Raw genomic sequence first — 115,343 nt, forward strand, 5'->3', positions numbered from 1 at the left:
AAAACCCTACGTCGTAACCTACCATTCGGACATCGTTCGCCAGCGGCAGCTGCTCAAGCTTTATCGGCCGCTGATGAAACGTTTCCTGGACGGCGCCGATCGCATCGTCGCGGCCTCGCCTAACTATGTGCATACCAGCGATGTGCTCAAGGAATACAGCGCCAAGACCCGGATCATCACCTACGGCCTGAACAAGACGAGTTATCCACAGCCTGATGCCGAGCGCATGGCGGGATGGAAGGCAAAACTGGGTGAGCGGTTCTTTTTGTTCGTGGGGGTGATGCGTTATTACAAAGGCCTGCACATTCTGCTCGACGCCCTCAAAGGCGTGGATTACCCCGTGGTCATCGTGGGTGCCGGGCCTCTGGAAAAACAACTGCATGCCCAAGCCGCGGCACTGGGCTTGCGCAACTTGCATTTCCTCGGCCGCCTCGGGGACGAAGACAAGGTTGCATTGCTGGAACTGAGTTATGCCATCGTATTCCCTTCACATTTGCGCTCTGAAGCCTTTGGCATTTCACTGCTTGAAGGCGCGATGTTCGGCAAGCCTATGATCTGCAGCGAAATCGGCACCGGCACCAGCTACATCAACATCCACGACGAAACCGGCCTGGTAGTGCCACCAAGCAGCCCAGAGGCCTTCCGCGAGGCGATGCGTACCCTGTGGGAAAACCCGGCACAGGCCCAGATAATGGGTGCCAGGGCCGAAGCTCGTTACCGCCAATTGTTCACGTCCGAAGAGATGGGCCGCAAGTGGGTGCAGTTGTATGAGGAATTGCTGGAGGAAAAGGCGCTTTCCTACGCATGAATCGCTGCGGTGAGGGGCCTATCTATCCTGTGGGAGCATAGCTTGCTCGCGAAACAGGCACCTGGATCTCTAAAAGACCGCAGTGCTCCCATCGCGGGCAAGCCTTGCTCCCACAGGGCAGAGATAAATCTTCTCGTCACCAGGTTCCGTTTCAGGCGTGCTTTTGCAACCCGACAACCGTACGCGGCATGCCCACGAACCCGGGCAAGGCTTCGATCCGCCCCAGCCAGGCCCGCACATTGGCGTAGCCCTCCAACGACACATTGCCTTCCGGTGCGTGGGCGATGTAACTGTAGCCGGCGATGTCCGCGACGGTCGCCGCGTCACCCGCCAGGAAAGCACGGGCGCTCAATTCTTGATCAATGACGTTCAACACAGTGTGGGATCGGGCAATCACGTCCTCAGCGTTGTAGGCCGCGCCAAACACTGTGATCAGCCGCGCCGAGGCCGGCCCCGCATGGATCGGCCCGGCCGCCGCCGACAACCAGCGCTGCACCCGGGCGGCACCGACTGGATCGGTGGGCAGCCAGCGGCCCTTGCCATATTTTTGCGCCAGGTACACGAGGATCGCGTTGGAGTCCGCCAGCACCACACCGTTATCATCGATGACCGGTACTTGGCCAAACGCATTGAGCGCAAGGAAATCCGCCTGTTTGTGCGCGCCCTTGGCCAAGTCGACAAAGATCTCCTCGACCGGCAGTTCAAGTAACGACAGCATCAGTTGAACGCGATGGGAATGGCCGGAAAGCGGGAAGTGATAGTGCTTGATCGGGTTCATGGTCGACTCCGCTGGAAGTGACGCCATCAGCACAACGGCGTCGATGGGGTCATCTTCCGCCCAAGGCAAAAACAAGAGAATCACCTGCAGATGCAATCCATTGTTTCAGCCAGAGAAACAATGCTTCAGCCGCTCAAGGCTGGATGTTCGCGCAATGCACTGACAACAAAATCGACAAAACTGCGGACCCGCGCCGGCGCATTGCGCCCGCCTTGGTACACCACATGGATCGGCAGCGGCGGCAATTCGAAATCGGCCAGGACGATTTCCAGCTCACCGGCGGCCACGTTGCCCGCCACCTGATAAGACAGGATTCGCGTCATCCCCAGTCCCTGACAAGCGGCGGTAATCGCCGCCTGGTTGGCCGTCACTACCAACCGCGGCACGGGCCGGACGGCCAACGGTTGGCCTGAATCGATGAAGGTCCAGCTTTTGACCTGGCCAATGGCCGATGACGCCACCACGGGCATTCGCTCCAGGTCATCCGGATGCCGGGGCCGCCCGTGGCGCGCGAAGAAATCCGGGGAGCCGCACACCACCCGCCGCACTTCACCGACCCGCACGGCGTGCAGGTTGCTGTCCGGCAGCTCGCCAATGCGCAGGGCAACGTCGATGCCCTCCTCTACCAGACTGACCGTGCGGTCCAACAACAAGGCGTTGATGCTGACCTCAGGGAATCGGTGCAGGTAATCCACTAGCAGCGGCGTGACGAACAATTGCCCAAACAGTACCGGCGCGGTAATCGTCAACTGCCCGCGGGGCTGGACGTGACTGCCAGCCGCCGAATCCTCGGCTTCCTGCAAATCGTTCAGGATCCGCCGACAGTCCTCGAGAAAGCGCTGGCCGGCTTCGCTCAGGTACACGTTGCGAGTGGTACGGACCAGCAGTGGCGTGCCGATGCGTTGCTCCAACGCCGCCACCGCCCGCGTAACGCTGGCCGCCGACAGGCCCAGGCGCCGCGCCGCCGACGAAAACCCCGACGCCTGGGCCACGGCGAGGAAAACCTGCATTTCCTGGAACCTGTCCATCCATCCCCCGATGAGAAATCCTGATACAAGTTTTCTGCACGCCTCAAAGCAGCGCGACACGGCCATTGTAGGGGCCTGTGCCAGTGAACCACAGCGTAGCGCAGCCGAACACCGGGCCATTGGCCCGGCCAGGGACGACAGCCCTTGCTACCATCCATCTTCATGACAGTTTCATGACCGACGGAAGACCCCTGTGGGAGCGAGCCTGCTCGCGATGGCGGTGTGTCAGTCACTATGAACTCAGCTGATCCGGCGCTATCGCGAGCAGGCTCGCTCCCACAGGGGCAGTGTCCGTTCAGTAGAATGACTTCAACCGAAAGGCCTGCTTTTGTGAACGTTCTTTATCGCGCTTCAACCCATCCCCGCGCCTCGCTCATCGCCCTGATTGGCTGCGTATTGATGGTCCCCATGGGCCTGCGTCTCGCCCTGGGTTGGTCCGACCCGCTGGGTTATCTCTCGGACCTGGGTATCGGCGGGTTGTTGATCGTGCTGCTCCATCGCCGTCCCGGGTGGCTGGCATTCCCGGTATTACTGGCCTGGAGCGCATTGACCCTGGCCAGCATCGAGCTGGTCAGCGCGGTCGGGCGGATGCCCAGTCCTTCGGATATTCATTACCTGACCGACCCGCAGTTCGTTGAAAACTCCACCAGCGGCGGCTTCGCCCATCCGTGGCTGGCCGCGATCCAGTTGGCAGCCCTGGCGTTGTGGCTGGTGAGCCAATGGTCCTGCCGCCCCCACCAGGCGCCACGCTTGCCGCGCCGCGCCTGGGCCGTGCCGGTGTTGCTCTTGCTGAGCCACGGCGCACTGCAAGCCTGGCGCCCCAGTGAGGCGGACCAATGGAATGTGTTCAACCTGCCCCACCAACTCGTCACGGCGGGGATCGCCGCCGGGCAGGACCAAGCCCGGCAATGGCTCGATGGCGACACCGTTGACCCAATCCCGCCCATGGAAGGGCTGACCCGCCTGGACCTCGATGGCCGCAAATTGCTGGCCGAACCGGGGCGTGCGCGCAACGTGCTGGTTATCGCCCTGGAAGGCATTCCCGGCGCCTATGTGGGTGCCAATCGCCAGGCCTTGAGAAGCAGCTACCAGGAAAACCTGATGCCACACCTCAGCGCCTGGGCCGAGCGCGGCATGAACACCCCCGATTACGTCCTGCACAGCCACCAGACCATTCGTGGCTTGTACGCGATGCTGTGTGGCGATTACGACAAGCTCGACGACGGCACGCCCAAAGGCGTCGAAATGCTCAACCAGACCCAGCGCAACCAAGCCTGCCTGCCGGCCCAGTTGCGCCAGAACGGCTTTTCCACGCATTTCCTCCAGGGCGCGGGCCTGCGCTTCATGGCCAAGGACCGGATCATGCCGCACATCGGCTTCGACACGACCCTGGGCATGGAGTGGTTCACGCGCCCCGCCTATCTGGAATTTCCTTGGGGCAAGGACGACAAGACGTTCTTCGAAGGCGCGCTGGACTACGTCGGGCAACTGCAACAAGCGAACAAGCCCTGGATGCTGACTCTGCTGACCGTGGGCACGCACCAGCCCTACTCCGCGCCAGACGACTACCTGCAACGCTACGACACGGCCAAGCAGGCGGCGGTGGGTTACCTGGACGACGCACTGGCGAACTTCCTGGCGGGCCTGGAACGCCAGGGCATCCTGGACAACACCCTGGTGGTCATCACCTCGGACGAATCCCATGGCATCGACGATGTGCGGCTGGCCTCGTCCTGGGGGTTCAACCTGACGCTGGCGCCGGAACCCTTGCCCCGGATCAAGTCAGGCACCTACGGGCATGTGGACCTGACCGCCTCGATCCTCGATTACTTCGGCTTTGCGGTGCCCAAATCGTTGTCCGGCCGCTCGATGTTCAGGGACTACCCGACGGGTCGGGAAATCATGTCGTTCACCAACGGCAAGCTGCGCTACCACGATGGCAAGGGCACGTTTACCGAATGCGATTTCCTCCAGCATTGCCGTGACTACACTAGCGAAGGCTTCATCGCCGACCGCGTCATCTATGGCGGGCAATACAGCGGCCAGCGTGCCCGATTGATCAGCGCCCGGGCCACCGCCCTGGACCAGACACTGTTGCGCACGCCCTTGAACCAGCATTATCAGTTCGGCAGCACGGACAAAATCCCGTTGCCGGCCCAGGTCACCAACGACTGGACCGACAACCTGATCGGTGCCCAATACCTGGAAATGCCCAAGGGCTCGCAGACCCGCGTCAGCCTGACCATCCGAGCCGTGGAAGCTGACCATGCCGCCTACATTTCCCTCAAGGCCAAGGAGTTCGAGCAGGATGTGCCGATGGACCTGCCGACCGAGGTGGCGGTGACACCCGACCAACCACTGGTGATGAACATCAGTTTCGACAACCCACAGCAGCGCAAGGCGTTTTCCTTCCATCTGCTCGGTCATGGGGTCGGCGCCATCGAGATCAGCGACTTCAGCGTCGTGACCGAACTGCTGGATCAGGCAAGCCAGACGGACCAGCCGCAATACCTGGACGATATGCAGGAAGACAGCGAGGTCCAATCCGGCTGAACAAAAAACGCGCAGCCATGGCTGCGCGTTCCAATGTTCGGAGTCGGACTTGATCAATGTTTGATCAATAGCATGATTTCAAATGCATTCAATGCCGCCCCGCGCAGCAGTTGGTCGCCGCTGATGAACACGTCCAACCCGTACTCGCCGTAGATCAGGTTGTAGCGAATCCGTCCGACTTCCACCGCGTGTTTGTAGGTCGAGGTCATGGGCATCGGATAAGCGCCGTATTCCGGCTCATCCACCACTTCAACCCCTGGCGCGTTGCGTAACAGCTCGCGCACCTGCGCCAGCGACTGGATGGGGGTGTTGAAGCGCAGGCTGAGACTTTCGGCATGGGAACGCAAGGTCGGCACCCGGACCGCGGTGGTGCTGATCGCCAATGCCGGTTCATCGAGCACCTTGCGCAACTCCCAGACCACTTTCATTTCTTCACGGGTGTAACCGTTGGCTTCGAACGAGTCGACCTGGGGAATCACGTTGAAGGCCAGGTTATGGGCGAAGTGCTCGCTGTCATCGCGGTCGCCATAGTCGCTGAAGGACTTGGCCTTCTCCCGCAGTTCCAGCATCGCCGGCTGTCCCGCCCCACTGGCCGCCTGGTACGTAGAGATGATCACGCTCTGCAGCCCGAACGCGTCATGCAGCGGACCCAGCACCATCAGTGCGATGGCTGATGAGCAATTGGGATTGGCGACCAATTTCTCGCCCCTGTAGCGCTGCCCATTGATGGGCGGTACGAGCAAAGGGATATCGTTGTGATAACGGAACGCCGATGAGTTATCGATGACGTAGGAATTTTCCGCCAAGCGCTCACCGTATTCCAAGGCAAAGGCCCCGGAAACACACAGGAAAACGATATCGCACGCGGCGCAACCTTCAAGGGAAAAAGGCTCGATCAGATGTCGCGCCCGCCCCACCGCCAAGCGCTTGCCGGCCGAACGCCCCGAGGCCATGCAGACCACTTCATAGTCGGTATCTTCAAGCAATTGCAGCATGGTCATGCCCACTGCACCGGTGCAGCCCACCACGGCGATTTTCTTCATTTTCCGTCCCTTATCCACCTTTGCAAGGCTCAACCGTCTCGGTGTCCCTGATTGCCTGCGATCGATTGTAGGGAGACGGGCCCGTCCGCTACAGTGCGGCGCAAGACAATAAACGGTGGAATCACGCCAAATGCACGCTCACCCCGGAACCGTGGCGATCCTGGTTTATGAAGGCTTGTGTGTATTCGAATTTGGCATCGCCCTGGAGATTTTCGGCCTGCCGCGCCCGGAACTGGATGTAGCGTGGTATGACCACCAAATCGTCGCCGTCGATCCAGCACCGATGCATGCGCTGGGCGGCCTTCGGATAGCCGTCGACGCGGGGCTCGAAGCCTTGGACAGCGCGCGAACCGTCATCATCCCCGGCTGGCGCAGCCACCACGAACCGCCTCCCGAGGCGTTGCTGCAAGCGCTGCGCCGCGCCCACGCCCGCGGCGCACGCCTGTTGTCGATCTGCTCGGGGGTGTTTGCCCTGGCCGCCACCGGGCTGCTCGACGGCAAGACCGCGACCACCCATTGGCAATTCTGCGCGGAACTGGCCGAGCGATTCCCGCTGATCAAGGTTGATCCAAACGTGCTGTATGTCGATTCCGGACCGTTGATCACCTCAGCCGGCAGCGCGGCGGGCATTGACGCCTGCCTGCACCTGATCGCCCGGGATTTCGGCACGCATGTCGCCAACTCCGTGGCCCGTCGCCTGGTCATGGCGCCGCAACGGACCGGCGGCCAGGCGCAATTCATCGTCGCCCCCGTAAGCAAGTCGCCACGCAACGAACTGAGCCGCGTCCTGCAGTGGCTTCGCGAGCACCTGGATCAACCCTTGAGCGTCTGCGACATGGCGGCCCGCGTCGCCATGAGCGAGCGCACCTTCCTGCGGCGCTTCGTCGAGACCACCGGCCTGCCGCCCAAGACCTGGCTGCAACAGGAACGCTTGAACCGGGCCCGGGAGCTGCTGGAAAGCACCGACCAGAGCACGGCCGGCATCGCCCAGGCTTGCGGCTATCGGTCGGTGGAAAGTTTCCGCGCCGCGTTCCGCAACGCTGTCGGTTTGCCGCCCACCGCCTATCGCGAACGATTCGGCAGCGGCGCGCCCCGCCCACAGCAGGCCCGGGGCTAATCCAGCAACCGGTGCAGCTTGGCGTACTGCAACAGCATGATGGTCTTGCCGTCGCAAATTTCCCCGGTCTCGATCATGCCCAAAGCCTGGTCGAGGGACAGCTCCAACACTTCGATCTCCTCGCCTTCGGCTTCCAGGCCACCGCCTTCGTGCTGCTTGTCTTCGTCAAAATATTCGCCGACGAAAAAATGCACCCGCTCAGTCACCGAGCCCGGGCTCATGAAGGCGTCGAACACCTTGCGCACGTCCTGGATGATATAGCCGGTTTCCTCCTGGGTTTCCTTGCGGATGCAGGTGTGCGGATCGTCGTTGTCCAACAGGCCGGCGCAGGTTTCTATCAACAGGTCATCGTGCCCGTTGACGAAGGCCGGGAAACGGAATTGCCGGGTCAACACGACCGTTTGCTTGGCCTTGCTGTAGAGCAGGATGGTGGCGCCGTTGCCGCGGTCATAGGTTTCGCGCGTCAGTTCGCGCCATTGGCCGTTGCGGCCGAGGTAGTCATAGGTGGTCTTGCGCAGCACATACCAGTCGTCCGAGAGGACTTCGACGTGCTTGATGCGTACACGGTCCTTGATGCCGATTGCCTGTGTCATTTACCCACTCCGTTCAAGGTCAAAAGTCTCCTTTGGAACCCAATGCTGTTCACTTGAGAGAAATGATGGACCTGTGGCCAGAGATTGCTCCCGCTCGGCTGCGAAGCAGTCGTAAACCGGCGTGGGCGGTATGCCTGATGCTCCGCATTAGGCAGGTTTTGGGGCCGCTTCGCGGCCCAGCGGGAGCAAGCTCCCTCGCCACGGGTTTGTCGATTGCCTTAAGTGAACAGCATTGCATTTAGAACCCTATTACAACGATGCAGGGACGCGTGGCAATGCTCGTTTGTGGGCTGTCTTGAGGTAGGCGCCTTCAATGATCTGTCGCGCCTGCGGCGACACCTCTTCACCCATCAGGTACGCATCGATTTCCTCATAGCTACAGCCATACGCCACTTCATCCAACTTACCGGGCGCCAGGTCTTCCAAATCCGCGGTCGGCGCCTTGCGCACCAGGTACGCGGGGGCACCCATCGCGTCGGCCAATAATCTCACCTGGGTTTTCGTCAGCCCGGACAGCGGTGCCAGGTCGCAAGCGCCGTCGCCGAACTTGGTGAAGAACCCCATCACCGCCTCCGCCCCATGATCGGTTCCCACCACCAATCCGTTGCTCAAGTTGGCAATGGCGTATTGCGCCAGCATCCGTGCACGGGCCTTGGCGTTGCCTTTGGTAAAGTCGGTGAGTTCGGCCGAAGATTGCAAGCCGTCGATGGCGATACTGCCCATCAGCCCGTCGACACACGCGGCGATGTTGCTGGTGGTGATCGCGTCCGGTCGGATGAAGTCAAGGGACGCCTGGGCGTCCTGCTCATCGGCCTGGGCCTTGTACGGCAGTCGGACGGCGATAAACCGCGCCGCGTAGTCTTCCCCCCGCAGTTGCTCCACCGCCAACTGGCACAGGCGGCCGGCGGTGAGCGAGTCGACGCCGCCGCTGATCCCCAGCACCAGGGACTGGCAGCCCGACTCGCGCAGGATCTGCTTGATGAACTCGACCCGGCGAGCAATCTCAGTGGCTTCGCCACCCCGAGTAAGTTGGCGGTCGATGCCCAGCTCCCGGGCAATGCGTTCTTGCGCGAGCGTAGTCATATCAGGCTCCCATTTGTGGATTGATCAGGGCGACGTTGAACACTTGGGCGGCGTAGCGCAGGAACGAGGCATCCTCGCAGACGTTCTTGATCGGATCGTCGGAGAACTTCACCACCGGTTCGCCGTGGACCCGCACCAGTTTCATGACAATGCTCAGCGGTTCGACACCGTCGACATCACAGGCCAGGCTGGTGCCCATGCCAAAACCGAATTTGGCCTTGCCGCGAACATGACGCAGGATCGGCAGGCACTTCTCGAAATTGAGGCCATCGGAGAACATCAGGTCCTTGGTGCGCGGGTCGATGCCCAGCTCCTGGTAACGCCCCAGCACCTTGTCCGCCCAGACGATCGGGTCACCGGAATCCTGACGCAGGCCGTCATAGAGCTTGGCAAAGTACAGGTCGAAATCCTTGAGGAAAAAGTCGGTACTGATGCAGTCCGTCAAGGCGATACCGAGGCGGCCGCGATACTCGCGCACCCAATTTTCCAACGCCGCGTTCTGGCTCTCGCGCAAACGCCCGAGTTGCTGGTGCACCATCAGCCATTGGTGGGCCATGGTGCCGATCAGGGGGAGATCGAACTCGTAAGCCAGGTGCGCGTTACTGGTGCCGACAAAGACGCCAGGAAAATCGCTGCGCATGACGTTCACCACTTCACGCTGGGCCCTGAACGACAGCCGCCGCCGGGTGGAGAAGTCTGAAACGCGAAACTCGGCGAGCTCTTCACGGCTGGCATTTTTCTCCAGCCATTCGAACTTCTGGTACAGCTTGCGAGTGACGTCGGCCAACTCGACTTCGGGGTACTTCTCGCGGTTGCGCAGTTCGCTGACCATCGCCAATACCGGTTGCTCGAACATGATGCAGTGCAGCATCGGCCCACGGACGCGGATGTGCAGTTGGCCGTCGACTTCCGAAACGTGGATGTAGCGCAAATTGAAGCGAAACAGGCCGAGAAACTGCTCGAAGTCCGGTGTCAGGTACTCACGGAAACGCTTGTTGAACAAAAACCGCTGCTCTCCCTCGCGCAGTTGCAACCCGGCGAGTTTTTCCAGTTCGACACGAATGTCCGGGATCAGGTGACCGAGCCGCTCCTTGGAACGCACGATGAACTGGTATTCCACCTCGACATTCGGGTGCTGGTGCAAGACCGCCTGCATCATGGTGAAGGTGTAGTAGTCGGTATCCAGAAGACTCTGGATGGTGCCGCTGTTTGTGTCGAATGCACTGTCCATGTCTGTTCCTTATGCGTTTGCCAAGCGGAGGATGTCTTCGCGCGTCGCGGCGACCGAGATGCCCGCTTGCTGCATGTCGGCAATGGCTTGAACGGCCCCCTGCTCACTGATGGCCCGGCAGGCCGGAAGGTGAACGATCACCTTGAAGCCAGCGGCGGCCAGTTGCAGCGCGGTGGTCTTGACGCAGAAGTCCAGCGCCAGCCCACCAACGATGACCTGCTCCACAGCCTGGCCTTTGAGGTACTCGATCACCCCGGTGGACAGCTTGCCGTGCAGGTCGTGGTAGCAGGCGCCGTACGGGTGCAGATCGGGCTCGACGCCCTTCCAGACGAAATAGTCGTAGTCGTAGGGGGGCGGCAGTTGGTCCAGCAAGGCGAAACCTTCGGTGCCGGGGACGCAGTGGCTGACCCAAGTGATGTCGGCGTGCTCCAGCCCGGTCGGCACGAACATCTGTGCGTGATCGGCGACCACCCAAGGGGCCTTGGGCGAATGGGCGTCCTTGCTGCCGATGCGGAGGCTGGCCAGGGACGCGATGAAATTCAGCTCACCGGCAATCTGGTCACCGCCCGGCACCGGGAGCTCATCGGGGCATAGCGGCGTGAAGCTCTTTTGCGCATCGACATCGAAAGAAGCGGTTTTCCGGGTCAGGCTGTTCATGCTGGGTTTCTCCTCTTCATGGCCACGAGAGTACATAAGGTGTACTTTCATAACAAGCTATTCGGAGAAATATTTTTGATGATTCATTCTTATCCAATGAAGTCGCACCAAAAAAGCAGGTTTACGTCAAAAAGATTTTGCTGCTAGAGTACATGTCGCGTACCAAAAGAGGATAAGCCATGTTCGAGATTGCCCTGTATGGCGGTGCCTTCAATCCCCCTCACGCCGGCCACGCCCAAGTGATGATCGAGGCCTCACGCCAGGCCAGGCGCGTGCTGGTGGTCCCCAGCTTCCGGCATCCTTATGGCAAGCGAATGGTCGACTATGAGGTGCGCCTGAACTGGCTGGAATCGATCGTCGAGAACGTGCAGCCGCTGTGTTGCGCCGAAGTGCGTGCAAGTCGGGTGGAGCAAGTCGTGGCCCGTGGCGTCGAAGGCGCCATCTACAGTTACACCCTGCTCGCCCACCTCGCCGACAGCCTGGCCCTGGACGGCAAGCGGATCGCGTTGGTGGTGGGCCAGGATGTCGCGGATTCGCTGCCGACCTTCTATCGCGGCCAGGAATTGCTGGAGCGGTTTTCTGTCCTTTGCGTGGAGGAAAAGATCCACGTGCGCAGCACGGGGGTTCGCGAACGCCTGGCCTTGGGCAAGCCGCTTCCCACCGACTGGATGGCACCCGGCATGAACCCGTTAAACTATGACCTTTACGCTACCCACGGAAATCGACATGCCCACTAGCACAGCCCCTGCGCGCGGTTATCTGCACACTATCGACCTCTGTGTGCTGCGCTTTTGCCGGGAGACCCAGGCGCTGGAAATCCTCCTGAACCGACGGGAAGCCGAGCCGTTCGCCGGCCATTGGGCGCTGCCCGGGATCGTGGTCAATGGTGACGTCGAAGACCTCACGCTGAACGACGCCGTGGAGCGCCTGCGCAATTCAAGCAAGGTCGGCATGCCGCTGGCCTGGATCGAACAGGTCGGCACCGTCGGCGACGCGTTCCGCGATCCGCGCTGCTGGTCGTCCTCGACGTTCTACCTGGCGATTGTCAGCGAAGCGGTCCAGCTCGCCGAACACCAGGGGTTTTTCCCATTCAAGGACGTCGCGAACGCCTCGATCAAACTCCCTTTTGATCACAACAGCCTGGTGGCGACGGCCCAGGAGCGATTGTTGTCCAAAGCCCTCTACAGCAGCCTGCCGCTGATGTTCCTGGGCCCGGAATTCAGCGCGCCGGAAGCGGTGAACATCTTCTCCGTAGTACTCGACCGCCCAGTGCTCAAGACCAGCATGCGCCAGCGCTTGCTGAAGATGACCGAGGCGGGCTATTTGCAGGAAACCGGCCGCAAAAAAGCCGGCGACGGCGGACGCCCGCAACGCACGGTGGAAAATCTCAAACCGGCTAGCGTTTATCTTTTTGATCGGTGTTTTCTGGAGTAGCGCTTAGCGGGTACCTCTTTCGAGCGGCAGGCTGGCAGCAGACGACCCGATTACTCCAGCCCGTCAGTAAAGACCTTGCCAGGGTTCATCAGCCCCGCCGGGTCTAGCGTGCGTTTGATGGCACGCATCAGCTCGATCTCCAGGGGATCCTTGAACTGGGCTGCGGCATGGGGTTTGGCTTGTCCCAGCCCATGTTCAGCACTGATGCTGCCATTGAAGGCACTGGTCATCCGGTAGATGACCTGCATGATCGCGTGTTCGCGGGCCTTGAACGAGGCGTCTTCATCGCCGACCGGCTTGCTGATGTTGTAGTGCAGGTTGCCGTCGCCCATGTGGCCATAGGAAACGATGCGCACGCCGGGAAAGTCCTGTTGCAGGGCTTTGTCGGTGCGTTCAATGAATTCCGGTATCCGACTCACGGGCACGCTGATGTCGTGCTTGAGGCTGGGGCCTTCATGGTTTTGCGCCTCGGAAATACCTTCGCGCAGCGCCCACAACGCGGCGGCCTGGGCCTGGCTGCTGGCCAATACCGCGTCGATGACCCAACCGCATTCGAAGGCATGGGCCAGGCCGTTTTCCAGCAACAGTGCCAAGGGCGCGTCGGGCACTGTGTCGCGCAGTTCTATCAAGGCGTACCAAGGGTGCTTCGCTTCCAAGGGATCCGTACAACCCGCCACATGGTCCAGGACAAACTCCAGGCTCTGGCGCGACATCATCTCGAAGCCGGTCAGGCGGTCGGCGCACAGGCTGCGCACATGGCCGATCAAGTCCACCGCCGCTTGCGGCGAAGGCAGCGCCACCCAGGCTGTCGCGGTGCTATGGGTCGCCGGAAACAGCTTCAGCACCGCCGCCGTGATGATGCCCAGCGAGCCCTCCGAGCCGATGAACAAATGCTTGAGATCGTAACCGGTGTTGTCCTTGCGCAAGCCTCGCAAGCCATTCCAGACACGACCGTCAGGCAGCACCACTTCCAGCCCGAGGGTCAGCTCACGCATGTTGCCGTAGCGCAGCACCGCCGTGCCGCCGGCATTGGTCGCCAGATTGCCGCCCACCGTGCAACTGCCCTCCGCCCCCAACGACAGCGGGAACAGGCGACCGGCCTGGCTGGCGGCGTCCTGTAGCTGCTGCAGGATCACCCCGGCCTCGACCGTGATGGTTTCATTGGCCAGGTCGATCTCACGGATGCGCCGCATACGGGTCAAGGACAACACCACTTGGTTGCCGGAGGCATCAGGGATCGAGCCGCCACATAACCCGGTGTTGCCGCCCTGCGGCACCAAGGCAACCTGGGCGTCATGGCAGATGCGGACAACCTCGGCGACTTCTTCGGTCGTTGCCGGGCGCACCACCAACGCAGCCCGGCCTTGATAGGCGTTACGCCAGTCCGTCAGATAGCGGTGCATCAGTTCAGGGTCGCGCACCCATCCTGCCTGCCCGACCACTTGCTCGATCCGCTGGAGCACTTTATCGCTCAACGACGACATACTTCCTCTCCGGTTACGGACGCTGCCCGAACTCTGCCTGACCGGCCGTCCAGCCCGCCACGCGCTCGCTCAGGGACAGCCCAAGGCCAGGCCGAGTGGGCACCAGCATGCGCCCATCGCGGGTTTGCATGCGTTCGTTGAACAACGGCTCCAGCCATTCGAAATGTTCCACCCAAGGCTCGCGGCTGTAAGTGGCGGCCAAATGGATGTGCAATTCCATGGCAAAGTGCGGCGCGATCATCAGCCCCGCTTGCTCGGCCAATGCCTGGACCTTGAGATAGGGGGTGATGCCACCGACACGAGGCGCGTCGGGCATCAGATAATCCGCCGCACGCAGCTTGATGAATTCCCAATGCTCGGCAACGCTGGTGAGCATTTCACCGGTCGCGATCGGCGTATCGAATTGCTCGGCCAGCGCGGCATGACCTTCGGCGTCGTAGCAATCCAGCGGTTCCTCGATCCAGACCAGGTTAAGCGGCTCAAGACGGCGGCACATGCGCTGCGCAGTGGGCCGGTCCCATTGCTGGTTGGCGTCGACCATCAAAGGGAAGTCATCCCCCAGGTGTTTGCGGATGGTGCTGACCCGGTGCAGATCCAGCGCCTGGTCAGGCTGGCCGACCTTGAGCTTGATCCCGCCGATACCCTTCTCCCGAGAGAGGTCAGTATTGATCATTAATTGATCAAGCGGTGTATGCAGGAATCCACCCGATGTGTTGTAGCACTGGACAGAATCGCGATGGGCACCCAGCAAGCGAGCCAGGGAAAGATTGGCCCGCTTGGCTTTCAAATCCCACAGGGCGACATCAAATGCGCCGATCGCCTGGGTTGCCAGGCCGCTGCGCCCCACCGAGGCACCTGCCCAGCAGAGCTTGTCCCACAGTTTGGAAATGTCGCTGGGGTTTTCGCCAAGCAGGCTGGGGGCGACTTCCTGGGCATGGGCAAATTGCCCGGGGCCACCGGCTCGCTTGGAATAGCTGAACCCCAGGCCACGGTGGCCGTCCCTGGTTTCGATCTCCACGAACAGAATGGCGATTTCGGTCATTGGCTTTTGCCGACCGGTCAACACCTTGGCGTCGCTGATGGGGTTGGCCAACGGCAGGAAAACCGAGGCCACGCGCACCCAGGCAATGCGGTCGTCGTCGGCCGAAGGCGTTTGAGGCGTGTCTTGCATGACTGTGCTCCGAACGGTTGGGTTCGGCTGCTGCAACACGGCGTCGTGTTACAGCAGCGAATGCAATGGGCTAGCTGCGCATCAATTCAATCGCCGCACTTTTGCGGTTGCGAATGACCGTCACCAGGTGCCAGGAGATGGACGCGGCGGCCAGGATGAGGAAGCCCGCCGAGATGGGATTGGTCAGGAAGCCGCCGAAATTGCCATCGGACAGCATCAAGCCGCGACGCAAGTTGGTTTCAGCCATCGGACCGAGGATGAAACCGATGATGAACGGTGCAATCGGCAAACCGGCCTTGACGAACCCATACCCCAGCAAGCCAAACAGCAGCACCGCCCAGACGTCGAAGATCCGGCTGTTCAGGCCAAAGGCACCGACCACACAAAGCACCAGGATGATCGGCAACAGAATGTGCTTGGGCACCGCCAGCAACTTGATGAACATGCGCAGGCCGTAGAACTCCAGCACCAGCATGAGCACGGAAGCGAGGATCAGCGCGGCGAAGATCGTGTAGACCAACGGTGCCTGGCTGATGAACAGCAGAGGCCCGGGCTGGATGCCGTGGATCATGAAACCACCGAGCATCACCGCTGTGGTGGTGTCGCCGGGAATGCCCAGCGTCAGCAGGGGAATCATCGCGCCGCCAATACCGGCATTGTTCGCCGTCTCGCTGGCGACCACACCGTCGATCTTGCCTTTGCCGAATTCCTCCGGGGTCTTGGAACGTTTCTTCGCCACGATGTAGGAGACGATATTCGACGTACCGGCACCGATGCCGGGCAAGATGCCGATGCCCAGGCCGATCAGGGATGAACGGGTAGCATTGGGCAGTTGGCCGACGAACTCCTTCATCGAAAAACCAAACCCTTTCACGCCTTTCATGCTGACGTGCTGGGGTTTGGCCCGGTGGCTCAGGCGCGCGCTTTCCGCGAACTTCAGCACTTCGGCGACCGCGAACATACCGATCATCACCGTGAGCATGGCGAAGCCGCCGTTGAGGCTCGGCAGGTCAAAGGTAAAGCGACGGATGGCCTCGACCGGGGCGATCCCCACGGTGGAGAAAGCAAAGCCCAAGGCACCGGCAAACAAGCCTTTGACCAGCGAGCCGGTGGACAGCGTGGCAATCAGCGTCAGCGAAAAGATCGCGATGGAAAAGTATTCGTGCGGGCCAAAGCTCAGGGCCAGTTCCGCCAGGATCGGGGCGATGAACATCAGCGCGGCGATACTGAAGATCGTGCCGAGGAACGAGAACACCACCCCAATGCCAAGGGCCTTGACGCCATGACCTTGTTTCATCAGCGGCCAACCATCGAACGTCGTCGCGATGGAGGCCGGCGTTCCCGGTATGTTGAGCAATATCGCCGATATCAGCCCTCCCGAGGTGGCGCCAACGAACAGCGCAACCAACAGCGCCAGGCCAGTACCAGGCCCCATCGAGTAAGTCAGCGGCAGAAATAGAGCGATCGCCATCGTGGCCGAAAGTCCAGGAATCGCACCAAAGATAATTCCTACCACCACGCCGAGGGTGATTATCAGGAAAGCGTAGGGTGTCAGTACGGCTGCGAAGCCTGTTTGCATGAGTTCAATCATGGCCGTCCCCTAGAAATCCAATAGGCCGACCGGCAGAAGCAAGTCGAAGCCATGGCGAAAGATGTAAAAGATCAGAACAGCCGAAACGACCGCGATCAGTGCGTATCGCAGGTGCTTGACCTTTTCGTCCGCCGGGGTCAATACGATGAACTGGGCATAGAGATAAAGCACAGTGGTGATCACGAAACCCAGCGGTTCCATCAGCGCCGTGTAAAGCAGCACCAATGCCATGGATTTGATGACGGTTGGGTAATCGATCGCCTCGGGCTTTTCCACGGGCTCGGCACTTTTATCCGGCAGCTTGCGCCACACCCACAATTGCAACGCACCCAACAGGCACAACGCGACGGCGAGCACCCAAGGGACAAACGCGGCATCGATCGTCCCGCGACGCGGCAGGTTCATGGTCAATACCAGGTAAGCGATGCCGGCGCCGAGCATGGCCAGGCCGGCGATCAACTCGTTTCTTTTATAGGAATCCATACAGGCTCCTCTTGCTGGGAAGGACGGGAATCGGGTGCTGGCCAACGCGGCGCGCACCCGAACCGTTACGCAAAATTATTTGGCTTTACGCATCTCGTCCTTGAACTGCATGAAGCTGTCGCGGGTTTTGTTCAACGTAGCGATGGCTTCTTCGGTGCCCTGGAAGCTGACCGGCTGCTTGAAGGACTTCTTCAGTTCTTCGGCATATTCCGGCTCTTCGGTGATTTTCTTCATGGTGTCGGCCATTTTCTTGACGATGGCCGGGTCGGTGCCTTTCGGGAAAGCAACGACGTAAGGCTTGTCCAGGACCAGGTCCACGCCTTGCTCCTTGAAAGTCTTGACGTCGCCCAGCAGCGCGTTGCGCTCGGCGTTAGGCTGGCCCAGGGCGGTCATCTTGCCGCTGGAAATGTAATCCTGGACCGAGCCATAGCTGATCGCACCGAGGTCGATGCGCTTGCCCAGCAAGGCAACGATTTTTTCCGAGACGGTGCCGCTGTCGACCATTTTCAGTTTCACGCCGGCGAGCTTCTCGAACATCAAGCCTTGCAGATGAGAGAAGTTACCCATCTCGGTGCCGTAGGTGATGGTGCCGGGCTTGGCCTTGGCCTTCTCGATCAGCTGGTCGAGGCTGTCGATGCCCGAGCTTTTCGCCGAGACGAACACAGCGCCCTTGTCGACGCCAGCGATGCAGGAAATATCGAACGCATCAAAACGGTCTTCGGACAGCCCCGCGACCTCGTTGACGATCAACTGGCCGGTGTGAGTAAACAGAATGGTATTGCCATCCGGCGCTGCGCTCTTGACCGCATCGGCGGCGATGGTGCCGCCCCCACCGGCCATGTTGGTGACCACCATGGTCTTGCCAGTGACCTTGGTGAAGTACTTGGCCATCATCCTTGCGTTGAAATCAGTGTCACCGCCGGCGTTGGCGATCACTACGACCTGTACCGGACGGCTTGGCCAATCGCTTGCGTCGGCGGCCATTGCCGTGCCGGCGGTCAGGCTCAGGAACGAGGCGATCAAAGAGGCGCAGAGTGTTTTCTTCATTATTGTTCTCCGGGTACAGCCATTCATTGTGGGTTTGAAGTTGAGCAGGAAACGAACAGGCCCAGCACTAACGCCAGGCGAGACTGATCGAGCGTTGAGATCGCGGAATTCGACTGCACTGGAGGGCAGGGTTTTTCGGAAGGTAAAAAAGAAGATAGCGGGCGCACGGCGATAACGCGTGGGGCCGATGGACTGCAAATTCGCTGGGCGGCAAATGTAGAAAACATGACTGCGCCTTTCGTTTTTATTATTTTTGATGTCATACGTTGTCGTATGACTCGATATCATCACCTATGCCTCACGTTGTCAACGCAGTTGTTCAGCGGCTCGCATGAATACGACGAACAGGACGGGTGAACCAGGCGTATCGAATCGTTGCTCCTTGGGCGAAGTCGGCCTGAAGTTTTTTGCTCCCAATAAAAAACCCCCTGAATTTCAGGGGGTTGGTTTTTTGAGCGTTTCGGATCCGAGCCGACAGGCTCGCTCCGTGGCCCGCGCTCCGGCCTTACTCGACCGTGACCGATTTCGCCAGGTTACGCGGCTGGTCCACATCGGTGCCCTTGAGCACGGCGACGTAGTACGACAACAACTGCAGCGGGATGGTGTAGAGAATCGGCGACAGGATGTCGTGGATGTGCGGCATGTGCACCACGTGGGTGCCTTCGCCGTTGGTCATGCCGGCCTTCTCGTCGGCAAAGACAATCAACTGGCCACCACGGGCGCGCACTTCCTGCAGGTTGGACTTGAGCTTTTCCAGCAGCTCGTTGTTCGGCGCGACCGTGACCACGGGCATGTCGTTATCCACAAGCGCCAGCGGGCCGTGCTTGAGCTCGCCGGCCGGGTAGGCCTCGGCGTGGATGTAGGAGATTTCCTTGAGCTTCAAGGCTCCTTCCATCGCCACCGGGAATTGCGCGCCACGGCCCAGGAACAGGGTGTGGTTCTTCTCGGCGAACAGCTCGGCGATTTTTTCCACGGTGCTGTCCATGGCCAAGGCTTCGCCCAGGCGGGCCGGCAGGCGACGCAGTTCTTCCACCAGCTTGGCCTCGACGCCCTCACCCAGCGTGCCACGGACCTGGCCCAGGGACAGTGTCAGCAACAGCAGGCCAACCAGTTGCGTGGTGAACGCCTTGGTCGACGCCACGCCGATCTCACGACCGGCCTGGGTCAGCAGGGTCAGGTCGGACTCACGCACCAGCGAGCTGATACCGACGTTGCAGATCGCCAGGCTGGCGAGAAAACCCAGTTCCTTGGCGTTACGCAGGGCGGCCAAGGTGTCGGCGGTTTCGCCGGATTGGGAAATGGTGACGAACAGCGTGTCGGGTTGCACCACTACCTTGCGATAACGGAACTCGCTGGCGACTTCGACCTGGCACGGAATACCGGCCAGCTCTTCCAGCCAGTAACGGGCGACCATGCCGGCGTGGTAACTGGTGCCGCAGGCGACGATCTGCACGTTGCGGACCTTGGCGAACAACTCGGCCGCCTGTGGACCGAACGCCTGGACCAACACCTGGCTCTGGCTCAGGCGGCCTTCCAGGGTGCGTTGCACCACGGCCGGTTGCTCGTGGATTTCCTTGAGCATGAAGTGGCGGAACTCGCCCTTGTCGGCGGCTTCGGCCCCGTCGCGGTACTGGACGGTCTCACGTTCCACGCTTTTGCCATCCAGGTCCCAGATCTGCACGCTGTCGCGGCGAATCTCGGCGATGTCGCCTTCTTCCAGGTACATGAAGCGGTCGGTGACCTGACGCAGCGCCAACTGATCGGAAGCGAGGAAGTTTTCCCCCAGGCCCAGGCCAATCACCAAGGGGCTGCCGCTGCGGGCCGCCACCAGGCGGTCGGGTTGTTTCGCGCTGATGACCGCCAGGCCGTAGGCACCGTGCAGTTCCTTGACGGTTGCCTTGAGGGCGACAGTCAGGTCTGCCAGGTCCTTGAGCTTGTGGTTGAGCAGATGGGCGATGACTTCAGTGTCAGTGTCCGAAGTGAACACATAACCGAGCGCCTTGAGCTGTTCACGCAGGGCTTCATGGTTTTCGATGATGCCGTTGTGCACCACCGCCAGGTCGCCGGAGAAATGCGGGTGAGCGTTACGCTCGCATGGCGCGCCATGGGTGGCCCAACGGGTGTGGGCGATGCCCAGGCGACCGAGCAGCGGTTCGGCGTCCAGCGCCTGCGCAAGCTCGCTGACCTTGCCTGGGCGACGCATGCGCTCGAGCTTCTCGTCTTGGGTGAACACCGCTACACCCGCGCTGTCGTAGCCGCGGTATTCGAGACGCTTGAGACCTTCAAGCAAGATGGCAGTGATGTTGCGTTCAGCAACGGCGCCGACAATTCCACACATGCTACTTCTCCTGGCTGACAGGCGCGCAGATCACGGTAATGCCGCGGGCCTGAATCTGATCGCGGGCCTCTACGGGCAGGCGATCATCGGTAATGAGGGTATGGACGCTGCTCCACGGCAGTTCCAGGTTGGGGATCTTGCGGCCGATCTTGTCGGCCTCCACCATCACGATCACTTCCCGGGCAACCTCAGCCATCACGCGGCTCAGGCCCAGCAGTTCGTTGAAGGTGGTGGTACCTCGAACCAGATCGATGCCGTCGGCGCCGATGAACAACTGGTCGAAATCGTAGGAACGCAGCACTTGCTCGGCCACCTGCCCCTGGAACGACTCGGAGTGAGGGTCCCAGGTACCGCCGGTCATCAACAGCACCGGTTCGTGCTCCAGTTCGCTCAAGGCATTGGCGACATGCAGGGAATTGGTCATCACCACCAGGCCCGGCTGTTGGCCGAGTTGAGGGATCATGGCGGCGGTCGTGCTGCCGCTGTCGATGATGATCCGCGCATGTTCGCGGATCCGCTTCACAGCGGCCCGGGCAATGGCGAGTTTGTACTTGGAAACGGTTTGCCCGTTATCGGCCACCAACTCCTGCGGCATCGGCACCGCACCACCGTAGCGACGCAGCAGCAGGCCATTGGTCTCCAGGGCGGCAAGGTCCTTGCGAATCGTAACCTCCGAGGTTTCGAAGCGCTTGGCCAACTCATCCACACTGACCTCGCCCTGCTCTTGGAGCAAAGCAAGGATGTTGTGACGGCGCTGTGGCGTGTTGCGTTTCGACATGGCGGCTTAAGTTTCGATTCGAAAGATAACATAAGCAATCAAAACCTATTGCGACGGTATCGTCAAGGCGCCGATAGAAAAATTCAGAAATCCCGCAAATCGAATGTGGGAGCGGGCTTGCTCGCGAAAGCGGTGGTTCAGCCAATTAATTCATTGCTGACCCAACGCATTCGCGAGCAAGCCCGCTCCCACAGAATGGGCTGTGGATAACTTCAGGGCTTCTTGATTTTCTCTGGTCGCTTCCAGCCGTCGATGTTGCGCTGGCGGGCGCGTCCGACTGCCAATTGGCCGTTATCCACATTCTGGGTCAGGGTCGAACCGGCCGCCGTGGTCGCACCGCTGGAGATATCCACAGGCGCCACCAAAGAGTTGTTGGAACCGATAAAAACATCTTCGCCTAGAACGGTTTTCCACTTGTTGGCGCCATCGTAGTTGCAGGTGATGGTGCCGGCGCCGATGTTGGTGCGCGCACCGACTTCAGCGTCACCCAGGTAGGTCAGGTGGCCAGCCTTGGCGCCTTCGCCCAGATGAGCGTTCTTGAGCTCGACGAAGTTACCCACATGGGCCCGGGCTTCCAGCACCGAGCCTGGCCGCAAGCGGGCAAACGGGCCGGCATCGCTGCCTTCGCCCATGACCGCGCCGTCGAGATGGCTGTTGGCCTTGATCACCACGCCTTTGCGCAGGGTGCTGTCCTTGATCACGCAGTTCGGGCCGATGATCACGTCATCTTCGATGACGACCTTGCCTTCGAGAATGACATTGATGTCGATGACCACGTCGCGACCTACGCTGACTTCACCGCGTACGTCAAAACGGGCAGGGTCGCGCAGGGTCACGCCTTGGGCCATCAGGCGGCGGGCGGCGCGCAGTTGGTAGTGGCGCTCCAGCTCGGCCAGTTGTCGGCGATCGTTGGCGCCCTGCACTTCCATGGCGTCCAGCGGCTGCTCGGTGGCGACGACCAGCCCGTCGGCAACGGCCATGGCAATCACATCGGTCAGGTAGTACTCGCCTTGGGCATTGTTGTTCGACAGACGACTCATCCAGTCACCCAGGCGCTCGGCCGGCACCGCGAGAATACCGGTGTTGCCCTCGGTGATCGCGCGCTGGGCTTCGTTGGCGTCTTTTTGCTCGACGATTGCCGTCACTTGGCCGTCGGCGTTGCGCACAATGCGGCCATAGCCGGTGGGATCATCCAGTTCGACGGTCAGCAAACCCAACTGCTGTGGCGCGACCTGCTTGAGCAAGCGCTGCAAGGTCTCGACTTCGATCAGCGGCACATCGCCGTAGAGAATCAGCACCGTATTGGCCGTGATGAACGGCACGGCCTGGGCCACGGCATGGCCAGTGCCCAGTTGCTTGTCCTGCAGGACGAAATTCAGGTCGTCCGCCGCCAGGCGCTCGCGCACCGCATCGGCACCATGGCCGATCACCACGTGAATGCGCTGTGGATCAAGTTGCCGGGCGCTGTGGATAACATGACCGAGCATGGAATTGCCGGCGATCGGGTGCAAGACCTTGGGCAACGCCGAACGCATGCGGGTGCCTTGGCCGGCCGCGAGGATAACGATTTCAAGAGACATGACTGGCTACCAATCCTGGGTGGTCAGCGGCTGCGACCAGGTAATGAATGTCGGGAAAAGAAAAAAGGGTAGCCGAGGCTACCCTTTTTAATCAATCGCACAGAAAGCAGACGGCTTAGCCGCTTACTTCTTGCGGATCTGCTGAAGCGTACGCAGCTGGGCTGCGGCTTCTGCCAGACGTGCAGCAGCAGAACCGTAGTCGAACTCCGCGCCTCGTTCGTGCAGGGCCTTCTCGGCGGCCTTGACGGCCTCCTGAGCGGAGGCTTCGTCCAGGTCGGCAGCACGTTGCACAGTGTCGGCAAGGACCTTGACCATGTTCGGCTGAACCTCGAGGAAACCACCGGAGATGTAATACACCTCGGCTTCCCCGCCCTGCTTGATCAAGCGGATCGGACCCGGTTTCAGATTAGTGATCAGCGGTGCGTGACCCAGAGCGATACCAAGATCCCCCAGTTCACCATGCGCAATCACCATCTCGACCAGACCGGAGAAGATTTCCCCTTCCGCACTGACGATATCGCAATGGACTGTCATAGCCATCTGATTGCCTCAACCTAAATTAGCGCCCGTTGCCGGGCGCCGGGATTACAGTTTCTTGGCTTTCTCGATCGCTTCTTCGATGCCGCCGACCATGTAGAACGCTTGTTCTGGCAGGTGGTCGTAGTCACCGTTGAGGATGCCTTTGAAGCCAGCAATGGTGTCTTTCAGGGAAACGTATTTACCCGAGGCACCGGTGAAGACTTCAGCCACGAAGAACGGCTGCGACAAGAAGCGCTGGATCTTACGAGCGCGGGATACCAACTGCTTGTCGGCTTCCGACAGCTCGTCCATACCCAGGATCGCAATGATGTCCTTCAGCTCTTTGTAGCGCTGCAGCACGTACTGGACGCCGCGAGCGGTGTCGTAGTGCTCCTGGCCGATCACGTTCGGGTCCAGCTGGCGCGAAGTCGAGTCCAGTGGGTCAACCGCTGGGTAGATACCCAGGGAAGCGATGTCACGGGACAGAACGACGGTGGCGTCCAAGTGGGCGAAGGTGGTCGCTGGCGACGGGTCGGTCAAGTCATCCGCAGGTACGTATACCGCTTGGATCGAAGTGATCGAACCTTCCTTGGTCGAAGTGATACGTTCTTGCAGAACGCCCATCTCTTCAGCCAGGGTCGGCTGGTAACCTACTGCCGAAGGCATACGGCCCAGCAGTGCGGAAACTTCGGTACCGGCCAGGGTGTAACGGTAGATGTTGTCGACGAACAGCAGAACGTCGTTACCTTCGTCACGGAACTTCTCGGCCATGGTCAGGCCGGTCAGGGCTACGCGCAGACGGTTTCCCGGCGGCTCGTTCATCTGGCCGTAGACCAGTGCCACTTTGTCCAGAACGTTGGAATCCTTCATCTCGTGGTAGAAGTCGTTACCCTCACGAGTACGCTCACCCACACCCGCGAACACGGAATAACCGCTGTGCTCGATGGCGATGTTACGGATCAGTTCCATCATGTTTACGGTCTTGCCTACACCGGCACCACCGAACAGACCGACTTTACCGCCCTTGGCGAACGGGCAAACCAGGTCGATAACCTTGATGCCGGTTTCCAGCAGGTCGTTGCCGCCCGCCTGTTCAGCGAAGGATGGCGCAGGACGGTGAATGCCCCAGCGCTCTTCGGTGTCGATCGGACCCGCTTCGTCGATCGGGTTACCCAGTACGTCCATGATCCGGCCCAGGGTCGCTTTACCGACCGGTACGGAGATGGCAGCGCCAGAGTCGACAACGTCCAGACCGCGCTTCAAGCCTTCGGTAGAACCCATCGCAATGGTACGAACGATGCCGTCGCCCAGCTGCTGCTGAACTTCCAGGGTAGTTTCCGCGCCTTGTACTTTCAGCGCGTTGTAGATGCTCGGTACGCTGTCGCGTGGGAATTCCACGTCGATAACGGCGCCGATGATTTGAACGATACGTCCGCTACTCATAGCTGGATCCTCTGAATATTTGAACCGTTAAACCGCGGCAGCGCCGCCGACGATTTCCGAGATCTCTTGGGTGATCGCAGCCTGACGCGCCTTGTTGTAGATCAGCTGCAAATCGCTGATCAAATCACCGGCGTTGTCGGTAGCGTTCTTCATCGCGATCATCCGCGCCGCTTGTTCAGCTGCGTTGTTCTCGACCACCGCCTGGTAGACCTGCGACTCCACGTAGCGGACCATCAAGCCGTCAAGCAGCTCCTTGGCATCCGGTTCGTAGAGATAGTCCCAGTGGTGCTTGAGTTCCTGTTCCGGGGTCGCCACCAGTGGAACCAATTGCTCCACGGTTGGCTGTTGCGTCATGGTGTTGATGAACTTGTTGGATACCACGGACAGGCGGTCAATCCGGCCTTCCAGGTAAGCATCCAGCATCACCTTGACGCTGCCGATCAGGTCATTGATCGACGGTTCTTCACCCAGGTGGCTGATAGCAGCGACGACGTTGCCGCCGAAGTTGCGGAAGAAAGCCGCACCCTTGCTACCAATCACGCACAGATCGATCTCGACGCCTTGTTCGCGGTTTACAGCCATGTCCTTGACCAGGGCCTTGAACAGGTTGGTGTTCAAGCCACCACACAGACCACGGTCACTGCTCACCACGACGTAACCGACGCGCTTGATAGCACGGTCGATCATGAACGGGTGGCGATATTCCGGGTTGGCGTTGGCCAGATGACCAATAACCTGGCGGATGCGCTCCGCATAAGGGCGGCTAGCAGCCATGCGCATTTGAGCCTTGCGCATTTTGCTGACCGCCACTTTTTCCATGGCGCTGGTAATTTTTTGCGTGCTTTTGATGCTCGCAATCTTACTGCGAATCTCTTTTGCGCCTGCCATGTAACACCTATCAGGTTAGCAAGCGGGAGCCTTGCGACTCCCGCTGCGGCTTACCAGGTTTGGGTGGCCTTGAACTTCTCGATACCGGCTTTCATGCCAGCGTCGATTTCGTCATTGAAGTCACCCTTCACGTTGATCTTGGCCAACAAGTCGGCGTGATCGCGGTTGAAGTAAGCAATCAGCGCTTGTTCAAAGCTGCCGACCTTGGCGATTTCAACGTCAGTCAGGAACCCACGCTCAGCGGCATACAGCGACAGCGCCATGTCAGCGATCGACATTGGTGCGTATTGCTTCTGCTTCATCAGCTCGGTAACGCGCTGACCATGCTCAAGTTGCTTACGGGTCGCTTCGTCCAGGTCAGAAGCGAACTGGGCGAATGCCGCCAATTCACGATACTGGGCCAGGGCGGTACGGATACCACCGGACAGCTTCTTGATGATCTTGGTCTGAGCGGCACCACCCACACGGGATACCGAAACACCGGCGTTCACAGCAGGACGGATCCCGGAGTTGAACATGGCCGATTCCAGGAAGATCTGACCGTCGGTGATGGAAATCACGTTGGTCGGAACGAACGCGGAAACGTCGCCAGCCTGGGTTTCGATGATCGGCAGAGCGGTCAGGGAGCCGGTCTTGCCGGTCACTGCGCCGTTGGTGAACTTCTCTACGTATTCTTCCGAAACGCGGGATGCACGCTCCAGGAGACGGGAGTGGAGATAGAACACGTCGCCTGGGTAGGCTTCACGGCCTGGTGGACGGCGCAGCAGCAGGGAGATCTGGCGGTAAGCCACTGCCTGCTTGGACAGATCGTCATAAACGATCAGCGCGTCTTCACCGCGGTCGCGGAAGTATTCGCCCATGGTGCAACCGGAGTACGGTGCCAGGAACTGCAGCGCAGGAGATTCCGATGCGCTGGCCGCCACGATGATGGTGTTGGCCAGGGCGCCGTTTTCTTCCAGCTTGCGAACCACGTTGGCGATGGTCGATTGCTTCTGACCAATGGCTACGTAGACGCAGAAAATGCCGCTGTTCTTCTGGTTGATGATCGCGTCGATCGCCAGAGCGGTCTTACCGATCTGACGGTCACCGATGATCAGCTCACGCTGGCCACGGCCGACAGGGATCATGGCATCGACAGCCTTGTAGCCAGTCTGTACAGGCTGGTCTACCGACTTACGCCAGATCACGCCAGGAGCAACTTTCTCGACCGCGTCGGTCTCGGTGTTGTTCAGCGGACCTTTGCCGTCAACAGGGTTGCCCAGTGCGTCGACGACGCGACCCAGCAGTTCCTTACCAACCGGAACTTCGAGGATGCGGCCGGTGCACTTGGCGCTCATGCCTTCGGCCAGCGACTGGTAGGAACCCAGTACAACGGCACCTACGGAGTCTTGCTCCAGGTTGAGGGCCATACCGTAGACGCCGCCCGGAAACTCGATCATCTCGCCGTACATGACGTCGGCCAGACCGTGAATCCGCACGATACCGTCAGATACGCTGACGACAGTGCCTTCGTTACGGGCTTGGGAGGTCACATCGAGCTTGTCGATGCGGCCCTTGATAATTTCACTTATTTCGGAAGGATTGAGTTGCTGCATTGCTCTGCTGCCCCTTCAAACTCAAGATTTCAATGCTTCGGCAAGTTTCGCGATTTTGCCGCGAATCGAGCCATCGATAACCAGGTCGCCGGCGCGGATTACAACGCCCCCTATCAGGGACTTGTCTTCCTCGACTTGCAGGCGCACTTCCCGGTTGAGTCGTGCACTGAGAACCTTGGCGAGTTTGTCTTGCTGTTCTTGGTTCAATGCGAAAGCACTGGTCACTTCCACGTCTACCGACTTCTCTTGCTCGGCCTTGTACAGGTCGAAAAGAGTGGCGATCTCCGGCAGAAGCAGGAGACGGTCGTTTTCGGCAACGACGTGAATGAAATTCTGTGCCTTGGCATCGAACTTGTCGCCGCACACGTCAATGAACGTGGCGGCCTTTTCTGCGCTCGTCAGTCGCGGGGCCTTGAGCACGCGCTGCATGGTGTCGTCTTGCGACACCGCTGCAGCCAGGCCGAGCATGGCTGACCAATTGGCCAGTTGCTGGTGGGCCTGAGCGTGCTCGAAGGCCGCCTTAGCGTAAGGTCGGGCCAACGTGGTCAGTTCTGCCATGATCGCCCTCGCTTAGATTTCAGCAGCCAGTTGGTTAACCAGCTCTGCGTGCGCGTTTTGATCGATTGTGGCACCCAGGATCTTCGAAGCACCGCCAACGGCCAGGGCACCCACTTGGGCACGCAGCGCGTCTTTGACACTGTTGAGTTCCTGTTCGATCTCGGCTTGAGCCTGAGCCTTCACACGGTCAGCTTCGACGCGAGCCTGTTCACGGGCTTCGTCGACAATCTGGGTACCGCGTTTCTTGGCTTGCTCGATGATTTCAGCTGCCTGAGCTTTCGCTTCGCGCAGTTGCTGACCCACTTTCTCATGGGCCAACTCCAGGTCGCGAGCTGCACGGCTGGCAGCGTCCAGACCATCAGCGATCTTCTTTTGACGTTCGTGCAATGCCGCAATGACCGGAGGCCATACGAACTTCATGCAGAACAGTACAAAAATCAGGAACGCAACGGACTGGCCAATCAGGGTCGCATTAATGTTCACGCCAACACCTCGCAGTTACGTTGTCCATCACACCAATCTACTCGAGACATCCGAGTAATTAGCCAGCGATTTGACCAACGAACGGGTTCGCAAAGGTGAAGAACAGCGCGATACCAACACCGATCATGGTCACGGCGTCGAGCAGACCGGCCACGATGAACATTTTGACTTGCAGCATTGGAACCATTTCTGGCTGACGCGCGGCGCCTTCCAGGAACTTGCCGCCCAACAGGCCGAAACCAATTGCGGTACCCAGTGCGCCCAGGCCGATCAACAGTGCAACAGCGATAGCGGTTAGACCAACTACAGTTTCCATCTTTCCTCCCGACTTTTACGTCGTATGGTTTAGGTTTTTTAGATTAAAGCGGTAAAACAAATCGTTTCTCAGCCCGGTTCGGGCTCCTTCCCGTTTGACCGGGAAGGACATCAGACTAGTCGAGACTGGCCTTAATGGTTTTCTTCGTGCGCCATCGACAGGTAGACGATGGTCAGCATCATGAAGATGAACGCCTGCAGGGTGATGATCAGGATGTGGAACACAGCCCACGCCCATTGCAGGACTACACCCAGGCCGCTGAGCCACAGCAGGCCGCTGCCGAACATCACAGCGATCAGGATGAACACCAGTTCGCCGGCATACATGTTGCCGAACAGACGCAGTGCCAGAGAAATCGGCTTGGCGATCAGGGTCACGAATTCCAACAGGAAGTTCACCGGGATCAGCAGGGCTTGAACGAGGATGTTCTTGCTGCCGAACGGGTGCAGGGTCAGTTCGCCGATGAAGCCGCCGATGCCCTTGACCTTGATGCTATAGAAAATGATCAGTGCGAAAACCGAGAACGCCATGCCCAGGGTCGCGTTCGGGTCGGTGGTCGACACGGCGCGGAATGGGATGTGTGCATCGCCGGAGATCAGGATGGCCAATTGAGGAATCCAGTCGACCGGTACCAGGTCGATGGCGTTCATCAGGAACACCCAGACGAAGATGGTCAGTGCCAGCGGTGCGATCACCGGGCTGCGCCCATGGAAGCTGTCTTTCACGCTGCCATCGACGAATTCGACCAGTACTTCAACGAAGTTCTGCAGTGCACCAGGCTGACCGGAAGTCGCCTTCTTGGCCGCCATGCGGAAAAGAAGAACGAAGATCAGGCCCAGTGCGACCGACCAGCCGAGGGTATCGACGTGGAAAGCCCAGAAGCCCATTTCCTTGGCTTCTGCTGCGGTATGGGCGAAGCCCCAGCCGCCGTTGGGTAGCTGACCGAAGGTCAGGTTCTGCAAGTGGTGCTGGATATAGCCCGAAGCGGTTGTCTCTGCCATGGTTGCCTCAAACGCCCTAAGGTCTCGAAAGTCTTGTTCTCATTAGCAGGGGAGCGAACCAGCTAACCAGTTGGGTCAGCACGAAGACGCTGAATACAGCCAGCGGCGCCAGTGGCTTCACACCTGCGAACGTCAATGCAAACAGCACTGCCGTCAAAATCAGTTTCCCCGCCTCGCCGGCATAAAAAGACCGGACGATAGCCTGGGCTGCTCGGGCGCCGGAAAACCGAAAGGCCCTGTGAGCAAAGTAAATATTGGGAAGCAAGGCTATCAGGCCTCCGCAAAGCCCTGAGTATCCGGCGACGACTCCTTTCCATTGCCAGAGCGCCAATGTGGCGATCAGTACGACGGTAAATTGAGCCATCAGAACCGGGAAAACTGCCAGACGATGGAACGGCAAGCGGTTTGGCGTGCGGGTTTCCATCGCTTTTGCTCTCCAATAGTCGGCCGCCATAATTCAATAACTTGGCATAATTTGTGCCGACAAAATGCGCGCAGAGTATAGGGGCGGTTCTGCCCCTATTCAACCTTCAGGTAGTGATTTCCGACTGCGCGCTACAAGAGCAATTGTTTCAGCGAATGTGCGCAAGAACACCTTGCAGCTCATCGAGAGAGTTATAGCCAATCACCAATTGCCCTTTGCCCTTCTTTCCGTGGCGAATCTGCACCGCAGAGCCCAGGCGCTCGGCCAGGCGCTGTTCAAGACGGGCGATATCCGGATCAGGTTTTGGTGCTTCGACAGGGGCGGGTTTACCGCTCAACCATTGACGAACCAGTGCCTCGGTCTGGCGCACGGTAAGGCCGCGTGCGACAACATGTCGCGCCCCTTCAACCTGTTGATTTTCCGGCAAACCGAGCAATGCCCGGGCATGACCCATTTCCAGGTCGCCATGGGACAGCATGGTCTTGATGACTTCCGGCAACGCAATCAGGCGCAACAGGTTGGCCACGGTCACGCGGGATTTGCCCACCGCCTCGGCAACTTGTTGCTGGGTCAGCTGGAATTCCTGCTGCAAGCGCTGCAGGGCAACGGCTTCCTCGATCGGGTTGAGGTCTTCGCGCTGGATGTTCTCGATCAACGCCATGGCGATGGCCGTTTCATCCGGGACGTCACGGACCATTGCCGGGATGGTTTCCTGGCCGGCCTGCTGGCTGGCGCGCCAGCGACGTTCTCCGGCGATGATCTCGAAGCGGCCATTGGCGATCGGCCGGACCACGATCGGCTGCATCACGCCCTGGCTCTTGATCGACTGGGCCAGTTCTTCCAGCGCCTGCGGGTCCATGTCCCGGCGCGGCTGGTATTTGCCGCGCTGGATCAGGTCCAGGGGCAGGTGCTGCAACTCGCGCTGGTCGGCCTGCACGGCCTGTTCTTCCAGCGAGCTGACAGTCGGACCGCTGAGCAGTGCATCCAGTCCACGTCCGAGACCTCGTTTCTTGACGGCCATGGGGTTTCCTTAAGTTGGCTGGGCTGCAGCGGTGCGTGGGTTGCGGCGCTGACGGCGAACCATCTCGCCCGCCAGGGCCAGGTAAGCCAACGCACCACGGGATTGTTTGTCGTAGGCCAGGGCCGGCATGCCGTAGCTCGGGGCTTCGGCCAGACGGATGTTTCGCGGGATGACGGTGTCGTAGAGCTGCTCGCCGAAATGTTCCTTGAGCTGGGCCGAAACGTCGTTCATCAGGCTCAGGCGCGGGTCGTACATGGTTCGCAACAGGCCTTCGACCTTCAGTTCCGGGTTCAGCAGTTCGGCGATGCGCTTGATGTTATCCACAAGGTCGCTCAACCCTTCCAGGGCGAAGTACTCGCACTGCATGGGGATAATGACCCCATCGGCGGCCACCAGGGCGTTGAGGGTCAGCATCGACAGCGACGGCGGGCAATCGATCAGGATGTAGTCGTAGTTTTCCCGGATCGGCGCCAAGGCGCTGCGCAGGCGGCTTTCCTTCATCTGCATTTCCAGCAGCACCACTTCCGCCGCCGTCAGGTCGCGGTTGGCCGGCAGCAGTTGATAACCGCCATGTTCAGAGAAGTGCATGGCCTGGCCCAGATCGCATTCGCCGATCAGGACGTCGTAGATGGAATTTTCCAGGCCATGCTTATCCACACCGCTGCCCATGGTGGCGTTGCCCTGTGGATCGAGATCGATCAACAGCACCCGGCGCTTGGTCGCGACCAGGGATGCTGCGAGGTTGATGCAGGTGGTGGTCTTGCCCACACCACCTTTCTGGTTCGCTATCGCGAATACCTTAGCCATTCTTGCTTGTGTTCCCAATCATGCCGTGCGGCGCAGTATCAGCAGATGGCGTTGGCCTTGGCAACCGGGTACGGCCAAGGCGTGTTCGCTATCGAGGTGGAAGTCTGCCGGCAATGCTACCAGCTCATCGGCCGGATGAACGCCCTTCATTGCCAGCCAGCGCGTATTGGTATCGCCCAGGTGGCGAGTCCAGTTGCTGAAGTTCTCCATGCTGCTGAACGCCCGGGAGATGATCCCGTTGAACGGCTCGGCAGGCTGGAACGCTTCGACGCGGCTGTGGATAACTTGCAGGTTATCCAGTTTGAGTTCGAGTTTGACCTGGGTCAGGAAGCGGGTTTTCTTGCCGTTACTGTCCAGACAGGTCACTTGCGAGTCGGGAAACAGGATTGCCAGCGGGATCCCCGGCATGCCGCCGCCACTGCCGACATCCAGCCAGCGACCGTTTTCGATGAAGGCCATGACACTGAGACTGTCGAGCAGATGCCGCGAGACCATTTCATCCGGATCGCGTACGGCGGTCAGGTTGTAGGCCTTGTTCCACTTGATCAACAGCGCCAGATAGCCCAGCAATTGCGCGTGCTGGGCTTCGGTCAGGCTGACACCGAGCTGACGGGCACCTGTGGATAACTCTTCAGCGTGTTGCGAGGTGACCATCGAACTCAAGCGCTTTGCTCCAACTGGCGGCCCGCGCCGCGTTTTTTCAAATGAATCATCAACAGCGAAATCGCCGCCGGCGTGACGCCGGGAATGCGCGAAGCCTGGCCCAGGGTCTCTGGACGGGTCGCACCGAGCTTGCCCTGGATTTCTTTCGACAACCCGGAAATGCCGGTGTAATCGATATCCACAGGCAGCCTGGTGTCTTCACTGGCGCGCAGACGGGCAATTTCGTCCTGCTGGCGGTCGATGTAACCGGCGTATTTGGTCTTGATCTCGACCTGCTCGGCAACCTGTGGATCTTCCGCGCCCTGGCCGGTCACTTCCACCAGCCCGGCGTAATCGATTTCCGGGCGGCTCAAGAGGTTGAGCAAATTGTATTCGTGGGTCAGCGGCGTGCCGAATTTCGCCGCGATGGCATCGCCCTGCTCGGTACCGGGACGCACCCAGGTACTTTTCAGGCGCTGCTCTTCCAGCTCGATACTTTCGCGTTTCTGGCAGAACGCGGCCCAGCGCGCGTCATCCACCAATCCCAGTTCACGACCTTTCTCGGTCAGGCGCAGGTCGGCGTTGTCTTCCCGCAGGATCAGGCGATATTCCGCGCGGGAGGTGAACATCCGATACGGTTCCTGGGTACCCAAGGTGATCAGGTCGTCTACCAGCACACCGATGTACGCCTCATCGCGGCGCGGGCACCAGGCTTCTTTGCCCTTGGCGAGCAGTGCGGCGTTGGCGCCGGCGAGCAAACCCTGGGCACCCGCTTCTTCGTAACCGGTGGTGCCGTTGATCTGCCCGGCAAAGAACAAACCGCCGATAACCTTGGTTTCCAGGCTGTATTTCAAATCGCGCGGATCGAAGTAGTCGTACTCGATCGCATAACCCGGACGCACGATGTGCGCGTTCTCCATGCCACGGATCGATTGCACGATCTGCAACTGCACGTCGAACGGCAGGCTTGTGGATATCCCGTTCGGATACAGCTCATGGGTGGTCAAACCTTCCGGTTCGATGAACACCTGATGGCTTTCCTTGTCGGCAAAGCGATGGATCTTGTCTTCGATCGACGGGCAATAGCGCGGGCCGACACCTTCGATTTCACCGGCGGCGGAGTACATCGGCGATCGATCGAGGTTCGCCGCGATGATTTCGTGGGTGCGGGCGTTGGTATGGGTGATCCAGCAACTGACTTGCCGTGGATGCTGTTCCTTGTTGCCCATGAACGACATCACCGGGATTGGAGTATCCCCAGGTTGCTCGGTCATCACCGAGAAATCCACGGACTTGCCATCAATGCGAGGTGGCGTACCGGTTTTCAGGCGCCCGACACGCAATGGCAACTCACGCAGACGGTGAGCCAGAGCAATCGACGGCGGATCCCCGGCACGCCCGCCGGAAAAATTCTGCAAACCAATGTGGATAAGTCCGCCGAGGAAGGTCCCGGTGGTCAACACCACGCAATCGGCGAAGAAACGCAGGCCCATCTGTGTGACGACACCACGTACCCGGTCCTGCTCGACGATCAGGTCATCGGCCGCTTGTTGAAATATCCACAGGTTCGGCTGGTTTTCCAGGATTTCGCGGACAGCGGCCTTGTAGAGGACTCGGTCGGCCTGGGCGCGAGTAGCGCGCACGGCCGGGCCTTTGCGGCTGTTCAATACGCGAAATTGGATACCACCCTTATCGGTGGCCATGGCCATCGCGCCCCCAAGGGCATCGATCTCCTTGACCAGGTGGCTTTTGCCGATCCCGCCAATGGCAGGGTTGCAGCTCATGGCGCCGAGGGTTTCCACGTTATGCGTCAGCAACAGGGTTTTTGCCCCCATGCGTGCTGATGCAAGTGCTGCCTCGGTACCGGCATGACCGCCGCCGATGACGATCACTTCAAAACGGGAAGGGAAATCCACCACGCACCTCGTGCCTGCTTTATTCAGGTAATTCGGAAATAGGTTTTTGAGTCTGGCCCTGGGCGTTTTTCGAACCAGGTCGGCAAGTATAGGGACTTCGCCCTTTCTAAAGAACCCTTTGCACAAAATTTAACCAGCTGTGGAGAACTCGCGGTTAAAAAAATAAAAAAGAAAGAAATTTATAAAATCTTTGTTTTTATGTTTATTCTTACTGAGCCAACGATCTGTGGATAACGTTACGCAGGCCTTTATTTTCAATGTGTACAGAGATTCAAAACCCTGTGGTCATGTGCCATTGAGGGGCTTGGATAACCGGTGTAAGCCTGTGGATGAATGGGGCGGTTATCCACAGATGCAGTTATCTTCAGTTTCGAAGGCGGTTTATCAACCGACCTCAATGGCAGTTATTCACAGGGCTTAATCCACAGAAAACCGTCGACAAGGGCTCGTCGAAGCGCCCGCAGGCACGCCGCCATTAAGGGCAATCGGTTCAAAAAAGAGAGGAGGTAGCGGGTTTGTGTTGCGCTCGATAGGCCTGTGGCGAGGGAGCTTGCTCCCGCTGGGTCGCGAAGCGGCCCCAAAACCTGCCGAATGCGCAGTACCTGACACACCGCACCCGCCGGTTTACGACTGCTTCGCAGCCGAACGGGAGCAAGCTCCCCCGCCACGGGTTCGTCGTCAGTCCGGTGGGATTATTTACCGATGCAGAAGCTGGAAAAGATTCGTCCCAGCAGGTCATCGGAGCTGAAGGCACCGGTAATTTCCCCCAGGGACTGTTGCGCCTGGCGCAAATCTTCAGCCAACAACTCCCCAGCCCCTGCCAAGGTCAGCTGCGCGCGACCGTGTTCGAGGGCCGCGCTGGCATGGCGCAATGCTTCAAGGTGCCGCCGGCGAGCGCTGAAGCTGCTCTCCGAGGTCTGCTCATAACCCATGCAGGCCTTGAGATGCTCGCGCAGCAGCTCCAGGCTTTCACCCGCCGACTTCGCGCTCAGGCTGATGGTCACGTGCCCGTCATCACTGACGTCGAGGGTAATCGCTTCCCCGGTCAAATCGGCCTTGTTGCGAATCAGGGTGACTTTCGCCGGATCCGGGCGCACCTCGAGGAATTCCGGCCACAAGGCAAAGGGATCGTCAGCTTCCGGTGCGGTGGCATCCACCACCAGCAATACCCGGTCGGCTTCACCAATGGCCTTGAGTGCCCGTTCAACGCCGATTTTTTCCACCTGGTCCTCGGTGTCGCGCAAACCGGCGGTATCCACCACGTGCAGCGGCATGCCGTCGATGTGGATATGTTCACGGAGGATGTCCCGGGTGGTGCCGGCGATCTCGGTGACAATTGCCGCCTCGCGACCGGCCAGGGCATTCAACAGGCTGGATTTGCCGGCATTCGGTCGTCCAGCGATCACCACGGTCATGCCATCGCGCAACAAGGCACCCTGCCCGGCTTCGCGCAGTACTGTGGATAACTCATCGCGCACCTTATCGAGCATGCTCAGCACGTGGCCATCGGCGAGGAAGTCGATTTCCTCCTCCGGAAAGTCGATGGCGGCTTCGACGTAGATCCGCAGGCCGATCAATTGTTCGGTGAGGTTATGCACACGCTGGGAAAACGCTCCCTGTAAAGAACGCAAGGCGTTGCGGGCGGCCTGTGCGGAACTGGCTTCGATCAAATCGGCAATCGCCTCGGCCTGGGCCAGGTCGAGCTTGTCGTTGAGGAATGCCCGTTCGCTGAATTCCCCCGGTCGGGCCAGGCGGCAGCCCAGTTCAAGGCAACGCTTGAGCAGCATGTCCAGCACGATAGGGCCGCCATGCCCTTGCAGTTCCAACACGTCTTCGCCCGTGAACGAATTAGGCCCCGGGAAATACAAGGCCAGACCTTCGTCGAGCACCTGTTGGTCATCACTGAAAAACGGGCCGTAATGGGCGAATCGCGGCTTGAGTTCACGGCCGCTGATGGCCTTGGCCGCGACACTGGCCAACGGCCCGGAAATACGGACGATGCCGACACCACCGCGACCTTGGGCGGTGGCAACAGCGGCGATGGTTTCACGCGGTGCGCTCATAAACCGGTATCCAGACAAAAGTGGCAGATAGCAAAACGCCCCACTAGGGGGCGTTTTGTGTGGTTATCCACAGAGCAAGTTACGCCTCGGCTTTTTTCGTCGCCGCTTCGATCTTACGTGTGATGTACCACTGCTGAGTGATGGACAACACGTTGTTCACAACCCAGTACAGCACAAGACCCGCCGGGAACCACAGGAAGAAGAAGGTGAAGATGATTGGCATCATTTTCATGACCTTCGCTTGCATCGGATCCGGAGGCGTTGGGTTCAGTTGCTGCTGGATGAACATGGTCGCGCCCATGATGATCGGCAGGATGAAGAACGGATCCTTGATCGACAGGTCGGTAATCCACAGCATGAACGGCGCCTGGCGCATCTCCACGCTTTCCAGCAGTACCCAGTAAAGCGCCAGGAACACAGGCATCTGCACAAGAATCGGCAAGCAACCACCCAGCGGGTTGATCTTCTCTTTCTTGTACAGCTCCATCATGGCCTGGGACATTTTCTGCCGGTCATCGCCATGTTGTTCTTTCAGGGCGGCCAGTTTCGGAGCCACTGCACGCATGCGCGCCATCGACTTGTAGCTGGCGGCCGACAACGGGAAGAAGATCCCCTTGATCAGCATGGTCAGGAAAATGATCGACCAACCCCAGTTGCCGACAAGGCTGTGGATATGTTGCAGCAGCCAGAAGATAGGCTGGGCAATGAACCACAGGAAGCCATAGTCAACGGTCAGTTCCAGGCCTGGGGACAACTCTTTCAGCACGGCCTGGCTTTTTGGACCGGCGTACAGGACGGCACTGGTTTCGGCTTTTGCACCGGGCGCGGCAGTCAATGTCGGGCCGGTGTAACCGATGATGAAGTTGCCTTTGCTGTCTTTACGCGTCTGGACGACGTTGCTGTCGCCTTTCTGCGGGATCCAGGCTGTTACAAAGTAGTGCTGCAGCCAGGCAACCCAGCCACCTTGGACGGTTTCCTTCAGCTGGGCCTTGTCCATGTCCTTCATGGACACTTTTTTGTACGGTTCCGAACTTGTCCACAGGGCAGCGCCCAGGTAAGTCGCGGTGCCGGTGGCGGTGCTGGAAGAAGGATCGTCGCTGGCGTCACGCTTGAGTTGCGCGAACATCGCACCGGACCAAGGCTGGGCGCTCTGGTTGTCGATCAGGTAAGAGACGGTTACGTCGTACATGCCACGTTTCACAGTGAAACGCTTGATGTAATTGACGCCATCCTTGCTGAACTTCAGGTCCACGACCAGTTGGTCCTGACCATCAGCCAGTTGATAAGTCTTCTTCTCGGCAGAGTAAATCGGGCGACCGGCCGGGTTCGAATCCGGACCGTTGGTACCGATCAGGCCACTTTGGGCCAGATAGGTGCGCTCGTTACCGTTGTCGAACAGCTGGAACGGGATTTCCGGATGATCCTGGCGACGTGGGTACAGCGGCAGCTTCAGCTGGGCGACGTCACCACCTTGTGGATCGATTGCCAGCTCGAGCACGTCCGTCTTGATCTGGATGAGATCTTTGCTTACGGCCACTGGGGCTTCGGCAGGAGCGCTGGTATCGCTTGCCGCGCGTGGGATGTCGTCATTGCTGGCAGCGTTGTTGCCAACTGGAGCATCCGGCAGGCTCGGTGCGGTATTGCTGGCTGCAACATTCTGAGTCGGCAGGGCAGCCTGGCCATAGTCCTGGTTCCATTTAAGGACCATGACGTAGGACACGATTGCCAGGGCGACGATCAGGATCGTGCGTTTGATATCCATGATTACTCGGCCATCGAAGAAGAACGGGAGGTAGGGATAGGCGGAACCGGGTCATAACCGCCGGGATTCCACGGATGACAGCGACCTAAACGACGAAAGGTCAGCCAGCCACCGCGCAGGAGGCCATGATTTTCTATGGCTTCGTACGCGTAGCAGGAACAACTGGGGTAGAAACGACAGTGACTGGCCATCAAAGGACTAATGGCATAGCGATAAAACTGGATCGGAACGAGTGCCAGTTTACGCATCGGGACTGTCTACCCCTACAGTTTCGGTGTTGACTGCTGGTACTGGCTTGTTGCGTGCCAGACGCTTCCAGAGCTTGCCGAAATGCTGAATCAATTCGGGGTTTTCTACGTCACCCAAACCTTTGCGCGCGACGATAACGATGTCCCATCCGACCAGTGAATCCTGGTTCAGGCGAAACGATTCGCGCATCAGACGTTTGAGGCGATTGCGCTGAACGGAGAGCTTGACGCTCTTTTTCCCGATGACCAGCCCTAGTCGGGGGTGATCGAGATCGTTACTGCGCGCAAGGAGCAGGAGATTTTTCCCCGGAACCTTGCCGGTAGGGGAGTCAAAGACTGCCTTGAAATGCCGGGGGGTAAGCAGACGCTTTTCCCGACTGAAGTCCTGACTCACCTCCAGTGCCGGATTATCAAACTGCCAGACGCGCACGACCTTTGGCGCGACGACGCGACAGGACGGCACGACCGTTCTTGGTAGCCATGCGAGCACGGAAACCGTGGGTACGAGCGCGTTTGATAGTGCTTGGTTGGAAAGTACGTTTCATTGTCGTGTTACCTGGTTCGTCCACAACGGGCCGGAATGGCCCCCGTTTTAAGAGACCGGGGATTCTAGAGAAAGCAAGCCTCTAGGTCAATTTCCAACCAGCGTTTCCTTTAAATAGATATCCAGGCGTTTTTCGCGGATCCATCACCGAGCGCTAGATATAGATATAAAGAAGGGAATTATTTAAAGCTTTTTTGTAAAGCTTATAAAAGCTAGGCCGCCACTTGTCTGTGGATAACCATGTCAAGGCCTTGTAATCCGCCATGTACAGAGAATGACAACTACACGGGAAAGCAGTGGCCAGCCTGTGCTGCGCTGTCGGATAAGCTGTGGGTGGAATGGCTGGTTATCCACAGGGCGGTTATCCACCGAGTTTCGCCCCCAGTTGTGCAACGACCTCAGGCACGGTTATCCACAGAGCTTATCCACCGACCGCTGGTCGTCTTTCTCTCGGTTAACGCACTGATAAATCATGGCCGATGAGCAAGCTGCGTGTGGATAAGTGCACGTCTGCTCGCTACAATGGCCGCTTGTTTTTGCCTCACCGGCTTTCAACTTAGGGGATATCCGTGTCAGTGGAACTTTGGCAGCAGTGCGTGGAGCTTTTGCGCGATGAGCTGCCTGCCCAACAATTCAACACTTGGATCCGTCCACTACAGGTCGAAGCCGAAGGCGACGAGTTGCGTGTCTATGCACCGAACCGTTTCGTTCTCGACTGGGTCAACGAAAAGTACCTGGGCCGGGTCATGGAACTGCTCGACGAGCATGGCAATGGCATGGCGCCTGCGCTGTCCTTATTAATAGGCAGCAAACGCAGCTCGGCACCCCGCGCCGCGCCCAATGCGCCGCTGGCTGCCGCCGCGTCACAGGCCCAGCAGGCTGCGCCGGCACCGGTCAACAACCATGCCGCCCCGGCGCCCGCGCCTGCTTCGAGCAAGCGCAATACACAAAAGGTTGCCGAAGTCAGCGAGGAGCCTTCCCGGGACAGCTTCGACCCTATGGCCGGCGCCAGCTCCCAGCAGGCACCGGTGCGGGCCGAACAGCGCACCGTCCAGGTCGAAGGCGCGCTCAAGCACACCAGCTACCTGAACCGGACCTTTACCTTCGAGAACTTCGTCGAAGGTAAATCCAACCAACTGGCCCGCGCGGCGGCCTGGCAGGTGGCGGACAACCCCAAGCACGGCTATAACCCGCTCTTCCTGTATGGCGGCGTAGGCTTGGGTAAGACCCACTTGATGCATGCCGTGGGCAACCACTTATTAAAGAAGAACCCGAATGCCAAGGTCGTGTACCTGCATTCCGAGCGTTTCGTGGCCGACATGGTCAAGGCGCTGCAACTGAACGCCATCAACGAATTCAAGCGTTTCTACCGTTCGGTGGATGCCTTGCTGATCGACGACATTCAGTTCTTCGCCCGCAAGGAACGTTCCCAGGAAGAGTTTTTCCACACCTTCAACGCATTGCTTGAAGGCGGGCAGCAGGTCATTCTCACCAGTGACCGCTACCCGAAAGAGATCGAGGGCCTCGAGGAACGCCTCAAGTCGCGTTTCGGCTGGGGCCTGACGGTGGCCGTCGAGCCGCCGGAACTGGAAACCCGGGTGGCGATCCTGATGAAGAAAGCCGACCAGGCCAAGGTCGAGCTGCCTCACGACGCCGCCTTCTTCATTGCCCAGCGTATTCGCTCGAACGTGCGTGAACTCGAAGGTGCCCTCAAGCGGGTGATCGCTCACTCGCACTTCATGGGTCGCGATATCACCATCGAGCTGATTCGCGAATCCTTGAAGGACTTGTTGGCGCTCCAGGACAAATTGGTTTCTGTGGATAACATTCAGCGAACGGTTGCCGAATACTACAAAATCAAGATCTCCGACCTGCTGTCCAAACGCCGTTCGCGTTCGGTGGCACGTCCACGCCAGGTGGCCATGGCCCTGTCCAAGGAACTGACCAACCACAGCCTGCCGGAAATCGGCGATGTGTTTGGCGGACGCGACCACACCACCGTGTTGCACGCCTGCCGCAAGATCAACGAACTTAAGGAATCCGACGCGGACATCCGCGAGGACTACAAGAACCTGCTGCGTACACTGACCACTTGATGACCACCAGCGCAGCTTTTAAGGCAAGGGACTAGACCATGCATTTCACCATTCAACGCGAAGCCCTGTTGAAACCCCTGCAACTGGTCGCAGGCGTCGTCGAACGCCGCCAGACCTTGCCGGTACTTTCCAACGTGCTGCTGGTTGTCGAAGGCCAGCAATTATCGCTGACCGGTACCGACCTGGAAGTCGAGCTGGTCGGTCGCGTGCAACTTGAGGAACCGGCTGATCCGGGTTCCATCACCGTGCCGGCGCGCAAGCTGATGGACATCTGCAAGAGCCTGCCCAACGACGCGCTGATCGACATCAAGGTCGATGAGCAGAAGCTCGTGGTCAAGGCCGGTCGCAGCCGCTTTACCTTGTCCACACTGCCAGCCAACGATTTCCCGACCGTTGAAGAAGGCCCGGGTTCTCTGACTTGCAGCCTGGACCAGAGCAAACTGCGTCGCTTGATCGAACGCACCAGTTTCGCCATGGCCCAGCAGGACGTGCGTTATTACCTCAACGGCATGCTGCTGGAAGTGTCGGCCGGCGTTATCCGCGCTGTTGCCACCGACGGGCACCGCCTGGCCATGTGCTCGATGCAGGCCGATATCGGCCAGCCGGATCGCCATCAGGTGATCGTGCCGCGTAAAGGTATCCTGGAGCTGGCCCGCCTGCTGACCGAGCCGGACGGCAATGTCAGCATCGTGCTGGGCCAGCACCACATCCGCGCCACCACGGGCGAGTTCACCTTCACGTCGAAACTGGTGGACGGCAAGTTCCCGGACTACGAACGTGTGCTGCCAAAAGGCGGCGACAAGCTGGTGCTGGGCGATCGCCAAGCGCTGCGCGAAGCCTTCAGCCGTACCGCGATCTTGTCCAACGAGAAGTACCGTGGCATTCGTCTGCAACTGGCCAATGGTCAGCTGAAGATCCAGGCGAACAACCCGGAGCAGGAAGAAGCGGAAGAAGAAGTAGGCGTTGAGTACAACGGCGGCTCCCTGGAAATCGGCTTCAACGTCAGCTATCTGCTCGACGTGCTGGGCGTGATGACTACCGAGCAAGTGCGTCTGATCCTGTCTGACTCCAACAGCAGTGCGCTGGTGCAAGAGTCCGACAACGACGACTCGGCTTACGTTGTCATGCCGATGCGTCTGTAATCAGAATCAGCTAGATGTCCTTAAGTCGCGTCTCGGTCACCGCGGTGCGCAATCTGCACCCGGTGACCTTCTCCCCTTCCCCCCGCATCAATATCCTTTACGGCGCCAACGGCAGCGGCAAAACCAGCGTCCTGGAAGCCGTGCACTTGCTCGGGCTTGCCCGTTCGTTTCGCAGCACCCGCCTGTTACCTGTCATCCAGTACGATCAGTTGGCGTGCACGGTGTTTGGCCAGGTGGAGCTGGCGGAAGGCGGCCACAGCGCCCTGGGGATATCGCGAGATCGGCAAGGCGAGTTTCAGATCCGCATCGATGGGCAGAACGCTCGCAGTGCGGCACAGCTGGCCGAGATCCTGCCGTTGCAGCTGATCAACCCGGACAGCTTCCGTCTGCTGGAAGGCGCACCGAAGATTCGCCGGCAGTTCCTCGATTGGGGCGTGTTCCACGTGGAACCGCGTTTCATGTCGACGTGGCAACGCTTGCAGAAGGCGCTGCGCCAGCGAAACTCTTGGCTGCGGCATGGTACACTTGACGCCGTTTCGCAAGCGGTTTGGGACAGGGAACTGTGTCAGGCCAGCGCTGAAATCGATGAATACCGCCGCGCTTACATCAAAGCCTTGAAACCGGTCTTCGAGCAGACCTTGAGCGAACTGGTTGAGCTTGAGGGCCTGACGCTCAGCTATTACCGAGGCTGGGACAAGGACCGGGAACTGAGCACCGTGCTGGCTGGCTCGCTGCAGCGAGACCAGCAGATGGGCCATACCCAGGCTGGACCACAACGCGCTGACTTGCGCCTCAGATTGGGCGCACATAACGCCGCGGACATCTTGTCCCGGGGGCAGCAGAAGTTGGTGGTGTGTGCCTTGCGTATCGCCCAGGGGCACCTGGTTAGCCAGGCCCGTCGCGGTCAGTGTATTTATCTGGTGGATGACTTGCCGTCCGAGCTGGACGAAGCCCACCGTCGCGCCCTGTGCCGCTTGCTGGAAGACTTACGCTGCCAGGTGTTCATCACCTGTGTAGACCACGAATTATTGAGGGAAGGCTGGCAGACGGAAACGCCAGTCGCCCTGTTCCACGTGGAACAGGGCCGTATCACCCAGACCCACGACCATCGGGAGTGAAGGCATTGAGCGAAGAAAATACGTACGACTCAACGAGCATTAAAGTGCTGAAAGGCCTGGATGCCGTACGCAAACGTCCCGGTATGTACATTGGTGACACCGACGATGGCAGCGGTCTGCACCACATGGTGTTCGAGGTGGTCGACAACTCCATCGACGAAGCCCTCGCCGGCCATTGCGACGACATCAGCATCATCATCCACCCGGATGAGTCCATCACCGTTCGCGACAACGGCCGTGGCATCCCGGTAGACGTGCACAAAGAGGAAGGCGTTTCCGCCGCCGAGGTCATCATGACCGTCCTTCACGCCGGCGGTAAGTTCGACGACAACTCCTACAAGGTCTCCGGCGGTCTGCACGGCGTCGGTGTATCGGTGGTGAACGCACTGTCCGAACAGCTTGTTCTTACGGTTCGCCGTAGCGGCAAGATCTGGGAACAGACCTACGTCCACGGCGTGCCCCAGGCACCGATGGCGATCGTTGGTGACAGCGAGTCCACCGGCACCCAGATCCATTTCAAGGCCTCGAGCGAAACCTTCAAGAACATCCACTTCAGCTGGGACATCCTGGCCAAGCGGATTCGTGAACTGTCCTTCCTCAACTCCGGTGTCGGCATCGTCCTCAAGGACGAGCGCAGCGGCAAGGAAGAACTGTTCAAGTACGAAGGTGGCCTGCGTGCGTTCGTTGAATACCTGAACACCAACAAGACCCCGGTCAACCAGGTGTTCCACTTCAACGTCCAGCGTGAAGACGGCATCGGCGTGGAAATCGCCCTGCAGTGGAACGACAGCTTCAACGAGAACCTGTTGTGCTTCACCAACAACATTCCCCAGCGTGACGGCGGTACTCACCTGGTGGGCTTCCGTTCGGCGCTGACCCGTAACCTGAACAACTACATCGAACAGGAAGGCCTGGCGAAGAAGCATAAAGTCGCCACCACCGGTGACGATGCCCGTGAAGGCCTGACCGCGATCATTTCGGTGAAGGTGCCGGATCCGAAGTTCAGTTCCCAGACCAAGGACAAGCTGGTGTCTTCCGAAGTGAAGACCGCAGTTGAGCAGGAGATGGGCAAGTACTTCTCCGACTTCCTGCTGGAGAACCCGAACGAAGCCAAGCTGGTGGTCGGCAAGATGATCGACGCCGCCCGTGCCCGTGAAGCCGCGCGCAAGGCTCGTGAGATGACCCGTCGCAAAGGCGCGCTGGACATCGCCGGCCTGCCGGGCAAACTGGCTGACTGCCAGGAAAAGGACCCTGCCCTGTCCGAACTGTACCTCGTGGAAGGTGACTCTGCTGGCGGTTCCGCCAAGCAGGGCCGCAACCGCCGCACCCAGGCCATCCTGCCGCTCAAGGGCAAGATCCTCAACGTAGAGAAGGCGCGCTTCGACAAGATGATTTCCTCCCAGGAAGTCGGCACCTTGATTACCGCGTTGGGCTGTGGCATCGGCCGCGAAGAGTACAACATCGACAAGCTGCGCTATCACAACATCATCATCATGACCGATGCTGACGTCGACGGTTCGCACATCCGTACCCTGCTGCTGACGTTCTTCTTCCGTCAGTTGCCAGAGCTGATCGAGCGCGGCTACATCTACATCGCCCAGCCGCCGCTGTACAAGGTCAAGAAAGGCAAGCAAGAGCAATACATCAAAGACGACGACGCCATGGAAGAGTACATGACGCAGTCGGCCCTGGAAGACGCGAGCCTGCACCTGAACGAAGATGCCCCAGGCATTTCCGGCGAAGCCCTTGAGCGCCTGGTCAACGACTTCCGCCTGGTGATGAAGACCCTCAAGCGCCTGTCGCGCCTGTACCCACAGGAACTGACCGAGCACTTCATCTACCTGCCAGCCGTGAGCCTGGAGCAACTGTCCGATCATGCAGCGATGCAGGATTGGCTGGCCCAGTACGAAGTACGCCTGCGCACTGTCGAGAAATCCGGCCTGGTCTACAAAGCCAGCCTGCGTGAAGACCGTGAACGTAACGTCTGGCTGCCGGAGGTCGAACTGATCTCCCACGGCCTGTCGAACTACGTCACCTTCAACCGCGACTTCTTCGGCAGCAACGACTACAAGACCGTGGTATCCCTCGGCGCGCAACTGAGCACGCTGCTGGACGAAGGTGCCTACATCCAACGTGGCGAACGCAAGAAAGCCGTGACCGAGTTCAAGGAAGCCCTTGAATGGCTGATGGCCGAAAGCACCAAGCGCCACACCATCCAGCGATACAAAGGTCTGGGTGAGATGAACCCGGATCAGCTGTGGGAAACCACCATGGACCCGGGCTCGCGCCGGATGCTGAAAGTGACCATCGAAGACGCCATTGGCGCGGACCAGATCTTCAACACCCTGATGGGTGATGCGGTCGAGCCTCGTCGTGACTTCATCGAGAGCAATGCGTTGGCGGTATCCAACCTGGATTTCTGATTCTTTGTCGATGGGCACATTAAGTGTCGCGAGTGGGCGGGTTATTGTCGCTCTCTAATGAAAACCCCCGGCCTCGTGCCGGGGTTTTTCTATGTATTGATCTATAAATATGGCCCAATGATCGTCATTCCCTCGAATGGAATAGACCAGGGTGATCCTGCCCAGGGCGACCATGCTTAAGGTCGAGCAGATGGTGAGTTGCCAAGCCTCAGTGGGAAGATATGCGTCAGGACTTTCGCTCAAAGGGTTGGCTCAGCAACAGACGAATCGGAAATACCGCGATCCAGACACATTGGTAAATGCTTCGGAAAATGTACAAAGTCACTCAAGGGTAGTACCAGAAGCTGCTGGGCTCTAGAAGCACCGGGCCACACCTTCGCTTGGATTGAAGCAATGCTTCTCGTAGCTTCTGTAATTTGATAGGCGCGGTTTGTTAGGTTTACCGCACAGCGTCACCGGTAGCTTTCTCTCGCACCCATATCTATCAGTTTCTGTGGGGGCGAGTTGCTCGAATACAAAACAGTGAGAATAAGGTGTGAGTAGCAAACCAACGAAAACAATGATTTCTCTCTTCAGTGGAGCAGGTGGGCTGGATCTTGGATTGAGCGCGGCCGGATTTACCAACAAATTATGTGTGGAAATCGACGAAATTGCTCAACAGACGCTTACCTTAAATCATCCAAAATGGAAAATAGCTTGTCCTGGCGATATCCACGCATTAACACCTAGCGAATTGCTAAAACAAGCAAATCTTAAGCCTAGAGAACTCACCCTCCTCGCTGGCGGGCCGCCATGCCAACCTTTCTCTAAGTCCGGATATTGGGCAACAGGGGATACAGATCGTCTGACGGATCCACGAGCTAGAACGTTAAAAGCCTATTTAGATATCGTCCGTGAAGCTCAACCGGAAGTTATTTTGCTTGAAAATGTCAAAGGTATAGCCTTCTCAGAGAAGGATGAAGGTTTACAGCTTTTGATAAATGAACTAAACAATATCAATAGAGCAAAGAAAACCAACTACAAACCTCATGTAATTACAGTGAATGCCGCTGATTATGGAGTACCTCAATCAAGGGAGCGTGTATTCATTCTTGCTAGTAGGGATGGTATGCACTTCAATCCTCCAGCGCCCACACATTTCGATCCTGAAAAATCTCAGGGTAAAGGCTTACCCTATTTAACATCGTGGGATGCGATTGGCGACCTGGACGTTGATATTTGGCCTGATGATGTTAAACCCTCAGGAAAATGGGCTGATCTACTGCCAACAATACCCGAAGGGCAAAACTACCTGTGGCACACAGAAAAGATGGGGGGATTACCGCTGTTTGGTTGGCGAACACGGTTTTGGTCGTTTCTTCTAAAGCTAGCCAAAGATAAGCCAAGCTGGACGATTCAGGCTCAGCCTGGCCCTGCAACAGGCCCTTTTCACTGGCAAGGAAGATTGCTGTCGGTTCGTGAACTCGCCCGAATCCAAACCTTCCCAGATGACTACATGTTTGCAGGCGATCGACGTGCCGCTCACATCCAGATCGGCAATGCGGTCCCTCCGGCGATTGGGGAGCTTTTTGGATTGGAAATACGGAGTCAACTTCTCGGGGAGCGAGTTCGTAGAAAGCTAAAGCTCATTCCTGAAAAAAGGACTGACTGTCCATCACCAGAAAAGCCAAAATCGGTACCGAAAAAATATTTGTCATTAAGTGGCGCTCACGATGCCCACCCCGGAACAGGGAAAGGTCCTGGAGCACAAAAACGCGAACAGAAGGAACACGTCCATGCCAGATAGCAGCAAACGAGAGTCGCGCTCACGAATTCTCGAAGCACTTGAGCGTGAGTTAATGGGCCCCACTTCTACGGATGAGGTAATCACTGAATTTCCTACCACCCGTTATGTTGTTGGACGGCTGGCACCTTTGAAGTCAGAGATTCCAGAACTGGAGCGCGACCAGATTGCTGCCGGGAACGATGATGATGAAGGCGGTGAATACGAGCCTCAACCACCGCTCATTGGGGGCTTTAGCCCTTCCTCCATGGGGCTCTCATTCCTCATATCCCAAGATACTCAAACAATTAATGCCAGGGCTTCGTGGGGCGACTACAGACGCGAAAAGGATGAGTCCGAAGGTGGAACCTATTGGAAGCGTTACCAGAGGTCAGTTTTAGTAGAGACCATCCCTGTTAACACAATCGGCAAACTCAAGCCAATCGCCCTATCTAAGTCCATTGCTCCAGCCTCTATAATCATTACACCGGAAGGTTTCCGAGGGCCTGGGGAGAATGGCGATGGAGACGCTCAAGTATTCCTCGAAGGAGTCGTTCACCATATCGATGGGGCCAAAGCAATTAGTCTGTTCCTAGTTAACAGGCGACCAAAAGGTGAAGATTCCGATAGGGCAAAAGATCAGCAATGGTTGATGCAACCTAAACTAGAACTATTTTCAGCTGAAAAAAACCCCATATTTGTAGCTAAGGATTTTGATAAGGAAATTTCAAAAGACCTAGAAATTACTACGGCCAACATGCTCTATCGCGATGCGAAAGAATTCGCAACTGGCCATGGAGTAGCCGCTGGCTGGGACGGGGTGAACGCTACGCGTGATCGTGCCAGCGTCCTATTTACCGATTTTATCCCCAACTCCGAAGTGCCAAGCCTAATCGCTCAAAGTGGAGATATCCCCGATCTGAATCTGGATATGTGGCAACTGAGCAGGTGCACCTCCCCTACCGACGTATTCAACGCTATCGAACCGCTGGTCTCAGCTTATGACCAATGGATTACAGATAGAAAACAAGAGGCAAAAAACGCGCCCTTTATTTCCACACCAGAGAACCGGGATACTGCAACAGTTCTCATAGAAGCGTGCGAAGACGCTGCTCGACGAATGCGCGAAGGTTTGGAACTCATCAAAAATGAATCGAAGGCCTTTGAAGCATTTTTGTTTGCCAACCACGTTATGTGGGATCAGCGCATTCACGCCATTTGGGCAGGCAGAAATCGAGACGAAGGGCAAATTGTCGGAGCGCCTGCTGACTTTGATATGCCAAACAACCGTACGTGGCGACCATTTCAAATGGGCTTTATTTTGCTCAATATTGCGAGCATGGTGAACAAGCCTAAAACGGGTGAAAAGATTGCGGCAGATCGAGAACTTGTTGATCTGCTGTGGTTCCCAACAGGTGGCGGTAAAACGGAAGCCTATCTCGGCTTAGCAGCGTTCACATTGGCGTATCGACGTTTGCGCGGCGACGTAAATGGTCTTGATTCTAGCGCCGGCGTAACCATTATCATGCGTTATACACTGCGTCTGCTGACGGTGCAGCAATTTCAACGTGCGACCGCGTTGATCTGCGCCTGTGAGTTGGTACGCAAAAGTGACCCTGGCAAGTGGGGCTACGAACCTTTCAAAATTGGCCTATGGGTCGGGAAAGCTACAACGCCCAATGACGCCAAAGCATCTGGCAAGGCGCTGGAAGATTTGGAAGAAGGCAAGAAACCACGTGACGGTAGTCCGGTACAGTTAGTTTCTTGCCCCCGTTGCGGCACCTCATTGGTAACCCCTCAAGGAAAGCCGGAAAACCAGACTTACGATTTCGATAACGCTAGGTTAAGAACGCTCGTTCGCTGCCCCAATCCGAAATGTGAATTTTGTGCCCGCCGTTCTAACGACCAAGGTCTACCGGTAGTCGTGGTCGATGATGAAATTTATCGCGAATGTCCATCATTGGTTATCGCCACGGTGGACAAATTTGCCCGCATGCCATTCAAGGGCGAAACGCAGGCACTATTCGGATTACGAGATAGATACAGCCCAACCTACGGGCACCTGACGCCAGCTCACGGCGAAAAACCCAATCAACGAATGGTAAAAGACGGTCAACCAGCACGCCGTTTAGTGCCGCCAGAATTGATCATTCAGGACGAACTACATCTGATTTCCGGCCCACTTGGTACCATGGTCGGCCTATATGAAACAGCCGTTGATTTTTTAACGCGCATTGAAACCGAAACTGGGGTCTCAGTTCCAGCAAAGATCATTGCCTCCACTGCCACAATACGCCGCGCTCGCGAGCAAATTCGCCAACTCTATAACCGCGATCTGGCTATCTTCCCGGCGAGTGGTTTGTCATCCAAAGATTCCTTCTTTGCCAAAGAGCAGGATATCAAAGAGGACGACGATAAGACTGCCGGTCGATTGTATGTGGGTTTGAACGCGCCAGGCTCCAGTACCAAAACCTTGCTCGTTCGCGTATATGCAGCGCTGCTGGCGGCCGGTGAGGCGGAAATCACCCGTGACCATGAAGCGTCAGATCCCTACGCTACGGTTGTCGGCTATTTCAATAGCCTTCGCGCACTAGGTGGTGCACGCCGACTGGTTGAAGACGACATAAAAAAACGTCTTCGTTATTTAGCTCACCAAAGAGGCTTTCCTCAGCGTTATATCAATGACCCAGACGAGCTGACCAGTCGACTCGATTCTTGGCGAATTCCCGGCTTGTTAAAAAGGCTTGATAACAAATTCCCGCGCGAAAAAGACAAGCAGTACCCCGTCGATGTTCTGCTAGCCACCAACATGATTTCCGTAGGCGTGGATATCGATCGACTCGGCTTGATGGTTGTTACAGGCCAACCTAAAAGTACCTCCGAATATATCCAAGCTACCAGTCGGGTGGGCCGAAAGCATCCTGGTTTGGTGATCACTATGTATAACTGGCTTGGTACGCGTGATCTTTCTCACTACGAACATTTCCGAGCTTACCATGCGGCGCTTTATCGATACGTTGAGGCCATTAGCGTCACACCTTTTTCGTCACGAGCTTTGGATAGAGGCTTACTTGGTGCCTTTGCTGCCATGCAGCGCTTGGGTGGGCAAAACATGGCTCGCGAAGTTCAGGCCCAAAATTTTGATCCGGCTTTGCCCTGCACAGATCTCATGATCACTAATATCACCCTGCGCGCGGCAGATTTGGTGGGTAAGAAAAACGCCAAATTGGTAAACGATCGACTGATGTCGAGCCGCGATGATTGGGCGCACTACGCCGATGATCTTTTGCGCTATTCCTGGCTGAAAAGTGGTGAACGCCCCCCAAATAACTCCCGCGTATTACTTAAAACATCGGGAACGGATAACGAAGGCCAATGGACAACGCCAGGATCTTTGCGCGAAGTGGAACCAACCGCAGCATTTTATCTTAGTGACGAGGAGTAAAAGGATGTCGAGCAAAAGAGCTATCGGAGACGTCCGCCCGAGTCAGGTGATTACCACTTTTGGTCCTGGTGCCATTGTGGACTTGCAAACCTTGTCGGTTATCGTCGCGGGCATTGACGGCTGGCACTTGGATGAGGAACTAGTTATTCACGAGCCGCGCTTGCAGCGAGCCCTGAAAGTAAAGCGCTTCTTTTCCGCTGAGCCGACTAGCGGCAATAATTTTACCAAACGCGGAACCGTGCCTACCTTTCTGTTTCCTCGCTATCAGGTTTGCACTCATCCCGAATGCGCAACCCTGTCCGAGCCTGGTGAAGAACTGGTTGAGTACAACGAAAAAACGCAGGAAATGGAATGCAAGGCACCGAATTGCAAGGGCCGCGGTAAGTATCGGGCTCCCGCCACTCCAGCGCCGTTTGTAGTTGCCTGCCCGAGCGGCCATATTGATGACTTCCCCTGGCGTGCATATGTGCACCGGGACGCCGACAACAAGTGTAAGAAGCGAATGCGCTTGGTGTATTCCGGCACCACAGGGTCGGTGTCTGATATCTGGGTTTATTGTGCATGCGATGCCAAGCGCAGCGTCAGTGATGCCTTTGGTGAAAATCGCAACCTCGCCTTGGGCGAATGTAGCCGCAAGCGTCCTTGGCTGGGTATCAAAAATAAAGACCCTCATGAATGTAAACACGCAGGCCAATTACGTGCCATTCAACGTGGCGCCACTAACGGTTGGTTCCCCCTGGTGCGCAGTGCCTTATCCATTAAAGAAGCTGCTACCCCAATAGGACAGGCGCTAAAAAAATGCCCACAACATCAAGTTGAAAAAATCGACTCCCCAGAAAAGCTGAAAACGCTGCTCGATATGGAAATGTTCCCTACGTTGTCAGAGTTCAGGGTGGAAGAGATTTGGCTGACGTTGCTGAAAGAGCGAGGCGCAATTGAAACCGATGAAATCGATTTACGCCTACCGGAATGGAATGCGTTTAGAGATATTGAAGGCAGCAACCAAGGCGATCAATCCGATTTTTTCTTAGAGGCGGGTGAGGTTCCCGATCTGCAAAGCAATAAAATCGATCGAATAATACTTGCCAGAAAATTGTTAGAAGTTCGCGCGCTCACCAGTTTTACGCGCATCGACTATGCCTCAGGCATGGACGACGACGGAATGGGCGCCTCTCGTGCGCCAATTTACAAGGAGCGGCAGGACTGGCTTCCCGCTGTTGAGGTGCGAGGCGAAGGCATTTTTATCGAATTAAATGAAGATGCCTTGGCAAATTGGGAGGCTATACCTGCGGTGCAAAAACGGGCGGCCGCCATTGAGCAAAAATACCGAGAGTGGGCGGCCGAACGTGGAGTTGATGCGAATGATTTCCCCGGTGCGCGATACGTGCTGCTGCACAGCCTGGCTCACGTATTGATGCGTCAGCTTGCTTTGGATTGTGGTTACTCCGAATCCGCAGTTCGAGAGCGTATTTACAGTAGCACCGATCCGGAACGCAGAATGGCGGGGATCTTGCTGTACACCGCTAGTGCCGATTCCGAAGGTAGTCTGGGTGGTTTAGTGGATCTAGGCAGCAAGGAGCGCTTTCCCAATTTGATTCACAGCGCCTTAGAAAACGCCAAGCGCTGCTCGTCGGACCCCCTTTGCGCAGATCACCAACCGGATGTGCATGCCACCATAAACGGTGCGGCCTGCCACGCTTGTGTGTTAGCGCCGGAGACCTCTTGCGAGGCCTTTAACCGCTTTCTGGATCGCAACTTCCTGGTGCCTACCATGGCATATAGTGATATGGCTTATTTCAAATAAGGAAGGCCATGCCAGCTACCAACACTAAAACTGCCCATACTCTTGCACAGAACGTGCGCCAGTTAATCAATGCGGGTACCTTTGCCGAAGTTATCGTGGCATTGGAATCGGGGGAGCTAACCTCACAATCCGGCTCTGCAAGCATTGCCAAACTGGCCGCAGGGCGGAGGACCGTTCAAAGTGCGTTATCGAGCTTGATAACCATCTGGACAATTGAATTCACTGCGCTCGGCAGCGCTGCATTTGCCTTGCAACTGACAGCACTCAAAGAAGCCGTGTTACTGACTGAAGGCGAAGCCACCCTAACCGAAGTTGTGTGGACAGGGCCCAAGGTGGAAGGCTCTTATCTGCGTGCTACCCGCCAAGTGGTGCAGGACATCATTTCCGCAGCCCAATCCGAGCTTTTAGTCGTAGGCTATTGGCTGGCCGGCAAAGAAGATTACGAAGGCATTATCAATGACATCATTGCGTTAATGGCCGAAGCCGTTTTGCGCGGCGTGGAAGTCACCCTGGTCCTAGACGAAGGCGAAAAAGGCTACGGAAAAAGCAATCGCGATATTTTGATTGCTCTCTGGCCAAAAATCGTAGCGCTGCCAAAACTGCTGACCTGGAAAATCCCGGCTGACGATAAGCACTTAAAGCTGCATGCCAAGGTATTGGTGGCGGATCGTCACGATGCGTTGGTGACTTCTGCCAACCTGACCATGTATGCGCTAGACCGCAATATGGAGATGGGGGTTAGAGCGCAAGGGCAACCGAGTGTACGAATTGCCCAGCACTTCGCGCTGCTAAGGCACAAGGAAGTTCTCGTGCCATATGATGCTTAATGTCTTTCTTGTCGATGGCTCTCTTTGTTGAGAGCTAGTAGGCGAGCAAGAATTTCATCCCGAATATTTTCGGGCCAACGGTACCTCCAAGGAATAGTCTTTCCATCATCCACTTCATATTCGGACTCAAACACGTATTCAAGCACAATATCTTTCCATCCATATTGCGATAAAACCATCGAGTCGAGTTCACGATGAAATTTTCTCAATTGCTCGATATTTTCGGCTTTACACTGAGGGTTGTGATAAAGATTATATAACTGTGTAAAACCAATCCCTTCATCGACAAGTAACTGTTCCCTATATTTGTATAGCTTCTCTGCAATGGAAGTGAGATCCCGTCTCCCGCTTTCTTCTTTAGAAAATGGAAATGTTTCAAAGCAGTCGGATGGAGTATATCTAGGCCGATCTTCAAGAGTCGGACCAAAAAATAAGCTCCATTCAATATGAAAGCTTGATTGCAAAAAGGCAAAAGCAAAGAAGTCAGAAAATGGAAAAATCAACAATGTCTGGTCATATACAATACCTTTTTCAAGGAAAACAAAATTCCTGTATTTGCTAGTTTGGACTGTTGCGAGAACTCTTGTTAGATTTTTTATAGATGCGTAGAGGCCCGGCCGCTTTTCACAAAATTGCCACCAACGGTCGCGCACTGCTGGTCGTTTTTGTTTGTCTCTGTCAGGTTTAACTTTCGATTTTAATATGTTGTAAAGATCAGGCCATCGCTGAGCTTGCTCCTCATCCATATCAAAGAAATCAATGATGTATCTATGATGCTCGTGGGTTGGCGAGTCGTTCACTTCAGCCCCGCCGATATAGGGGAAAATCCGATCTTGGTTCTTCGGGTCCTTTTCAATTAGCCGATGCATTTCGGCAATTGAGGTGGCTACACCTTTGGTGTCGGTATCGTCAAAGGTGAATCCCATTCCCAGCGGGTAGCTGCCCACAAAACTCTTGTTTGCATTAGAGATAAGCATATGCGGGTCTTCGCTGTCGCCTTTGTCAAACAAATGAGCCGTTATTTGCTTGACTGGTTTTTGATCAAGATAGACGCACTGGTCAGTTTTGCCCTTATTGGTAAATATCAAACTGACAATAACCGCTGCTTTGCCAGGCCATGGCACTCGGCGCTGTGCGTTATAGATAACGCCACCATGATTAATAATCCATCGAAGTGCTGTGCTGCGGGTATCACCTTGACGGATAGTTTTGGTGGCAATCAAGCCAAAGCTGCCCTGTTTTCGGAGTAGATCAAAAACGCTACGGAAAAAGTGAGCTACCAGATCGGAGTTGCCATGGGATTCTTCATGCATCAGTTTTAGCCAATCGGCAAAGTAATTCCGATTCCCCTCAATAGTAGTGTTTTTACCGGCAAATGGCGGGTTGCCCACGAAGGCATCGAAACCGCCATTGTCTCGATGAAAGACTTCCGGAAACTCCACTTCCCAGCAAAAGGGGATGATTGGTTTGTCGCCAGTGGTAAGCCCCTTTACAATATTATCAACCTCGTTTGCGGCCCTCTCATCCGCCGCCAAGCGCTCAAGCCAATAACTATATTCGGTCAGTTTCGACTCCCGCTGCTTGGTGTTAGCGCCGTTAAAGAAGGCAGCTATCACTAGAGTCGCCTTTAAACGGATACTAGCGAGTGCATCTTCTGCTATGCGATTTTCTTCCTCTTTAGCGAGGAAGTCGTGATCGGGAATGGCATGTATTGCCTCGCGATGCTGCTCGACTTCTTCCACTTCTTGGTCAGACTGATTGGCGAATAAGGGGCCAAAGTCATTACTGGCGGGCCTCCAAGTAAAGTTGCGTATCTGCTCAGGTGAAAGCCCTACCAGGGAGTTGCCATGCTTGAGTGCATGATCCACAAAAGTAAAAGGGCGATCGGTGGAGAGCGTGGTCAGCCAGAGGGATAGCTTGGCCATTTCCACCGCTAACCGGTTCATATCCACGCCATAGATACAGCGCTCGGCCACATAGCGGCGAGCGAATACTAAGCGTTCCTCGCGGGACTCCGGCATGAGGTTTTCGCTAGCGCGGCCTTGCGATGGGGTGGAAAACGGCATGGTTAATATGGCGTCCGGTAATTCGGCAGCCATGCGCTCCCAGGCATCTACCAATCGCTCCGCCATATACCGTGTTGCCTGTACGAGAAATGCGCCGGAGCCCATTGCAGGGTCACAAATCTTTAGACTTAGGATTTCCTGCGGTGTCTTGATTAACCTGGGCTCTAAAAGTAGCCCGGGTTTACCTTCAACATTCACATAGACCTGATGCTCTAGCGTGCGGCGCACCACGGGTTCGGTGAGACTAGGAGGAGTGTAGTGGGCGCCACTGGAGCGGCGATCCTGCCCGTGGGTAACATAAAGTCCGCCCGGTCGGAGGATCCCCAAGGGTTGCAAAAATCGTTCAACCGGTTTGGCTTGCACCAGCAGCTCTGCATCATCAGTACCGATGTTAACCAGTGTCTGCCGGTCTTCGTTTCGTTCCAGCACTTTTTTGATTGTGCCAGCCGCTTTACTGGTGTACTTGGCAATGGCCTTGATCAGTGCCTCTTGTTCCAGGCCCGCAAATTCATCTGCGTTCACAGGTTCTGGCTCGACGATTTTAGAACCGCCCTGCAACAGCAGTAGGGTTTGATTAGCAGGCGCTCTGGCTACGCGTCGATCAAGAAGGCCTTCATACATATGACCGATCTGTTCTACTGCAAGTGTCCGATAGCTCACCAACTGGCGCACGCCGTCAACTTTGGCGTATTTCAGGCTGCGCAGAATATCGCGTATCACAACATCCCTGACCTTTGGCGGTTCCGGTATATCGGTCGGCCAGTTACCGTCCTTCTCCCTTCCATCCAGCAATGGGTATCGATTGGGGTCGAACAGCTGCCCTCCATGGGCGGCAATGCGAATGTCGGGATCGACACTACCGTCATGCAGGAGACGAGAACTTGCTAGCAGACGGGCATAGCCTGCGTAGGAGTATTTGAGTTTTTCCGGGGCTAGCCGGAGTGTTTCTTCGAGTTCAGTTAACAGGTGCAGCACGCCATAGGCTCTGTCGTAAGTGACATTACCGTGCGGCAGCAAGCCGTTCTCTTCCGCATAGAGGGTAAACAACAGGCGCATGATAAAAGCGACACTGGACTCAAACATCTCAGCTTCGCTATACCCGCGAAGGTAGTCGCCGCCGAGTTCGGCATCGACTCTATCGAACTCGTGCACCAGAATCTGTAATGCCTCGCGTACCTGATTGCCCAGTTGGTCGGCTACGTCCAGTTGTCGCTTACGGCTCTGCTTGATCAGTTCTAGAATGACCTGATCCCGAGGCCCGGCAAAAAAGCGCGATTCACCCAGCAGATCTTTGAAGGCCGCCAAGGTCAACGGGTCGTCATTCCAGGTTTGCGCCGTCCAGGTCATCCAGGATGTAGTTTCTGAAGGTGATGCAACGACCAAACGCCAGGCTTCGCCATTAGTTAGCAGTCCAAGTTCGACGCCGGCTTCTCGCAACAATCGTTCAAACTTGGTGGTAGGCGATGCCTTCCAGCGGCCTTTCTCTTGCTGCCAAGGTTTGTCTAATGACTGCTCACGCGGCACTTCAAGCACTAGCATTACGGCGTTTTCTTCATCCAACAGCACGCGGCTTGGACGCAGAATTTCCTGTTGTTCATGCAAATTTGCTACTTTGTCGACGGGAATCGCTGCACCGACTTGCCAGTAGTTTTTGTCTTTCAGGCCGAGAAAATCTTCGAGAATAAAACTAATCCAGGCCGGCTGACCATTGCCCTCGACCATGCCTTTGGGCAGATTCCATATCTCACGCTGCTTTCGGAAGGCTGCGACTTCTGTCTTATCGAGTGATCTGAAGTTGCCGGCGTCGGCTAACACTGGCTCGCTTAATACCACTCCCGTAATTTCTACGCTGGAAAGCCAGCGATGCTGTCGGCTTGCTACGCGTTTATTCGTGGCCATCAGCTGCTTACCTTAGGAAGGATGACCTCTAGGGCGACTGGGTACATTCTTTGGTCTATCACTTTGTATAAATCTCTTTGGCGTTTTGGCTCAGTCTCACGCTCTTGTTGAAGCTGTTCGAGCCTACGCTGAAGAGCAAGAAAATCCTGCTCGCGCTGCGCTTGTTCTTCATCATCGAAAGCAAGTTGCATCTGCATATCCGCAGAGCGCTTTTGCCAGTTCTGTATGGCATTTCTGATGGCCGCAATACGCTCGGTGGCCAGACTTTTAGCATGCTTGCGCGCAACCTCGCCCCGAGCAGTAAGGGTCAGAATCAATAGTTTGGCTTGATCATCGGCACTAATGGAAAGCTGCTTAGTGATCGCCGGAACATGAGGCGAAATTAGTTCCTGCACGCTAGCGATGTCACCGGTGAAGACCTTAGCATCTTCAGGCCGAGTGACATCCCGCTCTATAACTACACCATTTTGGATCGACATCTGGCAGCGGATTAAGCCTTCGTGCAGGCGATTATGCTCTGGCCCCAGCAAAACTAGTCGACCCCAAGCAATAATGGCAGGGGTCGTAATCAGGCTCGACTCTGAGATTGAAACTCTGTTGAGGCGGATACGGGAGGATTGCTTTCCCCACATCTGGATTCGGAACGCGGAAACTGCCCTTCTCATTAACGGATGATCAAGATGGACGATACCCACGGCATCGTCTTCTCTAGCTCTATTACGATTAAAGGAAAGGCGCTTTTGCAGATAATCTGTACTGACATAGACTTTGCATTCAGTCCAAGCGGTTGGAATCCGCGTTAAGATGAATTCGTCATCATTCAGCTCCCGAACGGACTCATTACAGCCTTCCAAGTATATAGCCTGCTTTAATAACGCAAGCTGGTTGCTGTCGGATATATCAAGCGCACTTCTTGCTCTATTCAGGGCCTGAACTATTTGCGCAACACTTTCATTTTCGCGAGCCTCGATGGCTATTTCTTCTCGCGCTAGCCGCAAACGCGTATCATCGTCGATAGTAGCAAGACTGACAGCCTGACCGAGTGCCTTTTTCCTGACGCTGTCTGCGATTAAAGCACCAACACTGCCAAGGTCACCTCGGATAACTTCAACTTTATCGACGATATGCTTGAGAAACTCAGAGTCTTCTTGGTTTTTATAAACAAAATGATGAATGCGCACTTCATCCGCTTTCTGACCGTGACGGTCAATACGGCCGTTACGCTGCTCTAACCGAATAGGGTTCCACGGGATTTCGTAGTGAATAAGATTGCGACAATGTTTCTGAAAATCCGCCCCTTCGGATGCAGCATCTGTGGCCAGCAAAATACGTACAGTAGTTTCACTATTAGATGCTTGAAACTCATCATTGATTTTTTTACGATCAATATCGCTCATGCCGCCAACAATGGTTCTTGTCGCTTCAAGGAAACCATTTTTTTCTAGAATGCGTTCCAGATAGTTGAGCGTGTGTTTGTATTCAGTAAAAATAATTACACGCTGGCCATTCCATTGATCCCCATACCGCAAATTAAGGTTGATCCATGCGATTAAAGCTGCTGCTTTGCTATCTTCCTGTATCGAAAAGTGGGAAACCTGATGATCGACAATCTCAAACATGCCTTGAAGCATGCCTTTTTCAGCATCCGTTAACTCATCGATTAGTTGAGATGCGGCATTGGTAGCGGCTTCCAGGTTGTCCTCTTTGTCTTCATCATCGCTCCAATCTTCTGACTCTTTTTGCTCGAAGCTATTGAACAGAGATTCCCCGATACCAAGCGCTCCCTTAACACCAGCATTTGTCGTATGAACAATGAGGCTCTCTCGAAACGCCAAGGGAGAGGACAACGCTCGCTTTTTCAAAAGCGTGAGAATGAATTGAAGAGGCCGTTCTGAGCGCTTATCGACCGAGGCCAAACGGCTATTGGTATACGCTTTGAGCAGATTAAAAAGCTTCTGCTCATCCCCATTCTGCATGACGTAGAGTTGCGGATCACAAGTTTCGTTGCGTGGGAGTATGATCCTTCTGGGGAAACGCGGTGTCCCATCTGGATTGGAGATCTCTTGCTTTAAACGGCGAATGGTAACGGCGGAAAGCTGAGCTTTATCTAGGTCAGTGCCGCGTGAGAAACGAAGACTGTCCAGTATCTCCAATAAACCGGTGAAGCTCTCACGGTAGCCGTTATGGGGGGTGGCAGTAAGAAACATCTTGTGCTCGAACTGTTCAGAAATAGAACGCAGAAGTGATGTGCGTTCAGAGTCACGTATGTATTGCTTTTTACCTGATGGGGCTGCGTTGTGGGCTTCGTCTAGAACTAGCAAATCCCAAGGGCGGTTGTTAGGCCTCTCATCAAGTCTGCGCCTGGTACACTCATCGAACAATCGACGTGGGTGTTCGGTTTTTAGGTAATCAATTGAGGTCACAAGTCTGGGAAAGCTTGCCCACGGATTAATGCTAGGGCCGTACTCTTTTCTCATTTTAAGTACGGCGTCTCGGTCAATCATTTTAAATTCAAGGCCAAACTTCTCAGCCATCTCATCGACCCATTTGATCTTCAGGTGAGCTGGACAGACGATCAAGACCCGGCTGGCCCTGTGGCTATGAATGAGTTCTTGCATAACCAAACCAGCTTCAATGGTCTTACCCAGTCCTACATCATCGGCCAGCAAGAGGCGCACCCGAGGCATGTTGATGGCCCGCATCACAGGTGCGAGCTGATACTCCTCCATCTGTACACCACCACGAAACGGAGCTTGGAGTGTGTCTCCAATGGCCAACGAACTGGCTCCCCATTGCATAGACCTGATGAACGCATCAAAAAGTTCGGGTTCATCGTGGGCAGTGATACTGGGAAGAGAGGTGGACTCAATTATGGATGGGGCAATTTCCCGCTCCCAGATAACCTGGATACTCTCTCCAAGAGCATCATCGCTCAGACATTCTAGTGCGACTCTATGGATGGTCTGATTTGGCTGTGTTTTTGTTTTATTGACCGCTGTGACCGCCCATATTTTGTGGCGCAGCTTCACAATCTGTCCCTGCTCCGGCGCCGCACCTAACTCTGGCATATTGTTATCCGTGCCCTTTAATACATGATTATTCTTGATTACATCTTTGACTTTTCAGAAGCGGTGCAACGGTGCCCATTTACTAATGTTTGTAGCTTTTGCCTTCCCTGCTCAGCAATCAAATCGTCCGAACCACATGACAATACAGCGTTGATTTTAAATGGATGTCAGCTCTATTACGATGAGTTTGTGCTGTAGTTATCGATGTGAAGCGCGGGGAATATGAAAACCTCCCAACCAATCCTACCCGCACGTCACCCTAAACTCCCGCCCCGCTCTTGATCAACGCGACCAGCGCGTCCTGCTCCCCCCGCTTTTTTCCGTTGTTCTAGACCCAAATCCAGCTCCTAAAGAGGGCAGGCTAGTGGTCGAACCATTTTTCTACCACATGGGTGGCTACTGACCGGAGATCGGGGGGGTGATCAATTCTGAGAAGGGCTCACACCAGGAGCGGCAAACAGGAGGGCGGTGATTGACCATAACGTCCAAACACATGCAGCGAGGCCGGCCGGGTAACCTGGGAACAACGCAGTGGGCTTACTGAGCAAACCCGATCCGTTGGCGACAGGTGCGCCAGACCCGAGTAAAACCGTTCAGATGGCCGACTTTTTATACACGGCGATACGGCCGGCCATGCGTGCAAACACCAGCCCATAGTGTTCAAGATTGGCGCGTACGTGTTTCCCGAAGCGATGGCGCGTGGATCGGTGCAGTGGCGCCCAGGTCACTTCGCCAATGATCTCGCGAATCTTGCGCTCTTGGCCGAGCGGCATTGCTGCAACGTTGTGTTTCAGGGTTTCCGAAGCCTTGTCCCAATCCGAAGTCTGCGTCGTGTTCATCTGTAGCACCTTAAAAGTTAAAACTTTTGTATTGGTTGATGATGTTTTATTTTCGCATCAACCACGAATGGTGATTTCGATGCGGTCGACGTCCACATCAAACGTGAGCGCCAGACCGGCTTTGGCTTCCGCGAGGGTCAGGGCCTTCACCTCGCCTGCCTTCGCGGTAATGGCATCCCCATCGGCTGATGGCGTAAGGGGCGCTTGCATCAGCGATCCCAAAATGTCATCCGGAATGTCGTACCCAAGTGCCTTGTTCAAGGCCAGCCAGGTGGTGTCGACGCGAGGTCGAGCGAACTCCCCGCAGTCAGGTTCTTCGTAGCGACGCGGCATGACCACATGGATCTTGGCTTCGCGGGCCAAGGCCGAGCGGCTCATGCCAAGCGACTCACGACGGGCTTTCAGGGCGGCTGGGAACTCGGGAGAGGATGGGTAGGGAAGCATGATGACTCCTAGGCGGTGGCTGTAGGAGCAAATCTATCTTGTCACTGGTAACTCGTCAATATCAAGTTGCAACCTGTAAGTTTGATTTTTGGTGGCCTTCAGGGGCCGCTGAGCGACCTCAGCGACGAGCTGGGTCGCGCGGCCCTGTCGTAGCTAGCGCCAAAACTCGTCTGAAAGGGCTGCCTGTTCGTGTTTAAGCTCTTCAGTGGCCGCTTGAAGCCGCGCTTCGGAGTCCACTGCGTCGCGCATTTTCTCGGCATCCAGTTCATCCGGCACAGAAACCGACAACTCTTTAAGTGATGCGAGTTGCAGCGTAGGCATCGTCGCCCCGACCATCAAGCGACTCGGGGCACTTGGCCTGCCGCTGAGCGGAGAAACGTCAGAAGGCTACGGTGCAAATCGGTTTAGAGTTTCCACAGCGCTGAAGCGATCTTGGATTGCTTCTGACGCAACGCCTCAATCTCCGATTGCACGGACGCCTCCTCTTCCAAAGCTTCGACGGCCATTCCTTGTTGTACGATATTCATCGTCGGTATTTCCAGTTCTTTGAGCGCCGAACCTTGCAGAGTGGGAATGCTGCTCCCTACGGTTAGTCGGCTGAGTTGGGCCTGTCCCATGGGCGAACGCAAGTAGACCATCAGCGCTCCTGGGTCGTAATGGCCAGACGGCCGGGCGCGTAGAATGGCCAACGATTGGCCTGCAACCCACCCACCCGCTCCTCTTTCAGGAGCGGATTTCACGATGCCGACCTTCCCCACCGCCCCTTTTAGGCAAATCAACACGTCGTTTCGCTGGATAAAATAACTCTGTGCCTTCGCGGTGCTGAGATCGAATAATGAGTCTTTGCTTGCGCTTAGCACATGGCCATAGTCGGGTAGGTCGGCAGCCTGAATTTCTCGAACAAATACTCCTCGCGCGCTCGTTGCGTGCTGACGCGCACGAACAACTTCAAAGTGATCGAACATTTTGGTGGTGTGCTGCATGGCCAGCACTGCGCTCAGTTTGCGTGTTTGCTCGTCGAGCAAATAACGACCTATCTCAAGATTGCATTCGTCTCGCGCAATCGCGCTGACGGCGACATTGATCGCCATCAGATTGTCATCGCGGTCCCGCGTTGCCCTAAGCAGCTGTGGAAGTTTGGCCAGTTCGGTGTCTTTTCTGGGGCCGCTGGCGGTGAACTCCTCCGTTATCTTCACGAATCGAATGGAGTCGGAAGGTTTCACCGTATCGAGAATAAGCACTGAATTGGCAGTCGAAGATCGTGAGAACAGCCCGTCAGGTAGTCCGATGACGGTGTGGATCATCCGTTTCTGAAGCAAATCAGCTCGAAGCAGCCTTTCAGCGCCCGCATTAAAGAGTAAGCCATTCGGGACGACGACCACGATTTTGCCGTGGGTCTGGGCCAGTAGGTGTCTGACACTCAGAACGATGTTCGAATGGGTTTTTTCTGGAAAACGTTCGTGTGGATCGTTCTCGATGTCTTTCAATGAATAACGCTGAGCTGGTTCAAGGATGCTCAGGCTGACCGGGAATTGTTTGAGTTGGCCCGACTCTGACTGGGCAGGCGATAGAACCGGGTCGTTTTTGTAAATCTGGGGGTATGCACCACTGAGCTGAGCCAACACCAGATCCACCGCCAACGGTGTGGATGACTCGATCCAGCAATCAATGTTTCTACGACGACAGCGTGCCGCGAGTTGGCCTGACCGTTCCCATGGAAGGTAGATTTGATCAGGAGCGTCAAAAGTCGCGAGGGAAACCAGAAAACTGGCCAGGCTAGGGGCAATAGCGCTCGTCGCTGGTGTTGGTTCAGATGACCAATACATTACGTCGTCTGCACACCATTTCCGCAGCCCTTGCTTCTCCAGCAGGACGACCTTTTCAATTAACAGTGGAAGGTGCCGCAAGAGAGTCGCGTCGACTGTCCAAGATGTACTGGTCAGGTGAGAGGAAATCAGCGGCTGTACGCATCTGAAATTGTCTGCTTGCTCCTGCGGCGACAGGTTCATTTGACGGGGTAGCGTGAGATCCACCGGTAGAGATTCGGTACGCGATAAGCTAGCCCACGCCGTGGTTTGCAAAACCAGCGGCAGAGCTTCGGCCCAAGACAGGTCAACGAAAACCTCCATCAACTGTTCGAGGAGTTGCTCATCTTGGGTCATTGGCGTCTCGTGCAGGTGGAGGGACAGAGCGCATTAGGTTAAACAAATTCGTAGCCATCGTCAAAAAAGTATTGATTACTTTTTCAGGTCTCGCTATGCTTCGGCTCGTTAAAGCAAGCTGATGTGGAAGGTATGAACGCTAACGGACCATCTCCAACACCGTATTTGGACGTTAGTAGAGGTGCCGAGAATGGCGATTGCTGCCTTAGGTTAGTTGCGTAGGCATTTATCTGCTACCACTGGTCTAAAATTATTCGTAACTTAATTTATTTATTATATCTAATTGAATTATGTGAGGTTTTTCAATTTGTTGAATTGCTGGTAAAAATTTTGTTCCATTGTCTTTTATTGTTTAAGTAAGCACAGTTTTTATAGTTAATTAGATATTAAAGTCATTTGACTTTCTTCTACGACGAATAACACTTCCAGTGCATCGTAGGAGCACACCAGCATGATCAAAGACATCGATAGTCCCTCTTTTGCAAGGGATGTTTCCCGCAGAATAAAGCGTGGGCGACGCGCACTCGTATTCAAATCGCTGAAAAGCAAGGGTGGCGATTTGCGCGTTGAAAGCGCGCTTGAGCGCGATATCGGGGTGATGCTGGATATTGATCCGCGCGTGATCGAACTGACGGCGCAGCCCTTCTCTCTCGAATTGCAGAGCAACGAGGTGCTGCCATCTCGTCAGCATTACTGTCCACGGCCAGGCGTTAAGCCGCGTTTCTACACACCCGATTTCCTCTGCCGACTTGATGATGGGAGCGCTCTGGCCATTGATGCCAAGCATTCTCGGTTTATTGAGGAGTTCGAGGCTAAGCGTGCAGGCATTGAGAGCTGTCTGCGCCAGCACGGTATTGGCTTCATGATTATCCCGGACAGCGCAGTGTCGCCGACGGTCATGCAGGCACTGTCTAGTCTGCACCATCTGCGAGCTGGGTATCTTGAGTCGACTCGTGCAACAGCGGAAAGAGAAATAAGCACCTTGCTCGACTCCCGTTCCGACTGGTTGACCGAAGAACTTTCCTTGCATTTGACGTCTGGCCGAATCGGAGTGCTTGCGGGTCTGCTGACTGGGCTGCTGACGGCCGATTTTTCCATTCCCCCTCTTCTCGCCAACCAGCACAGTACGTGCGGCTAATGGCGATCTGTCTCACCTCCAGGTTTTGGAGGTGTACCCATGAACCGCGCCTTGTCAGTCGACAGCATCATCCTTGAACGCGACCAGGTGCTCCGGGTAACGTCCATTCGCCCGGAGATCTCTCAAATTGTCCTGCAAGGCTCGCGGGGTGAAGAGTTCGTCCTAAACACCGATGATTTCCAGCAACGTTTCGCGCAAGGCCAATACCGTCGTGTCTACGGCCCAGCGATGTCCGCCGTCCAGCCCATGCCGGTGCGCAACTTGACACAGAGTGAGCGCAACACGCTGGATCAACGGCTAGAGCTGCTTGAGAACGTTGACGAAGCGCGTCGTGACGGTTGCTCCTGGGCAGAGACGGTTGAGCGTCTGAAGGCCCGCTGCAACCAGTTGAAGGTGGCCCTACCCTGCACGCGGACGATTCAGCGTTGGCGCAAGTCGTCGAGCCTCGCTAGTTCAATGGACCAACTGGCACCGCGATTCAGTGCCCGTGGCAACAAACGTCGGATGCAGACCCTTGAAGATCTGGATTTCGAGGAAACCGTGACCGATGAAATCATGCGGTCGTATTTTCAAACCGACAAGTTCAACGTCAGCCAAATCACCAAATTGGTGAATCACCAGTGCCGAGAGCGTGCCGCTCGGCGCAATGCGCCTTTTCGTGGCATTTCACGTCGCAGTGTCTCTCGTCGTATTCACGCGATGGAGCAAACTATGATTACCAAAGGCCGAGTGTCGAAAGCTACACACGATCAAGAGATGCGCACGGCAATCCGCAAGCTGTTGGTGGAGCGTCCGTACGAAAGGGTTGAAGTTGATGCGACTCCACTTGACATCATTTGCTGCGATGCACAAGGCCAGCCGATTGGCCGACCCACTTTGTATGCTGGCATTGACGCGGCCACGGGCGCAGTTCCCATGCTCAAATGCGGCATCAAAAAGCCCTCTCAGGACTTCGTATTGTCCGCGCTTGAATTTTGCTTTTCGCCAAAAGGTGAGGCATTCAGCGAGCGTTATCGGCTAAACAATCCCTGGTTGGTTCCGGCAGCAATCGAGACGATCGTTCTCGACAATGCGCAGGAACATCACGGCGGTGTGGTGCTGAATGCACTGCGTTATCTGAACACCACGATTGACTACCCGATGGCTGGAAAGCCGCAGGCCAAACCATTTATCGAGCGGTTTTTCGGCACGCTGAAGTCTGGTCTGATCAATACGCTACCTGGATCCACGAAGTCGCAGTCGTCATTGGAGCGTGACCCCATTGGTCGTGCGATGAAGGAGCGTTTGTACACTGTCGTGGAGCTTGAGGCTTTGATCATCAAATGGGTAGCGGACGTGTACATGCAATCCCCTCTTCAACGGTTGGAGCACCGCTTTGAACCCGGCTGCTCGCCGGCACGGGCCATGGAGTTGTTGAAGAGGCAACATCCAGTGATGCCACCGCCAGACCCTGTGGAGTTCAGGAATGCTTGTCTGCGTTATCACGCCGATGAAAAAACGTTGGGTCGAGAGGGTGTTTGTCACGACACCATGAAATACAACAGTTCCGAGTTGAGCAAGCTGTATCAGCGCCGGGGGCAAAAAACCAAGGTTAAGGTACGACTCAATCCGCTCGATTGCCGCTCGGTTTTCGTGGTCGATCCCGACGATGCCAATGCGTTGATCGAAGCGCACAACAAGCGGCCTGGGATGCCTTTGATCGGCTTTGAAGAGGCGCGCAATATTCGCCGCTTCCTCGGGAAAAGCGATGCCGAGTTGTCAGGCGAGGACTACCAAATCGCTCATGTGCAGATGCTGAAAGAGGGTCGTGACCGGGCGGTCGGTGGAAGTATGAAAAATAGGAATCATGCTGCGCGAGGGCGGGAGCGTGAAGACGAGCGGTTCAAGACCTTGCGCCAAGAATCGTCTCGTCCGGCAGTCGAGACGATTCTTGACACTCCGTCTACGACAGCAGTGCTCTCAGCCGCGCCGCGTCGCAAGAAATCCGTTGAAGTAGACCCACAATGAGTGCTCTGGTGAAGTACGAGTTGATCGAGCACGCAACCTTCAGCCAGGCACTTAGCCGTTTGGAGTCGACGGTCAAGCGTGGTCTGGCCGGCGAATCCTTGATCCTGCCGATCTTTGGACCGACCCGGGTCGGCAAGAGCGAACTGGTGAAAACTGTCATGGCCGACAACGTGCCAAAAGTGGTCGACGGCATTCGACGTATGCCCATTGTGCGCGTCGTAACGCCGGTAAATCCAACGCGTCGCTCCCTGCCTATTGCCTTGCTAGAGGGTTTGGGTTCCCCGCGCTATAACCGTTACAGCTCTGAAGAGCTGACTCGCATGGCTTGCGAGTTGATCAAGATTACCGGGACGAGAGTCTTGGTCTTCGATGAAATGCAACATTTTGCCGAGCGTGGTTCTCGCACTGCTGCCCGGGAAGCGGCGGACTGGTTGAAGGTGCTCGGCGAAGAGATGGGGCTGACCTTGGTGCTCACTGGATTGCCTTTGGCAAACGAGGTCTTGATCCGCAATGAACAACTGCGCGACCGCGCTGAAGCCGTGTTCGAGTTTCGTCCCTACAACTGGAATCACGAAGGCGAGCAATTGGAGTTTCGCCGTGCCCTGTTGTCATTGACTGAAGCATTTAGTGATGCTGGCTGGGTCATTCCCGATGCGACAGACTTGGATTATGCCAGACGCGTCTATGCCGCCTGCTTGGGGCGCATTGGCATGCTGGTGAAGCTGTTCCATGCCGCGGAGCATTTGGCAACGAATCAGCGCATTACGGAGCGGACCTTGGTCCGCGCCTACGCGGAAGCAATCAACACCCGCTTTCTCGAATTTAATCCCTTTGAAGGCAACCCCCCAGTAGAAAGTCTGCTGGTGCAAGGGTTCGCCAGAATGTTGACCGAGGCACACATGTCTGTGCCCCGGGCCGTCGCAAAGGGAGTGGCGTCATGAGCTTGATCGTGCGTCTGCAACCGCATTCCGATGAGTCTCTGCACGGTTTTCTGCGACGGGTCAGTGAGCGTAACCTGGCCCCAAGCCTTAAAGCCTTCTTGGCCAGCTTCGGGGTGAAATCCCGGTTGGCCTACAGTGACACGGAGCTTGCCCGGCTGGCGGAGATGTTGCACCTCGATGCTGCCCAGTTGGCCGTTCGCCAACCTGCTCCAGACAGTTGCAACGTCATGCTTCGCCCCAAATATCAGATCCGTGAGGGTTACAAGGTATGCCCCCGGTGTATTGCACAGCATCCTTATCAACGCATCGGTTGGGGCCATGTGCTGATGACAGCCTGCCCTCATCACGACATCCAGTTGGTGTCGAGCTGCGTCGCCTGTAACCAAGGCTTCAATGCGTTCGGTCAGCTTGATCGCTGCGATTGCGGCCAGCCTTACGCGCAAAATACTGGCGTCACAGCCAGCGAGCAGACGCTGGCCCTTTCAGCACTCATGCTGGGTGTAGAGCATCCGGCTCGACACTCGCTGCCACCGGCTTGGCGCAGTGGTGTGCCTCCCGCCGATCTGGTCGATTTGTTGTGTCTGCTCGGAAAGCAGTTCACCGGCCAGAGTCGTTCACGTGGCAAGTCGACGGCCGATGAAATGATGGTAGAGGCGCACACCGGTTTTGGCCTGCTGTTGCAATGGCCGACGCGTTTCGATGAGGCTCTGCGCAGCCGCCTAGCCAGCACTGAGGGGCCCGGTTTGGCCAAACGATTGGGAGGCTGGTACCGCGAGTTGCATCAGCGCTACACCGATCCGGCGTATGACTGTATTCGGCAAGCGCTGGTCCAGCATCTGACCCATAACTTTGACGGACACCTTAACCTGCGGCTCAGCACCATCGATCCGCAACACCTAAAAGACAAGTGTTGGCTGACTTCGGAAGAAGCTGGACGTCTGATTGGAATTGGCTCGCAATTGATTCGTAGTGCGGTGACCACCGGCGAAGTCCGGGGCAAAGTCACTGTTAATGGCAAAAATCGATTCGTGTCCATTCACCGGGACGTCGTCGAGAAAGTGCGCCAAGATCGCTTGCAATACCTGACCGCGACCGAGGTTCGACGTCGGCTAGGTGTCAGCAAAGTGGTATTTGAAAAGCTCATGCAATCCGGTGCATTGGATAGAAAGACCAAGGCCCAACGTCCCTCGCTGGTATCCGCCGAATTTCTGGCTGTCGATGTCGATACATTGGTGAAGCGCCTGCATAAGGGCGTTCAATCGCGAGCGGTTGACGAGTCAGCCTGGGTGGGACTGCAAGGCATCTCAAGCAAAAACGGCATCCCGGATACGCACATTTGTCAGGTCCTGCAAAAAATTCTGCACCAGGAAATTCTTCCTGTGGCGGTCATTGCTGAAGTGCCGGGCATCGCGGGTCTGCGCTACGACATGGCCGAAATCAAAGGCTGTTTTGCAGAGGAACAGCTCGAACCGGTGTTGAGCATTACCCAGCTCGCGCGTCTTCGCGGCTGGAAGCATGAGTCGATTAAGGAATGGATTGAGACCGGTTTTTTGAAGGCGCATCGAGAGTCAGTCAATGGCAGATTGCATTGGGTGATTCCGCTGTCCGGGTTGTTGGAGTTCACCTCTGAGTTTGCCGTGCTAGCCGACTTGGCGCGCCGCAACGATACGAAATCCATTTGGATGTTGCGAGGATTGGTACCCGGCGGGGTTGAACCTGCACTCGCACCAAGAACCGGCCAGGGTACTCGACGCGGCGTATTGCTGCGCATCGACGATTTGGTCAGGGCAGCCCAGCCCAGCAAACGAGAGCGTTTCAGTACCTCTCCTGTTTTGCCATAAGAGCTGGTTGTACGGCGCGAGCATTGAGTGGCGAAGTAACTGAGCCATGTGCGCCTATCGATCCTAAGTGTGCGCGCCTTCGCAGTGAGTGTGATGGCTGGCGAGGTACTGCTTCAATCGGGTTCTGGAGGTAAGCAATGGCTCCTGTCAGTCATTACGCTTTACGCCAGCTGGCGCGCGCCAGGCGCACGGAGTTTGAGGCTCCCGTGACGGGGTATCTGATCAACGTGCGGATGGTTGCCTGTTGTTGTGTCGGGCAAGTGTACGGTCATGCGAAAGCGAGACCGGATGGTTGGCTGCGTGACGGACACACGATTCGAACGTCGGACATTTATCGCGTCGAGGAGCGGGAACCTCATTGGATCTGCATTACAGCGAGCGGCAGCTTTTATGTGATCGTCAGTTTTGCCCGAGAGGGTGGCCGTCGATCATTGGACGCATTTCTCAAGATTTCGCTGAAAGGGGTTCATCCCACGGCACGCCACTGCCAGTAGAGGCCGCGTAAACCTGTTGTTTTAAGTAAACCGCACCGGTTTACGCAAAAAAGCAGGTTTACGCAGCCTCAGTCGAGACTGTCAGGTGCATTCCGTTGGCTGACTCGGCATCCATCGATGCGTCCATCCCGAGGTGGAGGTGAATCAATGCTGACCGACCGAAAAGTGCGAATGTTGCTCAGCGCCCTGCTGGAAAGTTACCCCGAGCAGTGGATCACCGGCTACCTCCTCGATGCCTATATCAGCAGCTATTGCGTGATAGGTACGGTTTACAAGAGCTTGGAGTACCGTGATGGGGCATTGATCCTTTCGGAGCCAATTAGCCAAGTGCTGGAGTATCAGCATCGGTATTTGATTGAAACAAGCGACCGCGAGCGCTTTCTCATCGTGAATTTTCACACTCACGGAGGACGCAAATCCCTGACGCATTTGCTGAGCTTATTCAGCACCGCTGCGCGGCTGGGCTCGCGATACTGCCTGCATTGAATTGAGGTGTTCTACCGCTCGGAGGAACGCGATGAGCCTGTTAGCCCATGACGGCCAGATGAAGGATGCCTATTGGCAGCGTTTGGGCCTTCCTTCGCAAGGTGAGCACCTGCTGGGCTTGGTTCGCCTCGGCTTCCCCTTTGCTGTGTGGGATCACCTGATCAGTGTGTTTCAGCTGACGTCCCCTGCACTGAGAGCATGGCTGTCGATGTCCCCCTCAACGTTGCGGCGCCGACGCCAGCATGGGCGGTTTAATAGCCGTGAAAGCGATCAACTGTTTCAAATTGCTTTGGTGCTGGTGCACGCGAGCTGTCTCTTCGAGGGTGATACCGGCATGGCCAATGGGTGGATGGACACGCCGCAGTATGGACTCGGCGGGCGTCGTCCAAAGGACATGCTGGCCACGGCCGTCGAGAGACAGGCGCTGCTAACGTTGATTGGACAAGTCGAACATGGCGTCCTGAGTTGACAGCGAATTCGGATCGTCCTTCAAACGGCCTACTGCGAATTGCACTGGGTTCAGCTGTGGGTCGATCTGCCCCTTCTGCCACCGAACAGTTGTAATGAACCTGAGGACATCCTGATGAATACGCTGGTACTGCGTCGCTTCAAGGGGGCCCTGGTCCTCAGTTTGCCGGATGAATTTGTTGCGCAGAACCACCTGAAGACGGGTTCGCTGGTGGAATGCATCAGGGTCGGTCAGGACATGCTCATCGTGCGGCCGGGTCGCAACAAGCTGAGTCTGGAGCAACTGCTCGCCGATACACCAGAAGACTCGCGGGTAAAGGGCTGGGAATCGCTGGGTTGATGGCCGTGTGGGCACCGGGGGCTTGTTGAGTGGTGCTCAGCGCAGACCTATAGGGAGTCGAACCGCGCTGCGCATAATCGAGGATGAGTTAAATGGTGGAACGCTATGACCGGGCAAAGTTGCTGGAGGAAGTCTGGTCCGAGCCGGTGCAGGTGGTGGCGCCGCGCTACGGCCTATCCGACGTGGGACTGAAAAAACTCTGCTCGCGCCTGCAAATCCCCACGCCGCCGCGTGGTCATTGGGCCAAGGTTAAGGCCGGTAAGCGCGTGTCCCTCCGCCCCAAACTGTGCGAATACACCGGCCATCCCGGTTATTTGTATCGCACTGCCGCACCTCCCTCTGCTCAGGATCCGGTCGCCGAAGTCGTCGACAGTCGACTTCAGCGCGTGCTGAGCTTTGAGCAGCAGCCGGAAAACAAGATTGTGGTACCGGAGCGCATCAAGGTGTGGCATCCGGTGGTGGCTGCTGCTCGCGAGGCATTGGTGCGACCGATCATTGATCAGCGCGGAATGCCGCAGACGCGCGGCAACGGGCTGAATATTTCGGTATCTGCCGCGCTGAAAAGTCGTGCATTGAGGGTGGCGGACACGCTCCTGAAGGCGCTGGAGAAACGTGGGTATATCGTTCAGCAAGGGAAACACCAGGTCGAGGTCGTGATGTTTGGCGACGCTCTGCGTTTACGCCTGTATGAACCGTCCTTGCGTTCAGATTACGTGCCATCAGCTGCTCAGTTAGCCGAAAAAGCCAAGGGCGGCTGGAGCTACTGGCCGAAATGGCAATTCACGCCGTCCGGTCGACTTCAGGTGATGGCCGATGATGGTTATGGCGGAAAAATCACGGACTCGGATCGTCACTCGGTTGAGCAACAGATCAACAAACTCGTTGGCCTGATGGCTACCAGAGCGGTTGGGTTTCTGGTTCGCAATGAACGTCAGGCGATTGAAGACGCCGAGCGCCAGCGAGTTCGCGAAGTTGCGCTGGAGCGAAAGCGTCGACAAGACGCGGAAAAGCAGCGGCTGGCAAAACTTGAAGTCGACGCGCAGAACTGGCGGCGGGCGCAAGTCATTCGTGAGTATCTCAATGCTCTGGAGGAGAGCCCCGAACGCCATGAGCATTCTATGGAGCAACTCGAACTGCTTCGTTGGGGACGCGCCAAAGCAGACTGGATCGATCCCCTCAAACCAGGCGTGGTGGACGTATTAGATGAGGAGATTGTGATTCCTCGATAGGTGCCACGACGCCGAGCGTTTTGTCGGTGGGAAACGACTCGCTTGCAGGGAGGGAGCCTTCAGCAGCCTATCGACTCTAACTAAGTTCGATTGCGACAGGGCTTCTCACGACATTGAGTGGGGGTAAGCGGCTTTCGTGCTTAACGAAGTACGAATTGATGGCTAATGCCTCGTACCAAAACAAACGGCCAGTCTGCATATGGTCCGCCTCAGGTTCTGATAACGGAAAAAACGCGATCATCATTTTTGCCGTCTCTCCTTGCGGCCAGCGCCAAGCAGCCGAATGTCCGTCGTAACGGTCGTCCCAAAATATGCCGGCTGACGATGCAAATTGAGCCATGCGGGCTTTAAAGTTTTTTGTTTGCCCGATGTATTGCACCGTCGGCTCCTCTGGAGTGGGCATCGTGCCAGTGGGGCCCCAAGCAACACAGTAAATACCCGCCGCATTTCTGATGCTGGCCAGGTTCGGATTGATCGCGTGAGAACGGGCCCCTCGACCTGGCCAGAAACACTCCTCGACGTCTGTCCAGGGAAACCAGCGATTCGCGTGTGGGATGAGATCAAATAGGTCTGAAGGCATGCCGGGCTTCCACAGTGTCTGGTAATGATTTTGGCGGGTGGAGTTCGAGGTTCATTCGCAGCAATTTTTTGTAAGGGTATCGATAGGCCACTATAGTACGCAGGTGGCATAGGGTGGCGCATAAACTGTGTCGGTCCTGTTTGCCGTCCAACTCAGCCAGGAAGGTTGAGAGCCAAGGAAACAGGTGATTGAGCCAGTTAATGATTGCTGATATTGAAAGATTTCTGAGGTCGAACCCTGGTGCGATGGCAAAGGAAATCGCTCGTCATCTCGGTACGCAGAAGTCAGTGGTGAACCCACTGCTCTACCGACACTCCGCGATTTTTTTGCCGGACGGCAAGAGCTGCTGGTTCTTAGTGAATCCAGAGCGGATGACGATCTCTCTAAAAAACGCGTGGGTCGATAGTGCATCCTTTGAAGAGGCGCTAGCGGTTGCCGGGTCGCCGTTAGATTTCGACTGCTCGGTCGTCGAGTTTATGGTGCCCAAGGGCTGCAAAATCATGATTGATGCAGCTGCGCGTATCTTGGCGTTGTGCAATCAGTTGGTGCTGTTGAAAAAATCGGTATCGATTGATTTCAGCGCCTGCAAGACAACAATGACCTACTTTAATCGTCTCGGTTTCTTTGATCACCTGGACGGTCAAGTCAACGTGCTCCCCGACAGACCCAAGTGGTCCGCTGCACAAGTACACCATGGCAACAATGATGGTGTTGTTGAGCTGGCGGCGATTGATCATCGATTACCGGACGAGACCATCCCTAAACGTCTGAAGAACAGTCTCGTCAGCTGCGCCGGGGAGCGTTACTCGCAATCCGCATTCACCGTCATTTCTGAGTTATTTGGCAATGTGCGGGATCACGCGCAGTCGCTAATCCCTGGCTTTGCCGCGCTTCAGCACTATCCGAAGGGCGGAAAAATCCAGACGGTAATTTCTGACAGCGGGATTGGTATCGTGGGGAGTCTTCAGCCGGTTCTCGAACAGAAATATCCAGGTATTTTTCGGCAACTGGATTTTTAGGAGCCTGAAGCGGGTCCTGAGTTGGTGTTACGTGTGTTTGAGCAGGGGCAGATTTCCAGCTCCAGTGATGATGGTCGCGGTTTAGGCCTCAAGCGCAGTGGCGAGGTCGCGGCAGATTACAACGCGACCATTTCTATCCGACAACAGAATTTCGAACTGACGATGGTTTACTCGCAAGGCAAGCTTACGAGTGATTATCGTGTAGGCATTCCGACTCTCCACGGAACCCATATCTGTTTCGAATTCTTGATTGACAGCTAGATGACTCTGGTTAAACTCAAAAAATGAATCAGAAAACTTATATCGTCAACCTCGGTGATCTCACCGACGATGACCATCCCTTTGGCAATGTCCAAGGGAAAGCCGCCTTCCGAAAGCTCCTTGATGTTGTTGAGGCCCATCCCCAGTACGTCATATTTGGTATCTCACTCGCCGGTATTGAGGCGACGGACGCCTCGTTTCCGAGAGAGAGCGTAGTGGCTGTCGCCAAGTATTTTAAAGGGGAACGTGGTTTTTTTCTGACGGATGTCAACAGCCGGGACCTGCTCGACAACTGGAATTATGCAGCCCGCGCGAAAGACCAGCCTTTGACTGTCTGGGTTGGGGACGATTTTGAGGTCATCGGCCCCGAGATCAGCTCGTCAGCGAAAGAACTGTTGGATTGCGTACTTTCCAAGCGCTCCGTCACTGCCGCTAAGGTGGCAGAAACACTCGATATTTCGGTCCCTAATGCCAGTACCAAATTAAAGAAGCTACTGGATCAGGGGTACATTCTCAGAGCAGAGGAAGCCGCTGAGTCAGGTGGCATCGAGTACGTGTACCACGCCATAGGCGCATCTGCTTAAACAGCTTTACATATCCAGATTTGAGGCGTAGTCTTTCTTACGACGCCAGGGGATTGCTTTGATACCTGGTTAAACTGGATAAATTAATCAGATTGGTGATCGATATGGCTACAAACCCTCCAGCAGGTGATGGGCATCGCAATGGCGCTGTTCGAGACCGTTCTCAAACCCAAACCCCGTCGGGTCACTGGGTGAAGCGAGATACGGAAACTGGCCAGTTTATGGATGTAAAAACCTCGGACAAAACGCCATTCAAAGGCGTCCGCAAAGAGAAATAAGGAGTACTGAAAATGAGTGCAAAATTTGAGATTTTCTTGGGCTCCAATCGGCAGTATTACTTCCGCCTCAAGGCGCCGAATGGCGAAAAAATTCTCGCCAGTGAGGGGTACACGACTAAAGCCAACTGCCAGAACGGCATTCAGTCGGTAAAAATTCACTCGCCTTATGACAATAATTATAAAAGGCTGACGTCCACGAATTACCAGTACTACTTCACTTTGAATGCGAGCAATGGCCAGGTAATCGGAACGGGCGAAACCTACACCACTACGCAGGCGCGGGAGGGAGGAATTACTGCGGTGAAAACCTACGCTCCAGCTGCATCGACTGTGGATTTGACTTAATCCTAGGCCTGCATCCTCAAGCCCCTGTGGTTTAGGGGTTTTTTTTCTCCAGGGAGGGATAGATTTCCTAAAGGAAGACAAGCGATAGTGGTGGCACTGCTGATGGCAATTTCAGGCCATTTGGTGCGCTCAGGGAGGCAGCGAAATGCAGCCAGGCGATAAGGTTCGATTGATAGCCAATCCAACGCGGATTGGCATCCTGGGGAATGAGCAGGATGGCCCACCACACCGACGTCGAATCCTGGTTATTTTTTTAGATGGTAAAGAAGATTTCGTCTTACCTTCGACGCTGGAGGTTCTCCCGAACAAAAAACCAAGTCCTTACGATTGCATCCTCAATGGTAAATTTAGTGGTGGCGAGGATTTACGTGCCGCGATCACTTACCACCGGCTGAGCGGCAAGCTGGCAAACTTGATCTATAGCCTCAACACAACCAACACCCAGTTTTTGGCTTACCAATTCAAACCGGTCTTGCAGTTCTTAGACTCACCCTGCAATGGGATTCTCATTGCGGATGAAGTCGGTCTTGGGAAAACAATTGAAGCAGGTCTGATCTGGACGGAGTTGCGCGCTCGGCTCGATGCCAAGCGCCTATTGATTGTGTGTCCGGCGATGCTGAGGGAAAAGTGGCGTGACGAGTTGTCGAATCGCTTCGGGGTCCAGGCCGATATGGTGGACGCGAACGAACTGCTAAAACGCCTAAAAATTGCTCGCGAGCAGCCACAAGAAAGCTTTGCACTGATAGCCAGCATGCAGGGTTTACGCCCCCCACGCAGCTATGACGACGAGCTGAATCCTGGCCAAGGTGCGGCAGCCAAACTGGCGCGGTTTCTCACCGAGGCTGAGGTGGATGACCCTTTGATCGATATGGTAATCGTGGATGAGGCCCATTACCTCAGAAATCGCGACACCCAAACAAATCGCTTAGGGCGGTTGCTGCGTCCGGTGACGTCGAGTCTGGTGATGCTCTCGGCGACTCCGATACAACTCGGCAGCGCTGATCTATTTAACCTCCTGCAACTCATTGATGAGGATGCTTTCCCCTTCGAGGGCAGCTTTCGGTACAGCCTGGAGGCCAATGCCCCCCTTGTCCGGCTACGAGACCAAATACTTGCCAGGCCCATTACTCCTTCCCAGTTCAAGGAAGGCATCGATGAAGCGCTAAGTGCGCGCTTTCTAGAAGATAATGAGCAGCTTCAATTCCTCGCGCAGCACACGCCCACCGAGCAGGAGTTGAATGACCCAAAGTGGAGGTCTGAACAAGCGGATCGACTTGACCGCATCAATCCACTGAGCAAGGTTGTCACCCGCACGCTTAAACGGGATGTGCAGGACGGTCGGGTGATACGCGTGCCCCACGCCATTCGGGCTACTTTGAGCAATGCCGAAGCCGTGTTCTACGAGGAGGTAACTGCTGCAATTCGAGAGTATTGCTCCCGCCGCGATTCGCCTCCCGGTTTTATGATCACCATTCCTCAGCGTCAAATGTCGAGTTGTATGGCGGCTGCATGTCGGGCGTGGCAGAAAAAAGGCGCAGTCGCTAAGTCCGAGGAACTCGACGAGTTGGTCTACGAGTTAGTAGGTGATGCTGCCGATGACGCTCCTACTGAAGAGCCCGCGTTGGGGTCGCTGTTAACGGCTTTGGTTAGAATTGCACAAGAGGTTGGCAATTATGAGACCTTGAAACGCAATGACAGCAAGTACACCGAGCTGCTCAGCGCCCTACGACGTTACTGGGCTGAAAATCCTGAAAAAAAGGTCGTACTGTTCGCCTTCTACCGACAAACCCTTAGCTATTTGGCAGAGCGGTTACGAGAGGACGGTTTCGAATCAGTATTGGTTTTCGGTGGAATCGATAAGGCTGACGCATTAGCGCGGTTCCGTGATCCCACTGGCCCAAGGATACTTTTATCTTCTGAAGTGGCTTCAGAAGGTGTGGATCTGCAATTTTCAAGTTTGGTCATCAACTATGACCTGCCTTGGAATCCGATGCGGATTGAGCAGCGCATTGGCCGTATTGACCGAATCGGTCAGGAGGCTGAGCGTATTTTCATCTGGAACTTCATGTACGCCGACACCATTGATGAGCGCGTGCACGACCGGTTACTAGAGCGTCTGGACATTTTTACCCGCGCCCTCGGCAGTATGGAGGGAGTACTGGGAGAGCCTATCAAAGACTTAACCCAGTACCTGCTCACACACAAGTTGTCGCCGGAAGAGGAAATACAGCGCATCAACCAAGCGTCTGTTGCAATTGAGAATATGAACCGGCAACAGGTTGAACTGGAAGCTGAGGCAACTCAGCTGATTGCACATGGCGACTTCATCCAAAATAAGGTGCGCGCTGCGCGCGAGCTAGGGCGATATATCCGTGGGGAGGATCTGCTGACTTACGTGCGGGACTTTTTTTACGAAGCTTATCCTGGGACCCGCTTCGCTCCGACTGAACGTGATGTCATGGAATTTGTAGTTGAGTTATCGGTAACCGCCAAGGTCGAGCTTAACTCCTTTATCGAAATGAATCGGCTTCAAGGCCGTACTCAACTGGTTAGTTCAAGGCCTAAGCCATTGCTGTTCGAAAATCGCCAAGGTCAACCCTCGCACGCGTTCGAGCGGGTCACCCAAGATCATCCGTTGATTCGATTTGTTACCGAGCAGCTCTCCAAATTAGGCCGTACTGCTGCGCGATTCCCTGTATCTGCAATCGATCTACCGTCCTTCAAGGTTCAGGGTTTTGAGGCGGGTGTTTATGTGTTTTCTGTCCACCGCTGGCAAGTGACGGGGACACGCGATACTGAGCGTTTGGAGTACGTTGTTGGAAGGCTTTCTATCGGGACGTTTGTTGATAGTGAGGCATCCGAACATCTGGTGAATATGGCCGCGATTGAGGGACGTCAGTGGCTGGGAGTATCGAATGACTTGAACACTGCCGAGGCCGGTCAACTATTCTCCGATTGTCTCGATGAATCCAATAACCGATTTATTGGTTTTCGAGACGCACAAGGTCGAGAGGATCGTGACCGCCTGACGATGATGAAGAACGCTCTACGTTCCCACCTCGATAAGCAGGCGGACCGTCTTATTCAAACGATTCAGAGCTATCGTGCGTCTGGCATTGAGAGCCGTATGCGGTTGGTCCCTGCTGTAGAGGGGAAACTGAAGAAGCTCCGTACCCGTATTGAAGAACGGATTGCAGAGTTGGAATTGAAAAGTGGTGGTGTTGCCAACGAAGATTTTGTAAGCGGTGGTGTTATTCGATTGCTCTAATTCAAGGAATAGAATGATGCGTGTCACGCTGGCTGAGCAATTTAAGGAGGCGTTCGCTAAAGCGGGCAAGGAAATCCCCTCTGTCGAAAAGCCGGACGTGGCGCCTAAGCCGCCCCCACAGCATAAGCGGATCGAATCGCAACGTGGACACCCGGATGGTACAGGCGCTTCTGGACCTCGGGAGAAAGCTCAAGCTTCCGCAAAGAGTCCGCCACGCGCTACGCCTGTCAGCAAAAAGCAGGATGCGGTAAAGAGAAAAAAGCAGCGCCCCTCCAAACCTCAACGGATGGTCTCCCTAGGGAAAAAGACGCCTACGGCGTTCCAGCCTCTCGATTACGATGTCTACAGACGAGGCATGACTCCCTCGAAGCCGAACGACTTACCCTTGGATTCCGCATGCGATCCAGATGGTCACTATGGTGTGTCCTTGCTGCCCTCCTCTAGGCCGAATTGGGAATCCCTAGTAGAGACCACGGCACCGCCGCTGCTGACTTTTGCGTTGACCGGTCAAGAGGTGCAATGTCGGCAAAAGGCCAATTGCGATTTAGCTGTAGAGCGAGAGTTAGTGCTTGGTCTTGATTTCGGTACATCTACTGTAAAAGCCGTGATTGGGGACAGTGCCTTGGGGCGCGAGGGAATATCTTTCGCTATCCCGTTCCGTAAAGATCCAGGCGTAGCTGGTTACCTGCTGCCATGCAGGTTGTATCAGCAGGAAGAAATTTTTTCACTCCGTGCTGGCGGTGCGGTGCACTCTGATTTGAAGCTTGATTTGCTTGCGAACGTCGAATCGATGGAGTGTCGGCGACGGGTAGTGGCCTTCTTGGCTTTAGTCATTCGACAGTCCCGAGCTTGGTTATTTACTCAGCATTCCTCGGTGTACTCATCCAGTCAGATCATCTGGAAATTGTCTGTTGGTTTACCCTCCGAAAGTCATTTCACCAGCACGGAGGCTCCACTTTTTGAGCTACTAGTCAGGGCTGCGTGGATTCTGGCAGCGGATTCCGCGTTTGATCTGCATATTTTGAATGTGGACAATGCCTTGATTCGTTCCCACCAATTGCAGAATGGTGAGGCTCCGGAGAATCATGAGGATATCGAGGTCTCGGTCGTTCCAGAAATTGCCGCTCAAATCTACGGCTACGTCGCTTCAGAACAGTTCGATCCTAACGCGCCTAATGACTTCATGATGGTCGACGTGGGGGCAGGGACGGTTGATGTGTCGTTGTTTCACGTCAAGCCCGGAAGAGGTGGGAAGTGGGACTTCGAGTTTTACACCACAGTCGTCAAGCCCTACGGTGCGATCAACCTTCATCGCCGGCGGTTAGATTGGTGGAAGGAAGTCATACAGAAAAATTATCCGGAAATGCTTGGACTGGCTTTAGCCGTTGACGAAGGTAAAAAAGTCAGCGACATCCAGTCTGGCTTGCCTGCATCGTTGGGAGACTATTTTACCAATGCTGCTGTCGTGTTCACGACACCAGACCAACACGTCGATACGGCTTTTTTTAAGCAGGTATTCAGCCACGTTTTTCACGACGGTTATTGGAAAGCTTCCAAAGGGCTTCTCACGCGTAATGATCTAAACAATATCCCTGTTTACCTTTGTGGCGGCGGAAGTCGACATCCCATTTTCCAAAAATTGACGGAGGCCAACGGCCACCGCAGTTTTTATTCGTGGATGAGGCTCAATTTCCAGGCGCTCAACAAGCCCTCTAACCTTGATGCTCCAGGTCTCAGCCGCTTGGAGTTTGATAGGCTATCGGTAGCGTACGGCTTAAGCTTCTTGGACGTGGGGAAGATCGTTAAAGCGATTCCGCGTCCGCAGTTGATATCGGTCGCGTCCGATACTTGGAGGGATAACTACATCGACAAGTAGCTCAGGCAGGCCGATTGTTTGAGGTCAGATGACTGTGTTGTTGGCGTCTACGGCAAATTGACCCTGTTGTCGAGATGTCACTGACTCAGGCTGTTTCTCGCGAACCATTGCCCTTGCTGAGTTTGTTTAGATTTTGAAGTGGATCAGTCTTGCGTCAGCATGTGGGTAAATTCGGCCTTGGCCTCACGCAAAATGACGTTAAATGGGTGTTAATGGGTGTTTAATTGGGCTTTAAGAGCTGAAGCTCGTTTCAGATCAATTCCTCGACTGGAAGAGGTGCGGCTTAGCTTTCCGGCTCGCTGCTCTCGCCCGGGGAAGATTTTTCCCCATGGCAGGCTCTGAAAGGATGGGGCGGATAACCGATGCGATTGGCCGTGAGCCACGGCCGGATCCTAGGTCGTAGAGGTGGAAGCTTTGACAGACGCCAATCTGCTGGCGAAATTACAAGCTGAGAACACGAGGCTAATTGCCTTGCTTGACGCTCATGGGATTGATTGGCACCTGCCTGTTGAACCGGTCAAGATGCAGGTTGCTCAAATTGAGGCTTCGCGGCTGCTCAATACAGATGCCAAGGTTGACCTATTCAGAAACCTGTTTCGCGGTAGAGCCGACGTTTATCCCATCCGTTGGGAAAGCAAGGCCGGCAAGTCAGGATACGCGCCAGCCTGTGCTAACGAATGGCGCCCTGGGGTTTGTGAAAAGCCACGAATCAAATGTGGCGATTGCGGCAATCGTCAATTGCTGCCGCTGACTGATGAGGTGATTTTTCGTCACTTGGCAGGCGACGTGGTGGTTGGTATCTATCCTTTGCTCCCTGATGACAGCTGTTACTTTCTGGCCGTCGACTTCGATGAGGCTGAATGGCGTGATGATGCCCGAGCTTTTGTTCAGTCGTGTCATGAGCTAAATGTCCCAGTGGCATTGGAGATTTCACGCTCAGGCAATGGTGCTCATGCGTGGATTTTTTTCGACCGTAATATTTCTGCTTTTGATGCACGCCGCCTAGGTGCTTCGATCATCAGTCATGCCTGTGAGCGTACTCGCCAATTGGCACTCAGTTCCTATGATCGACTATTTCCAAACCAGGACTATATGCCGAAGGGTGGCTTTGGGAACCTCATTGCTCTGCCTTTGCAAAAGCGTGCAAGGGCGAAAAATAACAGCGTATTTGTAGATGAGTCACTTGAACCTCATTCCGATCAATGGGCCTTTCTGGCCTCCATTCAGCGGATGAGCCCTGGGGATATTGAGCCGGCTATTATCCGGGCGATGGGTAACCGTGATCCTGTAGGCGTCGCGTATGTTGAGGACGGGGGAGATGCAGAGCCTTGGAAAGGTCGCGATACGAGATCGCATAAGTTAACTTGCCCATTACCTGCGTCTCTCCGTATCACATTGGCAAACCTGGTGTACTTCGAAAAATCGGAGTTACCGCAACCCTTGGCAAACCAGCTTGTCCGACTCGCGGCATTTCAAAACCCTGAATTTTATAAAGCCCAGGCAATGCGAATGTCCGTCTGGAACAAGCCTCGGATCATTGGCTGCGCGCAAAATTTCCCTAAACACATCGCCTTACCACGGGGATGCTTGGATGCGGCTCTGGAGCTTCTGGAGGAAAATGGAATCACCGCTGAGTTCCAAGATGAACGCTTTGCGGGCGACCCCATCGGCGTGAGTTTTCTCGGCACGTTGCGTTCTGATCAGGAAGTTGCGGTCAGCTCGATGCTTAGTCATGACGTCGGTATCCTGTGTGCGCCGACAGCATTTGGCAAAACCGTAACTGCCGCCGCGTTGATAGCGAAGCGTAGTGTTAACACGTTGGTGCTCGTGCATAGGACTGAGCTGCTACGGCAATGGCAAGAGCGTTTGCATGCATTTCTAGGTGTTGGCAATGAAGTCGTGGGTACTATCGGTGGTGGAAAGGCAAAACCCACAGGTGTCATCGATATCGCTGTAATGCAGTCTTTATCGCGAAAAGGTGAGGTCAGCGATACGGTAAAAAACTACGGCCAGATCATAGTTGATGAGTGCCATCACGTGTCAGCGCTCTCGTTCGAGTCGTTACTGAGAAGTGCGGTTGCAAGGTATGTGGTGGGACTTACAGCAACTCCAATACGACGTGATGGGCAGCAACCTATCATCTTTATGCAATGCGGACCGATCCGGCACTCTGCTACTCGACCGGCAAGTGCCCCTCATGATTTGTCTGTGGTGCCCCGATTACTTTCCAAGCCCATTGTCGTCCCCGATGGCTCAGGGATTCAGGATGTATTTCGACATTTAGCCGACGATGTCGAGCGTACAGCCAAAATTGTCTCCGAGGTTGAGCTAGCCTTTAGCCAAGGTAGGAAGATCTTGGTGCTGACTGAGCGTACTGAACATGTGGATGCACTTGAGACTGAATTGAAGGGGCGCGTGCATAACCTTTTTACACTTCATGGGCGTGTGCCAAAAAAGCAGCGAATCGCCCGCATGCACGATCTCGACTCACTGCCACCTGATGCTCCACGCGTCCTCGTTGCAACTGGAAAGCTAGTTGGTGAAGGCTTCGATCATCCAGCATTGGACACATTGGTGCTGGCAATGCCTATCTCTTGGAAAGGAATTCTTCAGCAATACGCAGGCCGATTGCATCGAGCGCATGCCGATAAGGCCGACGTGCGAGTGATCGACTTCGTTGACGCGGGTAATGTCGCGTTGATGAGGATGTGGGATAAGCGGCAGGCGGGGTACAAAGCGATGGGTTACCGAATGGCTGACTCCCTAGCCACTATGGACTTGCTCTAGGAGCACGGTCCCTTTGGATTCGGATTTTCGATACAGCCAGCAGGCACCTTCATTATGGGGTGAAGGATGCTGGTTCCGGAAACGACATTTAATAAGGTCAAAAAACCGCAAAACGACACTATTTAAGGCTCATCAGCGACATTTATGGTGCCCATGTTCCACGTGGAACCCTGATTCCATCTGGGGTACGCATGACACTTAATATGCCCATCGACACTTCTGCAGCGCTCCGCTCCAACAAAAGCCAACGCACATGCGTTGGCTTTTTTTTACGCTTGAAAATGTCCGCTTCTTCTCGGACCCATCGGTCACAAACGGGGTAGCTGGGTAACAACCTGGCATAAAGCCTTCATTCTCAATGGGTTAGGAATCTGAGAAGAGCCCCGGTTACCGGGGGCCTCAGGTTTTCTGGCGTAAAACTTGCGTGTTTAATAACTTACACATCGTTTTTTTAAATTTACAGGAAACGATGGGATCGAGGTGGTACGAATAAATCCAAATGCCAAGGGTTGTCTCAATGAGTGGTACGCAAACTTCCGATAATCTGACGCAAGGGCTCAAGCCCCGTCATGTGACGATGCTCTCCATCGCCGGTGTGATTGGCGCCGGCCTGTTCGTCGGCTCCGGCCACGCGATCGCTGCGGCCGGTCCCGCCGTGCTGCTGGCCTACGCTGCCGCGGGTGCCTTGGTGGTGCTGGTGATGCGGATGCTCGGCGAAATGGCGGTGGCTTCGCCGGACACCGGCTCCTTCTCGACGTATGCGGACCGAGCGATTGGGCACTGGGCCGGTTTCACCATCGGCTGGCTCTACTGGTGGTTCTGGGTCCTGGTGATTCCGCTGGAGGCCAACGCTGCCGCAACGATTCTTCATGCGTGGTTCCCGGACATTGCAATCTGGGCCTTCACGCTGGTCATTACCCTGCTGTTGACGGTCACTAACCTGTTCAGCGTGAAGAATTATGGCGAGTTCGAATTCTGGTTCGCCCTGGTCAAGGTGCTGGCGATCATTGGCTTCATCGGCCTGGGTGTGATGGCGATCTTTGGTTTCCTGCCCTCCAGCCAGGTCAGCGGCGTTTCGCACCTGTTCGACACCCAGGGCTTCCTGCCCAACGGTATGGGCGCGGTGCTGGGGGCGATCCTGACCACCATGTTTTCGTTCATGGGCACCGAGATCGTGACCATCGCCGCGGCTGAATCGAAGAACCCAGGCCAGCAGATTTCCAAGGCGACCAACTCGGTGATCTGGCGGATTGGCTTGTTCTACCTCGTCTCCATCTTCATCGTCGTGGCCCTGGTGCCGTGGAACGACCCACTCCTGGCCAGCGTCGGCTCCTACCAGACGGTGCTGGAACGCATGGGCATTCCCAATGCCAAGCTGATCGTCGATATCGTGGTGTTGGTGGCGGTCACCAGTTGCTTGAATTCGGCGCTGTACACGGCCTCCCGGATGATGTTCTCGTTAGGCAAGCGCGGTGATGCGCCGGCCGTTTCCCAGCGCACTAACAAGAGCGGTACGCCTTATTGGGCGGTGATGCTGTCAACCGGTGCGGCCTTCCTCGCGGTGTTTGCCAACTACGTGGCACCGGCGGCGGTCTTTGAATTCCTGCTGGCCAGTTCGGGTGCCATTGCGTTGTTGGTGTACCTGGTCATCGCGGTTTCGCAGCTGCGTATGCGCAAGCAACGTATAGCCCGTGGTGAAAAAATCGCCTTCAGCATGTGGCTGTTCCCCGGCCTGACCTACGCGGTGATTATCTTCATCGTCGGGGCTTTGACCATCATGCTGTTCCAGGAAGCCCACCGTGTGGAGATCCTGGCGACGGGGCTGCTCAGCGGGCTGGTGGTCGTGTCCGGATTGCTGATACAGCGCCGCCGGATCGCAAAGGCTGGGAGCCTGGTGCGGATGGTCAGTTGATATCCATTGTGGTGAGGGAGCTTGCTCCCGCTTGAGGACGGAGCACTCACAGAAAAGGGGCTGCTGCGCAGCCCAGCGGGAGCAAGCTCCCTCGCCACAGAGGTATCCAACTGACCTTTTTTAACTTGCGACAGACGCCTCACTCCCCGCCGCGACACTCTCCAACCGATACCCATACCCATAAATCGTCAGCAACTGCCAACCCCGATCCGCCGTCAGCCCGAGCTTGTTGCGCAGACGGTAGATGTGGGTGTCGAGCGGGCGGGACGAGGTCATTTCCTCATGGGTCCAGAAGCGCTCGTAGAAGTATTCCCGGGACAGCGGCCGGCCCAGGTTGGCGAACAGGCACCGGGCCAGGCGGTATTCCCGTTCGGTCAGGCTGATGGGAATGCCGGCGCGGGTGATGGTCAGTTCGGCGTCGTCGAACGCCAGGTCGTTGAACACCAGCACGTCGCTGGCGGGCGCGCGTTGCAGGTTATGACGGCGCAGCACAGCGGTGACGCGGGCCTTGAGCTCGTTGGGCCTGAAGGGTTTGCTCACGTAGTCGTCGGCACCGGCATTGAGGGCCTGGACGATGTCGTGTTCGCCGTCGCGGCTGGTCAGCATGATGGCGGCCGGTGGCGAATCCATGTGTTCGCGGGTCCAGCGCAGTAGCGAGAGCCCACTGAGGTCGGGCAGTTGCCAGTCGAGGATCAACAAGTCGAAGGTTTCCCGGCGCAATTGCCGCAACAGGTCTTCGCCTCGCTCAAAGCTGTGCAGCGTCCAGGCTGGCTCGTTCCTGCCGGGGATTTGTTGCAAGGTCTGTTCTACCCGGCGCAGCTCGGCCGGTTCATCGTCCAGTATGGCGACACGCATGGAATGCGATTCCTTGATCTCGAAAATAACGGACATCTTCAGGTGGCAATAAAAGGCAGCCAGGGGCTGATCCATTGACCTGTCGCTGGCTGCGACAATACCGGCTCGCCGCACGGAGGGAAAGGCAGCAGCGCGCCACCCATCGAGTTCGTTATAGTCGTGGGCTTGATACAGACCTGTGAAGAGATCCCCAGTTCTTGAGTTCGGCCAGGAGGCCTATGAGTAACCAGCGTCGCCGTGAGAGTCGTGAGCCCACCCAGGTCCAGCGGTTGTTCCGCCAGTTGGTGCGGGAGTGGTTATGGATAAGTCTGCTGCTGTTGCCGTTGACGGCCTTGCTGTCATTGAGCAGCCAATCAACGGGTGACCATTCAGGTGCTGCGTTGTTGTCGGTGTGCCTGGTGGGGGGCGTGTTGGGTTTGTTGCTGTTGCGCCCGCGCCTGGCCCTGTGGACAACCGTGGGCGGCATGAGCCTGGCCCTGCTGATCAGCGCCGTACTGGGTGCGCAGGGTTGGTGGTGGTCGCCCATGGCCAGTGTGCTGGGCATCATGTTCGGCTACTTGATCTGGAATTGGCGGCGCCTGAGTGTGGTGCTGGCCTATTTCGGCTGGGAGCTCGCGCGTCTGGACGCGGAGCCCAAGGTCTTCCCGGAACGTCGTCGTACTTCGTACACCGGCAGCGATCGTTTGCAGGGGCAGATCATGGCCCTGGAACAAGCCATGAGCCGAACCCGCGACACCCGGCGCTTCATCGCCGACGGCCTGGAATACCTGCCCGTGGCGACCATGATCAGCGATCCTCAAGGCAAGTTGCTGCTCGGTAATCGCAAGGCCCGTGAGCTGTTCGGCCATGGCCTGGCGGGCGGCGATGTGCTCGAGCATCTCGCGCAATTGGGTTATCCCGGGTTGGAGCATGGGGCGCATCACCGGTTATCCACATTGCCCTTGGTGGAGTTTCGCGATATTCGCGAGCGCAGCTTGCGCTTGGAACGGGCCGCGCTGTTCCCGGTTGATGGCGATGCGCCGATTGGCTGGTTGCTGAGCCTCACGGATCTGAGCGCCGAACGTGAGGCGGAAGAACAGCGTAGCGTCATGCTGCGTTTCCTCTCCCATGATTTACGCGCGCCTCACTCGGCAATCCTTGCGCTGCTCGATGTGCAGCGGCACCAGGCGGGCGGCGATCATCCGTTGTTCGACCAGATCGAGCGCCAGGTACGTCGCGCGCTGGACCTGACCGAGGGCTTCGTGCAATTGGCCAAGGCGGAATCCGAGGCGTATCAGTTCCAACCCACGCTGTTCGCGATGCTGGTGCTGGATGTGCTCGACCAAGCGCTACCCATCGCCCAGGCAAAGCGCATCCAGTTGGTTCATGAACTGGAAGATGAAGAGGCGATGGTGAGGGCGGATCAATCGTTGCTGACCCGTGCGCTGTTCAATCTGCTGGAAAATGCCATCAAGTACAGCCCGCCCGACGCCTGCATTTTCCTGCAGGTGCATTGCGCGTCGGGCTGGTTGATCTGCAATGTCGCCGACCAGGGCAAAGGCATCAGCGCCGAAGAACTGCCGGACCTGTTCAGCCAGTACCGACGATTTTCGTCGGCTCAAGGGGTGGATGGCATTGGCCTGGGATTATCGATGGTCAAGGCCGTGGTGGACCATCACGAGGGGAAAATCGAGTGCCACAGCGTAGTGGGCAAGGGCACGACGTTCAGCCTGCGCTTCCCGTTGCTGGAAGATTAAGGATCGCAGCCTCCGGCAGCGCCTACAGGACCTATCCAATCCTCGTAGGAGCTGCCGAAGGCTGCGATCTTTTGAGTGCTATAAAAACTTATGCACCCGAACACGGCTTTTATGTGTTTATGAAATATGTATTAAAAACAAACACATACAGCATAAAAACAATGAATTCCGAAAAAACGGTACACAGGTTATCCACAGATCTCAAACAGCGGCTTGTTCCGTGGGGACTTCCGCCACAGGGCCGGGAGGAAGCGAACCCATGTCCCGTTGTGCCTGTTCATTCCAGGCTTGTACGCGGTCATTGAGCTCGGCGATGGCGCGGGGGCCAGTGCCTTCGGCATACATCGGCGCGCCGATCACCACGGTGATGACCCCCGGCGTCCTGATCCAGCCAGCCTTTGGCCAGAATTTGCCGGCATTGTGTGCAATCGGCAGCACCGGCAGTTCAGCGTTTACCGCCAATGCGGAACCGCTGCGGGAGAACTTTCCAACCGTCCCGTAAGGAACACGAGTGCCCTCGGGAAAGATCAGCACCCAGGTGTTGTCCCTCAGCAGCTCGTCACCCTTCTTCGCCACTTGCTTGAGCGCCAGTTTGGGGTTGTCGCGATCGATGGCAATCGGGCGCAGCATCGCCATGGCCCAGCCGAAGAACGGTACGAACAGCAGTTCACGCTTGAGAACCTGACTCAACGGCTCGAAATAGGCCGAGAGAAAGAACGTCTCCCAGGTGCTCTGGTGATTGGACTGAATCACGCAGGGCCGGTCCGGCACGTTCTCGGCCCCCTTCACTTCATAGCGAATGCCCAGGAACACCTTGCTCAGCCACAGTGCGCAGCGGCACCAGTACACGTTAATGAAACGGTAGCGCGCCCGGAACGACAAAAAAGGCGCGATAAAAAAACTCAAGGAACACCACAACAAGGAACTGGTGCCCAGCAGCAGGTAAAAGAGGAAGCTTCTGATGGCCTGCAATATCGACATAGCGGCGTTTACCGTTGCGGGCACTGCCCGCCTGTTTAAGCGCTTCCCGAACAGTCCTTGATCAGGATGTCTTGGGAGCTCTAATTGTGGATAAGTTCAGCGGCAATCGCCGCCAGGTCGTCAAAAATCAAGGTGCCCACCGGCAGGGTCTTGCCCAGAGTCTTCTCGCCTTTCCCGGTCTTTACCAAAACTGGCTGACAATCGACGGCCTTGGCCGCCTCCAGGTCACCGAGACTGTCACCGACGAACCACACACCTGCCAAAGCCACATCGTAATGCGCGGCAATGGTTTTCAACATGCCCGGCTTGGGCTTGCGGCAATCGCAGCCGTCGTCCGGCCCGTGCGGGCAATAGACGATCAAGCCGACGTCCCCGCCCTGCTCCGCCACGAGGACGCGCAAGCGCTCGTGCATGGCGTCCAGGACCGTGAGGTCATAGTAACCGCGGGCAATGCCCGACTGGTTGGTGGCCACCGCCACCGTCCAGCCGGCCTTGCTCAACTGCGCGATGGCTTCGATCGAACCGGGCAGCGGCAGCCACTCCTCCACCGATTTGATGTAAGCGTCGGAGTCGTGATTGATCACCCCGTCCCGATCGAGAATCAGCAGTTTCAAGCGTTACCCCAGCAGCGAAATATCGGCAACGCCGAGGAACAGCCCACGCAGACGCGCCAGCAGCGCGTAACGGTTGGCCCGTACTTTGGGGTCTTCGGCATTGACCATCACCGCCTCGAAAAACGCATCCACCGGCTCGCGCAGTGCCGCCAGGCGTGCCAGGGTTTCGCTGTACTGACGCGCCGCCGCCATTGGCTGGACCGCCTGGTCCGCCTGTTGGATCGCCGAATACAGGGAGAACTCGTTGGCATTGTCGAAGTACTTGGCTTCGACAGTGGCCGCGATGTTGCCTTCGGCCTTGCCCAGCAGGTTCGACACGCGCTTGTTCACCGCCGCCAACGCTGCCGCTTCCGGCAATTTGCGGAATGCCTGCACCGCTTGTACGCGCTGGTCGAAGTCCAGGGCGGAGCCCGGCTTCAGGGCACGCACCGACAGGTAGGTCGCAACGTCGACGCCTTCATCTTCATAACGCGCACGCAGACGGTCGAAGATGAACTCCAGCACCGCATCGGCCAGGCCGGCGGCCTTGACCTTGCTGCCGAACGCATTGACGGCGAACGCCACGGCGTCGTTCAGGTCCAGGTCCAATTGCTTGTCGATCAGGATCCGCAACACGCCCAGCGCCGCGCGACGCAAGGCATACGGGTCTTTGCTGCCGGTGGGCAGCATGCCGATGCCGAAGATGCCCACCAGGGTGTCGAGCTTGTCGGCGATCGCCACGGCCGCACCGGTCAGGGTGGTCGGCAGCTCAGCGCCGGCACCGCGGGGCATGTACTGCTCGTTCAGTGCCAGGGCCACATCTTGCGGCTCGCCATCGTTGAGGGCGTAGTAGTAACCGGCGACGCCTTGCATCTCCGGGAACTCACCGACCATTTCGGTGGACAGGTCGCACTTGGACAGGATGCCGGCACGGGCGGCGCGCTGGGCATCGCCGCCGATGCGTGGGGCGATGAACGCGGCCAGCTTGGACACGCGCTCGGCCTTGTCGTAGACGCTGCCGAGTTTCTCCTGGAACACCACGTTGCGCAGGCGCTCGTTGAAGCTTTCCAGGGGTTGTTTCTTGTCTTGCTTGAAGAAGAACTCGGCATCGGTCAGGCGCGGGCGAACGACTTTTTCGTTACCGGCGATGATCTGCTGCGGGTCCTTGCTTTCGATGTTGGCGACCGTGATGAAGCGCGGCAGCAACTTGCCTTCGGCGTCCAGCAGGCAGAAGTATTTCTGGTTGTCCTGCATGGTGGTGATCAGTGCTTCCTGCGGCACTTCAAGGAAACGTTCCTCGAACGAGCACACCAGCGGCACTGGCCATTCCACCAGCGCGGTCACCTCGTCCAGCAAGTTGGCCGGCACGATGGCGGTGCCTTCCTGCAGGGTGGCCAGCTCTTCGGTGCGCTTGCTGATCAGCTCGCGGCGCTCGTTGGCGTCGGCCAGCACGTAGGCGGCACGCAGGTCGGCCAGGTAGTTGGCCGGCGAGGTGATGCGCACGCTTTGCGGGTGATGGAAGCGGTGACCGCGGGAATCGCGACCGGCTTTCTGGGCCAGGATCGTGCAATCGATGACTTGGTCACCGAACAGCATGACCAGCCACTGAGTTGGACGTACGAACTCTTCCTTGCGCGCAGCCCAGCGCATGCGCTTGGGGATCGGCAAGTCATTGAGCGAGTCTTCGACGATGGTCGGCAACAGGCTGGCGGTCGGCTTGCCCTTGATGCTCTGGCTGTAGCGCAGCTTCGGACCGCTCTGGTCGATTTCGCTCAGGTCCACGCCGCACTTCTTGGCGAAGCCCAGGGCGGCCTGGGTCGGGTTGCCGTCGGCATCGAAGGCAGCCTGGCGTGGCGGGCCATCGAGGTTGATGCTGCGGTCCGGCTGTTGGGTCGCCAGGGCGGTGATCAGCACGGCCAGGCGGCGCGGCGCGGCGTACACCTGTTTGGCTTCGTAGCTCAGGCCGGCAGCTTGCAGGCCCTTGTCGATACCGGCCAGAAACGCATCGGCCAGGGTGTTCAGGGCTTTGGGTGGCAGTTCTTCGGTGCCCAGTTCAACCAGAAAATCTTGAGCACTCATTGTGCAGCCTCCAGCTTAGCCAACACTTCATCACGCAGGTCCGGGGTCGCCATCGGGAAGCCCAGCTTGGCACGGGCCAGCAGGTAGGCTTGCGCAACGGAACGCGCCAGGGTGCGTACACGCAGGATGTATTGCTGGCGCGCGGTCACGGAAATCGCCCGGCGTGCGTCCAGCAGGTTGAAGGTATGGGATGCCTTCAACACCATTTCATAGCTCGGCAACGGCAGCGGCTGGTCCAGCTCGATCAGGCGCTTGGCTTCGCTCTCATAGAAATCGAACAGCTCGAACAGCTTCTCGACGTTGGCGTGTTCGAAGTTGTAGGTGGACTGCTCCACTTCGTTCTGGTGGAACACGTCGCCGTAGGTCACTTTGCCGAACGGGCCGTCGGCCCACACCAGGTCGTAGACCGAATCCACGCCCTGCAGGTACATGGCCAGGCGTTCCAGGCCATAGGTGATCTCGCCGGTAACCGGGTAGCACTCGATGCCGCCCGCTTGCTGGAAGTAAGTGAACTGAGTCACTTCCATGCCGTTGAGCCAGACTTCCCAGCCCAGGCCCCAGGCGCCCAGGGTTGGCGATTCCCAGTTGTCTTCGACGAAACGAATGTCGTGCACCAGCGGGTCGAGGCCGACGTGCTTGAGGGAGCCCAGGTACAGTTCCTGGAAGTTTTCCGGGTTCGGCTTCAGCACCACCTGGAACTGGTAGTAGTGCTGCAGGCGGTTCGGGTTTTCGCCGTAGCGGCCGTCAGTCGGGCGGCGGCTGGGCTGCACATAAGCGGCGTTCCAGGTTTCCGGGCCGATGGCACGCAGAAACGTGGCAGTGTGGAAAGTGCCGGCGCCTACTTCCATATCGTAGGGCTGAAGTACCACGCAACCTTGCTCGGCCCAGTATTGCTGGAGGGCGAGGATCAAGTCTTGGAAGGTACGCACGGCTGGCGTAGGCTGGCTCACGAAATTCACCTGTTTCTTGGGCTGCGATTTAAAGAGCGGGAGTATACCCGATTCGTTCGTGCGCACGCCCCCTGGAGCCTTATGCCACGCTGCTTTTGGTGTTCTGACGATCCGTTGTACATGGCTTATCACGATCAGGAGTGGGGCACGCCGCTGCGCGATGCGCAGGGTTTGTTCGAGTTGCTTTTGCTCGAAGGGTTCCAGGCCGGGTTGTCCTGGATCACCGTTTTGCGCAAACGCGAGCGCTACCGGGAAGTGTTGTACGGCTTCGATGTACAGCGGGTGGCGCAAATGAGCGATGCGGAAATCGATGAACTGATGCTCGACCCCGGTATCATCCGCAACCGTCTCAAGCTCAAGGCCGCCCGCCGCAATGCGCAGGCCTGGCTGGCGCTGGAAGAACCGGTGGCGTTCCTCTGGTCGTTCGTGGGCGACCAACCCATCATCAATCATTTCAAGGACCGCACCGAAGTGCCGGCCATCACGCCCGAGGCAGTGGCGATGAGCAAAGGCCTGAAGAAAGCCGGATTCACTTTCGTCGGCCCGACCATTTGTTATGCGTTGATGCAGGCCTCGGGCATGGTCATGGACCACACCCAGGACTGCGACCGCTACGCCGAGTTGGTAAACGGCGGTTAGAATAGCCGGCTCGCAACACGGCCCATACATTCAGGAGTGACCTGTGGATAAGTTGAAAGGCGCCTTGCTGGTCGGCGCTCTGCGGTTGTTTGCGCTGCTGCCTTGGGGGGCGGTGCAGGCAGTGGGTTCGGCGATTGGCTGGCTCATGTGGAAATTTCCCAACCGTTCCCGCGACGTGGTGCGGATCAACCTCGCCAAGTGCTTTCCCGAGATGGACCCGGCCGAGCGCGAACGCCTGGTGGGCCAGAGCCTCAAGGACATCGGCAAATCCCTGACCGAAAGCGCCTGCGCCTGGATCTGGCCGGCCCAGCGTTCCATCGAACTGGTGCGCGAAGTCGAAGGCCTGGAAGTGCTGAAAGAAGCCCTGGCTTCCGGCAAAGGCGTGGTTGGCATTACCAGCCACCTGGGCAATTGGGAAGTGCTCAACCACTTCTATTGCAGCCAGTGCAAACCGATCATTTTCTACCGTCCGCCCAAGCTCAAGGCGGTGGATGAACTGCTGCAAAAACAACGCGTACAGTTGGGCAACAAAGTCGCGGCGTCGACCAAGGAAGGCATCCTCAGCGTCATCAAGGAAGTGCGCAAAGGCGGCCAGGTGGGCATTCCCGCCGACCCGGAACCGTCCGAATCCGCCGGTATCTTCGTGCCCTTCTTCGCCACCCAGGCCCTGACCAGCAAGTTCGTGCCGAACATGCTCGCCGGCGGCAAAGCAGTCGGCGTGTTCCTTCATGCCCTGCGCCTGCCGGACGGCTCGGGCTACAAAGTCATCCTCGAAGCCGCCCCGGACGCGATGTACAGCACCGACACCGAAACCTCGTGCGCCGCCATGAGCCAAGTGGTGGAGCGCTATGTACGGGCCTACCCAAGCCAGTATATGTGGAGCATGAAACGCTTCAAGAAACGCCCGCCGGGCGAGGCGCGGTGGTACTGAAGGCCTGTTGCTTCATATGAGCGAGGCGGCTTGGGATTTGTGGTGGATGCAGAAACTGTGAACACCCAAGACCCCGGTGGGAACCGAGCTTGCTCGCGATAGCGGTGGGTCTGCCTGCATCGATGTTGAATGTGCCACCGCCATCGCGAGCAAGCTCAGCTCCCACAATTTTTCCAGGTCATTCACACGCATCACATCCATCCCAAATCCCTGTGGGAGCGAGCCTGCTCGCGATAGCGGTGGGTCTGCCTGCATCGATGTTGAATGCGCCGCCGCCATCGCGAGCAAGCTCAGCTCCCACAGTTTTTCCAGGTCATTCACAGGCATCGCATCCATCCCAAATCCCTGTGGGAGCGAGCCTGCTCGCGATAGCGCCCCGTCAGCCGCCGCATAACCACGGACGCCACTCTCCTGTGGCGAGGGAGCTTGCTCCCGCCGGGCTGCGCAGCAGCCCTCGCTCCTAAAGCTCGGTCCCCCGCTGTCGATAACCCGATGTATCCGCCAATCATGGACCGATGAAATGGAATTCTCAGTTAGCTCTGCCGCTATCGCTCCCGCCAACATCAACCTCACCCGCTCCGACCAGAAGCTGGTAACCAATCCTCCCGCAGACGCCGTAAAGCAGCTGGCAAACGCCGGCCCTGCAGCGATCTACCACCCCAATGACGACGCCCAGATCATGGTGGAATCGCCAGTGGTCATCGAAACCTGGGTCGGTCGCTCCCAATCGCCAGACTTCCCTCGATTCGCCGCACTTGCCGAGAGCGCGAAAAACACCCTGAAGACCTCTTTCGAGACCTTCCAGTCAACGCTGTCGGCAACCCATCCGGACCTGGCCGGCAAGAAGTACGGCTTCACCGTCGAGGCCGATGGCCGACTCAAGGTGCTCAACACGGCCGGCCAACTCAGCAGCGCAGACACCCAGCGGCTGACCGATCTGCTCAATGATTCCAGCGACCTGAAAACCGCGGCCATTGCGTTCCGCGACGCCTCTATCGACATGGTCGACGCCGACTCGCCCTGGTCCGGCAGCTACTTGGGCCGCTACAACCTGACCAAGGAAAACTTCGCCAACACCATCGACTTGGCGCCGATGCTCAAACCCAGAGGCTCGGTGTCTCCCCAGGAGTTTTCGGACGGGTTGTTTTTCAACCAACTGGCCTACAAAGGCGAACGGGCGACGCGAGAGACCGAAGCCGCGATGCTTGCACGGCGTGCTGCACAGCGATTCAGCGCGCAGGCCTGAAAGGTTGGTCTACCGAATCTTGTGGCGAGGGAGCTTGCTCCCGTTGGGCTGCGCAGCAGCCCCACCCCATGAGCAAACACCCCACCAACCCCTGTGGGAGCGAGCTTGCTCGCGAAGAGGCCGGCACATTTACATGAATGTCGGCTGATGCCCTAAGCTTGCTTGTCCCCAACCAGCCAAGGAAGCATCAATGGGCATTCGCGGAAAAGACCGTCAGATCGATAACATCGAGTTCAATGTCAACGACATCGCCCGAAGCAAAGCCTTCTATGGCGGTGTGTTTGGCTGGAATTTCGTCGACTACGGCCCGACCTACACCGAATTCAGCGACGGTCGCCTGACCGGTGGCTTCACGACCGGCGAACCGGTGCGCCCGGGCGGCCCGTTGATCATCTTGTACGCCGATGACCTTGAAGCCACTCAATCCAGGCTCGAAGCCGCAGGGGCGACCATCTGCCGTGAAGTGTTCGCTTTCCCGGGTGGCCGACGTTTCCACTTTATCGATCCGGATGGTTATGAACTGGCCGTGTGGTCGGTTTCCTGATGACTGACTGATCACAAAGAGGCGCAAAGCCTCAATCGTGTCCATGATTAAAGACCTGCGATATCGGCGACGTCGGGATGGCAACGCCATCTCTACGTCCGTTGGATGACTGTCCAGCCAGAACGATCGCACTTCCTCTGGTCTATTCATCAAGGAGTCCCCTCATGAACATCGACTTCACCGGACGTCACGTCCTGGTCACCGGTTCCACCAGCGGTATAGGTTTTGCGACCGCCAAAGGCTTCCTGGAAGCCGGCGCCCACGTGGTCATCAACGGTCGCAGCGAGAGCAGTGTGGAGGATGCGTTGCAACGCTTGGGCACCCTCTCTTCAAGGGCGACTGGCTTTGTCGGCGATCTCAGCCATGAGTCCGGCTGCCAGGCACTCGTCACCAAGCACCCAAGCTTCGATATCGTCATCAACAACCTGGGCATTTTCAAACAGCAAGACTTCTTCGAAACGCCAGACAGCGAATGGCAGCGCTTCTTCGAAACCAACGTAATGTCCGGCGTGCGAATTTCCAGGGCCTACGCCCAGGGCATGGTCGAGCGCGGTTGGGGGCGGATTGTGTTTATCTCGTCGGAATCGGGCGTGAACATTCCTGCCGACATGATCCACTACGGCTTCACCAAAACCGCGCAACTGTCCATCGCTCGCGGCCTGGCCAAGCGCCTCGCCGGCACGGGTGTGACGGTGAACTCGGTGTTGCCAGGGCCGACCCTTTCCGAAGGCGTTGCCCAGATGCTCCAGGCAGACGTCGAGCGCAGCGGGGAAAGCCTGGAAAAGGTCGCGGCAGATTTCGTCAACGAGCACCGCAGCACCTCGATCATCCAGCGCGCAGCGCGCGTCGAGGAAGTCGCCAACATGATCATCTACGCCAGTTCGGAACAGGCCTCGGCCACCACTGGGGCGGCGCTGCGTGTTGATGGGGGTGTGGTGGATAGCATCGTCTAGGACTTATGCCACATTAAAAAAAACGCCGCTTCCTCGTGAGAGATAAGCGGCGCTTTTGTTTTGGAAGCAACATGGGTGGGTTCGACCGGCTTTCGGAGTGGTGAAGGGATCGTTCAGCTCACTCTGTTTTCCATCAGTCGATCCGAGCCGCCTTCGGCCACGCGGTTTTGGATCAGTCGATCCGAGCCACCTTCGGCTATGCGGTTTTGGATCAGACGATCCGAGCCACCTTCGGCAACACGGTTTTGGATCAGTCGATCCGAGCCGCCCTCGGCTATGCGGTTTTGGATCAGTCGATCCGAGCCGCCCTCGGCTATGCGGTTTTGGATCAGTCGATCGGAGCCGCCTTCAGCGACGCGGTTCTGGATCAATCGATCCGAGCCACCTTCAGCGACACGGCTTTCGATCAGGCGATCCGAACCACCCTCAGCGAACGTAGGTTGAACAAAAGAAGTCGCAAACGCGTTGCTGAGCGACAGCGCCAGAAGCGAGCCAACGAGAGTTTTGCCGAGAGTGTTCATGTCCTGATCCTTTTAGATGATGTGAGTTAGACGGTGACGTGCAAACGGACGTCGACGTTGCCGCGAGTCGCGTTGGAGTACGGGCAAACCTGGTGAGCCGCGTCGACCAGCGCTTGAGCATCGGCTTGATCCAGGCCTGGCAGGCTGATGTGCAGGTCGATGTCCAGGCCGAAACCGCCAGGGATCTGGCCGATGCCGACGTGTGCCGTGATCGAGGCGTCAGCAGGAATGCTGCGTTTGCTCTGGCTGGCGACAAACTTCAATGCGCCGATGAAGCAGGCCGAGTAGCCGGCGGCGAACAACTGCTCAGGGTTGGTAGCTTCACCACCAGCGCCGCCCAGGGCTTTTGGAGTGGCCAGTTTCACGTCGAGAATCTTGTCGCTGGAAACAGCACGGCCATCACGGCCACCGGTGGAGGTTGCGACTGCGGTGTAGAGAACGTTCATGGTGTTTCCTCTTTTGCTGACGGGTCTGATTAGTTTTGGTTTGCGCTAAATATTTGTGCGCTAACCAGTTGAGATAAAGTTAACGGATGAATAATTAGCGCGCAAGATAAATTTTCAAAGATTTATTGTTTTTGCATTAAACAATTGATCTAAAAGGAAATTTATTTTTAGGCTTTGCAGTATCGTCAGCCGCGTGGGCCGCGAGGAAAGCCAAGGGGAAGGAGTTTCCAGGGAAATCAGCAGGGCCAGCGCAGTGGCAGGCCTTCATAGAGAGGAAAATTCATATAGCAGAATGATGGGTTTTTCGATCGTCCCCACGCTCTACGTAGGAATGCTGTCAGGGACGCTTCTGAAGGGTGACGCAGACCGCCACGGGATGCATGCCCACGCAGAGCGTGGGTACGATCAACGCCCGACCATCACGCCTCCGCCAGCCCACACATCCTTGCGCCTTTGCCTACAACCACACCAGAACCCACCTGCTTGTGTGCCTCGCCCACGGACTCTATTGTCTTTTTTGCCCTGTCCATCATCGTATTCACCACATGAAACGACCACGCATTAGCAACTTCAAGCATCAGGTGTTCCGCTCGACCGCAATGCCGCTCGCTAAAGAGTTTCTGGTGGATGATCCTAAGGCACTGTCGGAGAAAGGTATCGATGCTGCGCGGATAAGGTACGAGCCGATAACCCAAGAGGCACTCAACCAATGCTATCTATGGGGCTCAGAAGCCCAACTTTATCCATGGGAGGAAATACCTGTCTGGAAGAATCGTGACGGGAAAGCGTTTGATCTTTCTCTGTGGTATGACCAAGAGTTATGTGGGCTTTGCTTTGCCACGCCCAAATCAAGCACCTTGTCCATCAAGGTTGTCCTCCTGGAGGGCAAGCCTGACGCGACTCACCCTTTAAAGGGTGAAGTGGCCGGTTTAGTCTTGATCGCGATCAGCCGATATGCGCGAATGCTGAAGCTTCGCGAGATTGAGATTTTTGAGCCTGACCCTGGCGCCGTCCAGTGGTATCGGTATCTGGGCTTCGATTTCGACGACCAGCGGCGCCTTGTTATAGCGGTGAACGAGGCATAACATTAGCCCCAATTATATTGTGAGTTTTCCATGAAGGCTTCCAAGCGCACTCCAAAATCATCGCTTGCAACTCAATACCAAGCGGAGGCCCGCCGTCTGGCTGGCTGCGCGACCACTATTGAGCGCCAGTTCTTGTCGGTTAGCCTCGCCAAGGGTAAGGAGCTTGAACCCGTGGGCCGTATGGCCGGTGCCACAACCTGATTTTCTGCTGATAAAAAAACCGCCGAATTGGCGGTTCTTTTTTGGTTTCGCTCTGGGCAAAGCCAACCCAACTAAGCAACCGCCACTCGATTACGCCCCAACGCCTTCGCCCGATACAGGGCCTTATCCGCATCGTTCATCAAGCTGTGAAGGTCCTTATTACAGGTCCCCGTCGACGCCACGCCAAGGCTGGCGGATATGCCCTGAACAGGCTCGATCATCAAACCCGAAATCGTATCGATGAGCTGTTCTGCAATTTTGGTAGCGACTTCGATGGACGTATCCGGAAGCAGAATGGCGAACTCTTCCCCACCGAGTCGTCCGTGGATATCGGTTGCCCTAAACGATGAACTGATCACAGTCCCCATCTCGCGTAAAACCTGATCTCCCACTTGATGGCCGTAGGTGTCGTTGATGTGCTTGAAGTGATCCATGTCCAACATGACGGCGCACAATCCTAACCGGCTGCTCTTACATTCGTCATAAAGCTGCTGGGCATGCTCGAAAAAAGCCCGCCGACTCTTCAGGCCGGTCAGTTCATCGGTTTGTGCGGCGCGGGTCGAAATGCTGTTCGCCTGTTCCATTTCACGGGTGAGTCGAAAGGCGATTTCCAGTGCCTGGGACATTTTGTGCGTGGCCCGGGCGGCAAATGCCGCAAACACCAGGATCGAAAGGGCGATGCCGACTTGAATCGGGGACGGTTGAAACAGCAGCCAGGCAGTGCACGGGAACAGCACCACGCCAATGGAAGCCAGCGTCATGTCGCGGTAAGCCGAATAGCAGGACACCGCGCTGACGGACATTCCGACGGTGAAGAGCATGACCAACGCCTGGGACAACAGATCATCCGCCGGCATGAGCACAAACGCCCCGCCGCCCCAGATGCTGGCGGATAACACCAGCGTGACCCAGTATCGGCGCTCCCAGCGTTGCGGTGTACGTTCACTTTCGTCGCTGCGGAAATAGGCGACAAACATCGCGATACGCAACAGCGTCGATGCGGTCAGGATGGCAATCCACCAAAAAATGACGCTGTGCTCAAACCGATCCCAACACAGCCAACTCAGCATGATGGCAGCCAGGTAACTGCCGAAAACCGCAGAAACGGACTGGCGAAACAGTTGCTGCAATCGGTCCGTTCGCACCTGCTCGGCTATGAAAGAAGCCTGGCCGTTCCGAGATCTTGGGCCATCCATTTGATCCACCTGATCGTGACGCAACGAAAACGGCGATTGTGGCACCCTGCCACCAACGCAAACAACTGAATTACACCCAAGGCCCCGATTGAACCGAAACCCCGTGGCGAGGGAGCTTGCTCCCGCTGGGCTGCGCAGCAGCGCCAACCATTCCTACAAACAAACTGCATCATCTTCTTTACAGGAATCAGGCCGGGATCAATCCTGCCTCCCGATAGCTCAAAATCAGATCATCGAACAGACCGACATCCGCCCGAGTCCGCGCGATTAACTGAGCACCCGCCACAGCGGTGTAAATGGCCAGGGCTCTACGTTCACACTCCGCTGCGCTGCCCATTCCGGCATCCGCCAACACCTGGGCGAGCCACGTTACGTTAACGTCCGCAAATGCCCGGATTTCCCGCAAGACTTCATCGGGAAGGCCCTCGTATTCGGCGGCCATGAAGCTGGACAGACACAGCCTGTTGCCGTCCTCAAGCGATTTTCGAAAAAGGGACGGGTACAGCTGCAAGCACACTTTTGGCTCGGCATTGGCGGCGCGTATCTCGTCTAGTGCCCGCTGCACGTCCTGCCAATAGCGTTCCGCGACCGCAGCAGCCAACCCCGCCTTGCTCGGAAAGTGGTAGTAAATGCTGGCGTTCTTGATGCCTACCTGGTCGGCAATGCTACGGAAATTGATCCCGCTGTAACCGTGCAGTTGGGCAGCGGATTTCGCCGCCGCCAAGATGGCTTCTCGAGCATTTTCGTTCACGTTGCAGCCTCGTTTACCTAGTCGATGCACTCATTTGAATGCGATTCTACGCCCAGATTCGCTTACCTGCCAATTGTCAGGTAGGGGATTGACAGTGCCAAAATATCGGTCCAGTCTTTTACCTACCAATTGACAGGCAGGTATTCCAATCATGTCTTCTTCACATCCACACGCTGACATTTCCACGGTTCCTGAAATGAAAATCTACGATTGGTTCAACGGCCCCTACCCCGCCCGCGTGCGCATTGCACTGGCGGAAAAAGGCCTGTTGCCAAAAATCGAATTCATTCCAGTGAATCTCTGGACCGGTGAGCATAAGAAACCGGAATTCCTCGCCATCAACTACTCGGGGACATTGCCCGTCCTGGAGCTGAGCGATGGGACGCGGATAGCCGAATGCACGGCGATTACCCAGTACCTGGACAGCCTGGTCGGCGAACCGACGCTGACGGGCGAAACGCCTGTTGAAAAAGGCCTCATCCACATGATGACCAAGCGTGCCGAGATCGAGTTTCTCGACGCCGTCAGCACATACTTCCACCATGCCACGCCGGGCCTCGGCCCAGAGGTTGAGCTGTACCAGAATGCCGAGTGGGGCGGCCGGATGCGCGATAAGGCGATCAGAGGCATGCGCTATTTCGACAACTTGCTCAAAGACCAGCCCTTTGTGGCGGGCGACAGATTTTCGATGGCCGACATTGCGGTATTGGGCGGCATGATCTTCGCCTCGCTGGTGCAGCTCCCCGTGCCTGATGAATGTGCCGCACTGCGCGCGTGGCACGCCAGGATGCAAGAACGTCCTAGTGTCCAAACATGGCGCGCGATGGTCGAGCGTGGCGTTGCGTAGCACGGATCACAAAGAAAAAACCCGACGCTTAAAGTCGGGTTTTTTCTTGGAGTACGACGGCAAGTCCGACGTGCTTATCGGTTACTCGACTTGCGACAGCTTGGCGTCGTCGCAACCGGCAGCACGGCACTCGCGCTCGACAGCCTTGAGAATGACGATGCGCGCCTCGGTCTTCTCGTTGGCACAGTCCAGATAGAGCAGGCCATCGTTGGAGCAGGCGCTGTCACGATTTTTGATCCACTGGATTTGAGCGGCTTTCACCTTTTTCTTTTGATCCGGGTTCAGGGCACTCATCGTCTTCTTGTATTGATCGTTGATGTCCTGATCCGACTGAACCATTTTCAGCGACGCGCAATAGGTTCTGTCATAGGCGTTTCTAGGGTTATCGCAACTCATCGCGGATGCCGATGCGGATGCCATTGCCAGCAACGCCCCAACCAACAAAGACTTGATCACTGATTTTCTCTCCCTGAATGCCCTCTATCGATTAGAGGTCGCGGCGGGAATTTATCATGAGGGTTGTCGAACAATGAAGCGGATCCTATGCGACGCTGGCCCGCGGCCATTCGCCTTCGTCGAGCAAGGCCGCCAGGCTACGCTCGCCGAGTCCGAGGCCGACGCTCATGCCCAGGCCGGTATGCATCAGTACGGCACTGACCCCTGCGCCGGCTTGCAACACGCTGAACGGGCCGGGCCCGCGTGAACCGTATACGCCCTGCCAACGTTCCAGCACGTGCAGCTTGCCGCCCAGGGTGTGCTCGGCCAACGCCAGCATGATGTCGTCCACGCCCTCGGCATTGAACGGCGAGGCGTCGCTGCCGTAATCGTGGGAGTCGCCGATGATCAGCTCGCCATGGGGCGTCGGGCTGACCAGCAGGTGGATGCCGTGGGTTTCCAGTTCCGGCTGCTCGCGGCGGATCTGCGCGCGGATGGCCTCGGCTTCCGGCAGATCGGCGAAAGCGCCGTAATGCACGCAGCTGAGTCCAGTGAGCACCGCGTGTTGCAGGTCCAGTGGTTGTTGCAAGCGGGCGCGCAGCATCTGCAGGCGACACACCGAAGGCTTAAGCGCGGCCAACGGCTCGGCCAGCAAGGTCTGATAGTCGTGCCCGGAGCAGACCACGATGTGCTTGGCACTGAAACGCCCGGCGCTGGTCAGGGCGCTGCCTGGCTCGACGTCACGCACCAGGGTGGAAAAGTGGAACTGCACGCCCAGCGTGCGCAGGTAGTCGACGATCTGCGGCAGCGCCTCACGGGAATACAGCTGCTGGTCGTCGAGGCCGTGCAGGGCGGCGCGATGGTGGGCGAAACGGCCATCATATAGCCCGTCCAGCGCAGCACCGCGCAGCAACTCGACGCGGTAACCCTGCTCCCGGGCACGGCCGGCGCAGAACGCTTCGAGCAAGGCTTCTTCGGCTTCGCTGCGGGCGAACAGCAGCGAGCCTTGTTGCTTGAGCTGCAGGCCGGCGGCCTGGCCCAGCTCGGCCCATAGGCCGTGGGACTGACGGGCCAGGTCGAGCATCACGCCTGGCGCCTGCCCGGTGACCAGGGCCTGGCCGAAGTTGCGGATGGAGGCGCCGAGCGGCGTGTGGCTGCGCTCGAACACGCGCACCTTGAGGCCGCGCTTGGCGCCAGCCCAGGCATGGGCGAGGCCAAGCATGCCGGCGCCGACGATCAATAAATCGCAGTTGTGCTGGCTCATGAGGAAACTCCTGAAAGGAAGAAAACGGCCGCCAATGTAGTCGGCCAGGTCATTTGGCGACCGGCTCCGACTTGCCGTCGTAACGCTTGCGCCACTCGGCCAGGATCTTGTCGCGATTCTCCGAGGCCCAGGCGAAATCATTCTTGATCAGGCGTTGCTCGTAGTCGGCAGGCAGTTCCTGGAAGCGCTCGGCGATGCCCGGCTGGGCCAGCACGGCGAAGTTGGCCTTGTACAGGTCCATAGCCTCGCGACTGGCGGAAAAGTCGGCGAGCTTTTTCGCCGCGTCCAGTTGCTCGGTGCCCTTGATGATGGCGGTGGCCTCGATTTCCCAGCCCAAACCCTCCTTCGGCAACACGATGTCCAGCGGTGCACCCTTGCGCTTGAGCTGCACAGCCGGGTACTCGAAGGAAATGCCGATGGGGAACTCGCCGGCGGCGGCCAGCTTGCAGGGCTTGGAACCGGAATGGGTGTACTGCCCGATGTTCTGGTGCAGCTTGTCCATGTAGGCCCAGCCCTGCGGCTCGCCGAAAGTTTGCAGCCAGGCGCTGACGTCCAGGTAACCGGTGCCGGACGAGGCCGGGTTGGGCATGACGATCTTGTTCTTGTACACCGGGTTGGCCAGGTCTTCCCACTTGGTCGGCTTGGGCAGGCCCTGCTTCTCGGCCTCGATGGTGTTGAAGCAGATGGTCGCGGCCCACACGTCCATGCCCACCCAGGCCGGCGGGTTGGCGGCATCGCGATAATTGGCGCCGATCTTGTCCAGGTTGGCCGGGGCGTAGGCTTCGAGCATGCCTTGCTGCTTGAGCACCGCCAGGCTGGAGCCGGCCAGGCCCCAGACCACGTCGGCCTGCGGGCGATCCTTCTCGGCCAGCAGCTTGGCGGTGACGATACCGGTGGAATCGCGTACCCACTTGATCTCGATATCCGGGTGCAGCTTCTCAAAGGCGGTTTTATAGGCGGCCAGTTGTTCCACTTCGAGGGCGGTGTACACGGTCAGCTCGGTATTGGCCTGGGCCTGCAGGGCGCAAGCGGCGAGCAGGCCGGCAGCCAGAGCGGTACGTTTGAACATGGAGTGACTCCTGGTGGTGGGGCTATGCGGTTGGCGTTGGTTGTCGGGTTCAGCAGGCCTGCGGGCTCTCGCCCCGGGCCAGGCGGGCGTTGATCGCGTCGATCACCGTCGGCAGCTCGGCCAGGGTGTCGATCAGGTAGTGCGGCCGGCTCGGTGCGAACAGCGCGTCGATGCGCGTGCGTTCGGCTGCGCGCTGGGCGGGCGTCAGGGCCTGGTATTGCGCCCAGTCGAGGCCGAGGAAATTGCCGGAGAAGCGCAGCGCCACGGTCCACATGCCGGCGCTGCGGCCTTCGAGAATGCCCGGCTCGGTGTCGTCGACCTTGACGCAGGCGGCGACATCGTCGAGACCCAGGGCGATCACGTTGGCCAGCGCCTGGGCCGGGCTCGGCCGACCTTTCGGCACCTCGTCGGTGGCGACCACATGATCCGGGCTGTAGCCATTGGCGGCGGCCAGTTCGACCACTTTGTCCATCACCTGCCTGGGGTAGCCGGAGCAACTGCCGAGCTTGAGACCGCGCTCACGCAGGGCGGCGATGCACGCCAGCGCACCGGGAATCAACGCCGAATGCTCGCCGACCTTGGCGATCTGCAAGGGCATGAAGCGCTCATAAATCGCCGTCACATCTTCATCGCTCGGCAGGCGGCCGAAGCGGCGCTGGTAGCGCTCGGCAATCGTCGGCAGGTTGCACAGGGTGCGAATGTGGTCCCACTTGCCCATGCCCATCGGCCCACGGGCCTCGTCCAGGCTGATCTCGATGTCGAAACTGGCGAAGGCCTCGACGAAGATGCGGGTCGGCGCGAAGGAGCCGAAATCGACCACGGTGCCGGCCCAGTCGAGAATGGCGGCGTGCAGGCGGTCGGGGTGTTGGTAGTGCATGGCAGTCTCCAGGGTAATCAATGGCCGGCGGTTGCGCGCCAGGCCTGAGCCCGACGCAGCAAGCCGCGCGAGGCTCCCGCCAGCAGCAGCGACACGGCAGCCGAGGTGAGCAGAATCAGGGTGGACATGGCGGCGGCGCCGCCGACGTTGCCGGCGTCGTCCATGTTCAGCACGGCGATGGCGGCGAGCAGGCTGTCCGGGCTGTAGAGGAAGATCACCGCCGACACCGTGGTCATCGCCGAGACGAACAGGTAACGCAGGATGTCGAGCAACGTCGGCAGGCAGATCGGTAGGGTGACGCGCAGGAAGTGGCGCAGCAGCGGCACCTTCAGCGACAGCGCGGCGGCCTCGAACTCGCCATCCAGCTGGCGCAGGGCGGCGCTGGCGGTCAACTGCGCGGTGGTCAGGAAGTGCGCGATGGTGCACGCCACCAACAGGGTCAGGCTGCCGTACAGACCGTGCAACGGATTGCCCGGCAGGTTGAAGAAAAAGACGTAGCCCAGGCCCAGCACCAGCCCTGGCACCGCCATCGGCACAAAGCTGAGCAGGCGCAGGGCCTGGGTCAGCGGGCTCTGCCGGGTCTTCTCCAGCAAGTAGGCGCCGGTGAAGGTCAGCAGGCTGCCGAACACGGCCGTGCAGCCGGCCAGCAACAGGCTGTTGCGGTACACCTGCCAGCCGCCGGGCAGTTCGGAGAAGGCGTAGTGGTGCAGCGACAGCGACAAATCGTAGGGCCAGAACTTGACCAGCGACGAGTACACCGCCATGCCGAACACCCCGAGCAGCGCCGTGCAAATCAGCAGCACCACGGCGAGGAAGGCCAGGTCGCGATGGCGCGAGGGTTGCGGGTGATAAACCTGGGCGCGGCCGCTCATGGCCTCGCGCTGACGGCGGCGTAGCCACAGGTCGACGGCGAAACTGAACAGCGCCGGCAACAGCAGGACCATGCCGATCAGCGCGCCGCGGCCGAACTGCTGCTGCCCGACCACCGCCTTGTACGCCTCCAGCGCCAGCACCTGATAATCGCCGCCGACCACCACCGGCACGCCGAAATCGGTGATGCACAAGGTGAACACCAGGCAGAAGGCGGCAAACACGCCTTGGCGGCTGCCCGGCCAAGTGATGCTGCGAAAGGCCCGCCACGGTGAAGCGCCCATGCTCGAGGCGGCGTCGAACAGGCGCGCATCGGCCAGGGCCAGGGCTGAAAGCAGCACCATCAGCGCATGGGGAAAGGTGTAGATGGCTTCGCCGATGACGATGCCCCAAAAGCCATAGATATTGTCCGTGAGCAGGTGCCGAAGCACGCCCTGGTTGCCGAACAGGTAGATCAGCGCGATGCCCGGCAGTATCGACGGTGCCAGCAGCGGCAGCAGGGAAATGCCGCGCCACAGGCCTTTGGCCGGTACGCAGGTGCGCTGCAACGCATAGGCAAAGGCGTAGGCCAGCGGCACGACGATAGCGGCCACGGTCAGCGAAACCGTCAGGCTGTTGCCCAGCAGCCAGCGGAAGTTGGCGCTGCCGAACAACTCGGCCGCCGCGGTCAGACCACCGCCCTGCCCCGGCTCGCTGGCGAAGCCGCGCCAAAGCATGGCCAGCAACGGCAACAGCACGGCGAGGACCAGCAGCACCAGCAGCAACCACTGGCCACCGTGAACGAATAGACGGTCGGACAGGTCGGCCGGCATGCGCCGCGCGCGGGCCTGGGGCTTGCTCAGCAACACCTGTTCCATCAGACAAACACCTGCAAGCTGCGCGGCGGCAGGGCCACCCAAATGTCCGGGGCGGCCAGGCGCGGCATGGCTTCCGGCGCCAGCTCGGCCAGCAGGGTGTGACCCGGCAGGGCGTCCAGCTCGAAACTCAGGCGGCAGCGATTGCCGAGGAAGGTGATCTCGCGCATCTGTGCACTGAACAGATTGTCTTCGTGCATCGGCGGATTGATCACCACCGCTTCGGGGCGGCAGAACAAACGGCCGCGCTCAGCCGGCCGCACCCCGTGCAGACGCAGGTTCAGCGCGCCGACCCGGGCATGTTCGCCGTCGCGCTCGTAAGGCAGCCAGTTGCCCTGGCCAACAAACTCGGCGACGAAGGGCGTGGCCGGTGCGCGATAGATCTCCTGGGGCGTGGCGTACTGCTCAACCCGACCGTGGTTGATCACCGCGATGCGGTCGGCCATGAGCATGGCCTCGTCCTGGTTGTGGGTGACCATCACGGTGGTGATGCCCAGGCTCTTCTGTAACCGGCGCAGCTCGCCGCACAGATGTTCGCGCACGCGAGCGTCGAGGGCCGACATCGGTTCGTCCAACAGCAGCAACTTGGGCGCCGGCGCCAGGGCGCGGGCCAGGGCCACACGCTGTTGCTGACCGCCGGAGAGCTGGCCGGGGTATTTCTGCTCGCTGCCATTGAGACCCACCAGCTCGAGCATCTCGGCGACCCGCCCACGGATCGTCTCGCGGCTGTTGCCGGCCAGGCCGTAACCGATGTTCTGCGCCACCGTGAGGTTGGGAAACAACGCGTAGGATTGGAACAGGATGCCGTAGTCGCGGGCCTGCGGTGGCAGCGTGGAGACATCCCGATCGCCAAAGAAGATCTTGCCGCCATCCTGGCGCTCCAGCCCGGCGATGCAGCGCAGCAGCGTGGTCTTGCCGCAGCCCGAGGGGCCGAGCAGGCACACCAGCTCACCGGTAGAGACGTCCAGCGACACGCCATCCAGCGCCTGAAAGGCACCGAAGGCCTTGTGGATGTCGCGCAGTTGCAAGCTGACCGTAGCCATGGCGGAACCTCGTCGGTGGAATACGAGGTTCATCTTGGACACGGGGTGCTAAGGCTTTATGGCAATTGGGCAAAAGCTGCCGATAGTGGTATCGGTGGATTTATGAGTGCTTTCACCCAAAAGGCGAGCGCAAGGCACCCTACGAGGTGCTCGCGGCTTCCCGCGCCAACGCCAGAAAGACCGCCGGCAGGCGCGCGTTGCGGCGCTCCTTGAGGCAGTAGAGGTATTCGGCAATCAGCGGCGCCCCTTCCAGCTCGATCACCCGCAACTCGGTACTGGTCGGCACTTCGTGGCGGGCGATGATGCTGATGCCGATATTGCGCAGCACCGCTTCGCGGATCGACTCGCGGCTGCCAATCTCCAACAACGAGCCGAGCGCCACACCGGCGTCGCGCAGCAACTGCTCGGTGAGCACGCGAGTGGTCGAACCTTTCTCGCGCATCAAGAGGCAGTGCCCGGCCAGGGCCGCGAGCGGCACACGCTCCCGCGCGGCCAGTGGATGACTGCGGTGTACGGCCAACACCAGTGGATCGTGGCCCAACAACAGGCGAGTCAGTCGCGGGTCCTCGACCAGCAGCGAGGAAGCGGCAAGGTCGACGCGGTAGTCCTCCAGCGCTTCGATCACCTGCTGCGAGTTGCCGATCTCCAGCGTCACCTCACACTGCGGCAGTTGCTCGCGGAAGCGCCGCACCAGGTCGAGCATGTAATAAGGCGCAGTGGCGCCGATGCGCAGGGCGCCCTGTACCTGACCGCAGTTGCGCAAGAAGAACTCGATGTCCGCCTCCTGCTGCAGCAACTGCTGCACCATGGGCAGCAGGCGCACGCCTTCATCGCTCAGGGTCAGACGCCGACCTCCCCGGTAGAACAGCTCGACGCCGTACTGCCCTTCAAGGTTGCGGATCTGCGTGGTGACTGTGGGCTGGCTGAGGCCGAGCTTCTTCGCCGCCTGGGTGATGCTGCCCAGGCGGGCGACCATGTGGAAGGATTTCAGCTCGGCGAAGGACATGATGAATACGGCTCTCGGTGCGTGAGCAAACGTTACAGCTTGGACGTGACAGGACGTCAGTAAAACATGACGGGCAGATCGACTTGCAGCGTTTTGTGATGCGTTACAACAACGTCAGGTGCCATAGCGAAAACCGGCCCTCTGGCTCCGAATTCCAAGGCAAAACGCAGCCTTGTTTATTCCGCCACCCCCACCCTTCCATCAAGCTACGAATCCTTGCGCCATTGCCTACAACTACGCCAGAATCCGCCCGCTTGTGCGCCTTGACCATGGGTTCTATTGTTTTCCTGCCACTGCCCATCAGTGGTCGGGTTTAGTAGCCCGAGGTATTTAGTAAGGTGCAAGGCTCCTATCAGTCAGGTATTTCCATGCCTGTATTTGATGGCGGTTGTGCGCAGGGCGCCCTCGGGCGCGCCGGCTTGCTAAGTCCCCGGTCTACTAACCTGCGTACAGCTGCCACCCCTTGTTTAGTAGCTAGAGGGTTGCGGCATCACTTACAGGACTTAGTACATGTTCAAGCCTACCCCGAATCCGCCAGAGGCGGACCACGCTACCCCGCGAACCAAATCCAAAGCCAAGAAACACGACGAAGCCACCAATCGCGCCTTGGATTATTACCTGCGACCAAAACCGGAAAAGTCCGAAGAGGCGTCCCAACCGGACCAGCTCTTCACCGTCGCAAAAAACGCCGACAACGAATCCCTCCTCGCCAACCTCAGCGAAACCCTGGCGGCAGCTGATGCGATGGTCAGCAACCTGGCCTTCGACTTGGAAGGCCAGCGGCGCCATATCCTCCTAGGCATTCAGCAGTTGATTGAATTGAGTTCGTTGCTGGCGAATCGAGTGTTGGATAACGTTGATCCGCGATAGCGGGTAAATAGCAAAACCCGACACGTTGCGTCGGGTTTGCTTTATTAGTCTGACGGACAACACTCTATCGTCGCATGGTAGCGCAAGTGATCTAACGAGGACTGTAGAATTCGAGAGATTGTGCGGATCGAAAAGTGGATGTCCATATTTGATAATTTCCGCACAATCGGATGTATATTGAGTATCAAAAGCGCTCAATTAATCAAGCGTTCTCTCGTAGGAGCTTCTTCTCTATTTCAAGCCTTACTGATTTCAGGATTAAATTAATTTTATCCTCTACGGTGTCGTCCGATAAACTCCTTGCTTGGTTAAATTCTCTCCACATGTTTATTGATTTTTCTGAGAATTCCCAAGAAGAACTTTCAATAGGTCTCGTTTTGCAAAGGTATAGATAGTTGCTGATTGTATTCGCGCAAACATTTTCAAATTGAAACGCTTCACTTAACCTGGTGTCAAAAATCTTTCCCCATATAGCAGAGCTTTCAAGAGAGATGGCTTCTAGATCCGCTCTTGCTGCTTTCATTTTTGAAAGAGCATATTCATAAATATTTTTTTAATAATCGTTTTGCTCGTGCACCCAATGCTCGGACTCGTTTTGTCTTGAAGCAGAGTCTGCAAACTGCCATAAGTCCACTAACTCAATACGGTATCTTTGTATAATCACGGCCATCTTTCGCGCTAACTCGTGATCAGAGGCTGCACCAATTTCTATTTTCCAGCGATTCAGACCTATTATCGCTAATGCCACCGCTACAACAGTTGCAGCGGATCCAAGAATTTCAAAAAAATCATGCACATTAGAAATGACAAAAAAATTGTTTGGTCTAATATTTGCACCCCATATTGCTCCTGAAATGAACAACAAAAAACAGCACGTCCATATTAATTTGTCGTTATGCATTTTCATTCCTTCAAAAGACCCGGATCTAAACGGGTTAAGAGCTCTAGTCGTTACAAGCTTCACTGCAGTTCGGATGAGGGGATCAAAAAATATCTTCTCCACTCAATAAAATTCTCGTTAATAAATTCTCAAGCGCACTTAACGCGATAACCAATTACTAACCAGCTTTTTTGCCATTTCCGCGTCCACTAAGTGCGCGGAATGAGGCCTCGCGCGAATGATAGCCCGCAGTTCATCCGGTATAATGCAGTCGAATGTGAAAGCTACCTTAATGCCGTGACCTAAATTCAGCTCTCGTTTCATAGCCGTCACGACATTGAAGCACCCCATGCAAATATGCCCGGTTGATTTCCAAGCTGGACTATACGAGCTTGGCAAGTGGGTATGGAAACTAATTTTTCCTTTGGTATAATTGATAACTTCAAATTTTGAGCGCCCACATATAGGGCATCGCCACGTGTCCACAAGTGCTGCCCACATTCGAGCGCATCCCGGCAGCGACTGTATAATAGCTAAGAAATTTAAAGGCGGTTTACCACCTGCACGCTGTCTTTCCGTGCGCCAACGGCTGTAGTTTGCGGAGTGTTTAACAGTGTTTTTCGCCATTTCACGAGCGAGCGCTTCGCCACTAACCAATTCCAGTCCGTTATATCTCTGGAATCCATTCGAGAGAGTAGGCACAGGAATTGTTTCGCCTTGATATCCTTCGTACCAATAATCTTGTAGCACCGCTGCTTTAGCCACTTCGTACACTAAGTTCATCCGCGCAACGTAAGCCGGGCGAACAAGATCCCAAAGCTCTAAAACTTTCGTTTCATCTATACTATGCGGGGTGTGCTCGCGAACGATAATGAAGTGACGAATTTGTCCGATGGAGAACGATTGCCACTCGACTTTACGCCCCGTATTCGAGATCACCTTCTTTGCAGCAGCATCGGCATTATTACAATCCTCGCAAATCAAAACCGGAGGATAAGCTGAAAACGCTGGTGCCATTCGCTCAACTAGTGCCAACCCAGTGCTTGTAGGTTTGTCGGTACCGCTCACAACAAATACTTTATTGAAGGCAGCCTTCAGTGCATCAGCCATATGATCGTGATGCTCGACTAGTTTCGCTAGTATTTGCCCTTTACCGCCAACTCTGGAGATCTCGAACTTTCCTCGATCACAGCAAGGACACTTCCAATACTGTGCGGTTTCAACCCAATTTCTATTCATCTCGAATAGGTCAATTCCATGACATGCTCGGATCTTTCTCGACAACGGCGATTCGACTCCATCAAGCGAATCTATCGAGCTATCAGTGATCCCTTCAATTGCCAATCTTAGGGCAATATCCCTTCTTTCTTGAATGACTTCTGAAGAGAGCTCATTCTGCTTGGCCCATACCGCCAAGGCATATTTAGGCCCCTGAATTAGATTTGTTTTGTCTTCCGATATTCCTTCATAGTCCGCCACAAAAAACTCCTGTCGACATTTATCCGAAATTCTTGCACCCGGCTTAATGTCCGTACACCTTAAACTGCGATAAGTCGTAATTTGAAACACACCCGACAGACCCTGTTCATCAACATGCTCTGCGCCTTGTCCAAAAAGGCTAAAAAATACGCAGAACGGGCAACCCATTCATGAAAAAAAGAGAGCAACGGGCCTATAGTCTCCTTTCCTATTGAACGAAAGCGAGTTCCCAGGCCACTTTCAATCGAAATTTTGAGCATAAAAAAACGGGCCTGCATTCCCACGCAGCCCGTTTTTTCATCACCTAATCAGCTCAAAACGCCGGCAAAACCGCCCCTTTGTACTTCTCAAGAATAAAAGCCTTCACTTCCGGCGTATGCAGCGCCGCCACCAGCTTCTTCATCGCCTCGCTGTCCTTGTCATCCGGACGGGCCACCAAGATGTTCACATAAGGCGAGTCGTTACCTTCGATCACCAACGCATCCTTGGAAGGATCAAGCTTGGCCTCCAACGCATAGTTGGTATTGATCAACGCCAGATCCACCTGGGTCAGCACCCGCGGAATGGTCGCCGCTTCCAGCTCACGGAATTTCAGATCCTTTGGATTCTCGGTGATGTCCTTGGTGGTGGACAGGATGTTGCCCGAGTCCTTCAACTTGATCACCCCAGCCTTCGCCAGCAACAACAGCGCACGGCCGCCGTTGGTGGCGTCGTTCGGGATCACCACGTTGGCGCCGCCCGGCAGTTCGGTCAGTGCCTTGTACTTGCTGGAATACGCGCCCAGGGGTTCCAGGTGCACACCGGCCACGCTCACCAGGTTCGTGCCCTTGGCCTTGTTGAACTCATCCAGGTACGGCTGGTGCTGGAAGAAGTTGGCGTCCAGGCGCTTTTCCGCCACCTGTACGTTGGGCTGGATGTAGTCGGTGAAGACTTTGACCTTGAGGTCCACGCCTTCCTTCGCCAAGGCCGGTTTAACGAACTCGAGGATTTCCGCGTGCGGCACCGGCGTGGCCGCGACGGTCAGGGTGTCGGCGGCGTGGGCGGAAAACGCTGCGGCGGCAGCGAAGGCAACCAGTAGTTTTTTCATTCAGCTAACTCCTTTTGGGGCGCCTGCTCTCGGCGCCTGCCAGCGAATGGCCGGCTCATGTTTATTGGCCCGAGGCCTTATTTTCTAGAGAAATGCACAACCAGTTTGTCGCCCACGGTCTGTAGGACTTGCACCAGCACCAGCAGCAACACCACCGTGACCACCATAACGTCGGTCTGGAAACGCTGGTAGCCGAAGCGGATCGCCAGATCGCCCAGACCACCGGCGCCGACTACACCGGCCATGGCCGTGTAGGACACCAGCGTAATCGCTGTCACCGTAATCGCGGCAAAAATGCCCGGGCGGGCTTCTGGCAGCAAGGCGTTAACGATGATCTGCCTTGTGGTCGCGCCCATGGCTTGGGTGGCTTCGATGATGCCGCGATCCACTTCGCGCAGGGCGGTTTCCACCAGGCGGGCGAAGAACGGTGTCGCGCCGACCACCAGTGGTGGGATCGCGCCGGCCACGCCCAAGGAGGTGCCGGTGATCAACACCGTGAACGGAATCATCACGATCAACAGGATGATGAACGGCAGCGAACGCAGGATGTTCACGATCAGCGACAGCAGCGCATAAACGCCGCGGGCTTCGAGCAACTGGCGCGGGCTGCACAGGAACAGCAGCACGCCCAGGGGCAAGCCGAGCAGCACGGTGAACAGCAGCGAGCCGAACAGCATCAGGAAGGTGTCGCCGGTGGCCAGCCAGATTTCCAGCCAGTCGACGTTTGCAAAAAATTCCATCAGCGCAGCACCTCCATGTGGACATCGGCCGCGGTGAAGCGGGCAAACGCCGCCTCCATGTCACCGCCGGTGATGGCGAGGGTCAGTTGCCCGTAGGGGGTGTCTTTGATGCGGTCGATGCGACCGGCCAGGATGCTGTAGTCCACACCGGTTTCCCGGGCGACGGTGCCGAGCAATGGCGCGTAGGTCGCGTCGCCTTGGAACGTGAGACGCACGATGCGTCCTGGGACGTGGGCGAAATCGTCGCGCTGTTCGCTTTCGTCGATCTGCTCGTCTTCCTGGACGAAACGCTTGGTGGTCGGGTGCTTCGGATGCAGGAACACCTCGGCCACCGGGCCT

General features: G+C 57.0%; 99 protein-coding genes (2 of these 99 cut by a window edge). 37 read left to right on the plus strand and 62 right to left on the minus strand.

Annotation, left to right across the window (positions count from 1 at the left end; genetic code table 11):
• Positions 1-808: the 3' portion of a glycosyltransferase family 4 protein gene (locus tag HU767_RS02600; RefSeq protein ID WP_186728428.1), read on the plus strand. The gene continues 323 nt to the left of window position 1, outside the view; 808 of the gene's 1,131 nt are visible here — the last part of the coding sequence; the start codon falls outside the window, past its left edge; it ends in the stop codon at positions 806-808.
• Positions 809-959: 151 nt separating this feature from the next.
• Here HU767_RS02600 and HU767_RS02605 read toward each other — a convergent pair whose 3' ends face one another.
• Entirely contained in the window at positions 960-1,586 is a 627-nt protein-coding gene (locus tag HU767_RS02605; protein ID WP_186706479.1) for a glutathione S-transferase, read from the minus strand.
• 125 nt (positions 1,587-1,711) lie between these two features.
• The gene (locus HU767_RS02610) at positions 1,712-2,614 is read right to left on the minus strand and encodes a LysR family transcriptional regulator (RefSeq protein ID WP_186728429.1); all 903 of its coding nucleotides are present in this window, start codon (positions 2,612-2,614) and stop codon (positions 1,712-1,714) included.
• Positions 2,615-2,944: 330 nt separating this feature from the next.
• Between HU767_RS02610 and HU767_RS02615 the strand changes: the two genes are divergently transcribed.
• Positions 2,945-5,167, plus strand: coding sequence for a sulfatase-like hydrolase/transferase (locus HU767_RS02615; protein ID WP_186728430.1), 2,223 nt, complete (start codon positions 2,945-2,947; stop codon positions 5,165-5,167).
• A 53-nt stretch (positions 5,168-5,220) separates the two neighbouring features.
• Here HU767_RS02615 and HU767_RS02620 read toward each other — a convergent pair whose 3' ends face one another.
• Positions 5,221-6,210 carry an aspartate-semialdehyde dehydrogenase gene (locus tag HU767_RS02620; RefSeq protein ID WP_186728431.1) on the minus strand — a complete coding sequence of 330 codons (990 nt, stop codon included), beginning with the start codon at positions 6,208-6,210 and terminating at the stop codon, positions 5,221-5,223.
• A 130-nt stretch (positions 6,211-6,340) separates the two neighbouring features.
• On the opposite strand from HU767_RS02620, the gene ftrA reads away from it, so the two are divergent.
• Positions 6,341-7,327 (plus strand): transcriptional regulator FtrA, encoded by a 987-nt coding sequence (gene ftrA, locus HU767_RS02625; protein ID WP_186728432.1) that lies wholly within the window; start codon positions 6,341-6,343, stop codon positions 7,325-7,327.
• Here ftrA and nudK read toward each other — a convergent pair.
• The 4 genes from nudK to HU767_RS02645 all read right to left on the minus strand — a co-directional run bounded on the left by nudK (position 7,324) and on the right by HU767_RS02645 (position 10,891).
• A complete protein-coding gene (nudK, locus tag HU767_RS02630) occupies positions 7,324-7,920 on the minus strand; it encodes a GDP-mannose pyrophosphatase NudK (protein WP_186706474.1) in 597 nt (198 codons plus the stop codon). The two genes, ftrA and nudK, sit on opposite strands and share 4 nt — an antisense overlap.
• A gap of 249 nt (positions 7,921-8,169) precedes the next feature.
• Positions 8,170-9,003: an ammonia-dependent NAD(+) synthetase gene (nadE, locus tag HU767_RS02635; protein ID WP_186728433.1), complete on the minus strand. Its 834-nt coding sequence runs from the start codon at positions 9,001-9,003 to the stop codon at positions 8,170-8,172.
• Between the two features lies 1 nt (position 9,004).
• Positions 9,005-10,234, minus strand: a complete 1,230-nt coding sequence (gene pncB / locus HU767_RS02640) for a nicotinate phosphoribosyltransferase (protein WP_186728434.1) — start codon at positions 10,232-10,234, stop codon at positions 9,005-9,007.
• 9 nt (positions 10,235-10,243) lie between these two features.
• Entirely contained in the window at positions 10,244-10,891 is a 648-nt protein-coding gene (locus tag HU767_RS02645; protein WP_186728435.1) for a nicotinamidase, read from the minus strand.
• 179 nt (positions 10,892-11,070) lie between these two features.
• Between HU767_RS02645 and HU767_RS02650 the strand changes: the two genes are divergently transcribed.
• Positions 11,071-11,628: an adenylyltransferase/cytidyltransferase family protein gene (locus HU767_RS02650; protein WP_186728436.1), complete on the plus strand. Its 558-nt coding sequence runs from the start codon at positions 11,071-11,073 to the stop codon at positions 11,626-11,628.
• On the plus strand, positions 11,618-12,325 hold the full coding sequence (locus tag HU767_RS02655; protein WP_186728437.1) for an NUDIX hydrolase: 708 nt from the start codon (positions 11,618-11,620) through the stop codon (positions 12,323-12,325). Before HU767_RS02650 ends, HU767_RS02655 begins: the two co-directional genes overlap by 11 nt.
• 50 nt (positions 12,326-12,375) lie before the next feature.
• On the opposite strand, the gene HU767_RS02660 is transcribed toward HU767_RS02655, so the two are convergent.
• The 26 genes from HU767_RS02660 to rpmH all read right to left on the minus strand — a co-directional run bounded on the left by HU767_RS02660 (position 12,376) and on the right by rpmH (position 39,028).
• The gene (locus HU767_RS02660) at positions 12,376-13,809 is read right to left on the minus strand and encodes an FAD-binding oxidoreductase (RefSeq protein WP_186728438.1); all 1,434 of its coding nucleotides are present in this window, start codon (positions 13,807-13,809) and stop codon (positions 12,376-12,378) included.
• 13 nt (positions 13,810-13,822) lie between these two features.
• Positions 13,823-14,980, minus strand: coding sequence for a mandelate racemase/muconate lactonizing enzyme family protein (locus HU767_RS02665; RefSeq protein ID WP_186706467.1), 1,158 nt, complete (start codon positions 14,978-14,980; stop codon positions 13,823-13,825).
• A gap of 70 nt (positions 14,981-15,050) precedes the next feature.
• Positions 15,051-16,571: a tripartite tricarboxylate transporter permease gene (locus HU767_RS02670; RefSeq protein ID WP_046063370.1), complete on the minus strand. Its 1,521-nt coding sequence runs from the start codon at positions 16,569-16,571 to the stop codon at positions 15,051-15,053.
• 9 nt (positions 16,572-16,580) lie between these two features.
• On the minus strand, positions 16,581-17,054 hold the full coding sequence (locus HU767_RS02675) for a tripartite tricarboxylate transporter TctB family protein (RefSeq protein WP_186706466.1): 474 nt from the start codon (positions 17,052-17,054) through the stop codon (positions 16,581-16,583).
• A 75-nt stretch (positions 17,055-17,129) separates the two neighbouring features.
• Positions 17,130-18,101, minus strand: a complete 972-nt coding sequence (locus HU767_RS02680) for a tripartite tricarboxylate transporter substrate binding protein (RefSeq protein ID WP_186728439.1) — start codon at positions 18,099-18,101, stop codon at positions 17,130-17,132.
• A 505-nt stretch (positions 18,102-18,606) separates the two neighbouring features.
• Entirely contained in the window at positions 18,607-20,439 is a 1,833-nt protein-coding gene (glmS, locus tag HU767_RS02685) for a glutamine--fructose-6-phosphate transaminase (isomerizing) (RefSeq protein WP_186728440.1), read from the minus strand.
• Position 20,440: 1 nt separating this feature from the next.
• Positions 20,441-21,217, minus strand: coding sequence for a DeoR family transcriptional regulator (locus HU767_RS02690; protein WP_060739917.1), 777 nt, complete (start codon positions 21,215-21,217; stop codon positions 20,441-20,443).
• Between the two features lie 212 nt (positions 21,218-21,429).
• The gene (glmU, locus tag HU767_RS02695) at positions 21,430-22,797 is read right to left on the minus strand and encodes a bifunctional UDP-N-acetylglucosamine diphosphorylase/glucosamine-1-phosphate N-acetyltransferase GlmU (RefSeq protein ID WP_186706463.1); all 1,368 of its coding nucleotides are present in this window, start codon (positions 22,795-22,797) and stop codon (positions 21,430-21,432) included.
• Between the two features lie 123 nt (positions 22,798-22,920).
• A complete protein-coding gene (locus tag HU767_RS02700; RefSeq protein WP_186706462.1) occupies positions 22,921-23,337 on the minus strand; it encodes a F0F1 ATP synthase subunit epsilon in 417 nt (138 codons plus the stop codon).
• Positions 23,338-23,382: 45 nt separating this feature from the next.
• A complete protein-coding gene (gene atpD, locus HU767_RS02705; protein WP_014340987.1) occupies positions 23,383-24,759 on the minus strand; it encodes a F0F1 ATP synthase subunit beta in 1,377 nt (458 codons plus the stop codon).
• 27 nt (positions 24,760-24,786) lie between these two features.
• Positions 24,787-25,647 (minus strand): F0F1 ATP synthase subunit gamma, encoded by an 861-nt coding sequence (gene atpG / locus HU767_RS02710; RefSeq protein ID WP_014340988.1) that lies wholly within the window; start codon positions 25,645-25,647, stop codon positions 24,787-24,789.
• Between the two features lie 50 nt (positions 25,648-25,697).
• Positions 25,698-27,242: a F0F1 ATP synthase subunit alpha gene (atpA, locus tag HU767_RS02715; RefSeq protein ID WP_003207093.1), complete on the minus strand. Its 1,545-nt coding sequence runs from the start codon at positions 27,240-27,242 to the stop codon at positions 25,698-25,700.
• 21 nt (positions 27,243-27,263) lie between these two features.
• The gene (locus HU767_RS02720) at positions 27,264-27,800 is read right to left on the minus strand and encodes a F0F1 ATP synthase subunit delta (RefSeq protein ID WP_003207094.1); all 537 of its coding nucleotides are present in this window, start codon (positions 27,798-27,800) and stop codon (positions 27,264-27,266) included.
• 12 nt (positions 27,801-27,812) lie between these two features.
• Positions 27,813-28,283, minus strand: coding sequence for a F0F1 ATP synthase subunit B (locus tag HU767_RS02725; RefSeq protein WP_003187193.1), 471 nt, complete (start codon positions 28,281-28,283; stop codon positions 27,813-27,815).
• A gap of 58 nt (positions 28,284-28,341) precedes the next feature.
• Positions 28,342-28,599 carry a F0F1 ATP synthase subunit C gene (gene atpE / locus HU767_RS02730; RefSeq protein WP_003097235.1) on the minus strand — a complete coding sequence of 86 codons (258 nt, stop codon included), beginning with the start codon at positions 28,597-28,599 and terminating at the stop codon, positions 28,342-28,344.
• A gap of 131 nt (positions 28,600-28,730) precedes the next feature.
• Entirely contained in the window at positions 28,731-29,600 is an 870-nt protein-coding gene (gene atpB, locus HU767_RS02735) for a F0F1 ATP synthase subunit A (protein WP_039593180.1), read from the minus strand.
• Positions 29,601-29,616: 16 nt separating this feature from the next.
• Complete coding sequence (locus HU767_RS02740; protein ID WP_014340990.1) at positions 29,617-30,024, minus strand: F0F1 ATP synthase subunit I; 408 nt, start codon at positions 30,022-30,024, stop codon at positions 29,617-29,619.
• 148 nt (positions 30,025-30,172) lie between these two features.
• Positions 30,173-31,045: a ParB/RepB/Spo0J family partition protein gene (locus HU767_RS02745; RefSeq protein WP_053126822.1), complete on the minus strand. Its 873-nt coding sequence runs from the start codon at positions 31,043-31,045 to the stop codon at positions 30,173-30,175.
• A gap of 9 nt (positions 31,046-31,054) precedes the next feature.
• The gene (locus HU767_RS02750; RefSeq protein ID WP_003187199.1) at positions 31,055-31,852 is read right to left on the minus strand and encodes a ParA family protein; all 798 of its coding nucleotides are present in this window, start codon (positions 31,850-31,852) and stop codon (positions 31,055-31,057) included.
• A gap of 18 nt (positions 31,853-31,870) precedes the next feature.
• Positions 31,871-32,506 (minus strand): 16S rRNA (guanine(527)-N(7))-methyltransferase RsmG, encoded by a 636-nt coding sequence (gene rsmG, locus HU767_RS02755; protein ID WP_186706512.1) that lies wholly within the window; start codon positions 32,504-32,506, stop codon positions 31,871-31,873.
• Positions 32,507-32,511: 5 nt separating this feature from the next.
• On the minus strand, positions 32,512-34,410 hold the full coding sequence (gene mnmG, locus HU767_RS02760) for a tRNA uridine-5-carboxymethylaminomethyl(34) synthesis enzyme MnmG (RefSeq protein WP_186706461.1): 1,899 nt from the start codon (positions 34,408-34,410) through the stop codon (positions 32,512-32,514).
• 692 nt (positions 34,411-35,102) lie between these two features.
• Entirely contained in the window at positions 35,103-36,473 is a 1,371-nt protein-coding gene (gene mnmE, locus HU767_RS02765; RefSeq protein WP_186728441.1) for a tRNA uridine-5-carboxymethylaminomethyl(34) synthesis GTPase MnmE, read from the minus strand.
• Between the two features lie 79 nt (positions 36,474-36,552).
• Positions 36,553-38,235 carry a membrane protein insertase YidC gene (gene yidC / locus HU767_RS02770; RefSeq protein ID WP_186706459.1) on the minus strand — a complete coding sequence of 561 codons (1,683 nt, stop codon included), beginning with the start codon at positions 38,233-38,235 and terminating at the stop codon, positions 36,553-36,555.
• Between the two features lie 2 nt (positions 38,236-38,237).
• Positions 38,238-38,483, minus strand: a complete 246-nt coding sequence (yidD, locus tag HU767_RS02775; RefSeq protein ID WP_010465488.1) for a membrane protein insertion efficiency factor YidD — start codon at positions 38,481-38,483, stop codon at positions 38,238-38,240.
• Entirely contained in the window at positions 38,476-38,877 is a 402-nt protein-coding gene (gene rnpA, locus HU767_RS02780) for a ribonuclease P protein component (RefSeq protein WP_003207107.1), read from the minus strand. Before rnpA ends, yidD begins: the two co-directional genes overlap by 8 nt.
• Positions 38,878-38,893: 16 nt before the next feature.
• The gene (rpmH, locus tag HU767_RS02785; RefSeq protein ID WP_003213577.1) at positions 38,894-39,028 is read right to left on the minus strand and encodes a 50S ribosomal protein L34; all 135 of its coding nucleotides are present in this window, start codon (positions 39,026-39,028) and stop codon (positions 38,894-38,896) included.
• A 568-nt stretch (positions 39,029-39,596) separates the two neighbouring features.
• Between rpmH and dnaA the strand changes: the two genes are divergently transcribed.
• The 8 genes from dnaA (at position 39,597) to drmC (ending at position 53,644) form a co-directional block, all read left to right on the plus strand.
• The gene (gene dnaA, locus HU767_RS02790; protein ID WP_186728442.1) at positions 39,597-41,123 is read left to right on the plus strand and encodes a chromosomal replication initiator protein DnaA; all 1,527 of its coding nucleotides are present in this window, start codon (positions 39,597-39,599) and stop codon (positions 41,121-41,123) included.
• 38 nt (positions 41,124-41,161) lie between these two features.
• Positions 41,162-42,265 (plus strand): DNA polymerase III subunit beta, encoded by a 1,104-nt coding sequence (dnaN, locus tag HU767_RS02795; RefSeq protein WP_003196145.1) that lies wholly within the window; start codon positions 41,162-41,164, stop codon positions 42,263-42,265.
• 14 nt (positions 42,266-42,279) lie between these two features.
• Positions 42,280-43,383, plus strand: coding sequence for a DNA replication/repair protein RecF (gene recF, locus HU767_RS02800; RefSeq protein ID WP_092167953.1), 1,104 nt, complete (start codon positions 42,280-42,282; stop codon positions 43,381-43,383).
• A gap of 5 nt (positions 43,384-43,388) precedes the next feature.
• Positions 43,389-45,806: a DNA topoisomerase (ATP-hydrolyzing) subunit B gene (gene gyrB / locus HU767_RS02805; RefSeq protein WP_186728443.1), complete on the plus strand. Its 2,418-nt coding sequence runs from the start codon at positions 43,389-43,391 to the stop codon at positions 45,804-45,806.
• Between the two features lie 535 nt (positions 45,807-46,341).
• Complete coding sequence (dcm, locus tag HU767_RS02810) at positions 46,342-47,592, plus strand: DNA (cytosine-5-)-methyltransferase (RefSeq protein ID WP_248748343.1); 1,251 nt, start codon at positions 46,342-46,344, stop codon at positions 47,590-47,592.
• Positions 47,582-51,013 (plus strand): DISARM system helicase DrmA, encoded by a 3,432-nt coding sequence (gene drmA, locus HU767_RS02815; protein WP_202894647.1) that lies wholly within the window; start codon positions 47,582-47,584, stop codon positions 51,011-51,013. The genes dcm and drmA overlap by 11 nt, the downstream gene beginning before the upstream one ends.
• 4 nt (positions 51,014-51,017) lie before the next feature.
• Positions 51,018-52,817 carry a DUF1998 domain-containing protein gene (locus HU767_RS02820; RefSeq protein ID WP_186728444.1) on the plus strand — a complete coding sequence of 600 codons (1,800 nt, stop codon included), beginning with the start codon at positions 51,018-51,020 and terminating at the stop codon, positions 52,815-52,817.
• 8 nt (positions 52,818-52,825) lie between these two features.
• A complete protein-coding gene (gene drmC / locus HU767_RS02825; protein WP_186728445.1) occupies positions 52,826-53,644 on the plus strand; it encodes a DISARM system phospholipase D-like protein DrmC in 819 nt (272 codons plus the stop codon).
• On the opposite strand, the gene HU767_RS02830 is transcribed toward drmC, so the two are convergent.
• The 6 genes from HU767_RS02830 to HU767_RS02855 form a co-directional block, all read right to left on the minus strand.
• On the minus strand, positions 53,641-57,609 hold the full coding sequence (locus HU767_RS02830; protein ID WP_186728446.1) for a DNA methyltransferase: 3,969 nt from the start codon (positions 57,607-57,609) through the stop codon (positions 53,641-53,643). The genes drmC and HU767_RS02830 overlap by 4 nt on opposite strands.
• Positions 57,609-60,677: a DISARM system SNF2-like helicase DrmD gene (gene drmD, locus HU767_RS02835; protein WP_186728447.1), complete on the minus strand. Its 3,069-nt coding sequence runs from the start codon at positions 60,675-60,677 to the stop codon at positions 57,609-57,611. The genes HU767_RS02830 and drmD overlap by 1 nt, the downstream gene beginning before the upstream one ends.
• Positions 60,678-61,270: 593 nt before the next feature.
• A complete protein-coding gene (locus HU767_RS02840; RefSeq protein ID WP_186728448.1) occupies positions 61,271-61,516 on the minus strand; it encodes a hypothetical protein in 246 nt (81 codons plus the stop codon).
• 57 nt (positions 61,517-61,573) lie between these two features.
• A complete protein-coding gene (locus HU767_RS02845) occupies positions 61,574-61,960 on the minus strand; it encodes a helix-turn-helix transcriptional regulator (protein WP_186728449.1) in 387 nt (128 codons plus the stop codon).
• A gap of 153 nt (positions 61,961-62,113) precedes the next feature.
• Positions 62,114-62,281 (minus strand): hypothetical protein, encoded by a 168-nt coding sequence (locus HU767_RS02850; protein WP_186728450.1) that lies wholly within the window; start codon positions 62,279-62,281, stop codon positions 62,114-62,116.
• A gap of 83 nt (positions 62,282-62,364) precedes the next feature.
• Positions 62,365-64,122: an N-6 DNA methylase gene (locus HU767_RS02855; protein WP_186728451.1), complete on the minus strand. Its 1,758-nt coding sequence runs from the start codon at positions 64,120-64,122 to the stop codon at positions 62,365-62,367.
• Between the two features lie 451 nt (positions 64,123-64,573).
• Here HU767_RS02855 and HU767_RS02860 point away from each other — a divergent pair, with 451 nt between their 5' ends.
• The 8 genes from HU767_RS02860 to HU767_RS28720 all read left to right on the plus strand — a co-directional run bounded on the left by HU767_RS02860 (position 64,574) and on the right by HU767_RS28720 (position 73,066).
• Positions 64,574-65,260 carry a TnsA endonuclease N-terminal domain-containing protein gene (locus HU767_RS02860; RefSeq protein ID WP_238349405.1) on the plus strand — a complete coding sequence of 229 codons (687 nt, stop codon included), beginning with the start codon at positions 64,574-64,576 and terminating at the stop codon, positions 65,258-65,260.
• A 39-nt stretch (positions 65,261-65,299) separates the two neighbouring features.
• Positions 65,300-67,267, plus strand: coding sequence for a Mu transposase C-terminal domain-containing protein (locus HU767_RS02865; protein WP_186728452.1), 1,968 nt, complete (start codon positions 65,300-65,302; stop codon positions 67,265-67,267).
• Between the two features lie 8 nt (positions 67,268-67,275).
• Complete coding sequence (locus tag HU767_RS02870) at positions 67,276-68,208, plus strand: TniB family NTP-binding protein (protein ID WP_346343455.1); 933 nt, start codon at positions 67,276-67,278, stop codon at positions 68,206-68,208.
• Positions 68,205-70,049, plus strand: coding sequence for a TniQ family protein (locus HU767_RS02875; protein ID WP_186728454.1), 1,845 nt, complete (start codon positions 68,205-68,207; stop codon positions 70,047-70,049). The genes HU767_RS02870 and HU767_RS02875 overlap by 4 nt, the downstream gene beginning before the upstream one ends.
• A 641-nt stretch (positions 70,050-70,690) precedes the next feature.
• Positions 70,691-71,029, plus strand: coding sequence for a hypothetical protein (locus HU767_RS02880; protein WP_186611276.1), 339 nt, complete (start codon positions 70,691-70,693; stop codon positions 71,027-71,029).
• A gap of 31 nt (positions 71,030-71,060) precedes the next feature.
• Positions 71,061-71,498, plus strand: a complete 438-nt coding sequence (locus tag HU767_RS02885; RefSeq protein WP_186728455.1) for an antitoxin Xre/MbcA/ParS toxin-binding domain-containing protein — start codon at positions 71,061-71,063, stop codon at positions 71,496-71,498.
• A gap of 114 nt (positions 71,499-71,612) precedes the next feature.
• Positions 71,613-71,837: a hypothetical protein gene (locus tag HU767_RS02890; RefSeq protein WP_186728456.1), complete on the plus strand. Its 225-nt coding sequence runs from the start codon at positions 71,613-71,615 to the stop codon at positions 71,835-71,837.
• A gap of 92 nt (positions 71,838-71,929) precedes the next feature.
• Positions 71,930-73,066, plus strand: coding sequence for a hypothetical protein (locus HU767_RS28720; RefSeq protein WP_238349406.1), 1,137 nt, complete (start codon positions 71,930-71,932; stop codon positions 73,064-73,066).
• A 76-nt stretch (positions 73,067-73,142) separates the two neighbouring features.
• On the opposite strand, the gene HU767_RS02900 is transcribed toward HU767_RS28720, so the two are convergent.
• Positions 73,143-73,646: a hypothetical protein gene (locus HU767_RS02900; RefSeq protein WP_186728457.1), complete on the minus strand. Its 504-nt coding sequence runs from the start codon at positions 73,644-73,646 to the stop codon at positions 73,143-73,145.
• A 188-nt stretch (positions 73,647-73,834) separates the two neighbouring features.
• Between HU767_RS02900 and HU767_RS02905 the strand changes: the two genes are divergently transcribed.
• The 7 genes from HU767_RS02905 to gabP all read left to right on the plus strand — a co-directional run bounded on the left by HU767_RS02905 (position 73,835) and on the right by gabP (position 85,976).
• Positions 73,835-74,665 carry an ATP-binding protein gene (locus HU767_RS02905; protein WP_238349407.1) on the plus strand — a complete coding sequence of 277 codons (831 nt, stop codon included), beginning with the start codon at positions 73,835-73,837 and terminating at the stop codon, positions 74,663-74,665.
• Between the two features lie 284 nt (positions 74,666-74,949).
• Entirely contained in the window at positions 74,950-75,510 is a 561-nt protein-coding gene (locus tag HU767_RS02910) for a helix-turn-helix domain-containing protein (protein ID WP_186728458.1), read from the plus strand.
• Between the two features lie 290 nt (positions 75,511-75,800).
• Positions 75,801-76,133, plus strand: a complete 333-nt coding sequence (locus HU767_RS02915) for a YegP family protein (RefSeq protein WP_186728459.1) — start codon at positions 75,801-75,803, stop codon at positions 76,131-76,133.
• 145 nt (positions 76,134-76,278) lie between these two features.
• Entirely contained in the window at positions 76,279-79,401 is a 3,123-nt protein-coding gene (locus HU767_RS02920; RefSeq protein ID WP_186728460.1) for an SNF2-related protein, read from the plus strand.
• Between the two features lie 16 nt (positions 79,402-79,417).
• The gene (locus HU767_RS02925; protein WP_186728461.1) at positions 79,418-81,277 is read left to right on the plus strand and encodes a hypothetical protein; all 1,860 of its coding nucleotides are present in this window, start codon (positions 79,418-79,420) and stop codon (positions 81,275-81,277) included.
• Between the two features lie 414 nt (positions 81,278-81,691).
• Entirely contained in the window at positions 81,692-84,064 is a 2,373-nt protein-coding gene (locus HU767_RS02930; RefSeq protein ID WP_186728462.1) for a DEAD/DEAH box helicase, read from the plus strand.
• Positions 84,065-84,581: 517 nt separating this feature from the next.
• Positions 84,582-85,976, plus strand: coding sequence for a GABA permease (gabP, locus tag HU767_RS02935; RefSeq protein WP_186728463.1), 1,395 nt, complete (start codon positions 84,582-84,584; stop codon positions 85,974-85,976).
• Between the two features lie 120 nt (positions 85,977-86,096).
• Here the strand turns inward: gabP and HU767_RS02940 are convergent, their stop codons facing one another.
• Positions 86,097-86,831, minus strand: coding sequence for a response regulator transcription factor (locus tag HU767_RS02940; RefSeq protein ID WP_186706455.1), 735 nt, complete (start codon positions 86,829-86,831; stop codon positions 86,097-86,099).
• 218 nt (positions 86,832-87,049) lie between these two features.
• Here HU767_RS02940 and HU767_RS02945 point away from each other — a divergent pair, with 218 nt between their 5' ends.
• Positions 87,050-88,567 carry a PAS domain-containing sensor histidine kinase gene (locus HU767_RS02945; protein WP_186728464.1) on the plus strand — a complete coding sequence of 506 codons (1,518 nt, stop codon included), beginning with the start codon at positions 87,050-87,052 and terminating at the stop codon, positions 88,565-88,567.
• A 201-nt stretch (positions 88,568-88,768) separates the two neighbouring features.
• Here HU767_RS02945 and HU767_RS02950 read toward each other — a convergent pair whose 3' ends face one another.
• The 4 genes from HU767_RS02950 to glyQ all read right to left on the minus strand — a co-directional run bounded on the left by HU767_RS02950 (position 88,769) and on the right by glyQ (position 93,170).
• A complete protein-coding gene (locus HU767_RS02950) occupies positions 88,769-89,548 on the minus strand; it encodes a lysophospholipid acyltransferase family protein (RefSeq protein WP_186706453.1) in 780 nt (259 codons plus the stop codon).
• A gap of 80 nt (positions 89,549-89,628) precedes the next feature.
• Positions 89,629-90,162: a D-glycero-beta-D-manno-heptose 1,7-bisphosphate 7-phosphatase gene (gene gmhB, locus HU767_RS02955; protein ID WP_186728465.1), complete on the minus strand. Its 534-nt coding sequence runs from the start codon at positions 90,160-90,162 to the stop codon at positions 89,629-89,631.
• A gap of 3 nt (positions 90,163-90,165) precedes the next feature.
• The gene (gene glyS, locus HU767_RS02960; protein ID WP_186706451.1) at positions 90,166-92,220 is read right to left on the minus strand and encodes a glycine--tRNA ligase subunit beta; all 2,055 of its coding nucleotides are present in this window, start codon (positions 92,218-92,220) and stop codon (positions 90,166-90,168) included.
• Positions 92,217-93,170: a glycine--tRNA ligase subunit alpha gene (glyQ, locus tag HU767_RS02965; RefSeq protein WP_003177094.1), complete on the minus strand. Its 954-nt coding sequence runs from the start codon at positions 93,168-93,170 to the stop codon at positions 92,217-92,219. Before glyQ ends, glyS begins: the two co-directional genes overlap by 4 nt.
• An 81-nt stretch (positions 93,171-93,251) precedes the next feature.
• Here glyQ and HU767_RS02970 point away from each other — a divergent pair, with 81 nt between their 5' ends.
• Both HU767_RS02970 and HU767_RS02975 read left to right on the plus strand, forming a co-directional pair.
• Complete coding sequence (locus tag HU767_RS02970) at positions 93,252-93,809, plus strand: DNA-3-methyladenine glycosylase I (protein WP_186728466.1); 558 nt, start codon at positions 93,252-93,254, stop codon at positions 93,807-93,809.
• A gap of 43 nt (positions 93,810-93,852) precedes the next feature.
• Positions 93,853-94,740 (plus strand): lysophospholipid acyltransferase, encoded by an 888-nt coding sequence (locus tag HU767_RS02975; protein ID WP_186706449.1) that lies wholly within the window; start codon positions 93,853-93,855, stop codon positions 94,738-94,740.
• A gap of 12 nt (positions 94,741-94,752) precedes the next feature.
• On the opposite strand, the gene HU767_RS02980 is transcribed toward HU767_RS02975, so the two are convergent.
• Positions 94,753-95,076 (minus strand): hypothetical protein, encoded by a 324-nt coding sequence (locus tag HU767_RS02980; protein WP_186728467.1) that lies wholly within the window; start codon positions 95,074-95,076, stop codon positions 94,753-94,755.
• A gap of 184 nt (positions 95,077-95,260) precedes the next feature.
• Here HU767_RS02980 and HU767_RS02985 point away from each other — a divergent pair, with 184 nt between their 5' ends.
• From HU767_RS02985 to HU767_RS02995, 3 genes are all read left to right on the plus strand, one after another.
• Positions 95,261-95,986, plus strand: coding sequence for a hypothetical protein (locus HU767_RS02985; RefSeq protein ID WP_186728468.1), 726 nt, complete (start codon positions 95,261-95,263; stop codon positions 95,984-95,986).
• A 190-nt stretch (positions 95,987-96,176) separates the two neighbouring features.
• Complete coding sequence (locus tag HU767_RS02990; RefSeq protein WP_186706447.1) at positions 96,177-96,530, plus strand: VOC family protein; 354 nt, start codon at positions 96,177-96,179, stop codon at positions 96,528-96,530.
• 164 nt (positions 96,531-96,694) lie between these two features.
• The gene (locus HU767_RS02995; protein ID WP_186706446.1) at positions 96,695-97,483 is read left to right on the plus strand and encodes an SDR family oxidoreductase; all 789 of its coding nucleotides are present in this window, start codon (positions 96,695-96,697) and stop codon (positions 97,481-97,483) included.
• Between the two features lie 113 nt (positions 97,484-97,596).
• Here the strand turns inward: HU767_RS02995 and HU767_RS03000 are convergent, their stop codons facing one another.
• Entirely contained in the window at positions 97,597-98,004 is a 408-nt protein-coding gene (locus tag HU767_RS03000) for a hypothetical protein (RefSeq protein ID WP_186728469.1), read from the minus strand.
• 26 nt (positions 98,005-98,030) lie between these two features.
• Entirely contained in the window at positions 98,031-98,450 is a 420-nt protein-coding gene (locus HU767_RS03005; RefSeq protein ID WP_030139009.1) for an organic hydroperoxide resistance protein, read from the minus strand.
• 545 nt (positions 98,451-98,995) lie between these two features.
• Here HU767_RS03005 and HU767_RS03010 point away from each other — a divergent pair.
• The gene (locus HU767_RS03010; RefSeq protein ID WP_186728470.1) at positions 98,996-99,535 is read left to right on the plus strand and encodes an N-acetyltransferase; all 540 of its coding nucleotides are present in this window, start codon (positions 98,996-98,998) and stop codon (positions 99,533-99,535) included.
• Positions 99,536-99,807: 272 nt separating this feature from the next.
• On the opposite strand, the gene HU767_RS03015 is transcribed toward HU767_RS03010, so the two are convergent.
• Entirely contained in the window at positions 99,808-100,932 is a 1,125-nt protein-coding gene (locus HU767_RS03015) for a diguanylate cyclase (protein ID WP_186728471.1), read from the minus strand.
• A 187-nt stretch (positions 100,933-101,119) separates the two neighbouring features.
• Positions 101,120-101,683, minus strand: a complete 564-nt coding sequence (locus tag HU767_RS03020) for a TetR/AcrR family transcriptional regulator (protein WP_186706442.1) — start codon at positions 101,681-101,683, stop codon at positions 101,120-101,122.
• Positions 101,684-101,879: 196 nt separating this feature from the next.
• Here HU767_RS03020 and HU767_RS03025 point away from each other — a divergent pair, with 196 nt between their 5' ends.
• On the plus strand, positions 101,880-102,530 hold the full coding sequence (locus HU767_RS03025) for a glutathione S-transferase (RefSeq protein ID WP_186706441.1): 651 nt from the start codon (positions 101,880-101,882) through the stop codon (positions 102,528-102,530).
• A gap of 81 nt (positions 102,531-102,611) precedes the next feature.
• On the opposite strand, the gene HU767_RS03030 is transcribed toward HU767_RS03025, so the two are convergent.
• From HU767_RS03030 to HU767_RS03060, 7 genes are all read right to left on the minus strand, one after another.
• Positions 102,612-102,986, minus strand: a complete 375-nt coding sequence (locus tag HU767_RS03030; protein ID WP_033062452.1) for a lysozyme inhibitor LprI family protein — start codon at positions 102,984-102,986, stop codon at positions 102,612-102,614.
• An 85-nt stretch (positions 102,987-103,071) separates the two neighbouring features.
• Positions 103,072-104,229: a TIGR03364 family FAD-dependent oxidoreductase gene (locus tag HU767_RS03035; protein WP_186728472.1), complete on the minus strand. Its 1,158-nt coding sequence runs from the start codon at positions 104,227-104,229 to the stop codon at positions 103,072-103,074.
• A gap of 49 nt (positions 104,230-104,278) precedes the next feature.
• The gene (locus tag HU767_RS03040) at positions 104,279-105,298 is read right to left on the minus strand and encodes a putative 2-aminoethylphosphonate ABC transporter substrate-binding protein (protein ID WP_186728473.1); all 1,020 of its coding nucleotides are present in this window, start codon (positions 105,296-105,298) and stop codon (positions 104,279-104,281) included.
• A gap of 49 nt (positions 105,299-105,347) precedes the next feature.
• Positions 105,348-106,175, minus strand: a complete 828-nt coding sequence (gene phnX / locus HU767_RS03045; RefSeq protein ID WP_186728474.1) for a phosphonoacetaldehyde hydrolase — start codon at positions 106,173-106,175, stop codon at positions 105,348-105,350.
• Positions 106,176-106,192: 17 nt separating this feature from the next.
• A complete protein-coding gene (locus HU767_RS03050; protein ID WP_186728475.1) occupies positions 106,193-107,902 on the minus strand; it encodes a putative 2-aminoethylphosphonate ABC transporter permease subunit in 1,710 nt (569 codons plus the stop codon).
• Positions 107,902-108,942, minus strand: coding sequence for a putative 2-aminoethylphosphonate ABC transporter ATP-binding protein (locus tag HU767_RS03055; protein WP_186728476.1), 1,041 nt, complete (start codon positions 108,940-108,942; stop codon positions 107,902-107,904). Before HU767_RS03055 ends, HU767_RS03050 begins: the two co-directional genes overlap by 1 nt.
• Before the next feature lie 139 nt (positions 108,943-109,081).
• Positions 109,082-109,948, minus strand: coding sequence for a LysR family transcriptional regulator (locus HU767_RS03060; protein WP_186728477.1), 867 nt, complete (start codon positions 109,946-109,948; stop codon positions 109,082-109,084).
• A gap of 510 nt (positions 109,949-110,458) precedes the next feature.
• On the opposite strand from HU767_RS03060, the gene HU767_RS03065 reads away from it, so the two are divergent.
• Positions 110,459-110,818 (plus strand): DUF6124 family protein, encoded by a 360-nt coding sequence (locus tag HU767_RS03065; protein ID WP_186728478.1) that lies wholly within the window; start codon positions 110,459-110,461, stop codon positions 110,816-110,818.
• Positions 110,819-111,371: 553 nt separating this feature from the next.
• Here HU767_RS03065 and HU767_RS03070 read toward each other — a convergent pair.
• From HU767_RS03070 to HU767_RS03090, 5 genes are all read right to left on the minus strand, one after another.
• Complete coding sequence (locus HU767_RS03070; protein WP_186728479.1) at positions 111,372-111,719, minus strand: hypothetical protein; 348 nt, start codon at positions 111,717-111,719, stop codon at positions 111,372-111,374.
• A gap of 138 nt (positions 111,720-111,857) precedes the next feature.
• Positions 111,858-113,177, minus strand: coding sequence for a hypothetical protein (locus HU767_RS03075; RefSeq protein ID WP_186728480.1), 1,320 nt, complete (start codon positions 113,175-113,177; stop codon positions 111,858-111,860).
• Positions 113,178-113,490: 313 nt separating this feature from the next.
• Complete coding sequence (locus HU767_RS03080; protein WP_186706439.1) at positions 113,491-114,264, minus strand: MetQ/NlpA family ABC transporter substrate-binding protein; 774 nt, start codon at positions 114,262-114,264, stop codon at positions 113,491-113,493.
• A 77-nt stretch (positions 114,265-114,341) separates the two neighbouring features.
• Positions 114,342-115,004, minus strand: a complete 663-nt coding sequence (locus HU767_RS03085; RefSeq protein ID WP_030139002.1) for a methionine ABC transporter permease — start codon at positions 115,002-115,004, stop codon at positions 114,342-114,344.
• A protein-coding gene (locus HU767_RS03090; protein WP_186706437.1) for a methionine ABC transporter ATP-binding protein crosses the window boundary here: on the minus strand, positions 115,004-115,343 show its final stretch. The gene runs 668 nt beyond the window's last position; only the last 340 of its 1,008 coding nucleotides appear in the window; its start codon lies off the right edge, out of view — the gene reads right to left on this strand; the stop codon is at positions 115,004-115,006. Before HU767_RS03090 ends, HU767_RS03085 begins: the two co-directional genes overlap by 1 nt.

It is taken from the genome of Pseudomonas sp. SWRI179, assembly GCF_014268705.1.
GTDB lineage: Bacteria > Pseudomonadota > Gammaproteobacteria > Pseudomonadales > Pseudomonadaceae > Aquipseudomonas > Aquipseudomonas zanjanensis.

What these genes read in the sequence shown, in the direction of transcription:
- HU767_RS02605 (WP_186706479.1), bottom strand. Translation starts at nt 1,586, where the DNA reads ATGAACCCGATCAAGCACTATCACTTCCCGCTTTCCGGCCATTCCCAT.
- atpB (WP_039593180.1), bottom strand. Translation starts at nt 29,600, where the DNA reads ATGGCAGAGACAACCGCTTCGGGCTATATCCAGCACCACTTGCAGAAC.
- HU767_RS03060 (WP_186728477.1), bottom strand. Translation starts at nt 109,948, where the DNA reads ATGTCCTTCGCCGAGCTGAAATCCTTCCACATGGTCGCCCGCCTGGGC.
- HU767_RS02750 (WP_003187199.1), bottom strand. Translation starts at nt 31,852, where the DNA reads ATGGCTAAGGTATTCGCGATAGCGAACCAGAAAGGTGGTGTGGGCAAG.
- nudK (WP_186706474.1), bottom strand. Translation starts at nt 7,920, where the DNA reads ATGACACAGGCAATCGGCATCAAGGACCGTGTACGCATCAAGCACGTC.
- glmU (WP_186706463.1), bottom strand. Translation starts at nt 22,797, where the DNA reads ATGTCTCTTGAAATCGTTATCCTCGCGGCCGGCCAAGGCACCCGCATG.
- HU767_RS02650 (WP_186728436.1), top strand. Translation starts at nt 11,071, where the DNA reads ATGTTCGAGATTGCCCTGTATGGCGGTGCCTTCAATCCCCCTCACGCC.
- HU767_RS02915 (WP_186728459.1), top strand. Translation starts at nt 75,801, where the DNA reads ATGAGTGCAAAATTTGAGATTTTCTTGGGCTCCAATCGGCAGTATTAC.
- pncB (WP_186728434.1), bottom strand. Translation starts at nt 10,234, where the DNA reads ATGGACAGTGCATTCGACACAAACAGCGGCACCATCCAGAGTCTTCTG.
- nadE (WP_186728433.1), bottom strand. Translation starts at nt 9,003, where the DNA reads ATGACTACGCTCGCGCAAGAACGCATTGCCCGGGAGCTGGGCATCGAC.
- HU767_RS03085 (WP_030139002.1), bottom strand. Translation starts at nt 115,004, where the DNA reads ATGGAATTTTTTGCAAACGTCGACTGGCTGGAAATCTGGCTGGCCACC.
- gabP (WP_186728463.1), top strand. Translation starts at nt 84,582, where the DNA reads ATGAGTGGTACGCAAACTTCCGATAATCTGACGCAAGGGCTCAAGCCC.
- HU767_RS02985 (WP_186728468.1), top strand. Translation starts at nt 95,261, where the DNA reads ATGGAATTCTCAGTTAGCTCTGCCGCTATCGCTCCCGCCAACATCAAC.
- atpE (WP_003097235.1), bottom strand. Translation starts at nt 28,599, where the DNA reads ATGGAAACTGTAGTTGGTCTAACCGCTATCGCTGTTGCACTGTTGATC.
- glyS (WP_186706451.1), bottom strand. Translation starts at nt 92,220, where the DNA reads ATGAGTGCTCAAGATTTTCTGGTTGAACTGGGCACCGAAGAACTGCCA.
- drmA (WP_202894647.1), top strand. Translation starts at nt 47,582, where the DNA reads ATGCCAGATAGCAGCAAACGAGAGTCGCGCTCACGAATTCTCGAAGCA.
- HU767_RS02610 (WP_186728429.1), bottom strand. Translation starts at nt 2,614, where the DNA reads ATGGACAGGTTCCAGGAAATGCAGGTTTTCCTCGCCGTGGCCCAGGCG.
- atpG (WP_014340988.1), bottom strand. Translation starts at nt 25,647, where the DNA reads ATGGCAGGCGCAAAAGAGATTCGCAGTAAGATTGCGAGCATCAAAAGC.
- HU767_RS02700 (WP_186706462.1), bottom strand. Translation starts at nt 23,337, where the DNA reads ATGGCTATGACAGTCCATTGCGATATCGTCAGTGCGGAAGGGGAAATC.
- HU767_RS02875 (WP_186728454.1), top strand. Translation starts at nt 68,205, where the DNA reads ATGAGCTTGATCGTGCGTCTGCAACCGCATTCCGATGAGTCTCTGCAC.
- HU767_RS02670 (WP_046063370.1), bottom strand. Translation starts at nt 16,571, where the DNA reads ATGATTGAACTCATGCAAACAGGCTTCGCAGCCGTACTGACACCCTAC.
- yidC (WP_186706459.1), bottom strand. Translation starts at nt 38,235, where the DNA reads ATGGATATCAAACGCACGATCCTGATCGTCGCCCTGGCAATCGTGTCC.
- HU767_RS02745 (WP_053126822.1), bottom strand. Translation starts at nt 31,045, where the DNA reads ATGGCCGTCAAGAAACGAGGTCTCGGACGTGGACTGGATGCACTGCTC.
- HU767_RS03080 (WP_186706439.1), bottom strand. Translation starts at nt 114,264, where the DNA reads ATGAAAAAACTACTGGTTGCCTTCGCTGCCGCCGCAGCGTTTTCCGCC.
- HU767_RS03025 (WP_186706441.1), top strand. Translation starts at nt 101,880, where the DNA reads ATGAAAATCTACGATTGGTTCAACGGCCCCTACCCCGCCCGCGTGCGC.
- HU767_RS03055 (WP_186728476.1), bottom strand. Translation starts at nt 108,942, where the DNA reads ATGGCTACGGTCAGCTTGCAACTGCGCGACATCCACAAGGCCTTCGGT.
- yidD (WP_010465488.1), bottom strand. Translation starts at nt 38,483, where the DNA reads ATGCGTAAACTGGCACTCGTTCCGATCCAGTTTTATCGCTATGCCATT.
- glmS (WP_186728440.1), bottom strand. Translation starts at nt 20,439, where the DNA reads ATGTGTGGAATTGTCGGCGCCGTTGCTGAACGCAACATCACTGCCATC.
- HU767_RS02665 (WP_186706467.1), bottom strand. Translation starts at nt 14,980, where the DNA reads ATGCAAGACACGCCTCAAACGCCTTCGGCCGACGACGACCGCATTGCC.
- HU767_RS03070 (WP_186728479.1), bottom strand. Translation starts at nt 111,719, where the DNA reads ATGCATAACGACAAATTAATATGGACGTGCTGTTTTTTGTTGTTCATT.
- HU767_RS02945 (WP_186728464.1), top strand. Translation starts at nt 87,050, where the DNA reads ATGAGTAACCAGCGTCGCCGTGAGAGTCGTGAGCCCACCCAGGTCCAG.
- HU767_RS02690 (WP_060739917.1), bottom strand. Translation starts at nt 21,217, where the DNA reads ATGTCGAAACGCAACACGCCACAGCGCCGTCACAACATCCTTGCTTTG.
- HU767_RS02845 (WP_186728449.1), bottom strand. Translation starts at nt 61,960, where the DNA reads ATGCTTCCCTACCCATCCTCTCCCGAGTTCCCAGCCGCCCTGAAAGCC.
- HU767_RS02820 (WP_186728444.1), top strand. Translation starts at nt 51,018, where the DNA reads ATGTCGAGCAAAAGAGCTATCGGAGACGTCCGCCCGAGTCAGGTGATT.
- drmD (WP_186728447.1), bottom strand. Translation starts at nt 60,677, where the DNA reads ATGCCAGAGTTAGGTGCGGCGCCGGAGCAGGGACAGATTGTGAAGCTG.
- HU767_RS02990 (WP_186706447.1), top strand. Translation starts at nt 96,177, where the DNA reads ATGGGCATTCGCGGAAAAGACCGTCAGATCGATAACATCGAGTTCAAT.
- HU767_RS02645 (WP_186728435.1), bottom strand. Translation starts at nt 10,891, where the DNA reads ATGAACAGCCTGACCCGGAAAACCGCTTCTTTCGATGTCGATGCGCAA.
- mnmE (WP_186728441.1), bottom strand. Translation starts at nt 36,473, where the DNA reads ATGAGCGCACCGCGTGAAACCATCGCCGCTGTTGCCACCGCCCAAGGT.
- HU767_RS03005 (WP_030139009.1), bottom strand. Translation starts at nt 98,450, where the DNA reads ATGAACGTTCTCTACACCGCAGTCGCAACCTCCACCGGTGGCCGTGAT.
- phnX (WP_186728474.1), bottom strand. Translation starts at nt 106,175, where the DNA reads ATGCACTACCAACACCCCGACCGCCTGCACGCCGCCATTCTCGACTGG.
- HU767_RS28720 (WP_238349406.1), top strand. Translation starts at nt 71,930, where the DNA reads ATGGTGGAACGCTATGACCGGGCAAAGTTGCTGGAGGAAGTCTGGTCC.
- HU767_RS02910 (WP_186728458.1), top strand. Translation starts at nt 74,950, where the DNA reads ATGAATCAGAAAACTTATATCGTCAACCTCGGTGATCTCACCGACGAT.
- HU767_RS02970 (WP_186728466.1), top strand. Translation starts at nt 93,252, where the DNA reads ATGCCACGCTGCTTTTGGTGTTCTGACGATCCGTTGTACATGGCTTAT.
- HU767_RS02995 (WP_186706446.1), top strand. Translation starts at nt 96,695, where the DNA reads ATGAACATCGACTTCACCGGACGTCACGTCCTGGTCACCGGTTCCACC.
- HU767_RS02655 (WP_186728437.1), top strand. Translation starts at nt 11,618, where the DNA reads ATGCCCACTAGCACAGCCCCTGCGCGCGGTTATCTGCACACTATCGAC.
- HU767_RS02980 (WP_186728467.1), bottom strand. Translation starts at nt 95,076, where the DNA reads ATGGATGCGATGCCTGTGAATGACCTGGAAAAACTGTGGGAGCTGAGC.
- HU767_RS02925 (WP_186728461.1), top strand. Translation starts at nt 79,418, where the DNA reads ATGCGTGTCACGCTGGCTGAGCAATTTAAGGAGGCGTTCGCTAAAGCG.
- HU767_RS02660 (WP_186728438.1), bottom strand. Translation starts at nt 13,809, where the DNA reads ATGTCGTCGTTGAGCGATAAAGTGCTCCAGCGGATCGAGCAAGTGGTC.
- HU767_RS03040 (WP_186728473.1), bottom strand. Translation starts at nt 105,298, where the DNA reads ATGTTCAAACGTACCGCTCTGGCTGCCGGCCTGCTCGCCGCTTGCGCC.
- HU767_RS02865 (WP_186728452.1), top strand. Translation starts at nt 65,300, where the DNA reads ATGAACCGCGCCTTGTCAGTCGACAGCATCATCCTTGAACGCGACCAG.
- HU767_RS03010 (WP_186728470.1), top strand. Translation starts at nt 98,996, where the DNA reads ATGAAACGACCACGCATTAGCAACTTCAAGCATCAGGTGTTCCGCTCG.
- HU767_RS02920 (WP_186728460.1), top strand. Translation starts at nt 76,279, where the DNA reads ATGCAGCCAGGCGATAAGGTTCGATTGATAGCCAATCCAACGCGGATT.
- HU767_RS02940 (WP_186706455.1), bottom strand. Translation starts at nt 86,831, where the DNA reads ATGCGTGTCGCCATACTGGACGATGAACCGGCCGAGCTGCGCCGGGTA.
- HU767_RS02840 (WP_186728448.1), bottom strand. Translation starts at nt 61,516, where the DNA reads ATGAACACGACGCAGACTTCGGATTGGGACAAGGCTTCGGAAACCCTG.
- HU767_RS02720 (WP_003207094.1), bottom strand. Translation starts at nt 27,800, where the DNA reads ATGGCAGAACTGACCACGTTGGCCCGACCTTACGCTAAGGCGGCCTTC.
- ftrA (WP_186728432.1), top strand. Translation starts at nt 6,341, where the DNA reads ATGCACGCTCACCCCGGAACCGTGGCGATCCTGGTTTATGAAGGCTTG.
- atpD (WP_014340987.1), bottom strand. Translation starts at nt 24,759, where the DNA reads ATGAGTAGCGGACGTATCGTTCAAATCATCGGCGCCGTTATCGACGTG.
- HU767_RS02880 (WP_186611276.1), top strand. Translation starts at nt 70,691, where the DNA reads ATGCTGACCGACCGAAAAGTGCGAATGTTGCTCAGCGCCCTGCTGGAA.
- HU767_RS02620 (WP_186728431.1), bottom strand. Translation starts at nt 6,210, where the DNA reads ATGAAGAAAATCGCCGTGGTGGGCTGCACCGGTGCAGTGGGCATGACC.
- HU767_RS02740 (WP_014340990.1), bottom strand. Translation starts at nt 30,024, where the DNA reads ATGGAAACCCGCACGCCAAACCGCTTGCCGTTCCATCGTCTGGCAGTT.
- atpA (WP_003207093.1), bottom strand. Translation starts at nt 27,242, where the DNA reads ATGCAGCAACTCAATCCTTCCGAAATAAGTGAAATTATCAAGGGCCGC.
- drmC (WP_186728445.1), top strand. Translation starts at nt 52,826, where the DNA reads ATGCCAGCTACCAACACTAAAACTGCCCATACTCTTGCACAGAACGTG.
- HU767_RS02950 (WP_186706453.1), bottom strand. Translation starts at nt 89,548, where the DNA reads ATGTCGATATTGCAGGCCATCAGAAGCTTCCTCTTTTACCTGCTGCTG.
- HU767_RS02855 (WP_186728451.1), bottom strand. Translation starts at nt 64,122, where the DNA reads ATGACCCAAGATGAGCAACTCCTCGAACAGTTGATGGAGGTTTTCGTT.
- HU767_RS02830 (WP_186728446.1), bottom strand. Translation starts at nt 57,609, where the DNA reads ATGGCCACGAATAAACGCGTAGCAAGCCGACAGCATCGCTGGCTTTCC.
- HU767_RS03000 (WP_186728469.1), bottom strand. Translation starts at nt 98,004, where the DNA reads ATGAACACTCTCGGCAAAACTCTCGTTGGCTCGCTTCTGGCGCTGTCG.
- HU767_RS03065 (WP_186728478.1), top strand. Translation starts at nt 110,459, where the DNA reads ATGTTCAAGCCTACCCCGAATCCGCCAGAGGCGGACCACGCTACCCCG.
- recF (WP_092167953.1), top strand. Translation starts at nt 42,280, where the DNA reads ATGTCCTTAAGTCGCGTCTCGGTCACCGCGGTGCGCAATCTGCACCCG.
- HU767_RS03050 (WP_186728475.1), bottom strand. Translation starts at nt 107,902, where the DNA reads ATGGAACAGGTGTTGCTGAGCAAGCCCCAGGCCCGCGCGCGGCGCATG.
- HU767_RS02680 (WP_186728439.1), bottom strand. Translation starts at nt 18,101, where the DNA reads ATGAAGAAAACACTCTGCGCCTCTTTGATCGCCTCGTTCCTGAGCCTG.
- HU767_RS03015 (WP_186728471.1), bottom strand. Translation starts at nt 100,932, where the DNA reads ATGGATGGCCCAAGATCTCGGAACGGCCAGGCTTCTTTCATAGCCGAG.
- HU767_RS02890 (WP_186728456.1), top strand. Translation starts at nt 71,613, where the DNA reads ATGAATACGCTGGTACTGCGTCGCTTCAAGGGGGCCCTGGTCCTCAGT.
- HU767_RS03035 (WP_186728472.1), bottom strand. Translation starts at nt 104,229, where the DNA reads ATGAGCCAGCACAACTGCGATTTATTGATCGTCGGCGCCGGCATGCTT.
- HU767_RS02850 (WP_186728450.1), bottom strand. Translation starts at nt 62,281, where the DNA reads ATGCCTACGCTGCAACTCGCATCACTTAAAGAGTTGTCGGTTTCTGTG.
- rsmG (WP_186706512.1), bottom strand. Translation starts at nt 32,506, where the DNA reads ATGGTCACCTCGCAACACGCTGAAGAGTTATCCACAGGTGCCCGTCAG.
- HU767_RS02675 (WP_186706466.1), bottom strand. Translation starts at nt 17,054, where the DNA reads ATGGATTCCTATAAAAGAAACGAGTTGATCGCCGGCCTGGCCATGCTC.
- HU767_RS02900 (WP_186728457.1), bottom strand. Translation starts at nt 73,646, where the DNA reads ATGCCTTCAGACCTATTTGATCTCATCCCACACGCGAATCGCTGGTTT.
- rpmH (WP_003213577.1), bottom strand. Translation starts at nt 39,028, where the DNA reads ATGAAACGTACTTTCCAACCAAGCACTATCAAACGCGCTCGTACCCAC.
- dnaN (WP_003196145.1), top strand. Translation starts at nt 41,162, where the DNA reads ATGCATTTCACCATTCAACGCGAAGCCCTGTTGAAACCCCTGCAACTG.
- HU767_RS02885 (WP_186728455.1), top strand. Translation starts at nt 71,061, where the DNA reads ATGAGCCTGTTAGCCCATGACGGCCAGATGAAGGATGCCTATTGGCAG.
- HU767_RS02860 (WP_238349405.1), top strand. Translation starts at nt 64,574, where the DNA reads ATGATCAAAGACATCGATAGTCCCTCTTTTGCAAGGGATGTTTCCCGC.